This is a genomic window from Paraburkholderia madseniana (genome assembly GCF_009690905.1).
GTDB lineage: Bacteria > Pseudomonadota > Gammaproteobacteria > Burkholderiales > Burkholderiaceae > Paraburkholderia > Paraburkholderia madseniana.
Window position 1 is genome coordinate 1 of sequence record NZ_VOSW01000006.1, and the last position, 105,971, is coordinate 105,971.

Annotated in this window: 95 protein-coding genes and 1 pseudogene; 39 read left to right on the top strand and 57 right to left on the bottom strand. The window is 62.5% G+C overall.

Annotation, left to right across the window (positions count from 1 at the left end; all coding sequences use genetic code 11):
* Positions 1-22 precede the first annotated feature (22 nt).
* Together mdtD and FSO04_RS04670 are read left to right on the top strand one after the other, a co-directional pair.
* Entirely contained in the window at positions 23-1,408 is a 1,386-nt protein-coding gene (mdtD, locus tag FSO04_RS04665; RefSeq protein ID WP_154558595.1) for a multidrug transporter subunit MdtD, read from the top strand.
* Positions 1,409-1,680: 272 nt separating this feature from the next.
* Positions 1,681-2,955 (top strand): EAL domain-containing protein, encoded by a 1,275-nt coding sequence (locus tag FSO04_RS04670; protein WP_154558596.1) that lies wholly within the window; start codon positions 1,681-1,683, stop codon positions 2,953-2,955.
* Here the strand turns inward: FSO04_RS04670 and FSO04_RS04675 are convergent.
* On the bottom strand, positions 2,911-3,885 hold the full coding sequence (locus tag FSO04_RS04675) for a sigma-70 family RNA polymerase sigma factor (protein WP_154558597.1): 975 nt from the start codon (positions 3,883-3,885) through the stop codon (positions 2,911-2,913). The two genes, FSO04_RS04670 and FSO04_RS04675, sit on opposite strands and share 45 nt — an antisense overlap.
* Positions 3,886-4,086: 201 nt before the next feature.
* Between FSO04_RS04675 and clpP the strand changes: the two genes are divergently transcribed.
* The gene (gene clpP / locus FSO04_RS04680; RefSeq protein WP_154558598.1) at positions 4,087-4,743 is read left to right on the top strand and encodes an ATP-dependent Clp endopeptidase proteolytic subunit ClpP; all 657 of its coding nucleotides are present in this window, start codon (positions 4,087-4,089) and stop codon (positions 4,741-4,743) included.
* Between the two features lie 157 nt (positions 4,744-4,900).
* Positions 4,901-6,331, top strand: coding sequence for an NYN domain-containing protein (locus FSO04_RS04685; RefSeq protein WP_154558599.1), 1,431 nt, complete (start codon positions 4,901-4,903; stop codon positions 6,329-6,331).
* A gap of 139 nt (positions 6,332-6,470) precedes the next feature.
* On the opposite strand, the gene FSO04_RS04690 is transcribed toward FSO04_RS04685, so the two are convergent.
* The 4 genes from FSO04_RS04690 to xseA all read right to left on the bottom strand — a co-directional run bounded on the left by FSO04_RS04690 (position 6,471) and on the right by xseA (position 11,826).
* A complete protein-coding gene (locus FSO04_RS04690) occupies positions 6,471-8,204 on the bottom strand; it encodes a PQQ-binding-like beta-propeller repeat protein (protein WP_154558600.1) in 1,734 nt (577 codons plus the stop codon).
* Between the two features lie 291 nt (positions 8,205-8,495).
* On the bottom strand, positions 8,496-9,074 hold the full coding sequence (locus FSO04_RS04695) for a glycine zipper family protein (protein ID WP_154558601.1): 579 nt from the start codon (positions 9,072-9,074) through the stop codon (positions 8,496-8,498).
* 574 nt (positions 9,075-9,648) lie between these two features.
* On the bottom strand, positions 9,649-10,227 hold the full coding sequence (locus tag FSO04_RS04700) for a superoxide dismutase (RefSeq protein WP_054034297.1): 579 nt from the start codon (positions 10,225-10,227) through the stop codon (positions 9,649-9,651).
* A 219-nt stretch (positions 10,228-10,446) separates the two neighbouring features.
* The gene (gene xseA, locus FSO04_RS04705; RefSeq protein WP_154558602.1) at positions 10,447-11,826 is read right to left on the bottom strand and encodes an exodeoxyribonuclease VII large subunit; all 1,380 of its coding nucleotides are present in this window, start codon (positions 11,824-11,826) and stop codon (positions 10,447-10,449) included.
* A 576-nt stretch (positions 11,827-12,402) separates the two neighbouring features.
* Between xseA and lpxK the strand changes: the two genes are divergently transcribed.
* The 5 genes from lpxK to FSO04_RS04730 all read left to right on the top strand — a co-directional run bounded on the left by lpxK (position 12,403) and on the right by FSO04_RS04730 (position 16,493).
* Complete coding sequence (lpxK, locus tag FSO04_RS04710; protein ID WP_154558603.1) at positions 12,403-13,419, top strand: tetraacyldisaccharide 4'-kinase; 1,017 nt, start codon at positions 12,403-12,405, stop codon at positions 13,417-13,419.
* Entirely contained in the window at positions 13,400-13,603 is a 204-nt protein-coding gene (locus tag FSO04_RS04715; protein WP_006050060.1) for a Trm112 family protein, read from the top strand. Before lpxK ends, FSO04_RS04715 begins: the two co-directional genes overlap by 20 nt.
* Positions 13,604-13,772: 169 nt before the next feature.
* Positions 13,773-14,573: a 3-deoxy-manno-octulosonate cytidylyltransferase gene (kdsB, locus tag FSO04_RS04720; protein ID WP_154558605.1), complete on the top strand. Its 801-nt coding sequence runs from the start codon at positions 13,773-13,775 to the stop codon at positions 14,571-14,573.
* Between the two features lie 214 nt (positions 14,574-14,787).
* Positions 14,788-15,453, top strand: coding sequence for an adenylate kinase (adk, locus tag FSO04_RS04725; RefSeq protein ID WP_054034304.1), 666 nt, complete (start codon positions 14,788-14,790; stop codon positions 15,451-15,453).
* Positions 15,454-15,734: 281 nt separating this feature from the next.
* Entirely contained in the window at positions 15,735-16,493 is a 759-nt protein-coding gene (locus tag FSO04_RS04730) for a 3-hydroxyacyl-CoA dehydrogenase (RefSeq protein ID WP_154558606.1), read from the top strand.
* Positions 16,494-16,615: 122 nt separating this feature from the next.
* Here FSO04_RS04730 and FSO04_RS04735 read toward each other — a convergent pair whose 3' ends face one another.
* Entirely contained in the window at positions 16,616-17,458 is an 843-nt protein-coding gene (locus FSO04_RS04735; protein WP_154558607.1) for a SirB1 family protein, read from the bottom strand.
* Between the two features lie 5 nt (positions 17,459-17,463).
* Positions 17,464-19,014 carry a murein biosynthesis integral membrane protein MurJ gene (gene murJ / locus FSO04_RS04740; protein WP_154558608.1) on the bottom strand — a complete coding sequence of 517 codons (1,551 nt, stop codon included), beginning with the start codon at positions 19,012-19,014 and terminating at the stop codon, positions 17,464-17,466.
* Between the two features lie 576 nt (positions 19,015-19,590).
* Here murJ and rpsT point away from each other — a divergent pair.
* Positions 19,591-19,869, top strand: coding sequence for a 30S ribosomal protein S20 (gene rpsT, locus FSO04_RS04745; protein ID WP_054034306.1), 279 nt, complete (start codon positions 19,591-19,593; stop codon positions 19,867-19,869).
* Positions 19,870-20,111: 242 nt separating this feature from the next.
* Here rpsT and FSO04_RS04750 read toward each other — a convergent pair whose 3' ends face one another.
* Positions 20,112-20,459 carry a DUF3579 domain-containing protein gene (locus FSO04_RS04750; RefSeq protein WP_154558609.1) on the bottom strand — a complete coding sequence of 116 codons (348 nt, stop codon included), beginning with the start codon at positions 20,457-20,459 and terminating at the stop codon, positions 20,112-20,114.
* A 463-nt stretch (positions 20,460-20,922) separates the two neighbouring features.
* On the opposite strand from FSO04_RS04750, the gene argF reads away from it, so the two are divergent.
* Positions 20,923-21,852, top strand: coding sequence for an ornithine carbamoyltransferase (gene argF, locus FSO04_RS04755; RefSeq protein ID WP_054034310.1), 930 nt, complete (start codon positions 20,923-20,925; stop codon positions 21,850-21,852).
* 239 nt (positions 21,853-22,091) lie between these two features.
* Entirely contained in the window at positions 22,092-23,318 is a 1,227-nt protein-coding gene (locus tag FSO04_RS04760) for an argininosuccinate synthase (protein WP_154558610.1), read from the top strand.
* A gap of 143 nt (positions 23,319-23,461) precedes the next feature.
* Here FSO04_RS04760 and murB read toward each other — a convergent pair whose 3' ends face one another.
* A complete protein-coding gene (gene murB / locus FSO04_RS04765; RefSeq protein WP_154558611.1) occupies positions 23,462-24,505 on the bottom strand; it encodes a UDP-N-acetylmuramate dehydrogenase in 1,044 nt (347 codons plus the stop codon).
* Between the two features lie 184 nt (positions 24,506-24,689).
* On the opposite strand from murB, the gene FSO04_RS04770 reads away from it, so the two are divergent.
* On the top strand, positions 24,690-25,175 hold the full coding sequence (locus FSO04_RS04770; RefSeq protein WP_054034313.1) for a YajQ family cyclic di-GMP-binding protein: 486 nt from the start codon (positions 24,690-24,692) through the stop codon (positions 25,173-25,175).
* Between the two features lie 227 nt (positions 25,176-25,402).
* Here FSO04_RS04770 and plsY read toward each other — a convergent pair whose 3' ends face one another.
* Positions 25,403-26,023, bottom strand: coding sequence for a glycerol-3-phosphate 1-O-acyltransferase PlsY (plsY, locus tag FSO04_RS04775; protein WP_154558612.1), 621 nt, complete (start codon positions 26,021-26,023; stop codon positions 25,403-25,405).
* A gap of 113 nt (positions 26,024-26,136) precedes the next feature.
* The gene (gene ybaK / locus FSO04_RS04780; RefSeq protein WP_154558613.1) at positions 26,137-26,628 is read right to left on the bottom strand and encodes a Cys-tRNA(Pro) deacylase; all 492 of its coding nucleotides are present in this window, start codon (positions 26,626-26,628) and stop codon (positions 26,137-26,139) included.
* Between the two features lie 221 nt (positions 26,629-26,849).
* Here ybaK and FSO04_RS04785 point away from each other — a divergent pair, with 221 nt between their 5' ends.
* A complete protein-coding gene (locus FSO04_RS04785; RefSeq protein WP_154558614.1) occupies positions 26,850-28,412 on the top strand; it encodes a class I adenylate-forming enzyme family protein in 1,563 nt (520 codons plus the stop codon).
* Positions 28,413-28,418: 6 nt separating this feature from the next.
* Here the strand turns inward: FSO04_RS04785 and xerD are convergent, their stop codons facing one another.
* From xerD to queG, 3 genes are read right to left on the bottom strand one after another with little or no spacing between them, the layout of a single operon-like run.
* Positions 28,419-29,354: a site-specific tyrosine recombinase XerD gene (xerD, locus tag FSO04_RS04790; protein WP_154558615.1), complete on the bottom strand. Its 936-nt coding sequence runs from the start codon at positions 29,352-29,354 to the stop codon at positions 28,419-28,421.
* On the bottom strand, positions 29,351-29,821 hold the full coding sequence (locus FSO04_RS04795; RefSeq protein ID WP_054034321.1) for a methylated-DNA--[protein]-cysteine S-methyltransferase: 471 nt from the start codon (positions 29,819-29,821) through the stop codon (positions 29,351-29,353). The genes xerD and FSO04_RS04795 overlap by 4 nt, the downstream gene beginning before the upstream one ends.
* Positions 29,822-29,849: 28 nt before the next feature.
* Entirely contained in the window at positions 29,850-31,091 is a 1,242-nt protein-coding gene (gene queG, locus FSO04_RS04800; RefSeq protein ID WP_154558616.1) for a tRNA epoxyqueuosine(34) reductase QueG, read from the bottom strand.
* A 17-nt stretch (positions 31,092-31,108) separates the two neighbouring features.
* Between queG and tsaE the strand changes: the two genes are divergently transcribed.
* Together tsaE and FSO04_RS04810 are read left to right on the top strand one after the other, a co-directional pair.
* On the top strand, positions 31,109-31,693 hold the full coding sequence (gene tsaE, locus FSO04_RS04805; protein WP_154558617.1) for a tRNA (adenosine(37)-N6)-threonylcarbamoyltransferase complex ATPase subunit type 1 TsaE: 585 nt from the start codon (positions 31,109-31,111) through the stop codon (positions 31,691-31,693).
* A complete protein-coding gene (locus FSO04_RS04810) occupies positions 31,675-33,252 on the top strand; it encodes an N-acetylmuramoyl-L-alanine amidase (protein ID WP_154558618.1) in 1,578 nt (525 codons plus the stop codon). Before tsaE ends, FSO04_RS04810 begins: the two co-directional genes overlap by 19 nt.
* 99 nt (positions 33,253-33,351) lie before the next feature.
* On the opposite strand, the gene FSO04_RS04815 is transcribed toward FSO04_RS04810, so the two are convergent.
* From FSO04_RS04815 to vapB, 3 genes are all read right to left on the bottom strand, one after another.
* On the bottom strand, positions 33,352-34,233 hold the full coding sequence (locus tag FSO04_RS04815) for an EamA family transporter (protein WP_154558619.1): 882 nt from the start codon (positions 34,231-34,233) through the stop codon (positions 33,352-33,354).
* A 74-nt stretch (positions 34,234-34,307) separates the two neighbouring features.
* Complete coding sequence (locus FSO04_RS04820; protein WP_154558620.1) at positions 34,308-34,709, bottom strand: type II toxin-antitoxin system VapC family toxin; 402 nt, start codon at positions 34,707-34,709, stop codon at positions 34,308-34,310.
* A complete protein-coding gene (vapB, locus tag FSO04_RS04825; protein WP_054034329.1) occupies positions 34,709-34,942 on the bottom strand; it encodes a type II toxin-antitoxin system VapB family antitoxin in 234 nt (77 codons plus the stop codon). Before vapB ends, FSO04_RS04820 begins: the two co-directional genes overlap by 1 nt.
* A gap of 172 nt (positions 34,943-35,114) precedes the next feature.
* Here vapB and FSO04_RS04830 point away from each other — a divergent pair, with 172 nt between their 5' ends.
* Together FSO04_RS04830 and trxA are read left to right on the top strand one after the other, a co-directional pair.
* Positions 35,115-35,990: a pirin family protein gene (locus FSO04_RS04830; protein ID WP_154558621.1), complete on the top strand. Its 876-nt coding sequence runs from the start codon at positions 35,115-35,117 to the stop codon at positions 35,988-35,990.
* 156 nt (positions 35,991-36,146) lie between these two features.
* Positions 36,147-36,995: a thioredoxin gene (trxA, locus tag FSO04_RS04835; protein WP_154558622.1), complete on the top strand. Its 849-nt coding sequence runs from the start codon at positions 36,147-36,149 to the stop codon at positions 36,993-36,995.
* Positions 36,996-37,006: 11 nt separating this feature from the next.
* On the opposite strand, the gene tcdA is transcribed toward trxA, so the two are convergent.
* Positions 37,007-37,876 (bottom strand): tRNA cyclic N6-threonylcarbamoyladenosine(37) synthase TcdA, encoded by an 870-nt coding sequence (tcdA, locus tag FSO04_RS04840; protein ID WP_154558623.1) that lies wholly within the window; start codon positions 37,874-37,876, stop codon positions 37,007-37,009.
* Positions 37,877-38,120: 244 nt separating this feature from the next.
* On the opposite strand from tcdA, the gene pdxH reads away from it, so the two are divergent.
* From pdxH to FSO04_RS04855, 3 genes are all read left to right on the top strand, one after another.
* Complete coding sequence (gene pdxH / locus FSO04_RS04845) at positions 38,121-38,762, top strand: pyridoxamine 5'-phosphate oxidase (RefSeq protein ID WP_154558624.1); 642 nt, start codon at positions 38,121-38,123, stop codon at positions 38,760-38,762.
* Positions 38,763-38,902: 140 nt separating this feature from the next.
* The gene (locus FSO04_RS04850; RefSeq protein ID WP_154558625.1) at positions 38,903-40,117 is read left to right on the top strand and encodes an SAM-dependent methyltransferase; all 1,215 of its coding nucleotides are present in this window, start codon (positions 38,903-38,905) and stop codon (positions 40,115-40,117) included.
* Positions 40,118-40,219: 102 nt separating this feature from the next.
* On the top strand, positions 40,220-41,581 hold the full coding sequence (locus FSO04_RS04855; RefSeq protein ID WP_154558626.1) for a DUF72 domain-containing protein: 1,362 nt from the start codon (positions 40,220-40,222) through the stop codon (positions 41,579-41,581).
* Between the two features lie 151 nt (positions 41,582-41,732).
* On the opposite strand, the gene msrA is transcribed toward FSO04_RS04855, so the two are convergent.
* Positions 41,733-42,281, bottom strand: coding sequence for a peptide-methionine (S)-S-oxide reductase MsrA (msrA, locus tag FSO04_RS04860; protein WP_154558627.1), 549 nt, complete (start codon positions 42,279-42,281; stop codon positions 41,733-41,735).
* A gap of 256 nt (positions 42,282-42,537) precedes the next feature.
* On the opposite strand from msrA, the gene FSO04_RS04865 reads away from it, so the two are divergent.
* On the top strand, positions 42,538-43,047 hold the full coding sequence (locus FSO04_RS04865; RefSeq protein ID WP_154558628.1) for a flavin reductase family protein: 510 nt from the start codon (positions 42,538-42,540) through the stop codon (positions 43,045-43,047).
* 82 nt (positions 43,048-43,129) lie between these two features.
* Here FSO04_RS04865 and FSO04_RS04870 read toward each other — a convergent pair whose 3' ends face one another.
* Positions 43,130-43,639: an Lrp/AsnC family transcriptional regulator gene (locus FSO04_RS04870; protein WP_054034335.1), complete on the bottom strand. Its 510-nt coding sequence runs from the start codon at positions 43,637-43,639 to the stop codon at positions 43,130-43,132.
* A gap of 130 nt (positions 43,640-43,769) precedes the next feature.
* Between FSO04_RS04870 and kynB the strand changes: the two genes are divergently transcribed.
* The 4 genes from kynB to FSO04_RS04890 all read left to right on the top strand — a co-directional run bounded on the left by kynB (position 43,770) and on the right by FSO04_RS04890 (position 47,584).
* Positions 43,770-44,408, top strand: coding sequence for an arylformamidase (kynB, locus tag FSO04_RS04875; protein WP_154558629.1), 639 nt, complete (start codon positions 43,770-43,772; stop codon positions 44,406-44,408).
* An 80-nt stretch (positions 44,409-44,488) separates the two neighbouring features.
* Positions 44,489-45,739, top strand: coding sequence for a kynureninase (gene kynU / locus FSO04_RS04880; RefSeq protein ID WP_154558630.1), 1,251 nt, complete (start codon positions 44,489-44,491; stop codon positions 45,737-45,739).
* Positions 45,740-45,749: 10 nt separating this feature from the next.
* Positions 45,750-46,706, top strand: a complete 957-nt coding sequence (kynA, locus tag FSO04_RS04885) for a tryptophan 2,3-dioxygenase (protein ID WP_154558631.1) — start codon at positions 45,750-45,752, stop codon at positions 46,704-46,706.
* A gap of 392 nt (positions 46,707-47,098) precedes the next feature.
* Positions 47,099-47,584, top strand: coding sequence for a hypothetical protein (locus tag FSO04_RS04890; protein WP_154558632.1), 486 nt, complete (start codon positions 47,099-47,101; stop codon positions 47,582-47,584).
* A gap of 111 nt (positions 47,585-47,695) precedes the next feature.
* Here FSO04_RS04890 and FSO04_RS04895 read toward each other — a convergent pair whose 3' ends face one another.
* From FSO04_RS04895 to FSO04_RS04945, 11 genes are all read right to left on the bottom strand, one after another.
* The gene (locus tag FSO04_RS04895) at positions 47,696-47,950 is read right to left on the bottom strand and encodes a hypothetical protein (RefSeq protein WP_154558633.1); all 255 of its coding nucleotides are present in this window, start codon (positions 47,948-47,950) and stop codon (positions 47,696-47,698) included.
* 510 nt (positions 47,951-48,460) lie between these two features.
* Positions 48,461-48,715: a hypothetical protein gene (locus FSO04_RS04900; RefSeq protein ID WP_154558634.1), complete on the bottom strand. Its 255-nt coding sequence runs from the start codon at positions 48,713-48,715 to the stop codon at positions 48,461-48,463.
* Positions 48,716-49,629: 914 nt separating this feature from the next.
* Positions 49,630-50,253: a type VI secretion system amidase effector protein Tae4 gene (locus FSO04_RS04905; protein ID WP_154558635.1), complete on the bottom strand. Its 624-nt coding sequence runs from the start codon at positions 50,251-50,253 to the stop codon at positions 49,630-49,632.
* A gap of 3 nt (positions 50,254-50,256) precedes the next feature.
* Positions 50,257-50,478, bottom strand: a complete 222-nt coding sequence (locus FSO04_RS04910) for a hypothetical protein (RefSeq protein ID WP_154558636.1) — start codon at positions 50,476-50,478, stop codon at positions 50,257-50,259.
* Positions 50,479-50,773: 295 nt separating this feature from the next.
* Positions 50,774-51,511 (bottom strand): SDR family oxidoreductase, encoded by a 738-nt coding sequence (locus FSO04_RS04915; protein ID WP_154558637.1) that lies wholly within the window; start codon positions 51,509-51,511, stop codon positions 50,774-50,776.
* Positions 51,508-53,052: an FGGY-family carbohydrate kinase gene (locus tag FSO04_RS04920; RefSeq protein ID WP_154558638.1), complete on the bottom strand. Its 1,545-nt coding sequence runs from the start codon at positions 53,050-53,052 to the stop codon at positions 51,508-51,510. The genes FSO04_RS04915 and FSO04_RS04920 overlap by 4 nt, the downstream gene beginning before the upstream one ends.
* 51 nt (positions 53,053-53,103) lie before the next feature.
* Positions 53,104-54,198, bottom strand: coding sequence for an alcohol dehydrogenase catalytic domain-containing protein (locus tag FSO04_RS04925; RefSeq protein ID WP_154558639.1), 1,095 nt, complete (start codon positions 54,196-54,198; stop codon positions 53,104-53,106).
* Between the two features lie 34 nt (positions 54,199-54,232).
* Entirely contained in the window at positions 54,233-55,240 is a 1,008-nt protein-coding gene (locus FSO04_RS04930) for an ABC transporter permease (protein WP_054034672.1), read from the bottom strand.
* Positions 55,227-56,747: a sugar ABC transporter ATP-binding protein gene (locus tag FSO04_RS04935; protein WP_154558640.1), complete on the bottom strand. Its 1,521-nt coding sequence runs from the start codon at positions 56,745-56,747 to the stop codon at positions 55,227-55,229. Before FSO04_RS04935 ends, FSO04_RS04930 begins: the two co-directional genes overlap by 14 nt.
* A 70-nt stretch (positions 56,748-56,817) precedes the next feature.
* Positions 56,818-57,771 (bottom strand): substrate-binding domain-containing protein, encoded by a 954-nt coding sequence (locus FSO04_RS04940; RefSeq protein WP_154558641.1) that lies wholly within the window; start codon positions 57,769-57,771, stop codon positions 56,818-56,820.
* Positions 57,772-57,898: 127 nt separating this feature from the next.
* Positions 57,899-58,879 carry an AraC family transcriptional regulator gene (locus FSO04_RS04945; RefSeq protein ID WP_154558642.1) on the bottom strand — a complete coding sequence of 327 codons (981 nt, stop codon included), beginning with the start codon at positions 58,877-58,879 and terminating at the stop codon, positions 57,899-57,901.
* Positions 58,880-59,265: 386 nt separating this feature from the next.
* Between FSO04_RS04945 and dalD the strand changes: the two genes are divergently transcribed.
* The 3 genes from dalD to FSO04_RS04960 all read left to right on the top strand — a co-directional run bounded on the left by dalD (position 59,266) and on the right by FSO04_RS04960 (position 63,305).
* Positions 59,266-60,678: a D-arabinitol 4-dehydrogenase gene (dalD, locus tag FSO04_RS04950; RefSeq protein ID WP_154558643.1), complete on the top strand. Its 1,413-nt coding sequence runs from the start codon at positions 59,266-59,268 to the stop codon at positions 60,676-60,678.
* Positions 60,679-60,791: 113 nt separating this feature from the next.
* On the top strand, positions 60,792-62,273 hold the full coding sequence (xylB, locus tag FSO04_RS04955; RefSeq protein ID WP_154558644.1) for a xylulokinase: 1,482 nt from the start codon (positions 60,792-60,794) through the stop codon (positions 62,271-62,273).
* Between the two features lie 78 nt (positions 62,274-62,351).
* The gene (locus FSO04_RS04960; protein ID WP_168435568.1) at positions 62,352-63,305 is read left to right on the top strand and encodes a sugar-binding transcriptional regulator; all 954 of its coding nucleotides are present in this window, start codon (positions 62,352-62,354) and stop codon (positions 63,303-63,305) included.
* Between the two features lie 27 nt (positions 63,306-63,332).
* On the opposite strand, the gene FSO04_RS04965 is transcribed toward FSO04_RS04960, so the two are convergent.
* From FSO04_RS04965 to FSO04_RS04995, 7 genes are all read right to left on the bottom strand, one after another.
* Complete coding sequence (locus FSO04_RS04965) at positions 63,333-63,629, bottom strand: DUF1330 domain-containing protein (RefSeq protein WP_154558645.1); 297 nt, start codon at positions 63,627-63,629, stop codon at positions 63,333-63,335.
* Between the two features lie 72 nt (positions 63,630-63,701).
* Positions 63,702-64,811 (bottom strand): ABC transporter ATP-binding protein, encoded by a 1,110-nt coding sequence (locus FSO04_RS04970; RefSeq protein ID WP_154558646.1) that lies wholly within the window; start codon positions 64,809-64,811, stop codon positions 63,702-63,704.
* Positions 64,812-64,969: 158 nt separating this feature from the next.
* Positions 64,970-65,671, bottom strand: a complete 702-nt coding sequence (locus FSO04_RS04975) for an HAD family hydrolase (protein WP_154558647.1) — start codon at positions 65,669-65,671, stop codon at positions 64,970-64,972.
* Positions 65,668-66,501 carry a carbohydrate ABC transporter permease gene (locus FSO04_RS04980; protein ID WP_233464749.1) on the bottom strand — a complete coding sequence of 278 codons (834 nt, stop codon included), beginning with the start codon at positions 66,499-66,501 and terminating at the stop codon, positions 65,668-65,670. Before FSO04_RS04980 ends, FSO04_RS04975 begins: the two co-directional genes overlap by 4 nt.
* 38 nt (positions 66,502-66,539) lie before the next feature.
* Positions 66,540-67,475, bottom strand: coding sequence for a carbohydrate ABC transporter permease (locus FSO04_RS04985; RefSeq protein ID WP_093635644.1), 936 nt, complete (start codon positions 67,473-67,475; stop codon positions 66,540-66,542).
* A gap of 189 nt (positions 67,476-67,664) precedes the next feature.
* Positions 67,665-68,987, bottom strand: a complete 1,323-nt coding sequence (locus FSO04_RS04990; protein ID WP_154558649.1) for an ABC transporter substrate-binding protein — start codon at positions 68,985-68,987, stop codon at positions 67,665-67,667.
* A gap of 97 nt (positions 68,988-69,084) precedes the next feature.
* The gene (locus FSO04_RS04995; RefSeq protein ID WP_168435569.1) at positions 69,085-69,867 is read right to left on the bottom strand and encodes an L-iditol 2-dehydrogenase; all 783 of its coding nucleotides are present in this window, start codon (positions 69,865-69,867) and stop codon (positions 69,085-69,087) included.
* A 310-nt stretch (positions 69,868-70,177) separates the two neighbouring features.
* Here FSO04_RS04995 and FSO04_RS05000 point away from each other — a divergent pair, with 310 nt between their 5' ends.
* The 4 genes from FSO04_RS05000 to FSO04_RS05015 all read left to right on the top strand — a co-directional run bounded on the left by FSO04_RS05000 (position 70,178) and on the right by FSO04_RS05015 (position 73,448).
* Positions 70,178-70,657 (top strand): Fur family transcriptional regulator, encoded by a 480-nt coding sequence (locus tag FSO04_RS05000; protein WP_154558650.1) that lies wholly within the window; start codon positions 70,178-70,180, stop codon positions 70,655-70,657.
* 88 nt (positions 70,658-70,745) lie between these two features.
* Positions 70,746-71,711: a metal ABC transporter solute-binding protein gene (locus tag FSO04_RS05005; RefSeq protein ID WP_154558651.1), complete on the top strand. Its 966-nt coding sequence runs from the start codon at positions 70,746-70,748 to the stop codon at positions 71,709-71,711.
* Positions 71,708-72,673: an ABC transporter ATP-binding protein gene (locus FSO04_RS05010; protein ID WP_154558652.1), complete on the top strand. Its 966-nt coding sequence runs from the start codon at positions 71,708-71,710 to the stop codon at positions 72,671-72,673. The genes FSO04_RS05005 and FSO04_RS05010 overlap by 4 nt, the downstream gene beginning before the upstream one ends.
* A complete protein-coding gene (locus FSO04_RS05015; RefSeq protein WP_154558653.1) occupies positions 72,666-73,448 on the top strand; it encodes a metal ABC transporter permease in 783 nt (260 codons plus the stop codon). Before FSO04_RS05010 ends, FSO04_RS05015 begins: the two co-directional genes overlap by 8 nt.
* Positions 73,449-73,512: 64 nt before the next feature.
* Here FSO04_RS05015 and fghA read toward each other — a convergent pair whose 3' ends face one another.
* The 3 genes from fghA to FSO04_RS05030 form a co-directional block, all read right to left on the bottom strand.
* On the bottom strand, positions 73,513-74,364 hold the full coding sequence (gene fghA, locus FSO04_RS05020) for an S-formylglutathione hydrolase (RefSeq protein ID WP_154558654.1): 852 nt from the start codon (positions 74,362-74,364) through the stop codon (positions 73,513-73,515).
* Between the two features lie 35 nt (positions 74,365-74,399).
* Positions 74,400-75,506: an S-(hydroxymethyl)glutathione dehydrogenase/class III alcohol dehydrogenase gene (locus FSO04_RS05025; protein ID WP_063497220.1), complete on the bottom strand. Its 1,107-nt coding sequence runs from the start codon at positions 75,504-75,506 to the stop codon at positions 74,400-74,402.
* 227 nt (positions 75,507-75,733) lie between these two features.
* Entirely contained in the window at positions 75,734-77,179 is a 1,446-nt protein-coding gene (locus FSO04_RS05030) for a xylulokinase (protein ID WP_154558655.1), read from the bottom strand.
* Between the two features lie 425 nt (positions 77,180-77,604).
* On the opposite strand from FSO04_RS05030, the gene FSO04_RS05035 reads away from it, so the two are divergent.
* Positions 77,605-79,014 carry a nucleobase:cation symporter-2 family protein gene (locus FSO04_RS05035; RefSeq protein WP_154558656.1) on the top strand — a complete coding sequence of 470 codons (1,410 nt, stop codon included), beginning with the start codon at positions 77,605-77,607 and terminating at the stop codon, positions 79,012-79,014.
* Positions 79,015-79,248: 234 nt separating this feature from the next.
* Here FSO04_RS05035 and FSO04_RS05040 read toward each other — a convergent pair whose 3' ends face one another.
* The 3 genes from FSO04_RS05040 to FSO04_RS05050 are packed head-to-tail and all read right to left on the bottom strand — an operon-like array spanning position 79,249 to position 85,240.
* Positions 79,249-80,766 (bottom strand): efflux transporter outer membrane subunit, encoded by a 1,518-nt coding sequence (locus FSO04_RS05040; protein ID WP_154558657.1) that lies wholly within the window; start codon positions 80,764-80,766, stop codon positions 79,249-79,251.
* Between the two features lies 1 nt (position 80,767).
* A complete protein-coding gene (locus FSO04_RS05045; RefSeq protein ID WP_154558658.1) occupies positions 80,768-83,989 on the bottom strand; it encodes an efflux RND transporter permease subunit in 3,222 nt (1,073 codons plus the stop codon).
* Between the two features lie 18 nt (positions 83,990-84,007).
* Positions 84,008-85,240 (bottom strand): efflux RND transporter periplasmic adaptor subunit, encoded by a 1,233-nt coding sequence (locus FSO04_RS05050; protein WP_154558659.1) that lies wholly within the window; start codon positions 85,238-85,240, stop codon positions 84,008-84,010.
* A gap of 429 nt (positions 85,241-85,669) precedes the next feature.
* On the opposite strand from FSO04_RS05050, the gene FSO04_RS05055 reads away from it, so the two are divergent.
* On the top strand, positions 85,670-86,347 hold the full coding sequence (locus FSO04_RS05055) for a TetR family transcriptional regulator (protein ID WP_154558712.1): 678 nt from the start codon (positions 85,670-85,672) through the stop codon (positions 86,345-86,347).
* 4 nt (positions 86,348-86,351) lie between these two features.
* Here FSO04_RS05055 and FSO04_RS05060 read toward each other — a convergent pair whose 3' ends face one another.
* A complete protein-coding gene (locus tag FSO04_RS05060; protein ID WP_154558660.1) occupies positions 86,352-86,984 on the bottom strand; it encodes a cysteine hydrolase family protein in 633 nt (210 codons plus the stop codon).
* Between the two features lie 174 nt (positions 86,985-87,158).
* On the opposite strand from FSO04_RS05060, the gene FSO04_RS05065 reads away from it, so the two are divergent.
* Positions 87,159-88,157 (top strand): helix-turn-helix domain-containing protein, encoded by a 999-nt coding sequence (locus FSO04_RS05065; protein ID WP_154558661.1) that lies wholly within the window; start codon positions 87,159-87,161, stop codon positions 88,155-88,157.
* Positions 88,158-88,290: 133 nt separating this feature from the next.
* On the opposite strand, the gene FSO04_RS05070 is transcribed toward FSO04_RS05065, so the two are convergent.
* The 6 genes from FSO04_RS05070 to FSO04_RS05095 form a co-directional block, all read right to left on the bottom strand.
* Complete coding sequence (locus FSO04_RS05070) at positions 88,291-89,052, bottom strand: SRPBCC family protein (RefSeq protein ID WP_154558662.1); 762 nt, start codon at positions 89,050-89,052, stop codon at positions 88,291-88,293.
* Between the two features lie 32 nt (positions 89,053-89,084).
* Positions 89,085-89,483: a DUF427 domain-containing protein gene (locus tag FSO04_RS05075; RefSeq protein WP_154558663.1), complete on the bottom strand. Its 399-nt coding sequence runs from the start codon at positions 89,481-89,483 to the stop codon at positions 89,085-89,087.
* Positions 89,484-89,670: 187 nt separating this feature from the next.
* Entirely contained in the window at positions 89,671-90,165 is a 495-nt protein-coding gene (locus tag FSO04_RS05080; RefSeq protein ID WP_154558664.1) for a carboxypeptidase regulatory-like domain-containing protein, read from the bottom strand.
* Positions 90,166-90,424: 259 nt separating this feature from the next.
* Positions 90,425-91,942, bottom strand: coding sequence for a DegQ family serine endoprotease (locus FSO04_RS05085; RefSeq protein ID WP_154558665.1), 1,518 nt, complete (start codon positions 91,940-91,942; stop codon positions 90,425-90,427).
* Positions 91,943-92,121: 179 nt separating this feature from the next.
* Positions 92,122-93,423 (bottom strand): ATP-binding protein, encoded by a 1,302-nt coding sequence (locus FSO04_RS05090; protein WP_154558666.1) that lies wholly within the window; start codon positions 93,421-93,423, stop codon positions 92,122-92,124.
* A gap of 4 nt (positions 93,424-93,427) precedes the next feature.
* Entirely contained in the window at positions 93,428-94,090 is a 663-nt protein-coding gene (locus tag FSO04_RS05095; protein ID WP_054034404.1) for a response regulator, read from the bottom strand.
* 216 nt (positions 94,091-94,306) lie between these two features.
* On the opposite strand from FSO04_RS05095, the gene dacB reads away from it, so the two are divergent.
* The 3 genes and pseudogenes from dacB (at position 94,307) to FSO04_RS05110 (ending at position 98,458) form a co-directional block, all read left to right on the top strand.
* Entirely contained in the window at positions 94,307-95,971 is a 1,665-nt protein-coding gene (gene dacB, locus FSO04_RS05100) for a D-alanyl-D-alanine carboxypeptidase/D-alanyl-D-alanine endopeptidase (RefSeq protein WP_233464747.1), read from the top strand.
* A gap of 196 nt (positions 95,972-96,167) precedes the next feature.
* Positions 96,168-97,119 (top strand): annotated as a pseudogene (locus FSO04_RS05105) (sterol desaturase family protein).
* Positions 97,120-97,213: 94 nt separating this feature from the next.
* On the top strand, positions 97,214-98,458 hold the full coding sequence (locus tag FSO04_RS05110; RefSeq protein WP_154558667.1) for an SGNH/GDSL hydrolase family protein: 1,245 nt from the start codon (positions 97,214-97,216) through the stop codon (positions 98,456-98,458).
* Between the two features lie 210 nt (positions 98,459-98,668).
* Here FSO04_RS05110 and FSO04_RS05115 read toward each other — a convergent pair whose 3' ends face one another.
* From FSO04_RS05115 to pyk, 6 genes are all read right to left on the bottom strand, one after another.
* Positions 98,669-99,721: an L-threonylcarbamoyladenylate synthase gene (locus tag FSO04_RS05115; protein WP_154558668.1), complete on the bottom strand. Its 1,053-nt coding sequence runs from the start codon at positions 99,719-99,721 to the stop codon at positions 98,669-98,671.
* A gap of 10 nt (positions 99,722-99,731) precedes the next feature.
* Positions 99,732-100,928, bottom strand: a complete 1,197-nt coding sequence (locus FSO04_RS05120) for a 5-(carboxyamino)imidazole ribonucleotide synthase (protein ID WP_154558669.1) — start codon at positions 100,926-100,928, stop codon at positions 99,732-99,734.
* A 97-nt stretch (positions 100,929-101,025) separates the two neighbouring features.
* Entirely contained in the window at positions 101,026-101,544 is a 519-nt protein-coding gene (gene purE / locus FSO04_RS05125) for a 5-(carboxyamino)imidazole ribonucleotide mutase (RefSeq protein ID WP_029968172.1), read from the bottom strand.
* Between the two features lie 208 nt (positions 101,545-101,752).
* Positions 101,753-102,643 (bottom strand): phosphoribosylaminoimidazolesuccinocarboxamide synthase, encoded by an 891-nt coding sequence (locus tag FSO04_RS05130; RefSeq protein ID WP_028196245.1) that lies wholly within the window; start codon positions 102,641-102,643, stop codon positions 101,753-101,755.
* A gap of 132 nt (positions 102,644-102,775) precedes the next feature.
* Positions 102,776-103,840, bottom strand: a complete 1,065-nt coding sequence (gene fba / locus FSO04_RS05135) for a class II fructose-bisphosphate aldolase (protein WP_154558670.1) — start codon at positions 103,838-103,840, stop codon at positions 102,776-102,778.
* Positions 103,841-104,071: 231 nt separating this feature from the next.
* Positions 104,072-105,508 carry a pyruvate kinase gene (gene pyk, locus FSO04_RS05140; RefSeq protein WP_154558671.1) on the bottom strand — a complete coding sequence of 479 codons (1,437 nt, stop codon included), beginning with the start codon at positions 105,506-105,508 and terminating at the stop codon, positions 104,072-104,074.
* Positions 105,509-105,971 lie beyond the last annotated feature (463 nt).

Consider the following 105,971-nt stretch of genomic DNA (forward strand, 5'->3'; position numbering starts at 1 on the left):
AGATGTGTATAAGAGACAGGTGATGCTGTGGCTCGTCGCCACCGGCTTCTTCATGCAGACGCTCGACTCCACGATCGTCAACACCGCGCTCCCCGCGATGGCGACGAGCCTCGGCGAGTTGCCGTTGCGCATGCAATCGGTGGTGATCGCCTACTCGCTGACGATGGCGGTGATGATCCCGGTGTCCGGCTGGCTCGCCGACAAGCTTGGCACGCGGCGTGTGTTCTTCAGCGCGATCCTCGTGTTCGCGGTCGGCTCACTGCTGTGCGCCAACGCGCATACCCTGAATCAACTGGTGATCTATCGCATCGTGCAAGGCGTGGGCGGGGCGATGCTGTTGCCGGTTGGGCGGCTCGCGGTGCTGCGTACCTTTCCGGCGGAACGCTATTTGCCGGCTTTGTCGTTCGTGGCGATTCCCGGACTGATCGGACCGCTGATCGGCCCGACGCTCGGCGGCTGGCTCGTAAAAATCGCTTCGTGGCACTGGATCTTTCTGATCAATGTACCGGTGGGGATCGTGGGTTGCATCGCCACATTCATCTTCATGCCGGATAGCCGCAACGAGCACACCGGCAAGTTCGATCTGAAAGGCTATCTGCTGCTGATTTTCGGCATGGTGGCGATTTCATTCGCGCTCGACGGCCGCACGGAGTTTGGCATCCAGCACGCCACCGTGCTGGTGCTGCTGATCCTCAGCCTCGCCTGCTTCGTCGCCTACGGTTTGCACGCCGTACGCGAACCCGCGCCGATCTTCCCGCTCGATCTGTTCAAGATCCACACCTTCAGCGTCGGCCTGCTCGGCAATCTGTTCGCGCGGATCGGCAGCGGCGCGATGCCGTATCTGATCCCTCTGCTCCTGCAGGTGAGTCTCGGCTATAGCGCCTTCGAAGCCGGCATGATGATGCTGCCGGTGGCGGCTGCGGGCATGGCGGCCAAGCGCCTTGTCACGACGCTGATCGTCAAATACAGCTACCGGCGCGTGCTGATCGTCAACACGGTGCTGGTGGGCCTGACCATGGCGAGCTTCGCGCTCACCAGCGCCGGCCAGCCGCTGTGGCTGCGGCTCGTGCAACTGGCGTTCTTCGGCGCGGTCAACTCGATGCAGTTCACCGCGATGAACACGCTCACGCTCAAGGATCTCGGCACCGGCGGCGCGAGCAGCGGCAACAGCCTGTTCTCGCTGGTGCAGATGCTGTCGATGAGCCTCGGCGTGACGGTCGCCGGCGCGTTGCTTGCGACCTTCACCGGCCTCCTGCCGCGCGTGACGGCCGCCAACTCCCTGCCCGCGTTCCATGCGACGTTCCTGTGTGTCGGCATCATCACCGCCGGCTCGTCGTGGATCTTCGCGCAACTGTCGCCGGACATCCGTACACCCTCGAAAAAGACCGATCCTTCGGAGCGGACCTGAGTTTTGCGCCAGGTTGCGGTGGCGTTGCCCCTACCCGCCGCGCCCCGTCGCCGACCCGCAACGGGGCGCGGATCGCACCACCGAAGTGCGAATCATCGCCTGCGCGCACGCGCTTGCGCACAATCGCCGTACTGACAGCGGTAAGCGGGCGCGCACAGAGTGTTTCCGCACGCGCATAGTTCTTGCTCGCGTATCCTGTAAACTCACATTTTGCGCGTGCCCACTCGTGTCGAGCATGAGAAGCGCGCCGCCACTTCCACACGACTGACATGATGAGCATGATCGAACTCGATCCTCCCGGCTTCCAGCCGCCGCGCCCGATGGCCGGCGACGAAGGCTCCCGGCGCACCGTTCTGTACGGCGGCTACACGGTTTTCAGCGTGTTCCAGCCGGTTTTTTCGGTGTCGCACCGGCGTGCGATCGGCTATCACGCTTCGCTGCGCGCACACGACGAACATGCGCTGCAGGTGCCGTCGCACGAGGTTTTCACGCAGGCGGCGCGGCGCGGCGACCTGCTGGAACTCGGGCGGCTCGCCGAATCGCTGCATCTGGGCAACTTCAACGCATTCGACAGCCACGACGAATGGCTTTTCCTCAGCCTGCACCCGGCGGCGCTGATGGACACCAGTTACGGCGACGCACTGCTCGCCGGCCTCAAGGCGCTGGGCCTGCCGCCGCAACGGGTGGTGCTGGAAGTATCAGAACAGGCCGGCGGTGAAACCACGCGCTTCGCCGACATCATCGACGCGTTGCGCAAGTCCGGCTTCCTGATCGCGCTGGACGGCTTTGGCGCCAAGCATTCGAACATCGACCGCGTGTGGAATCTGCGTCCGGACATCGTCACGCTCGACCGCTGCATTCTCGCGCAAGCGAGCGAACACTCGCATATTGAACGCGTGCTGCCGGGCCTCGTTTCGCTGCTGCACGAATCCGGCCAACTGGTGCTGATGGGCGGCCTGAGCACCGAGCGCGATGCGCTGATCGCACTCGAATGCAACGTCGACTTCGTGCAGGGCGCGTACTTCGCGGGCCCGAGCGTCGAGCCGGTGAAACCGCAAGCGGCGGCCGGCCTGATGGACTCGCTCTCCGCGGCGCTACGCGAACGGGTTGCCGCGCGCGAACGCGCACAGTCCGCACGGCTCGCACCCTATGTCACGGCGCTGGAAACGGCGGCTGCCCAACTCGTGGCCGGGGAATCGGTGGCCCAGGCGACTGCGACGCTGCTCACGCTCGGCGAGACGGCACGCTGTTTCGTGCTCGACGGCTCGGGCCGGCAGATCGGCGACAACGTGCTACCGCCGGGGCGCGCTTCGCAACGCGCCAAGCGCTTCCGGCCGTTGCTGCATTCGCAAGGCGCGAGCTGGGAACGCCGGCCGTACTTCATTCAGGCCATGCGCGTGCCAGGGCAGGTGCACCTCACACCGCCCTACCTGTCGATCAACGAAGCGCACCTGTGCGTGACGGCCTCGATCGCCGCGCATACGCCGCACGGCACCCAGGTGCTATGCGTCGACATTAATTGGGAAGTCGCCGCGCATCGTAATTGAGGTAAGGGCGTGCCGCTGGATCCGCGCGAGCAGCTTCATGACGGCCGCGCGGCCCAGCAAGCGGTTGGCTGCCTGCAAACGCGCCGCGCTGGTGACGGCGCGCAACGCGACGATCTTGGTCGTTCCGCCCGCCAGACTTTGCGTGGACACGTCGATTACCGCGACAACCTCGCCTTCGAACAGCAACGCAATACACATTGCGCCTTCGACCGACACCACCTCGGCATGGCTCGCCTGATGCGCGAGCGCTGTCACCGTCTCCATCCAGGCCACTGGCGCCAGTTCCTGCGTGCACACCGGCGCGTCGCTGACGACTTCCGGCGCATCGCTAAAGAGCCGTAACAAGCCCGCCCGATCCTGCGCCTCCAGCGCCGTGCGCAAGCGTTCCACGATCCGCGCATGCGCGGCGGGATCCGGCCGCTCCAGCGGCGCGCCCGCACGCTGCAAACGCCCCTTGGCCCGATGGACGATCTGCCGGCAACTGGCCGGCGTTCGGTCGAGAATCTTCGCAATCTCCGCGTAGTCGCAATCGAAAGCTTCGTGCAGCACGAATGCCGCCCGCTCATCCGGCTTCAGACGCTCGAGCAGAAGCATCACGCCATACGACATCTCCGCCGCGCGCAAAGCCAGTTCCTCCGCGGATGGCGCCACCTCGTCGAGCAAGGGCTCCGGCAGCCAGCCGGCGGCCTGTGATGCGCGTTCGCGCTGCACGTGACGCAGCCGGTCGATAGCCGCGCGCGTGGTGATCGTGGTGAGCCAGGCGGCCGGTGTCTGCACCTCTTGCGTATCGGCGAGATGCCACTTGAGCCAGACGTCCTGCACCACGTCTTCCGCTTCGGCGCGGCTGCCGAGCATGCGGTACGCCAGCGCGAGCAGGCGGGCACGCACGGCCTCAAAGCTGGATGCCTTGTCGATTCCTTGTTCCGTCATGCGTTGACCTCCAGATCTGCATCCTTTTTACCTTGACGCTCGGGCTCCCGCCGATGTGACAGCCCAACGAAAAAATATTCCTGTCACGCCGCTGCCCTTCTTCTCGTCATAAGGACAACAACCCGCGCAGAGGGTGCGCGGTTGTTCGAATCGGCCACCGCTCCCGGCTACCGGCAACGCGCCACCTGAAACGAGGCAAACATGCATTCCAGCTATCCGTCCGTCACCGGCCTCGGCCTCGTGCCCACCGTGATCGAACAGTCCGGCCGCGGCGAGCGCGCCTACGACATCTATTCGCGCCTGCTGCGCGAGCGCATCGTTTTTCTGGTCGGTCCGGTGAACGAACAGTCGGCCAGTCTGATCGTCGCTCAATTGCTGTTTCTGGAATCAGAGAATCCCGACAAGGATATTTCTTTTTACATCAATTCGCCGGGCGGCTCGGTGTATGACGGCCTCGCCATCTACGACACGATGCAGTTCATCAAGCCGGAGGTGTCGACCTTGTGCACCGGCTTTGCCGCCAGCATGGGCACGTTTTTGCTGACCGCCGGCCAGCGCGGCAAACGGTACGCGCTGCCGAACGCGCGCATCATGATTCACCAGCCGTCGGGCGGCAGCCAGGGCACCGCTGCCGACGTCGAAATCCAGGCGAAAGAGGTGCTCTACCAACGCGAACGTCTCAACGCGATGATGGCCGAGCGCACCGGGCGCAGTATCGAAGAGATCGTCCGCGACACCGACCGCGACAACTTCATGTCTGCCCAAGGCGCGAAGGCGTACGGTCTCGTCGACGAGGTGCTCGAAACACGAGCGGCGCTAAGCAATCCAGGAGATCCGGCTCGTCACCGTGACATGTAGCGCGGCAAGGCCGCACCGCCAGAAACGTCCTCGCCCCCGGGCGGCTTTTTGCCAGCCCTATCGGTGCGCCGGAAACACAAAAGCTGATCACCTCCGCTGGAATCGCTATCATGGTCGCGATTCGTCGAATTCGACGATCGCTTCAATGGAGATATTCATGGCGTCATCCAACGAAACCGTCAGCATGGCGCTATTCTGCGACTTCGAAAACGTTGCGCTCGGCGTGCGCGACGCGAAGTACGACAAGTTCGACATCAAGCTGGTGCTCGAACGTCTGCTGCTCAAGGGCAGCATTGTCGTGAAGAAAGCGTATTGCGACTGGGACCGCTACAAGAGTTTCAAAGGCGCGATGCACGAGGCCAATTTCGAGTTGATCGAGATTCCGCACGTGCGCCAATCGGGCAAGAATTCCGCCGACATCCGGCTCGTGGTCGACGCGCTCGACCTCTGCTACACGAAATCGCACGTCAATACGTTCGTCATCATCAGTGGCGACTCGGACTTTTCACCGCTGGTGTCGAAGCTGCGCGAGAACAACAAGCAGGTGATCGGAGTCGGCGTGCAGCAATCCACCTCCGATCTGCTGATCGCGAACTGCGACGAGTTCTTCTTTTACGACGACCTCGTGCGCGAGAGTCAGCGCACGGTTGCCAAGCGCGAGTCGTCGCGCCCGCAACAGACCGCGCAGCAGACCGCCAAACGTACGCCCGACGAAGAAAAATCACGCAGCAAGGAAGACCTCGAAAAACGCCGCACCAAAGCGGTCGAGATCGCCGTGCAGACGTTCGACGCGCTCGCGTCCGAACGTGGCGACAGCGGGAAGATCTGGGCATCGGTACTGAAGAACGCGATCAAGCGCCGCAAGCCGGATTTCAACGAGACGTACTACGGCTTTCGCGCATTCGGCAATCTGCTGGAAGAAGCGCATGCGCGCGGGCTGCTCGAATTCGGCCGCGATGAGAAGTCGGGCGCGTACGTTTATCGGGGCGCGGCTGGAAATGCGGGTGCCGAAAACGTGAACGAGCCGGCCGAAGCGGGTGAGTCGGCAGAACAGATTGTTGAAGCACAGGTTGCCGAAACCGTTGTCGCCGAGTCGGGCGGCAAGCACGAGTCGCGCCGCCGAGGCCGCGGCAATCGCAAACCCGGTCGCGGCCAGCAGGAAGCAGTGCAGGAAGATCGTGCGGCGGTTGAGCACAGCCGCCATGCACAGGCTCAAACTGACACGGGGCACACGCACGCGCCATTGGCCAGTGAAGCCGTTTTCGAACAGCCGGAAGCCGCCTGGATAGAACCGGAGGCCTTTGCGGCTGAACCGGTCGCGGTAGCCGAAGAAGAGGCACAGGAAACGAGCGGCACCCAACCTGAGCGCCGCAAGGAACGCGCACCGCGCAAGACAGCCGCGAAGAAAACGAAGAAGGCAGCACCGCGAAGGATCGACGAGGTACCGGAAATCGCGGCGCCTGCTGAAGCACCGGTGGCGTCGGTCGCCGAAGAAAAAGCGCCCGTGGCCGCCAAGAAGGCAGCGCGCAAAACCGCCCCACGCAGTCGCCGTCCGCGTAAGACAGCGGCAACGAGCGAGGTGGAATAAGCGTCTCACTTTGCGTCACGTGCACGGATTTCTTCCGGTACGCCCATAGCAATGTGAGTGCCGCCGCGCAAACTCCGCTCCAAACAAAAAGCCCCTGCTCGCAATGAACAGGGGCTTTTCCATTTCCCGTTCGTAACACCTACAGCAAACCAAACACCGCCACCCCATTCGTCGCGCCCACAAACACTTTGCCGCGCGCGATCATCGGCGTGATGAACTTGTTGCCCGCGCCCCATTGATCGCGCGCGCCCGCCTGATTGCTGTTGTACAACTCATGCGCAAGGTTGCCTGCGTCGTACGCATGCAAGGCACCCGTCGTGCCGTTTTCCGCCACCCAGACGATGCCGTTGCTCGAGCCATTGGCCGACACGGCCGGCGTCGCGCCGGGATAGGCAAACGTGGTTGGACTCTTTGACGATGCGGTGGTCGCGAGAAACGCACCGGAGATCGGCAGCGCCTTCAGGTTATCGTTCCAGCCGCCGTAATAGACCACACCGTTGTAATAAGCCGGCGACCCCCAGATGCCGCCCGCGAGCGTGCCGGTCAACACCTGCCAGTTATTGTTCGCCGTGGGACTGAACTTACCCATCGAGTCGCGATCGACCACATAGATCAGATTGTCCTTGCCCGCCGCCACCGCCAGGTGTTTGACGACGCCGCCCGCGGTCGTCTGATCCGGCAACAGCATCACGCCGCCCGAACCGAAATCGTTGTCGGCATTTGCCTCGGCCACGACGTTATCCATGGCGAAGTAATCGGTGACCTGCAGGTTTCCTAAGGACAGCTTCATCAGCGAGTTGCCGAAGTCGCCGTCGACGGGAAAGCCCTGCGCATTCAGCGTGGTGCCGAACGTGCCGTTGCCGTCGACGACGTAAATCGAAGTGCCGTCCGACGCCATGCCTGAGCCGGCCATCCAGATCGATCCCTGGCTGCCGTTCGGTGCGACGTCGAACACGCTGGTCCGCTGCAACGTGTCGGCGCTATAGGCCATCAACCAGCCGGTGTAAGCACCCGACATGCAGTGCGCGGTCCAGCCCATATAGACGTTGCCGCCGACCAGCGTGAGCGCCGCGCGCACCGCGTGCAGCGACGGATTGAAGGTGATGGTGCCGTTGACGCTCCCCGCGCCGCTGCCGGGGAAGCTCGCCGCAATCTCCGTCGGCCCGCCAAGCACCTCTGCCCCAGTGGTCAGATCAAGCGCATGCAGCCGATGATGGTACGCACCGCTGCCGTCTTTGGTCATCGCCACGGCATACAGCACACCATTCGCGCCGCGATTGCGATCGATCACCGGCGTCGACGTAATGCCGATTTCCGGCGTGATGTCCTGGCAACCGCGGTCGTCGCTGGATGTCTCGCCGCTGCCGACCAAGGAGACCTTCCACAATTGCGCGAAGGTGGTGGCGTCATACGCGTACACGCTATCGTGTTCGGTGGCGACGTAGACCACGTCGTGAGCGGTGCCGACAATCGACAGACTCGTGACGAACAGCGGCTGCGCATCGACCTTGCCGTCCGCGGCGAGAAACGCCACTTTGCCGAAGCTCGCTGAATTCACGTTCGCGAGCGTCAGCGTCGTCTCGGCGAGCATCTGGCCCGTGCGGGCGAGATCGTTGTGATGCATCAGCACGTCGGTGGCGAAGGTCGCCGTTCCCATCGACGTGCCACCCGAACTGGTTGAGCCGGTGCCACCACTGCCGGTCGTCGAGCCGCCACCGGTGGTGCCGCTGCCGGCTGCCGAGCCCGTACCCGATGAGCCACCCGATCCGCCGCCGCAAGAAAGGAAGCAGCCAGCGACGAATGCAATCGCCAGCCACTCGCACACACGGGACCACATACTCGGATTGAACGTGCCGGTTTGCGGTCGCTGCATGGTCGCCTCGTTGGCACGATGTCCGGCTCACTCCGTGCGTCGGGCTGCGTCAAACGGCGGAGTCAGAAACGGCGGATGCCGGCAGGGATGGAGTGGAGTTTGCGGGCTGTGCGGAACCGCCAGACAGGTGGCGTCCCTGACCCTCCATTCAAACGTACGCCCTTTGCCGGGCGGCTTGCCGCCATCGTTTCGTGTCTTTCCGCCAGACATGACAAAAGCTCTACAGCAACAAGCTTGCCTGCTCCCTGGCGCAAACGGTTAGTTTCTGCGCAGCGAGGTTTCCGATCGACCTCAGTAATACGGGTAAGGCGCGTACATCACCGGAGGCGGCGCGACATACCTCGGCGGCGGCGCATAGTAGTACGGCTGAGGTGCGTAATAGACCGGCTGCGGCGCATAGTAGGCCGGTTGCGGCGGCTGCGAGATGGTGTTGCCTTTCGAGGTCATGCACTGCGCGTAGGCCGCGTCGTAGCGCGCTTGCAGGCCCGCCGCGGAATACTGCGCGCCATTCGCGCCGTTCGCGCCGCCGATCAGCAACCCGCTGCCCGCGCCGATCGCCGCGCCGGCGCCCGCATTGCCCGCCGCCGCACCGGTCAGTGCGCCGACCGCCGCGCCGCCAAGCGTGCCCAGCGCGGCGCTGTTCACGCTGTTCGTGGTCGCCGCCTGGGCAGCCGCGTTCGGGTCCGTCGAGCGGTTCGCGTAGTCGCGGCATGCATAGTCGTCCTGCTGGAACTGCCCGAGCGGCTCGCCGCTACGCGGCAGCGCGACCACGCTTGGGCCGCTCGGCGGCAAGACCGCGCAACCGCCGAGCGCGAGCGCAACGACGGCGGCCGGTAGGGCGAGGCTTATCGACTTGGTGCTGGAGATCATGTTCGTGCGCTTCAAAGACATCGGAATTCAAACGTTATGCCAATCTGTATCGTCCTTGGTTACGAGATCGTTACAGATTTTTTTTCGCTTACATTCTCGCCCGCGTCCGCGCGGCACGGTCTCGCCCACCGGCGGAGGGCGCGGTCATCGGCATCGGCATCGGCATCGGCATCGGCATCGGCAAATGTCGACGGATTCCGATACGACCGGGGCCGCATCGACACAGCCTTGATTGAACGCGCGCAAGGTCTGATGCGCAACGCTGACGAAGCTTGCCGGCAGCAAGGAATATGCAGTAACCCTTAAGTAAAAATGGATATGAATGACGAAAGATTTGACGCGCAAATGCGACGGCGTAGAAACGTGCAAACTTCATCTGTCGACCGCCGTGCACGAGCTGGCCTTCTGTTGAAGGCGCATGGCGTCGCCAAAATTGGCGACTAAAAAGCAGAAAGCCCTCACGAAGGAGGGCTTTCTGTTTTACTACCGTCTCCAGACTTCATTGCAGCGATCCGCTTAGATCTCCAGTTTCGCTGGATATCCGAACTATCTTGTCACGCTGCAACCGGCAAACTCACGCGAAGTTCTTCGACGCGAATGCCCAGTTGACGATGTTCCAGTACGCTTCAACGAACTTCGGACGCGCATTGCGGTAGTCGATGTAGTACGCGTGTTCCCACACGTCGATCGTCAGCAGTGCCTTCGCGTCCGTGGTCAGCGGCGTAGCCGCGTTGCTCGTCGACACCAGGTCGAGCGAACCGTCAGCCTTCTTCACCAGCCATGCCCAGCCCGAGCCGAACGTGCCGACTGCGGTCTTGGCGAATTCTTCCTTGAACTTCTCGAACGAACCCCACTTGGCGTTGATCGCGTCAGCCAGTGCGCCGGTCGGTGCACCGCCACCTTGCGGCGACAGGCTGTTCCAGAAGAACGTGTGATTCCACACCTGAGCAGCGTTGTTAAAGATGCCGCCCGATGCCTTCTTGACGATCTCTTCGAGCGACAGGTTCTCGAACTCCGTGCCCTTGATCAGATTGTTCAGGTTGGTCACATAGGTCTGGTGGTGCTTGCCGTAGTGGTACTCAAGCGTCTCTTCCGACATGTTCGGAACGAGTGCATTTTTTGCAAACGGCAGCGGCGGGAGCGTATGTTCCATGGTGCTTTCCTTGAGTCTGTATCTGTTGTGGGGGAGTCTGCGGATAACGCTTTAGAGCACTCGATTGTAGGCGAGTTGGAATAACCCCGCAAACCAACGGACTTTATGCCCGGCATCGGCGAACACGCCGCACACATAGCGTAATTAGTGCATTCGCACGGGCTGTGCCCGACTCTCGCGACGGTCAAAAATGCGCTTTTGCGTGCCGTCGGCGAAGTGTCAGAAACCGTCGGTCAAGCGCGGTTGCACGTCGGCGAGGGCAATGTCCGCCGCGCCTTCGGCGAGATGCACCGTGAGGCGCCGCCCCGGCTTCAGCGACGACGGCGAGCGCACCGCGCGGCCGCTCTGTGCATCGAGCACGGCAGCATAGCCACGCTCCAGGGTGCGCTGCGGACTTAGTACTTCGAGCCGGGCAGCCAACGTGTCGATGCGCGCGGACTGACGTTCATGCTGGCGTAACAATGCCGCGTCCAGACGCTGCGAGAGCATGCCGAGCTTTGCCTGATGCGCGGCGAGATCCGGGCGCCAGCGCTGCCAGCGCATCTGCAACAGAGAAAACCGCGCTCGGGCGTCACGCACGGGACGCGCGCCCGCCGATGCCAGCCGCACGCTCAATTGCTGCAAATGCGTGCGCTGCCGCGCGAGCCGCTCGGCCGGCGACACGAGCCGGCGTGCGAGCCAGTCGAGTTGTTGGGCGCGCCGCTCCATCATGCGGCCGAAGCCACGAGCGAGCGTCGCATGCCGATGATCGAGTTCGCGCAGCAACAGCACGCGCTGCGGGCTGACGAGTTCGGCGGCACCGGTGGGCGTCGGTGCGCGCACGTCGGCGGCGAAGTCGGCGATCGTGAAATCGGTTTCGTGACCCACGCCGCTCACCACCGGTATCGCGCTTTCGGCAATCGCGCGCGCCAGCACTTCTTCGTTGAACGCCCACAGGTCTTCAATCGAGCCGCCGCCGCGGCACACGATCAGCACGTCGACTTCGCGCCGCGCGCTGGCAGCATCGACCATGGCCGCTACTTTGGCACTGGCGCCCACGCCCTGCACCGGTGCCGGGTAGACGATCACAGGAATATGCGGGGCGCGGCGAGACAGGGTGGTCAGGACGTCGCGCAATGCGGCGGCCTGTAACGACGTCACGATACCGATCGCACGCGGATGGGCCGGCAAAGCGCGTTTGCGTTCGGCGGCAAAGAGGCCCTCGGCTTCGAGTTGCGCCTTCAGCCTGAGAAAGGCTTCATAAAGACGCCCCTGCCCCGTGCGGCGCACCGCTTCCACATTCAGTTGCAGCTCGCCGCGCGGCTCGTACATCGTCACCAGCGCGCGCACTTCGATGCGATCGCCTTCGCGCGGCGTGAACTCGGCGTATTGCGCGCGACCGCGGAACATCACGCAGCGCATCTGTGCCTGCGCGTCCTTGATCGAGAAATACCAATGGCCGCTCGCGGCACGCGTGAAGTTCGACACTTCCCCGGACACCCAGACGAGCGGAAACGAGCGTTCGAGCATCGTGCCAATCGCACGGTTGAGCGCGGAAACGGGGACGACAACTTCACCGCCGGGCGTAGCCGACGAGGAAAAAGGGCTTTCGGGATTCATGCGAGGAATATCGGTGACTGGCCGGACAGACGATAGACCGAGTGGCCATCGGCGTCCAGCACAGCAGACGAATTGTTAAAAGTGTCCACATGTCGGGAGCCGTTAGACGAATGCCGCCAGATTGCCCGCCAGGTCGCGTGAATTGGAAGCATGTCTTTGATTTATATGGATTTTGCATCTCGTTAAAGAGAACGATTGCCGATACGGAGCGCTCGGCGCGGCCCTCTCAGACCGTTGATGGGCAGGTTCTCCACAAAGTTATCCACAGGCTGCGAGCATCGTTCGGAGCCGTGACTTGCCGTGCGGCGCAAGGCGCGCGACTTGCCGGGCGGGACTTGCGCGCGCTAGAGTGGCGGGTTCGGCGGTATGTTGAACGTCCGCCACGCTCGCCATGATGGCCCATTGACTGCACACTGCGGGCACACTGCGCGAGTGCAGCGGATGCAGCCGCTGCCTGACCTTTTCGCTTCACTTTTCGACTGTCCGGAGAACCGCGTTGATGCTTGCACCGCGTATTGCGCCTGGCGCTTCCATGCCGCCGTCCCGGCCCCTTTCGCCCGTCCCTGCGGCTTGCCGATGAGCGGACTGAGCGACCGTCTCGAAGCACGCCTCGCGCGCGAGTGGCAGCAGCGTGGACCGCTTGCGTGGGCGCTGACGCCCTTCGCATGTGTGTTTGGCGCGATTGCCTCCGCGCGCCGCGCCGCTTTCTCGTTCGGCTTGCTGAAATCCGTGCGCATTGGCGTGCCGGTGGTGGTGGTCGGAAACGTGACCGTCGGTGGCACCGGCAAGACGCCGACCGTCATCGCCCTGGTCGAAGCCTTGCGCGCCGCCGGCTTTAAGCCGGGCGTGGTGTCGCGTGGCTATGGCGCGCGCGTCAAAGGACCGACGCGGGTTCTCGCGACGTCGGCGGCAAGTGTCGGCGGTGACGAGCCGCTGCTGATCGCGCGCCGCACCGGCGCGCCGGTGTGGGTCTGCCCGGATCGCGTCGCGGCCGCGCAGGCGCTGTGCACCGCGCATCGCGAAGTCGACGTGGTCGTCAGCGACGACGGCTTGCAGCACTACCGTCTCGAGCGCGACGCCGAACTGGTGGTCTTCGATCACCGGCTCGGCGGCAATGGTTTTCTGCTGCCGGCCGGTCCGTTGCGCGAGCCGCTGTCGCGCCGCCGCGATGCGACGCTGATCAACGACCCGTACGCCCGCACGCTGCCCGCATGGCCGAATACGTTCGCGCTGCAACTCGCGCCCGCCGACGCCTGGCATCTCGACAACCCCGGTCTGCGCCGCCCACTCGCGCAATTCAGCGGCGAGCGCGTGCTGGCCGCGGCCGGCATCGGAGCGCCGGAGCGTTTTTTCGCGACGCTGCGCGCGGCTGGCCTCTCGCCCGCCACCCGCGCCTTGCCGGATCACTACGCGTTCGAACGCAATCCTTTTGCGGACGTCGACGCGGACGCCATCCTGATAACTGAAAAGGATGCGGTAAAATTAGGGTCCTGGCACGACGCGCGCATCTGGGTTGTCCCTGTCGAAGCCGCGCTCGATCATCGCCTCATTGCATTAGTTGTGGAGAAAGTCCGTGGACGCTCGCCTGCTTGAAATTCTCGTCTGCCCGATCTGCAAGGGCCCGCTCAGCTACGACCGTTCCGCGCAGGAACTGATCTGCAACGCGGACAAACTTGCCTATCCGATCCGCGACGGCATTCCCGTGATGCTGGTCGACGAAGCACGGCAGACCGTGGAAGGCACGCCGGTCGATCTGAATCCGGGCTCTGTGGCCTGAGTCAGCTTTTGCCCGACGCGGGGCGGGTGCGGCGCGAGACCATCCAGCTCGCCGTGCGTGTCTGATCCGCAATTGCCGCATTTGCCGTCTTGTTTGCCGTCTTTCCCATCAGCGCCCGCACTGCACTTGCGAGCGCATTCTTCCGGTTTCATCGCCGCTCGTCCTTCCGATGACCAACGCTAACGCCACCACTCCCCCGTTCATCGCCGTCGTGCCGGCCCGGCTCGCCTCGACGCGTCTGCCCAACAAGCCGCTCGCCGACATCGGCGGCAAGCCGATGGTGGTGCGGGTCGCCGAACGCGCGCGCGAATCCGGCGCGCAGCAGGTGCTGATCGCCTCCGACGCGCAAGCGGTGCTGGATGTGGCCCGCGAGCACGGTTTCGAAGCCGTGCTGACGCGCGCCGATCATCCGTCGGGTACCGACCGTCTCGCGGAAGTAGCGGCGCAGTTCGGTTGGAGCGACGAGACGATCGTGGTAAACGTTCAGGGCGACGAGCCGCTAATCGACCCGGCGCTCGTGTGCGGCGTGGCGTCGCACCTGGCTTCGAGCCATGGTTGCGCGATCGCCACCGCTGCACATCCGATCACCGACCCAGCGGAAATTTTCAATCCGAACGTCGTCAAGGTCGTGCTCGACGCGCGCGGCGTCGCGCTGTATTTCTCGCGCGCGCCGATTCCGTGGGCACGCGACGCGTATCAGCCACATTGGCCCGACGTGGCAGCGATGCCCACGCCGCCGGCGCCCGCGGTCGTCCACCGGCATATCGGCCTGTACGCGTATCGCGCCGGATTCCTGCGCTCGTATCCGGGTCTCGCGATCTCGCCGATCGAGCAGGTCGAAGCGCTCGAACAACTGCGCGCGATGTGGCATGGTGAGCGAATCGCGGTGCTCGTCACGCAGAATGCGCCGCTGCCCGGCGTCGACACGCCCGCCGATCTCGCGCGCGTACAGGCTTTATTCGGGGCTTGAGCGGAAAAACCCATGGCATAATCGGACGGTTGTGCGCGCCTCCCGTTAAACGCGAGAGTCAGGGTTTGCCCCGGTCGCACCGTTGCGGTCTTGCAGCGCCGTCGTGTTCGACGTGCAGCGCGAGACGCAAAACGGCAGCCGATGCGGGTCCCTCGACGAATCGCGGGATGGCTGCAGCGTCACCAAAGAATTCACATAGATCTGGAGATATCACATGCGTTTGATCCTTTTGGGTGCGCCCGGCGCGGGCAAGGGCACTCAGGCAAACTTCATCAAGGAAAAATTCGGCATTCCGCAAATTTCCACCGGTGACATGCTGCGCGCCGCCGTCAAGGCAGGCACGCCGCTCGGTCTTGAGGCCAAGCGTTTCATGGATGCCGGCGAACTGGTCACGGACGAGTTGATCATCAATCTGGTGAAGGAACGCCTGCAGCAGCCGGATTGCGCGAACGGTTATCTGTTCGACGGTTTTCCGCGCACCATTCCGCAAGCTGAAGCCATGAAGCAGGCAGGCGTCGCGATCGACTACGTGCTGGAAATCGACGTGCCGTTCGAAGAGATCATCGTGCGTATGAGCGGCCGCCGCTCGCACGCCGCGTCGGGCCGTACGTACCACGTCAAGTTCAACCCGCCGAAGGTTGAAGGGGTGGACGACGTGACGGGCGAACCGCTGATCCAGCGCGACGACGACAAGGAAGAAACGGTCAAGAAGCGCCTCGACGTGTATGTTGCTCAAACCAAGCCGCTGATCGAGTACTACAACAACTGGGCGCAAAACGGCGACCCGGCGACCTCGCTGACGGCACCGCAATATCGCCGCATTTCGGGCCTCGGCTCGGTCGACGAAATTCGCAACCGCGCGTTCGATGCGTTGAAGTAATCGCACATCTGCCGTTGTCGGTCGAAAAACCCGCCCATTCCGGCGGGTTTTTTTATTGCACGCGGCGCGACGTGCGTTCTTACCCCGATCTCCATCGTCCGCCGCGCCCCGCATTAATTAGCCATCCGTAGCAGTTCATCGGCACTATGGGTCTTCGACAGAGGCCCCACCCGGCCGGCACCCCCGCCGCTTCGCTTTCCGCATTGCAGCATAGCCGTTACAATCGATCATCGAAAAGATATTCGATCGAGACATTACTGAACTGAAGCAAAGGAGAAGACATGGAGATTCGTGACAACGTATTCCTGATCACCGGCGGTGCATCGGGACTGGGCGCGGCCACGGCGCGCCTTTTCGTCGAGAACGGCGGCAAGGTGGTGCTGGCCGATCTGAATCAGGATGCCGGTGAGGCGCTCGCGAAGGAACTCGGCGGCGTGTTCGTCAAATGCGACGTGAGCCGCGAAGACGACGCCACGCAAGCGGTCGAAGCCGCCACGAAGCTCGGCACGCTGCGCGGCCTCGTCAATTGCGCGGGCGTTGCACCCGCCATCAAGACGGTCGGCAAAGACGGCCCGCATCCGCTCGAGTCGTTTGCCCGCACCATCTCCATCAATCTAATCGGCACCTTTAACATGATCCGGCTCGCCGCCGCGGCCATGTCGAAGAACGAACCGAATGCGAATGGCGAACGTGGCGTGATCATCAACACGGCTTCGGTGGCTGCGTTTGACGGCCAGATCGGCCAGGCCGCTTATGCTGCGTCCAAGAGCGGCGTGGTCGGCATGACGTTGCCGATCGCACGCGACCTGTCGCGCAACGCGATCCGTGTGATGACGATTGCCCCGGGCATCTTCGAAACGCCGATGCTGCTCGGCATGCCGCAGGAAGTGCAGGATGCGCTCGGCGCGATGGTGCCGTTCCCGCCGCGTCTCGGCAAACCGACTGAGTACGCGATGCTGGCGAAGCAGATCTTCGACAATCCGATGCTCAACGGCGAAGTGATTCGTCTGGACGGCGCGATCCGGATGCAGCCGAAGTAATGATGTACCCGGCGCGCAGCTTTATGCGGCTGCGCCTATGAAAAACGCCTGCACCGCATGAGTCACATGCGTCACGTGCAGGCGTTTTGTTTTGTTTTGACCGGTCGGCCGGAAAGCGCCTCTTAGTCGCGGTCGTCGTACTGGGTGCGTTGACGCAGTTCGTGCAACTGCGACTCCACCACCGTCGCGTCCTCCGCATCCGGCCGGTCGCCGAGATAGCGTTCGAGGTCTTCGAGCGCTGGGCGCAGATAATCGAGCCGCGCGTAAGCGAAACCGCGATCGCGCACCTCCTCGATACTGTCCGGCAGCAGGATCACCAGACGCTGCTGCACCGCCAGCAGACGCTGCCAGCGTTCCGTCTGAAGATACGTGGACTTCAGATTGCGCAGCATGCGAGCGATAATCTCGCGGCGCGTGGCCGGTTGCAGCAAGATGCGCAGCGCTCTGCTCACCGACTCACCCGCCGACGCCACATACGGCTCCAGCATGTCCACCATCTGCGATTCGGACAGCGAATGTCCGCTGGTCGGATCGAGCATCACGTCGCCGTCCGGCGTCGTGACGCGCAACAGGAAGTGACCCGGAAACGACACGCCGCGCGCCGGAATGCCGATCTGCTCGGCCATCTCCAGATACAGCACCGCCAGCGAAATCGGAATGCCGCGGCGCCGCTTGAGCACCACATTCAGATGGCTGTTGTCGGGATCGTAATAATCGTTGAGGTTGCTGGCGAAACCCAGCTCGCGAAAGAAAAAACGGTTGAGAATGCCGACCTTCTGCCTGATGTCGGCATCGTCCGGCATGCGGCGCTGCAAACGCAAAACCAGCTCGTCGATCTCAGCCAGCGTGCCTTGCAAATCGAGATCGGGATAAGCGTCCTGCGCGAGCGAGAGCGCCGCCTCGGTCAGCGGCAGGCTGTCATCTTCGGCAACCAGCGTACTGAAATAGTCGAGAACTCGCGTCATCGTGATCACTTCACTCGCCTTTTGAAATACGCGTACTTGAAGCCCATCAGCCAAAGCATACCGAAATATAGCGCGGCGAACAGTACCAGGCACGCCCCCAGCAACACGATGCGGTCTACCGGCCGGTTATGCATGCCAATCCAGTCGAAGCTGATCGCGAGCCAGTGCATCGTGCCGGCCAGCACCAGACAGGCGCCGAACAACTGCACGAAGAACTTCAACCAGCCGTTCGACGGCATGTAGATGCCGCGCTTGCGCAGGCCGAGGAACAGGAACAACGCGTTCACGCACGCGCCGAGCCCGACGCTCAACGTGAGGCCCGCATGCGCGAAGATCGGCACGAACAGATAGTTGCTCATCTGCGTGACGATCAGCACGCCGATGCCGATCTTCACCGGCGTCTTGATGTCCTGTTTCGCGTAAAAACCGGGCGCGAGGATCTTGATGAGAATCAGGCCGATCAGGCCGATGCCGTAGGCCGACAGTGCACGGCCAACCATGACCACCGAGTTGCCGTCGAACTTGCCGTAGTGAAACAGCGTTGCGGTGAGCGGCTGAGCGAAGAAGAACAGCGCGACGGCGCTTGGCGCGGCCAGCAGGAAGGTAACGCGCAGCCCCCAGTCGAGCAGCGACGAATACTCATGCGGATCGGCGTCCACGTGCGCCTTCGAGAGGCTCGGCAGCAGGATCGTGCCGAGCGCGACACCGAGCAGCGCGGTCGGAAACTCCATCAGCCGGTCGGCGTAATTGATCCAGGAGACGGCGCCCGGGCCGATGCGCGACGCAATATTGGTGTTGATGATCAGGCTGATCTGCGCGACCGACACGGCGAACATCGCCGGCACCATCTTCGACAGCACCCGCTTCACACCGCGGTGCGCGAGCGCCTTCAGCGGATTCAGGCCGATGCGCGGCAGCATGTCGATCTTCTTCAGACCCGGCAGTTGCACGATGAATTGCAGCACGCCGCCGGCGATCACCGCCCACGCGAGCGCGTAGACCGGCGTTTGCAGGCGCGGCGCGACAAACACCGCCGCGACGATGAAGGCGACGTTCAGCAGGACCGGCGCGAATGCGGGCAGCGAAAAGTTCTTGTACGTATTCAGCACGCCCGACGCCAGCGACGTCAGCGAGATGAAAATGATGTACGGGAACATGATGCGCGTCATCGTGACCGCGAGCGCGTACGCCTGCCCTTCATGCGCGAGCCCTGACGCGACGATGAACACCACGCCCGACGCCCCCACCACGCCGATCAGCGAGAGAATCGCGAGCGCCCAGGCAAGTACCGTCGAGGTCGCGTCGACGAGCGCCTTGGTGGCGTCGTGTCCTTGCTGGTTCTTGAATTCGGCCAGAATCGGCACGAAGGCTTGCGAGAACGCACCCTCGGCGGAAATGCGGCGCAGCAGGTTCGGAATACGGAAGGCGACGTAAAACGCGTCAGTATATTGACTGGCGCCGAACGCGCGGGCGATCAGCGTTTCGCGGGCCAGTCCGGTCACGCGCGACAGCAGCGTGAAGCCGCTGACCGTCAGCAGGGCTCGGAATAGATTCATGGGGCGCTTATTATACGGGTGCCGCAGGTGCGGACGACGAGCCGGAACGCGAATCGGACCGATTTGCGCCGCAGACGTTCGGTCGAATGAGCGGATCGGGTTGTTTTTTTGTTGCTTGCCGCGGGCTCCTCGAGCCACACCCTCGCCGCCCGCTTGCCCGTTGCGACGGCGTCGAGACGTTCGTGAACCGCCGAAACTCGCCAAAACTAACAGAATCCCCGGCGATACGCGCCGACCCAGGATCTCGGAATTGGCGATTCCTCGTTGCCACGTGCCTGATTTTGTTGCTATAATCGCCGGTTTCGAAGCTCGCTCAATTTTCGGACGGGTTTTCGATGAGGTTCGGGCACGCAGTAGGCAGGCGTCGCTCCAGCAGCGCGCAAGCCGTATTGAGGCGCCGACCAGCCTCGAAATACACCGGAACACGGGCCCGCCTTCGCGTAGTCCGATCGATTTTTCGAATTATTTCGACACTTTTGCGCTCTTGGGCAATCGCTTCCAAGAGTTCGATCTAAAAGCAGCACCTCACCATTTGAAGGTCAGGTACTGGAAACAGGAACAGGATAAGGAACCGTCATGGCTAACTCCGCACAAGCACGCAAGCGCGCCCGCCAGGCCGCCAAGGCAAACTCGCACAACTCGGCACTGCGCTCGAAGTTCCGCACGGCTATCAAGGCTGTCCGCAAGGCAATCGAAGCAGGCGACAAGGCTAAGGCCGTCGAGATCTTCCAGGCATCGTCGAAGACCATCGACATCATCGCCGACAAGAAAATCGTTCACAAGAACAAGGCAGCTCGCAACAAGAGCCGCCTGGCTGCAGCCCTCAAGGGTCTGCAAGCACCCGCAGCGCAGTAAATTCGGTCAGCCCGCTTCGGTGGGCTACCTCCTGTTTCCGCTGCTACAGAAAGGCTCGCTTCGGCGGGCTTTTTTGCTTGGTACCGACGGAACTGGAGACTGATTCACGCCTGCTCGCGAGTCAGTTGGCTGCACATCGAAGCCACTGCATTGAGCCGCCGCTTTGACGCCATTGCTTCAGGCGCAAAAAAACCCGCTACTGGCGGGTTTTTCTTCTGGCGATCCGGCCCGGCAAGCTCGCGCTAGATCACATGCCTCTTCTCTTGCGGCGTAGCGTGCTCAAGTTCCAACTCGCACGCCTCGGTCACGAGAAGGTCATTGTCTTTCGCGAAGTTCAGGACGAAATCGAAGGCCATCGGCTCGATGTCGCGCAAGCGCGAATCGAGAATCACGCATTTGAGGTCGCCGATCATGGTAGGCCGGACGTACAGCGAGTATTGCAGGTAAGCATTCGGCCCCTTGCCGCGCGGGCTGGGACCAAAGCACGCCATGACACCTGCGAGCCGCTCCGACCAGTCACTCGGCCGAAACTTTTTTCCGGTCGACGTGATGCCCTGAATGAAATATTCGGTTGGAGCTGCTTCGGCCATGTAGGAATACCTGTGTGACTGCCCAGCGAGATGACGGCAAAGCTGACTGCAAAGCGGCTTTGAGATGCCTGAACACGTTGGCCACGCCTGAATGGCGAGCTGCGCCGCCAGAAACCACGAAGGGCCAGATAAGCCGCCTCGGCGCTCATCTTGACGGCGCACCGCGAGGAAACTTTCCGGAGTGCGCGAGCCGTGTCCCGCAAGCTTAATACCGGCCTGCTGGGCTTAGGGATAACCGGTAGATGCTGGGCTTAGGGATAACCGGTAGATTATAGCGCAGCGGACCTTTTTCCGCACCGCACACAAGCCTCGTTTGACGGTTGCGAAAGGCTTTCAGACAGCTTGCCTGGCCTTTTGGCCGACTCGTCAAACGGGGCGAAATCCTTTATGCTGCATTGAGTTACCACAAACGACGGCGGCGCCGTCCGGCAATCCTGCCGGGTGAGACCGCCGTATTTGTTTCATGACCGCCAAGAAAATTCGCCACTACCTGCAGTTCAAGGATTTCTCGCTGGAAGACTACGAGTACGTGCTGGAACGCGCGCGCATTCTGAAACGCAAATTCAAGAACTACGAGACCTACCACCCGCTGCACGACCGCACGCTGGCGATGATCTTCGAGAAAAACTCGACGCGCACGCGCCTGTCGTTCGAAGCCGGCATCTTCCAGTTGGGCGGTCACGCCGTCTTCATGAGCACGCGCGATACTCAGCTCGGGCGCGGCGAACCGATCGAAGACGCCGCGCAAGTGATCTCGCGCATGGTCGACATCATCATGATCCGCACGTTCGGCCAGGACATTCTCACGCGCTTTGCCGAGAATTCGCGCGTGCCGGTGATCAATGGGCTGACCAACGAATATCACCCGTGCCAGGTGCTGGCGGACATCTTCACGTATTTCGAACATCGCGGTCCGATTCGCGACAAGACGGTCGCGTGGGTCGGCGATGCGAACAACATGCTGTACACGTGGATCGAAGCCGCCCAGATTCTCGGTTTCAAGCTGCGCCTGTCCACGCCGCCGGGCTACAAGCTCGACCACGCCATGGTCGCGGCTGAAAGCGCCCCGTTCTATCAGGAATTCGACGACCCGAACGAGGCCTGCACGGGCGCCGATCTGGTCACCACAGACGTATGGACCAGCATGGGCTTCGAGGCAGAAAACGAAGCCCGCAAGAAAGCCTTTGCGGACTGGTGCGTAGACGCCGAAATGATGGCGCGCGCCAATTCTGACGCATTGTTCATGCACTGCCTGCCTGCCCACCGCGGCGAGGAAGTCAGCGCGGAAGTGATCGACGGCCCGCAAAGCGTCGTGTGGGACGAAGCGGAAAATCGTCTGCACGTGCAAAAGGCGTTGATGGAATACCTGCTGCTCGGCAAGCTGAATCACTAAGCGAGTCGGCTACGCAGCACCTGCGTGAAGCGTGACGGGGCCTTGAATACGAGGCAAGGCATCCACGTTTAACGCCACGCATCGAGCCGGCGTCCGCGAAAGCAAACGGAACCGGCTCACCCACCGCAGCACTCCAAAAACGCGGGCAAGCGGCAGTTTAGTGTCAAAATAGTGGTTTTCCGCGCTCCGGAACCGCCGGCGCGCCTTGTTTTCCAGCTTTCTCCAGCTACGAGTTCACCATGAGCGATATCAAGAAAGTCGTGCTCGCCTATTCGGGCGGCCTCGACACCTCCGTCATCCTGAAGTGGTTGCAGGACAATTACGACGCCGAAGTCGTCACGTTTACGGCCGACATCGGCCAGGGCGAAGAGCTGGAACCGGCGCGCAAGAAAGCCCTGCAACTCGGCATCAAGCAGGACAACATCTTCATCGAAGACCTGCGCGAAGAATTCGTGCGCGACTACGTGTTCCCGATGTTCCGCGCCAACACGATCTATGAAGGCGAATACCTGCTGGGCACGTCGATCGCGCGTCCGCTGATCGCCAAGCGTCAGATCGAAATCGCCCGCGCCACCGGCGCGCAAGCGGTCTCGCACGGCGCAACCGGCAAGGGCAACGACCAGGTTCGCTTCGAACTCGGTTACTACGCCCTGGAACCGGGCATCAAGGTGATCGCACCGTGGCGCGAATGGGACCTGCTGTCGCGCGAAAAGCTGCTCGCGTACGCTGAAAAGGCCGGCATTCCGATCGAAATGAAGCACAAGCAAGGTGGCGCGCCGTATTCGATGGACGCGAACCTGCTGCACATCTCGTTCGAAGGCCGTCACCTGGAAGATCCGAAGGCCGAGGCCGAAGCCGATATGTGGCGTTGGACGGTGTCGCCGGAACAGGCGCCCGACCAGGCTGAATATCTCGACATCGAGTACGAGCACGGCGACCCGGTCGCGATCAACGGCAAGCGTCTGTCGCCGGCTGAAATGCTGACCGAGCTGAACCGCTTGGGCGGCAAGCACGGCATCGGCCGTCTGGACCTGGTCGAAAACCGTTACGTCGGCATGAAATCGCGTGGCTGCTATGAAACGCCGGGCGGCACGATCATGCTGAAGGCGCACCGCGGCATCGAGTCGATCACGCTCGACCGCGAAGTGGCCCACCTGAAAGACGACCTGATGGCACGTTACGCATCGCTGATTTATAACGGCTACTGGTGGAGCCCGGAGCGTCGCGCAATTCAGGTGCTGATCGACCATACGCAAGAGAAGGTCAACGGCTGGGTGCGTGTGAAGCTGTACAAGGGCAGTGTCTCGGTTGTCGCGCGCGATTCGAAGGAAACGCTGTTCGACAAGACGATCGCTACGTTCGACGATGATGGCGGTGCGTACAACCAGGCCGACGCTGGCGGGTTCATCAAGCTGAACGCGCTGCGTATGCGGATTGCAGAGAACGCGCGTCGTCAGCGCAGCTAAGGACGTGCGTTTCGGTGAAGGCTAACTTCGCGCTAGCGAAGTTAAGCGCCGAGAAGCGCAGCCGAAGCGGGAGCGCAGATGCTAAAAAGGCGCCGGGAGGAAACTCCCGGCGCCTTTTTCATTGCTGCATGCCACTCGCGCAATCACAAACAAACCGGCTCCGCTTCCAGCTCAACCCCAAATCGCGCCAGCACATCGCGCTGAACCGCCTTTGCAAGCGCCAACACCTCGGCGCCGCTCGCCCCACCGCGATTGACCAGCACCAGCGCCTGCCGTTCATGCACGGCCGCTGCGCCCATCGCGCGGCCTTTCCAGCCACATCGATCGATCAACCAGCCCGCCGCGAGCTTTACCCGGCCGTCCGGTTGAAGGTAAGACACGACCTCGGGCTCCTTGACTTTCAACGCCTCGAACTGCGTGACCTCCACAACCGGATTCTTGAAGAAACTCCCGGCATTACCGAGCTGAAGAGGATCAGGCAGTTTGGCGCGCCGCACGGCGACTACCGCGTCGAAAATCGCCTGCGCACTCGGCGCGGCGGCATCGGCATGACCACCAGCAGCCAGTTCACGCGCGATATCCGCATAGCCGGCGCGCGGCTGCCAAACCTTCGGCAAACGGAAAGTGACCGACGTGATGACAAACCGGTCGCGCCCTTCCCGCTTGAAAAAACTGTCGCGGTAACCGAATCGGCACGCCTCGGCATCAAGCTCGACTACGGCGCCCGTTTCCAGCTCAACCGCCCGCAGCGACGCAAATCGCTCGCACATCTCCAGCCCATACGCGCCGATGTTCTGAATCGGCGCCGCCCCCACCGTGCCCGGAATCAGCGCGAGGTTCTCCAGCCCAGGCAGCCCTTGCGCCAAAGTCCACGCGACAAAGTCGTGCCATGACTCGCCGGCTGCCGCCTCGACGTACCATGCATCATTGTCCTCGCGCACGACGCGGCGGCCTTGCAGCGCCACCAGCAACACCAATCCGGCGAAGTCGCCAGTCAGCACGACATTGCTGCCGCCGCCCAGCACCAGCCGCGGCAAGCCGGCAACACGCGGATCGCGCACGGCAGCCATCAGTTGCGCTTCGTGTTCGATCCGGCACGCAAACTGCGCGCGAACATCGAAACCGAAGGTGTTATGCGCCTTCAGCGGATAGCCGGCAATGAACGCGGCGGAGTCGGATTGGGACATCGGAATGAGAAGAATGGAACGGCCAGCTAAACGACATCTGGCCCCGGCCGCGCGACAATGCGCGGCGGCCTTAGGCAAAAGGGAGTGGCGTCGGTAAAATGACGTCCGGTCCGTGATTATAGCGAGTGCCCCGTGAGCAGCCGACCGGCCGCGCCACGCACCGCAGCACTATTGGGAGAAAACAATGCCATCGTTTGACGTCGTCTGCGAAGCAGACATGATCGAAGTCAAGAACGCGATCGAGCAGTCCAACAAGGAAATTTCAACCCGCTTCGACTTCAAAGGGTCGGACGCGCGCGTCGAGCACAAGGAAAGCGAAATCACCGCCTACGCCGACGACGACTTCAAGCTCGGCCAGGTGAAAGACGTCCTGCTGTCGAAAATGGCCAAGCGCAATGTGGACGTGCGCTTTCTCGACTACGGCAAGATCGAGAAGATCGGCGGCGACAAGGTCAAGCAGATCATCAAGATCAAGAAAGGTGTGTCCGGCGATCTGTCGAAGAAAATCGTGCGTCTCGTGAAGGACAGCAAGATCAAGGTCCAGGCGAGCATTCAGGGCGACGCGGTACGTATCACCGGTGGCAAGCGCGACGATCTGCAAAGCGTGATCGCGATGCTGCGCAAGGACGTGACTGACACTCCGCTCGACTTCAATAACTTCCGCGACTGAACGCGCGTCACGCTTGGTACCGGGTGCGTGTTGACGCCCGGCAACGGGCTATGTCAAGGCCCGTAATCCGGCGCAGGCTGAACGACCAGCACACAGGCAGTGCGCCTTCAGCGCGCACTCCGTGAACGCACTCAGGCACCACACTTCAGTACCACGCTCAGGCACGCCGGCTAGCGCCCTACCGGGCACACGCCGCCCGCGCTCAGGATTCGTTACCACCCGCCGCGCTAGGCCGTTGCGTCGGGTTTCTTCTTGGCGCCGATGCGGCTTTCCTGGCCGCGCATCAATTTGGCGATGTTGCCGCGGTGGCGCCAGACCAGCAGCGAACTCATCACGACAATCGCCAGCGCGATGATATGCGGCCCGAACAGAAAGCCATCGAAGATCGGTGCGAACACCGCCGCGGCCAGTGCCGCCAGCGAAGAATAGCGCGTGAAGAACGCCACGATCAGCCACGTCAGCAAGGTGGCCACGCCAAGGATCGGGTTGATCGCGAGCAGCACGCCCGCCGCGGTCGCCACGCCCTTGCCGCCCTTGAAGCGGAAGAAGATCGGATACAGGTGGCCGAGAAACACAGCAACGGACGCAATCGCGATCGACGTATCGTCGAGGCCGTAACGCGCGCCGAAGTGCACCACGAACCACACCGGCAGCCATCCTTTAAAGGCGTCGCCGATCAAGGTGAGAATCGCGGCCTTCTTACTACCGCTGCGCAGCACGTTGGTGGCGCCCGGGTTGCCCGAGCCGTATGAACGCGGGTCGTCCAGCCCCATGGCGGCGCTCACGATCACGGCAAACGACACCGAGCCGATCAGGTAGGCAACGACAGCAACGATCAGGTTTTGCATCTGGGACTCTTATAAGGATCGGCGGTCTGAAACTCGACACCCCAACCGCAACAGGGAACAAGGCGGCGCACATTCTACCGAACCCACCCGCCCGGAAAACATTGAGACAAACGTCAATCGACGCTCGCGCACTGAACCGGCTTCGCTGCCAGCAAGCCGGTCAAAACCGTGGGCTCGATGCTGACCAGAAAACCGCGCCGCCCACCGTTCAGCCAGATCTTGTCCATCTCGAGAATGCTCGACTCGACATACACCGGCATCTGCTTCTTCGTACCGAACGGCGATGTGCCGCCGATCAGATAGCCGGAATGCCGGCTCGCCACCTCGGGCTTGCATGGCTCGATGCGTTTCGCGCCGATCTGCCGCGCCAGATTCTTGGTGCTGACGGTGCGGTCGCCGTGCATCAGTACGATCAGCGGCTTGGCGTGCTCGTCTTCCATCACCAAAGTCTTCACGACATGATGTTCGTCCACGCCGAGCTGGCGCGCCGATTCCTCGGTGCCGCCGTGCTCGACGTAATCGTAAGGATGTTCGCCGAAAGTGACGCCGTGACGGCGCAGAAACTGCGTCGCGGGCGTTTCGGAGACGTGTCTGGATTTGCTCATCGGCGCATTGTAATGGCGAGTTTGCGCAACGGCTATTTGCCGAACGGCCAATTGTGCGGGATCGGCGATTGTGGCACGATCGTTCGCAAATCTTCCGGCGCACGGCATGCCGGGCACTGAATACGTTTAGCGACCATGTTGCATGGGACCAGAGTTCGCGCTTCAGCGCGTTACTCTGGTCCCATGCAGAGCACGAACTCTGGTCGACATAGGAGACAGCATTGGGCCTCGATTCATCCACCCGTTCCACGATCGACATTCCCGCGCTGCTAGCCGCCCTGCCCGCGCGTATTGCCGACATTCCGGCGCTCGCGGCCGCACGCGATCCGCAACACGTCGCCTTGATCGAAGATGCGCGCCGCCTCACCAACGCGCAACTTCTGGAAGCCGTCAATGCCACCGCCGCGCGGCTACGCGAATGGGGCGTGCGTGGCGGCGATCGCGTGATGATCGTGGCCGAGAACAGCATCGTGCAGATCGTGCTGCTGTTCGCCACCGCGAAGCTCGACGCGTGGGCGCTGGTGTCGAATGCCCGCCTGTCCGCCGCCGAACTCGACGCGATCCGGACACACGCGCAGCCTCGCGTGGTCGCGTATGCGGTCGAAAGCTCAGTGGATGCCCAACAGCATGCGCAGCGGCACCAAGCCGCCACAGCGCCTGCCATCACGCCGGATATCGGTGCCTGGTCGTACACGATCGACGCCGCCGCGAAAGCCGAGCCGGTCGAGGCCGCGAATGACCGTCAATGTGCCGCGCTGATCTACACCACGGGAACCACGGGCGCGCCGAAAGGCGTGATGCTGTCCCACCGCAATCTGCTCTTCATCGCGACCGTGTCGAGCCGCTTGCGCAAAGTCGGGCCGGACGATGTCGTGTACGCCGTTCTGCCGATCTCGCACGTGTACGGCTTTGCGTCCGTTTGTCTCGGCAGCCTCCACGCCGGCGCGACCTTGCGCCTCGCGCCGCGTTTCGCACCGGAAGCGGTGCGGCGCGCGCTCGCCGAAGAGCGGGTATCGATCCTCCAGGGCGTCCCAGCCATGCACGCCAAACTGCTCGAACATTTGCAGACGCACGGCCACGCGTGGTCCGCGCCGCGTCTGCGCTTTGCCTATTCGGGCGGCTCGCCGCTCGACGCCGCGCTCAAGGCGCACGTCGAAAGCGTCTACGGCCTTCCGCTGCACAACGGCTATGGTATGACCGAGAGCAGTCCGACCGTCTCCCACACCATGCTCGATGCGCCGCGCAACGATTGCTCGGTCGGCGAAGTCATTCCTGGTGTCGACGTGCGATTCGTCGGACTCGACGGCGTCGATGCAGCGCCGGGCGAAATCGGCGAACTGTGGGTGCGTGGCCCGAACGTGATGCTGGGTTACTACCGCAGCCCGGAGCAGACCCGCGCCGTCGTTACCGAAGACGGCTGGCTCAAGACCGGCGACCTCGCGCGGCAGGACGCGGACGGTGCGTTGCATATCGTCGGGCGCAGCAAGGAGTTGATCATCCGCTCCGGCTTCAACGTGTATCCGGCAGAAGTCGAGCATGCGTTGAACGCGCACCCACAGGTGGTGCAATCGGCGGTAATCGGGCGCGCCGTGGAGGGTAACGAGGAAGTGGTCGCTTTCGTTGAATTGATCGCGGGCGCAAAGGTGACGCCGGCCGAGCTGATCGCGTGGTGCGGTGAGCGTCTCGCGCCGTACAAGCGGCCTGCCGAAGTGAAGGTACTCGCCGCGCTGCCGGCCGCGTCGACGGGCAAGATTCTCAAGCACCGGCTTCGCGAATTCGTCTAACGCGCCTCACCCCCGCGGATGATGCTGCGCATGCAGCGACTTCAACCGTTCGCGGGCCACGTGCGTATAGATCTGCGTGGTCGAGATATCCGTATGACCGAGCAGCAATTGCACGACGCGCAAATCGGCGCCATGGTTCAGCAGGTGCGTCGCGAACGCGTGCCGCAGCGTGTGCGGCGAGAGCGGCGCGTGCACGTCGGCCGCTACCGCGTGACGCTTGATGATGTTCCAGAACTGCTGGCGGGTCATGCCCTCCGCGCGGCTCGTGACGAACAGCGCATCCGTCGCGCGCGCCCCCAGCAAAGCAGGACGCGCTTCGCGCAGATAGCGTTCGATCCAGCCGTGCGCCTCTTCGCCGAACGGAATCAGGCGCTCTTTCGAGCCCTTGCCCATCACGCGCACTACGCCTTCGTTCAGGCCCACTTCCACGGTCTTCAGCGTGACGAGTTCGGTGACACGCAAACCGCTCGCATACATCAACTCCAGCATGGTGCGATCGCGCAGGCCCAAGGGCGTATCGATATCCGGCGCACCGAGCAGCGCTTCGACTTGCGCTTCGGTGAGCGTCGACGGAAAACGCGGGGGTTGCTTGGCCGAACGGATACGCACCGTCGGATCGGCCTTTGCGCGATGCTCGCGCACGGCCCAGCCGTAATAGCGGCGAAACACCGAAAGCCGCCGGTTCGCCGAGGTGGATTTGTCTTTCTGACGGGCCGCGCTGTAGGCGTTGAGATCGGCCTCACTGGCTGTGTCGAGCGAGGTGTTGCGGGTTTGCGCGAGCCATTCGCAGAACAGGCGCAGATCGCGCCGGTACGCATCGAGCGTGTTGCGCGACAAGCCGTGCTCGAGCCACAACGCGTCGCAGAAGGCGTCGATCGAAGCCGAGCTCGATACAAACAGAGGTGACGCAATGGGCGCGTCTTCAGTCACGGTGTCGCTCATGCGTAGGGAATGCCTTCATGCGCCAGAAGCCAGCGCTTGACGTTGCGAAAGAAGCCATCTCCGGCGTGATGCGCGAATCCGCCGATGCCGCTCGCACTGACCACCCGATGACACGGAATCACGATCGGAAAGTAGTTGGAACCGCACGCCTGGCCGACCGCGCGCGGAACACTGCCTAGCTGCCGTGCCAGTTGCCCATAGGTCAGCACGACGCCCGGCGGGATGTCGCTGATCGCTTGCCACACGCGCCGCTGAAACGGGGTGCCAACCGCTGCCAGCGGCAATTCGAACTTCGCGGACGCCCGCTCGAAATAACGCTCGATCTGCTCGACTGCCTGCTTTGCAAGAAGCGTGTCCGGCGCCACGCTCTGCACCGACTCCGGCAGATAGACGATCTCGCGCACGGCCTCGCCTTCGAGGCGGATGCCGACCTTGCCGAACGGTGCATCGATCACTGCGTTGAACATGGTTGCCTGCTCCGTGATTGGCGCTACTTTACGCCGCTTCCAACGCCCATTCCACATGCTCGCGCACGACGGCAGAAGGGTCTCCAACGCGCAACTTCAGCGCGTGAACAATCGCCTCGCGCGCATCCACACTCAAACTCTCCGGTGACGCACGCAGCGCATTACCCATCCCCACCGCCAGATTGCGCAGCCAACTCTCATAGCCGATGCGACGAATCGCACTGCCCTGCATGCGCGTATCGAACTCGTCGGCGGACCATGCAAACAGTTCGACCAGCGTCGCGCGATCGAGTCCATGCCGCACATCGAAATCGGCGACCGGCGCGGCCTGCGCAAATTTGTTCCACGGACAGACGAGCTGGCAATCGTCGCAGCCATACACACGATTACCGATCAGCGGCCGCATTTCCAGGGGAATATTGCCCTTCAATTCGATCGTCAGATACGAAATACAGAGGCGTGCATCGACCTTATAGGGCGCCACGATCGCACCCGTCGGACATGCGCCGATGCAGCGCGTGCAACTGCCGCAATGCGAGCCCGGCGTTTCGGGTGCATCGTCGGGCGAAGTCTCGGCATCGGTCGGCAAGGGCACGTCGACGTAGATTTCGCCCAGGAAAAACAGCGAACCGGCATCGCGTTGCAGCAGCAGCGTGTGCTTGCCGCGCCAGCCGATTCCGGCCTTCTGGGCAAGCTCCACTTCGAGCACCGGCGCCGAATCGGTAAATACGCGGTAGCCGAACGCGCCGATCTCCGCCTCGATTTTCTCGGCCAGATGTTGCAGACGGTTACGCATTACCTTGTGATAATCGCGGCCCCGCGCATAGATCGACACCACCGCAGCCGACGGGTCCGCGAGCCGCGCATGCTCGGCTGCGCGCCAGTCTTGCGGTGCACGCGGCGTGTCCTGCAAAGCGCTTTCGGGCGCCTTTCCGCTCAATGTTTCTGCGGGCAAATAGGCGATGCGCGCGGTAATCACACGTCGCGTGCCGGCCACAAGCTCGGCGGGGCGCGCGCGTTTCATGCCGTGTTTCGCCATATAATCCATCTCGCCGTGGCACCCCGCTTCCAGCCATGCTGCAAGCGGCGCTTCGGCAGCGGAGAGATCGGTGTCGCTGATGCCGATCGCCCCGAAACCCAGTTCACGGCCCCACGTTTTGATGTTGAGCGCGAGCGCATTCAGCGCCGCTTCATCGAAATGACGCTCGGCACGCACATCGTCGTTAGACGCAGGCGTGCAGGAAACAGGGGACTCCGGACTTCGGTTCATCACGTCATTTTACGAGAATGCCCGTCAATCCCGATCTCGCGATCCAAACGCCCGCCGATATCCTGCTCGAACGCTCCTTCGCGCTCGCGGATGAGGCCGCCACCAACGCATTCGGCGAGCGCTTCGCGCAGGCGATCGAAAGCGTGCGCGAAGCACGGCAAGCAGCGCGACAACACACGCCAGGCGCTGCGGGTCATCAGGTATTCCACGGACTGCAAGTCCAACTCGTCGGTGACCTCGGCGCCGGCAAAACCACACTCGTGCGCGCGACCTTGCGCGGCCTCGGCCACACCGGCCGCGTACGCAGTCCCACCTATACACTCGTCGAACCCTACGTGCTCGAGCGGCCCGCTGGGGAACTCGCGCTCTATCACTTCGATCTGTACAGATTCACCGACCCGGCCGAATGGGCCGACGCGGGCTTTCGCGAGTACTTCGACAGCGGCGCGATCTGCCTCGTCGAATGGCCGCAGCGTGCCGGGCGTCTCCTTGGCGTGCCGGATCTCGTCTTCGCGCTCGACCTGGACCACGAGGGCGACGGCCGGGTACTCGTCGCACGGGCATACAGCGAATCAGGAAAGGCATGTCTCGAAAGATGTTGATCAAACCGTTCCGCTCGATCGAATCGGCGGCTACCGCAACGCATAACTGGCGGCGCCGGCAGATTCTGCGCGCGGGCGCGTCCACGCTGGTACTCGGCCTTGTCGCCCCGCGTCTTGCGTGGGCGAGCTCGGTGCTGGGCGTGCGGGTCTGGCCGGCGCGCGATTACACGCGCGTGACGATCGAATCGGACCAGCCATTGCAGAACGCGCAGCAGTTGCTGCAGGGTCCTGACCGGCTGGTGGTCGATCTGAGCGGCCTCGATCTGGATCAGGCGCTGAAGGATCTCGTATCGAAGATCACGCCGAACGATCCGCAGATCCAGTCAGTGCGTGTCGGGCAATATCAGCCGCACGTCGTGCGTATGGTGTTCGATCTGAAGGGCTCGGTGAAGCCGCAGGTGTTCACGCTGCCGCCGGTCGGCGCGTACAAATACCGGCTGGTGTTCGACCTGTACCCCGCTGTCGCGCCCGATCCGCTGATGGATCTGCTCGCGCAGACCGAGCGTAAGCAGCAAACGCTGGACGAAAACAACGCGCCGCCCGCCACTCTGAGCGGCCCTGGCACCACGCCGCCCACCGCCGACAACAGCGAAGCCTTTTTCGAGCGTTATGCGCAGAACGGCAGCGGCGGGACGGCGCCGAACGTGCCACGTCCGCCGGTGCACGTTGTGCCGACACCGGCTCCGCCCATCCTCGGCAAGCCTTCTACCCCGACGGCGCCCATCGCGCCGCCCACAGCGATCGCCCGCAACAAGGGAGGCACTAGTGGCAGCAACCTCGGTGGCGACGACAACGACGGCGACGATAACTACGCCTTCACCAATCCGAAAACCGGCAAGAGCAACACGGTGCGTCTGCTCACCGTCGCGGTCGATCCGGGTCACGGCGGCGAAGACCCGGGCGCGATCGGCGGCTCGGGCACGTATGAGAAACACGTCGCACTCGACATCGCGAAGAAGTTGCGCGCGAAGATCGATGCGCAGCCGAACATGCGCGCCATGATGACGCGCGACGCCGACTTCTTCGTGCCGCTGAACGTGCGCGTGCAGAAGGCGCGGCGCGTCGGCGCGGACCTGTTCGTGTCGATCCACGCGGACGCGTTCACCACGCCCGACGCGAAGGGCTCGTCGGTGTTCGCCTTGTCGGAGCACGGCGCGTCGAGCGCCGCGGCGCGCTGGATGGCGAACAAGGAGAACTCGTCGGATCAGATCGGCGGGATCAACATCAAGTCCGCCGACGCGACCGTTAATCGCGCGCTGTTCGATATGTCGACCACCGCGCAGATTCGCGATTCGATGCGCTACGGCAACTTCGTGCTGAAGGAGATCGGCGGTATCAACAAGCTGCACAAAGGCTCGGTCGAACAGGCCGGGTTTGCGGTGCTGAAGGCGCCGGATATTCCGTCGATTCTCGTGGAGACCGCCTTCATCAGTAACCCGGATGAAGAGCGCCGCCTGAACGACGACGCGTATCGGGAGAAAATGGCCGATGCGATCATGACCGGCATCAAGCGCTATTTCGCGGCGAATCCGCCGTTGGCGAAGAACCGCATGACCTGACGCTAGCCGGCGTGACGCCGCGTCATACCGTGTCATGCAAGCGATAAAAAAACGGCCGCTCGATGCGGCCGTTTTTTCTGCTTCACGCTTAAGAGGCCGTCAACGTGCCGGTGAAAGCCGCTGCACGACCCAACCGCCGAACACATTCACCGCCAACCCCGCCATCACCAGCAAGGCGCCTACGACCTGCGCCTCGGACAACTGCTCGTCGAGAAACAGGGACGCCGACGCCAGCCCGACAATCGGCACCAGCAGCGAGAACGGCGCCACCTGGCTCGCCGGATAGCGCGACAGAAGCCGACTCCACAACCCGTAGCCGATCAGCGTCGCGATAAACGCGAGATACACGATGGCGAAAATCGACATCGCACTGATCCCGGACAGCGCCGCAGCGATCCGTTGCGGCCCTTCGAACGTGTACGACAGCGCGAAAAACGGCAACGGCGGAATCAGGCTGCCCCACACCACCAGCCCGACCAGATCGACCTTGCCGACCTTCTTCGTGACGATGTTGCCGAGCGCCCACGAACACGCGGCGCACAGCGTGAGGATGAAACCCGCGAACGTCATCGCATGGCCGCCTTGCATGCCGATGACCGCGAGGCCGCCCGCCGCGATCAGCAAACCGACGATGTTTGGCACGCGAAAGCGCTCATGCAGAAACAGCGCCGCGAAGATCAGCGTGAAGAATGCCTGCGCCTGCAAAACGAGCGACGCGAGCCCCGCGGGCATGCCGACGTACATCGCCGAGAACAGGAAAGCGAATTGCCCGAACGAAATCGTCGCGCCGTAAGCGAGCAGCCAGCGCCACGGCATCTGCGGTCGCTTGACGAAAAACACCGCCGGCACAGCGGCGAGCGCGAAACGCAACGCGCCGAGCAGCATCGGCGGCACGCCATGCAGGCCCACCTTGATCACGACGAAATTGACGCCCCACGCAATCACGACGACCAGCGCGAGCAGTAAATCCCTGGGCGACATCCCGGTCTCCATTTCGTTGTTGGATCCGGCAGTTTAGCGGACGCCGCCTCACTCGGCAGTGCGTTAAAACGTAGTTAGCCGTTCAGCCAGTTTTCCACGCGCAACCCTGGATACGCGGCGAAGTCACGTTCGTTGTTGGTCACCAGCACAACGTCGAGCGCCACGGCATGTGCCGCGATCAGCTTGTCGAGTTGATCCTTCTTGCGCTCGCGCGTCGCTTCGCGAATCGGACCGTACGCGCTTGCTGCAGCGCTGTCGAACGGCATGACCAGAATGTCTTCGGCAAGCGCCGCCAGATTGCGGCGATCGCGCGCGCGGTTCGCCGATACCGCCACGCCGTATTCGAGTTCCGCAAAGGTGATGGCCGACATCACCACGTCGCCAACGAGACATTGCGCAAAGCGCTTCGCAACCTGTTCCGGTTGGTTTTTCATCAGGTAGATGCAGATATTGGTGTCGAGCATGTAGCGCGGCATTACAAATCCTCGCGCTCGGCCTGCTCGTGGTCACCACGTCCTTCCGCCATGAAGTCGGGCCCGAACTTAGCGAATTTCTTGAGCACGCCGGTCAGCGGACGCCGGGTTGGGCGGATCCGCAATTCTTCGCCGACTCGTTCGATTTCAACCTCGACGTCGGCCCGGTCGAAGGCCAATTCGGCTGGAATGCGCACCGCTTGCGAATTGCCGTTGCGAAAGACTTTTGTAAGCACGCTGAACTCCTGCTACGGATGTACGCTGTATGTACGAACCAATACTATAGTTCTCCACGGCGACGATGTAAATACATGTGTGTACATCGACCGCGGAATGCGGCCGCAGCCTCAACCGCAGTAGAATCATCCATTAAGCAAAATCCGACTCACCCTTCCAGCCGAGCCTGCCATGTCTTCCTCGATCAAAGCAGTTCTCAAACCGCATCTGCGCGACGTCGGCAGCCTCACCGTGCGGCGTGTGCTGCCGGCCATGGCGGCACGCCTGATCGGCCCGTTTATCTTTTTCGACCACATGGGCCCCGCCACGCTCGAACCCGGTGTCGGGCTCGACGTGCGTCCGCACCCGCATATCGGCCTCGCCACCGTCACGTATCTGTTCGAAGGCTCGATCATGCATCGCGACAGCCTCGGCTCCGAGCAGAAGATCGTCCCGGGCGACGTCAACTGGATGACGGCGGGACGTGGCATCGTCCATTCCGAGCGCTCGCCGGCCGAAGACCGCGCGAGCGGCCAGACCATGCACGGCATCCAGACCTGGGTCGCGCTGCCGCTCGACGACGAAGACATCGAACCGTCCTTCGCGCATCATGCGGCCAATACACTGCCGGTGGTCGAGCGCAACGGCGTCACCCTGCGCGTGATCGCGGGTACGGCGTTCGGCGAGACCTCGCCGGTCGCGACCTTTTCCGGCACGCTGTATGTGGCCGCCGAGTTCGCCCCGGGCGGCGCCTTCGCGCTCGAGCCGGAACACGAGGAACGCGGGGTCTATCTGGTGGACGGCGATCTGGAGATCGACGGCACGCCGCTCGAAGCGGGCCAGATGGCCGTGCTCGCACTCGACGAAACCGTCACGCTGGCCAGCACCCACGGCGCGCGCGTGATGCTGCTCGGAGGCGAGAAGCTGGATGGCGAACGCTTTATCGAATGGAACTTCGTCGCCAGTTCGCGCGAGAAGATCGAAGCCGCGAAGCTCGCGTGGACCAATCAGGAGATGGGCAAGGTGCCGGGCGAAACCGAATGGATTCCACTACCGACAAGAAAATGAGTGAGCGAGGCGGCGCCCATGCGGTCGCCACCGGCAAGCTCGCCGTCCGTGCGAGCATGTGCGGCCGCGATGGCCTGCATCCGCCGCATTGAACCATTGAATTCGCGGCATACGGCCCCATCTAGCCGACAAACCGTTTTTATCGACGAGGACGCAATGGACACCACTCTGGCCACTTTCGAACAGGACGTCATCACGGCGTCGACACTGGCCCCTGTGCTGGTCGATTTCTGGGCGCCGTGGTGCGGCCCCTGCAAGACGCTCGGCCCGATGCTCGAGAAGCTCGAAGCTGAAGCCGCCGGCAAATGGAAGCTGGTGAAGGTGAACGTCGACGAGAACCAGGAACTGGCCGCGCACTTCCAGGTGCGTAGCATTCCGCACGTCATGGCGTTTGCCGACGGCCAGCCGGTCGATCAATTCGTCGGCGTGCTGCCGGAAGGCCAGTTACGCGAGTTTATCGAGCGCCTCGTGCCGCAAGGCGCGGACGCGGCACGTCTTGAAGCGCAAGCCGCGTTGGCCGAAGGCCGTCGTGAGGATGCGTACGACGCGCTGCAAGCTGCTCTCGCCTACGACCCAGGCTTCGACGAAGCGCGCATGGATCGCATCGAAATGCTGCTCGAAGATAATCGCATCGACGAAGCGCGCAATGAAGTCGACCTGCTGTCGCCGAAAACCACACAAGGGATCGACGCCCGCTTCAACACGATCAAGACACGGCTCGATGCGGTAGACGCGGCGGCTGACCTGCCGCCTACGGATGCACTCGAAGCCAAAGTCGCAGCGAACCCGGACGATCTCGAGGCACGCTTCGATCTGGCTAGCGCGCTCATCGCCCGCCGCAAATACGAAGGCGCGCTCGAGCACTTGTTGGCGATCGTGCAACGCGACCGCACGTTCCGCGATGACATTGGCCGTAAGACGATGCTGTCGGTGTTCGATCTCGCCGCGCATCAGCCGGAGCTGGTGTCGCAATGGCGGCGCAAGCTGAGCGCGTTGTTGTATTAATTGGGGGGTGTTCAGGTGCGGCAAACGAGCCGCGCCTGCTCCGCCAACGCCCGCAACACATGCGCGGCCGCGGCAAAACCGAAGCTCGCCGTCACGCACACGCTCGATCCAAATCCCGCACAGTTCAAACCCACCGGTCCCGTATGACCCGGCGACGTCGTGACGTGCTCCGCTTCCTCGTCGATATCGCAGACAGCGGCTTCCGGATAGATCAGCGGTTCGTCGGAGTACACCGCGCTCACCTTGAACTTCGCCTTCGGACCACGCGGAAAGCCATGCAGTTTGCGCAACTGTCCGCGCACTTTCGACAGCAACGGGTCCTGGATGGTCAACGCGAGATCGTCGATCCGAATCCGCGTCGGGTCCAGTTGGCCACCCGCGCCGCCCACCGTAATCAACGGCTGCTTCTTCTCAACACACCACGCGATCAACGCAGTCTTGGTGCGCACGCTGTCGATCGCATCGATCACGTAATCAAAACCGCCGCCGAGCGTCGCCGCAAAATTGTCCGGCTCGACGAAGTCTTCAATCAGCCGCACGTCGCAGAACGGATTGATTGCCGCGATGCGTTCGGCCATCGCCTCAACCTTCGGTTTTCCGTAGTTACCGTCTAGCGCATGGATCTGGCGGTTAGTGTTGCTCTCGGCAACATTGTCGAGATCGATCAAGGTCAGCGTGCCGACCGCGCTGCGCGCCAACGCCTCCGCCACCCATGAGCCGACCCCGCCAATGCCGATCACGGCGACGTGGGCCCCTTCGAACGCAGCGAGCGCCGGCGCGCCGTACAGGCGGGCAACGCCGCCGAAGCGCCGCGCGCGGTCGGCGGTTTCACTCCCGTCGAGGCTGGTAGTAAGATCGGAATGCGCGGTGGGGCTGGACATGGCGGAAGACTCGTTCAAAGCAGGCAAAACACAAAGTGATAAAAACGCTCAGGTACACCCAGGCGTTCGCAGCCCGTATTTTGCCTGATCGCGACGATGCACATGGCCACACCCACTTAGGCACGGATGGCTGCAAAACGTAGTGGCCTGGATGTCCACACAGCGCGGCGGGCCTTGATCTGGTCGCGCGCAAAGAATTCACGCCTTGGCTATACTGGTTGTACTGTAGCGTTCGCATAAGAACATGACCTCACTCGCCGAACTTCGAAAAAACTATTCGCTGGGTTCTTTGGACGTTGCCGATATCGACCGCAACCCGTTTCGTCAATTCGACACGTGGTTTAAGCAAGCGGTAGACGCCCAACTGCCCGAACCGAATACGATGACGCTGGCCACTGTCGACTCGCGTGGCCGGCCGTCGGCGCGTGTCGTGCTGATCAAAGGTGTCGACGAGCGCGGCTTTGTGTTCTTCACCAACTACGAAAGCCGCAAGGGCCGCGAACTGGCCGCCAATCCCTACGCGAGCTTGCTGTTCTACTGGATCGAACTCGAACGCCAGGTGCGCGTTGAAGGCCGCATCGTCAAAACCAGCCCGGCAGAAAGCGATACGTATTTCGCGTCGCGTCCGCTCAGTTCACGCATCGGCGCGTGGGCATCCAATCAAAGTCAGGTAATTGAAAGCCGTTCGCAGCTCGAAACACGTGAACGCGAAATCACCCTGCAATACGGCGACCAGCCACCGCGCCCACCGCACTGGGGCGGTTATCGTTTGGTACCCGAAGCAATCGAATTCTGGCAGGGCCGACCGTCGCGTCTACACGACCGTTTGCTCTACACGCGTTCAAGCGAAAGTAGCGACTGGCAAATCTCCCGCCTATCGCCTTGAATCGGAATACAACACGTATGCGCGTTGCCAACGCAGCAGCGCGCGACGGCCGGATTGCGCCTCGCGGTATGGGAGTTGCACCGCAGTGAGCTGCGATCCACACAGGCTTTGCTTTAGTTCAACGGACACGGAGAAATCACATGTTCTGGGAGAAAAAGCTGGCGCAGTGGGTGGAAGATGTAAAAACCAAGGCTAACGTGCCAGCACGCCTTGTGCTGTGGGACGGCCAGCAACATGACTTCGGGCAGTTCGCCGCGCCTCAGGTCACGCTACATGTCAAAAGCGCCACGGCGCTGCCCTATCTGCTCGAACCGAGCCTCGACAATCTCGGCGAGGCGTATGTGAAGGGCAAGATCGACATCGAAGGCAAGCTGTCGGACATCATCAACGTCAGCTACCAGCTCGCGCGCAACACCGTCACCAGCGCGAGCAAGCTGGCGCGCGTGCGGCGCTACTTCCAGCACTCGAAGTCGTCGGACAAGAAGGCCATTCAGTATCACTACGACGTCTCGAACGAGTTCTACAAGCTGTGGCTCGACGAGAACATGGTGTACTCGTGTGCGTACTTCGAGAATGGCGATGAAGATCTCGCCACCGCGCAGATCAAGAAGATCGACCACATCCTCACCAAGATCCAGTTGCAACCGGGGCAGCGCCTGCTTGATATCGGCTGCGGCTGGGGTGCGCTCGTACTGCGCGCGGCGCAGAAATTCGGTGCGAAGTGCGTGGGTGTGACGCTGTCGCAAAACCAGTTCGATCTCGCTACCGCCCGCGTGAAAGCCGCGGGCCTGGAAAACCAGATCGAGATTCGTCTGCAGGATTACCGCGACGTCGAAGGGCAGTTCGATCGCATCACCAGCGTCGGCATGTTCGAGCACGTGGGCCGCAAGAATCTGCCGGGCTACTTCCAGAAGATCCACGATCTGCTCGTCGACGACGGCGTCGCCATGAATCACGGCATCACGTCGAGCGATTCGGACAGCGGCGAAACCGCGCTCGGCGGCGGCGAATTCATCGACCGCTATGTGTTCCCGGACGGCGAGCTACCGCATATCGGCCTCGCGCTCGAAGCAATGCAGCGCGGTGGGCTCGAAGCGGTTGACGTCGAAAGCCTGCGCCGTCACTATGCGCACACGCTGGACATCTGGGCGGAAAACTTCGAGGCGCATGCGGACGAAGCCCGCACGCTGGTCGATGACGAAAAATTCCGCATCTGGCGCGTGTACCTCGCCGGTTGCGCGTACGCTTTCGAAACCGACGACGTCTCGATCTACCAGGTGGTGTGCCGCAAAGCCGGCCGCAGTGCGACAACCTTGCCGTGGTCGCGTCACTATATGTACGACAAATCACTGTGATACGGTTGCGCCACGGCGATGTGCCGTGGCTGCGTGCCGGGTCTACGTGCATTGCGTGGCGGCCCGACACGGCGCAAACCTTAAACAGCAGGTCGAACATCGATGGACCAGAGCGGGACAAGCGAAGTTGAACAGCCGGTGAGCGGCGAGCAGGACGCACAGGCCGACGCACCGCAGTTCGATCTGTTCGGGATGCCGGTCGAGCAGGCGCCGGCATCGGCGGCGCCTGCCGCTGCCACCCCGGCAACAGCCGACGAAACGGCACAGCTTGAGCGGCGGCGTCAGCCGCGCGCGAAGAAGAGTGCCACCACCCTCTGGCAGGAAGATGACGCGCCGCCGGCGCCCATCGCCGACGCCGACTCCAGTTCAACACCGTCTTCCCTGGATGGGCCGAAGAAACGCCGTACCCGCGACGTGCTCGCCGCTCCACCCTCTGCTGAACTCCTGGCGCTCGCCGCCGAACTGCCGTCGCAGATCCATCTCGGTACGTCGACGTGGTCGTTTCCGGGCTGGAACGGCATCGTCTACGGCGACGAGTACAGCAATAGCAAACTCTCGCGCGAGGGTTTGACTGCCTACGGCGCGCATCCACTGTTAAGGACTGTCAGCATCGACCGGTCGTTTTACCAGGCGCTCACCGTCACCGAATACTTGCGCTACGCGCAGCAGGTGCCGGCGCACTTCCGCTTCATCGTCAAAGCGCCGATGACGATCACCGACGCGACCGTCCGCGCCGAACGCGGCGAGCCGGTTTCGTTGAACCCGTGCTTCCTGAACGCGCAAATGGCAATCGACGAATTCGTCACGCCATGTCTCGAAGGCCTCGGTGCGAAAGCCGGTGCGCTCGTGTTCCAGCTCTCTCCGCTGCCCGACCAGATGCTCGCGCAACCGGCGGTGTTCATCGAGCGACTCGCCGAGTTCCTGACGGCGTTGCCGAAGCTGCCCGAAGGCACGTGCTATGCGATCGAAATCCGCGATGGGAGTTTGCTCACGCCGCGCTTTATCCGCACGCTAAAGGCGGCGGGCGTGCGGTACTGCGTGGGGATTCATGCGCGGATGCCGGATCCGCTGCGCCAGGCGGCGGCGCTCGCGCTGCTGGACGGCGAGCCGGCCGGCCCGCTGATCGTGCGCTGGAGTTTGCACGGCGGCTTCAAATACGAACAGGCGAAAGCCAAGTACGAACCGTTCGACCAGTTGGTCGATCAGGACCCGTCGACACGCGCCGCGCTCGCCGAACTGGCCGCGCGCTATGCGCTGGCCGGCCAGCCGGTGGTGATCGCGATCAACAACAAGGCGGAGGGGTCGGCGCCGTTGAGTTGCATGGAACTGGCGCGGGAGATTATTGAAGCGTATGCGCGGCTTGCTCATGAGCACGAACACGAGCATGACCATGCGCAAACGCGCCCGGAGTCGGAGCCGGATTCGAACGAGAATGGGCAGCAAGAAGGGGACGAGCAAGGCTGAGCGGCGCAGCGCCCGCGCATGGCGAAGCGCCTGAGGTCTCCTGGCTTGCCGAGCCGCGATGTAAGCGGCGGCCCAGCTTGAAACCTGAACCGCCGCCTATCTCGCCGTCTCGCCAATCAGTCCGCCATCAAATCTCCACTGCCGCGCCGACTCAGCTCGCCTTGATCCGATGGGCGAACTTCTGACGGAACTTCGCAACTTTCGGCGCCACCACGAACGAGCAGTACCCCTGATTCGGATGCTGCGCGAAGTAGTTCTGGTGATACGCCTCGGCCGGCCAGTAGTTGCCGTCGAGCGATAACACCTGGGTGACGATCTGGCCGTCGTAGATACCCTGTTCGCCGATCTCGCGAATCGCCTGCAGCGCCGTTTCTCGCTGCGCGTCGGAGTGGGTAAAAATCACCGAGCGGTACTGCGTGCCGACATCGTTACCCTGCCGGTTCAACTGGGTCGGATCGTGGATCGCGAAGAAAATATCGAGAATCTCGCGATAGCTGATCTTCGCCGGATCGAAGTCGACGTTCACGACTTCCGCGTGGCCCGTCACGCCGTCGCACACCTGTTCGTAGGTCGGCCGCTGGGTCTGGCCGCCCGCATAGCCCGACTCCACCGAGTTCACGCCTTCGACGCCCAGATATACCGCTTCGAGGCACCAGAAACACCCGCCACCGAGGGTGGCGACTTCGCCTGTCTGACTCATGCTGCTTGCTCCTTGATACTCATAGTCGGCCGATGCCGGTCCCAGTTAACCGCAACGCTCATGCCACCACCAAGACTTTCCAGCTTAGCGGTTTTTCCATTACCCGGCAGGTGTCGCGGCCAGTCCACCGCGATTGCAGTTAAAATTGGGGCAAATCGACGATTTTCACTATGACTTTTGAATCATTTGTTTCCGGCCGCACGCGCGATGGGTTCAGTCCGGGGTTCGCCCGGTTTGCGCCGAAGGCTTCCGCCCGATGAAGCGCGCCAGCCCGCCCAACTTCGACCAGCCCGCCTTTAAACAGGCGCTCAGCCAATTCGCCACCGGCGTCACCGTCATCACCACGCGTGCAGCATCCGGCCAGTTGATCGGCATCACGGCCAGCTCGTTCAATTCGGTTTCGCTCAATCCGCCGCTGGTGCTGTGGAGCCTCGCCACGCGCTCGGCGTCGATGTCGGTGTTCCGGGCGAACAGTCACTACGTGGTCAACGTACTCGCCGCGTCGCAGCTCGATCTGTGCAAGCGTTTTGCCACGGTGAAGGGCGATCGTTTCGAAGGTGTCTCGCACGCCGAAGGCGATACCGGCATGCCGGTGCTCGACGGCGCGCTCGCCTGGTTCGAATGCCATAACCGCAGCCGCTACGAAGAAGGCGACCACGTGATTTTCGTCGGCGAAGTGGAGCGCTGCGGCGTCCACGAGAGTGCCGCGGAGATTGCGCCGCTGGTCTTCCATAGCGGTCAATTCCACGGACTCAAATCGCTCTGAACGCGGCGCCGCCGTGTTTTAACAGCGGCCCGCTGGCGGGCAAAGGCAGGCACGCCGACGCAAGCTGAGCAGCTCCTCGCACTCAGCTATGCGGCGCGCTATGTCCGGTCGTTTTCGGCACTAGCGACACTGGCACACCCGAATCTTCTTTCAACGTCTGCAGCACGATATTCGAACGAATATCCATCACGCCCGGCGCCTTATAAAGGCGTTGCAGCACGAAATCCGAATAGTGTTTGAGATTGTGGGCGAGCACCCGCAGCAGATAGTGGGTTTCGCCGGTCACGACAAACGCGCCGACTACTTCCGGCCAGTCCCGCACCGCCTCCGCAAAACGCTCGTGCCAGTTCTCCTGGTCGTTGCGCATCGACACCTGCACGAACGCTTCCAGTTCGAAACCCAGCACTTCGCGGTTCAGACACGCACGGTAATGTTCGATGACGCCCTGCTCTTCCAGCAGGCGCAGGCGTCGTAGACAGGCCGATGGCGAAAGCGAAATGCGCTCCGCCAAATCGAGATTGCTGATCCGTCCTTCTTGCTGAAGCACCGTCAAGATACGGCAATCGGTGGCGTCGAGCGAGATCGCGTTCATATTCGGTCTCCCTTTCCCATTTGACTCAAATTATGTTCCAAGACACGGCTCAGAAGGAGATTTTTTCGCAATCACATTTCGCGCCAAGCCACCTATCATTCCTGGATAGACACAATCCGCCGATGGAGACATGGAAACACTCTGGGACATCACCCCCGCCGTCGATACCGCGACGCCCGTCTGGCCTGGCGATACGCCGGTCGGCATTGAACGCGTGTGGCGCATGGAGGCGGGCTCGCCCGTCAACGTCGCGCGCCTGACCTTGTCGCCGCATACCGGCGCCCACACCGACGCCCCGCTTCACTACGACGCCGAAGGCGCGGCGATCGGCGAGGTTGCGCTCGATGCGTACCTTGGACGCTGCCGCGTAATTCATTGCATCGGCGCTTCGCCTGTTGTGACGCCACAACACCTGAGCGGCTCGCTCGACGACCTGCCGCCGCGAGTCTTACTACGCACTTACAAAAACGCGCCGACTGCGGTCTGGGATAGCGCGTTCTGCGCGGTTGCGCCGGAGACCATCGATCTGCTGGCAGCGAAAGGGGTAAAGCTGATCGGCATCGATACGCCGTCGCTCGATCCGCAGGACTCGAAGACGATGGACGCGCACCACCGGATTCGCGCGCACCGCATGGCGATTCTCGAAGGCATCGTGCTGGATGCCGTCGCGCCCGGCGACTACGAACTGATCGCGCTGCCGCTGAAGCTGACCACGCTCGATGCGAGTCCCGTGCGCGCCGTGTTGCGCACGCTGCCCGAATCTCGCTGATCGTCGACGCTCTGCAAACTGAATCACCGCACTCATCGCATCCACCGAATTCCCTGATCTGACTGACTGACTGGACCATCATGAACACTCGTGAAGAAGCATTGGCGCTGGATAGCGCCGACCCGCTCGCAGCGCTGCGCGACCAATTCGCGCTGTCGTCGACGACCATTTATCTCGACGGTAACTCGCTCGGCGTGCCGCCGGCCGCCGCCGCGCAACGCGCGCAGACCGTGATCGGCGCCGAATGGGGCGAGGGTCTCATCCGCAGCTGGAACACCGCCGGCTGGTTCGAATTGCCACGTCGCCTTGGCAACAAGCTCGCGCCGCTGATCGGCGCGGCTGAAAACGAGGTGGTCGTGACGGATACGATTTCGATCAACCTGTTCAAGCTTTTGTCGGCAGCCCTGCGGGTGGCGAATGCGCGCGATCCGAAGCGTCGCGTGATCGTTTCTGAGCGCTCGAATTTCCCGACCGATCTGTATATCGCGCAAGGGCTGATCGAACAGCTCGACCGCGGTTATGAGTTGCGCCTCGTTGACGACCCGTCCGAGTTGCCCACCGCGATTGGCGAAGACACTGCGATCGCGATGATCACTCATGTGAATTACCGCACCGGCTATATGCACGACATGGCCGCACTGACCAAACTGATCCATGACAAAGGCGCGCTCGCGCTGTGGGATCTCGCGCATTCGGCGGGCGCGGTGCCGGTCGACCTGAATGGTGTTGGGGCTGACTACGCGGTCGGCTGTACGTATAAGTATCTGAACGGCGGTCCAGGCTCGCCGGCGTTCGTGTGGGTGCCGAAGCGTCATCAAAACGATTTCTCGCAGCCGCTGTCCGGCTGGTGGGGTCATCGTGCGCCGTTCAAGATGGACCCGGCCTATCAACCCGACGACGGCATCGGCCGCTTCCTGTGCGGAACGCAACCGATGGTGTCGATGTCGCTCGTCGAATGCGGTCTCGATGTGTTCCTGCAAACGGATATGCAGACGATCCGCGCGAAGTCGCTCGCGTTGACCGATTTGTTTATCGAACTGGTCGAAGCGCGTTGCAGCGAATTTCCTTTGAAGCTTGTAACGCCGCGTGAGCATGCGCAGCGCGGTTCGCATGCGAGCTTCGAGCATCCGCATGGTTATGAAGTGATGCAGGCGTTGATCGCGCGTGGCGTGATCGGCGACTATCGCGAGCCGCATGTGTTGCGGTTTGGCTTTACGCCGCTGTATACGCGCTTTGTCGATGTGTGGGATGCGGTCGAGACGTTACGCGAGGTGCTTACGCAAGAGACCTGGCGGGCACCTGAATTTGCCGCTCGCGGCGCTGTGACCTAAGGAGCGCGCGATGACCGATCATATGCAAACGCCGGGATTGCCGGAAGAGAAACCGGCGCAAGGGTGTCCGTTTGGGCATGGCAGTGGGGTTGCTCCTTCGGCTGCTGCTACGGCGTCTGCTACGGCCACTGCTGCCGCCGATTCCGGCGATGGCTGGCATGACGCGCAGCTCGATTTTTCGGAGTCGATGAGTTACGGCGATTATCTCTCGCTGGGGACGGTGCTGGATGCGCAGCATCCGTTGTCGCCGGATCACAACGAGATGCTGTTCATCATCCAGCATCAGACGAGTGAGTTGTGGATGAAGCTCGCGCTGTATGAATTGCGCGCGGCATTGAAGGCGGTGCATCGCGATGAGTTGCCGCCGGCGTTCAAGATGCTCGCTCGCGTGTCGCGGATCATGGAGCAACTCGTGCAGGCATGGAGCGTTCTCGCGACGATGACGCCGTCCGAATACACGGCGATGCGGCCTTATCTGGGTAGCTCTTCCGGGTTTCAGTCTTATCAGTATCGGCAGATCGAGTTTTTGCTCGGCAATAAGAATGAGCAGATGCTGAAGCCGCATGCGCATCGGGCGGATGTTCTTGCTGAGGTGACGGCTTCGCTGGAAGCGCCTTCGTTTTATGATGAAGTTGTTCGACTGTTGGCGCGACGTGGGTTTGCGATTTCACCGTCCAGATTGGATCGGGATTGGACGCAGCCTACTGTGCATGATGCTTCCGTTGAGGCGGCGTGGTTGGAGGTTTATCGGAATCCGTCGCAGCATTGGGAGTTGTATGAGATGGCGGAGGAGCTTGTCGATCTCGAGGATGCCTTTCGGCAGTGGCGGTTCAGGCATGTGACTACGGTTGAGCGGATTATTGGGTTCAAGCAAGGCACCGGTGGTACGAGCGGCGCGCCTTATCTCCGGAAGATGCTGGATGTGGTTTTGTTTCCTGAACTTTGGCATGTGAGGACGATGCTTTAGGCGTCTTCGTTTCGTTGCCAATGCTCGATGCATTGAGCGTGTTCGTGCGATGCGTGGTGCACGCGCAGACGCACGGGTCGCAATGTAAAGATTGGTCACAGTGTGTGCGTTTAGCCTGTGTGGTTGATCGTCTTAAAAAACAGTTGGGTTAGATTTCCAAATGCCGTCGGACAAGACGGCCGGGTATGAGAGCCCGAACGGTAGTTCGCATAACCCACATTCGTGGGTCGTGCGCTTGCTTCCACACGTCCATCCAATGGGCGGGTCGTAGTGAGGGGGCCGAAAGGCCCGCCGGTTTGAACTACCGCCGGTCTCTCAAACTCGCTACGGGCCCGCTCACCCTACTTGTCATTGGGTGTCGGGCGTGTCAGGAACACATCGGAAATCGCACCATGACCAAAACCACTAAGAAGACTCAAACGGCATCACGACCGCCCGTTGATGCGCTCCAGTACGAAAAGCTCGCACTGTCGGCTTTTGGAGCATGCGACCGACAAATCCGACAGCTTCGAACACTGATTGATCTCGCGGCAAGCATCACCCGATGCCCAGCTACGACGGTTGAGGAAAGACGCCGTGAGCGTAACTTGCTGGAACACCTGCTCTATACCGTCGAGCAATACCAGCAGGAAGTTGAATGCGATCGTGACCTGTACCAGGTGATCGCGCTCGATGCGAAGGGGGTTGCTCACAGTCGCATCACGGCCAAGCTTGCGACGGAACTTCTCTCGGATGCTGCGGAGGCGGGGCGAGAAGCAGGGGAAGCTGCAGCCGAAGCCGAAGGTGTGCCGGACAAAGCGGTGACGCGTAAGCGGGAGCGCGTAAAGACTGCCGCGTGCGCGCGGGCTGATGCACAGCAGACGGCAGTGAAGCACTAGGGTGAAATGGCGGCCACCAGGCCGCAGCAAAGAAGGCGCGGTTGCGAACTAGTCTCCAAGCTGGTCACCCGTAGACGCCTCGAGGTCCAGCTCATTGCTCGCGCTTTTTTGCTATCGCTTACCTTTCTTTTTAGGCGGAGGGCTCATATCTAGCCCTTCCGGAGCCAGACATGGATGCTCCAGCCACAGCTCCCGCAGTACATCCACAAATAGATAACCCATAGCCTTACCGGTTCCAGCACGAAATGCCTTGAATTCGTCGTCGGCGCAGCGCTGTTGAACTAGTGCGATAGATTCGTCCATCAGGCGCGTCACAGTCAGTAAACGCTCGCTGACCTCTGCGGCCACATCTTTGTCACCAATCAAAATTTTCTCCCTTAACGAGCGTTGCCTGCCTTATCCGTTTCAAACCTGCATCGACTGCTCAGCACATGGAAAGGAAGCAATCGCGCGTGCCCGGTGCGCGTCCTATCGCTTATCTTTTTTCTTCGGCGGAGTCATGACGAGACCTTCGGGAGCGAGGTTTGGATACGCCCTCCACAGTGGTTCGAGAAGCAGATACAGGCCCCCCGCGACTCTTCCCGCCTCAGAATGGAACGTTTTGAATTGCTCCTTTGAGCAGCGTTCTTGAACCAACTTCGTCGCATTTTCCAACGAATGGAACGAGGCCAATAACTCTCTGCTTAACTCGCGCGCAACATCCTCGGACACATCTTTATCCACCGCCCCCTATTCCTCCTCAGTGTTGACACGATTTACATCCAGGTCGCGCCGGTGGAATAGTTCCACCTGACGCTCTACCTCGGAGTGAACAGTCGCCTTTAAGTTGGACACCTCTCCATGCTCCCGGGGTACGGCTCGTTAATCGCGCCTTCTTTATCGCTTACCCTTCTTCTTCGGCGGAGGGCTCATATCCAGCCCTTCCGGAGCAAGTTCCGGGCGCGCTTGCCACAGCGGTCTCAAGAGAAGACCAAACAGATGGCCCGCCGCATTCACGGCTCCAGCACGAAATGCTTGAAGCTCTCTCTCTGAGCCGCGCTCCTCCACAAGCTTCAAAGCGCCAACAATTGAACGGTGCGCCGACAGTAATTTCTCATTGACCTCTGTTGCGAGATTCTCTTCCTCAATCAAGACAGTGCTCCTTAGCATCGGTTGCCTACCATGCACGCATTCATGCACCGGAAGAACGCGACTTGTCGTGGAGTATAGAAAGGCGCGAACTGAATTTCGCCCCAAAGGTTGAATCGCTGTCCAGCTTTTGGGACCGCTCAAATTTACGCGCGAATTTTTCACGTGTTCCGGTTCAACAGGACAGTCCTCACTGAGATGCGCACGACGCCGTATTACTCCCGACATACGTTACTGCACACGACGTTGCCATCGATACTCACGATCAAATCAGAAGCAAATGTGATCGGGCTAGTTATCTGGTACGTTGCCAGGTTCACAAAGGTTCATCGATTTCATGGGCACTGCCCCTAGAATATTTTCCTTCGGCACGAGAGAAAACGCAGACCAATCTGCTGCATTCACATAGACCACGCCAGCCTTGCATCGCATATGCGCTTGCTTCGGGTTTGTATCGCACCACGCACCGTCGACCGTACATCGTTGCCACTGGGGTATAACGCTCAAGGGCTTCACCTCTCCGTCCGCCGCCTTCGTATAAGTCTGCACGTCACGCGTTGCTATCGACATGTACATGAAATCAAAGTCAGCGCTTACCGGACGTGCAGCCTCGGCATCCGCATAGTGTCTGCGAAGGTCCACGACATAGAAGCATCCTGCCCCAAACAATACCGTTGTCACCAATCCAGCGGAGACAATGAACCCTCGTTTGAGCGTCAATCGTGGTCCGCGCGTGAACGCATGCCCCAGTAAGGGGAACCCGATAACGCACGCGGCAGTTATGAAGAACCAAATTCCAGTAGCGTGACTCTCACAGTCGTATCCGCATACGGGTGAGAAGGCAAGCACTATGCACGCGGCAACGCTGCCGGTAATTGCCCCGATAACAGCGAACACCACGAGCGCCGCCAGCCTTTTCATTTCATGGCCCAAAATAATATCTGCTTGGATTGACGCAAATCAGAAAATCCAAACGGAAAACCCGAGGCAAGAGAATTCAGTCCGAATCGTCTGCCAAGTGTTGCAATGGAGTCTATTGGGCCGCTTATGGTCAATCGTGTCCCGTTCCAAAGATCAATATGACCGCCGCTAAGATTGTCCTGCGAGTCCCCCTCCTGCCGCCAATACCCGTAGAAGAAGATAATACCTGTGCGACCCTTGACCTTTGATTCCCAATCTCCGCCAGTGATGTCCTCTGCGTTCGGAAGTCCCGCAAATGGCCGCAGCCTTAGCCACTCGGCCAGCTCGTATGCTCGCGTAGCCGTGGGTTTGCCATCCAACAGGATTCTCCCGAGCGTTGGCTTACCCGGCATCGGCTTGACTAGCTTCTGCGAGAAGGACTTCATCTCACTACCGATTCGATGAAATGTGACGCTCATGCGTATCGCACATTGATTCTTGTATTCTCCAGTTGGATCATTGTATGGGTTGCCCGAAGGAAAGTTGTCCCACAGTTCCTGGAATGTCAAAACCCTCAATTCAACCACTTTGATGGAGCCGGGTGTCGAGTTCGTTCTAACCACCGTTTTCTTGTTCGGCATTGCTTAGACTCCGGCCCGTCTTGCAAGGGCATCGTCGCCGCAATGAATCTTATAGCTGTCGGCTTCCTGATTCCCGATGCGGAGTAGGCTGCCATCGACATCGGTACGACGCAAGCCAGCGATAGTGGAATCGCCAGTTGCAGTCGCAATCCGCACGCCTTGTCCGGTCAGCGAACCGATGGTTGCAATCAGATCTGCCGTTTCGTTGGTTGTGGTATTTGCCACGAGCCCGTCTCCTACAGAGTTGAACAAACTTATCCGTAGAGACTCGCGCTTTTTTGCGGCGGGGGAAATCAGCCACGCTTGAAAAATGCGTGCGATGATTCTGAAGTTACGTAGGGTCTTAACGCTCTAACGTCAGAACCGTTTTATGCCATCAAGGTGTTGCGCCTTGAGGCATCGAGCGCGGCTGTTGTCTGCAAAACGGGACGTGGGCTCGCGGTCTGCCCCGATGGTGCGGGCCGCAGTGAGCGTCAACGCCGCATACGCGCAACCCGCTAGTCCCGCGCAGACAAACCAATCACCTTGCCGTATAACCACCATCAATCGGCAAACAAACTCCGCTAATCATCGAAGCCGCGTCGCTTAACAAGAACATAATCGGCACAGCAACCTCAGCGGACTCCGCGAAGCGGTGCAGAGGAATCGCCTTCAACGCGGGATCGCGCTTCGCGGGATCACTCCACGACTGCACCGCCATCGGCGTCAGCGTCACCGTGGGATTGACGCTATTCACCCGGATACCGTATGGCCCTAACTCGATACACAAAGCCCGCGTAACAGCATCGAGCGCCGCCTTCGAAGCCGAATAACTCAAATGATCATCCAGCGCCACCAGCGCAGCCTGACTAGAAACGTTCACGATGCTGCCAGCGCGTTTAGCATCGATCATCCCGCGAGCCACGTGCTTGGCAACCAACACCGCCCCACGCGCATTCACCCCCATCACGCGATCGAAACTCGCGCCGGTCGTATCCACCGCACGCTCGAGCAAAGCAATCCCCGCACAGTTCACGAGCCCATCAAACGCCTCGAGCGAACCCAATGCATCATCAATAGCGGACTCATCGCTCACATCGAGCATCATCGGCTCGCAGCCCGTTTCCTCAGCCAACCGCGCAAGCTCATTCACATTCCGCGCCGCAGCGACCACACTCGCGCCGGAAGCACACAACGCTTCCACCGTTGCGCGCCCAATTCCACTCGACGCACCCGTCACAAGAATCGAGCGACCGGAAAAATCAAAAGTAGCATTCATGATGTCTGCAACCGATGCATGACCGGCTTCAACGCCGGATACAAATCCGTATAAACGCCGAACCGCTGCTCGTACAACGCCATTCGTTGCGCGTTCGGTTCCGCACGTTCAATCAGCGTGACCCATCCGTTCTGCGCTTCTTCACGCGATACCAGACCGACACCGACACCCGCAAGCAACGCCGCCCCCATCGCTGCCTCCACGTCCTGCTCGATCGTATAGACCGGATAGCCGGTAATGTCCGCAATGATCTGCATCCACAGATCCGAATGCGCGGCGCCGCCCACGACAATCAACTTGTCATCCAGCGATTGCGCGCCCTTACGTCCGGCTTCGATGTTGTGCTTCAACGCGAACGACACGCCCTCCAGCACCGCGCGATACAAATGCGCCCGCGTGTGAAACAGGCTCAGGCCAACAAACGCACCACTCGCCTTCGCATCCCACACGGGGCTTCGTTCCCCCATCAAGTACGGCAAGAACATCACCCCATCAGAGCCTGCGGGAATCTGCGACGCACTCTCTTCAAGCAAGCGATGCGGATCTCCATTCGGCATCGCACGCGCCGCCTCGGTCTCCGCATGACAAAACTGCTCGCGATACCACGTCACCGAAGCGCCCGCCGTAATCGCACCACCGAAAACATAAATATCGCGTTGACCGTTGAACACATGCGGCATGCTGATCAACCCATGCCGCGCATCGACGGTCTGGTTGATATACCCCCAGCACATACTCGTACCGATCATCGCAACGTGCTGCCCCGCACGCGTGACGCCCGCGGCAAACGTCGCCACCGCAGCATCCACGCCGCCCGCAACGATCGCCGTGCCCGCCTCCAGTCCAAGCTGCTCGGTCCACTGCGACAACAACCCGCCCACCACGTCCGACGATTCCACCAACCGCTCCGGCATCATCGTCGCGGGGATGCCGAGCATGTCGAGCGCTTCATCCGACCAGTCGCATTTCGCAATATCGTAGATGCCGCCAATATTGCCCGCCGAACTATGATCGACGGCGACCTCGCCGGACAGCATATAAATCACGTAAGCATTCGGTGGCAGGAAGTAACGCGTATGCGCCCAGATTTCCGGTTCGTGATCGCGCAGCCACAGCATCTTCGTGTAACCGTAGTAGCTGTCCACACCGTTGCCCGTGATCGCATACAAGCGCTCGAGGTCAATGTTTTTACGCACCCACTCGACCTGATCGGTCGCACGCCGGTCCATCCAGATAAGACACGGATAAAGCGGCCGCATATCGCTATCGACGGGAATCCCCGAGCCGCCATACAGACTGCTCACGCACACCGCTTTGATCGACTTCGCCGCAACGCCCGCCTCCTTCGCCTTGCGCACGCAAGCCGCAATACACTCCACAACCGCCTTCAACCACACCGCCGGCCATTGCTCGGCCCATAGCGGCTTGGGCGTGTCCGGCTGATAGCTCGACGCATGCTGCGCGACGATCGCGCCGTGCTGATCGACCAGCAGCGCCTTGGTGCTCTGCGTGCCGATATCGACGCCGATGACGTAGTCCATACAGTCTCCGTTTATATGCCGCTCGTCCTTGCCTCACGCCGCGCCAAGCACTCAGGCACGCGGCTTCATCAATACCTTGATCGAATCGAGCGAGTTAGCGACCTTGATCGCTTCGTCCCATTCTTCCAGCGAAAAGCCGTGCGTGACAATGCCCTTCGACGTCACGAGCCCGCGAGCCAGCAAATCGATCGCAATCGGATAACAGTATGGACCCAGATGCGCGCCGCGCACATCGAGTTCCTTGCGGTCGCCGATCACCGACCAGTCCAGCGTCGTATCCGCACCGAACACGGAAAACTCGACGAAGCGACCAAGCTTGCGAATCATCTCCATGCCCTGATTGACGCCGATCGGCGCGCCGGTCGTTTCGATGTAGACATCGCAACCATAGCCATCGGTCAGCGAATGAATGATCGCCAGTACGTCTTCCTGCTTCGGATTGATCGTCACGTCCGCGCCGTATTCACGCGCAAGTGCCAGACGCTCCTCAACCAGATCGATCACAACGAGCTTCTTCGGCGTTTTCAGATGCGCGACTTGCGTCATCATCAAGCCAAGCGGACCAGCTCCGGCAATCACCACCACGTCGTCGAGTTGCAGATCACCGCGGTTCACCGTGTGGATCGCGCAAGCAAGCGGTTCAATGATCGCGGCGTCTTCGAGCGAGATGCCGTCGGGGATCTTATGGACGATTGCCGTCGGCGGAATGCGCATGTACTCGGCCATGCCGCCGTCCGCGACTTCGCGCTGAAAACCGAAGATGTTGTGCACCTCACACATCCAGTACTGGCCCGATTTGCAATAACGGCACTTGCCGCACGGCACAATCTGTTCGGCGATCACGCGGTCGCCGATCTTCACGCCGAAATGATCCGCCGCGCCCTCGCCGATTTCTTCGACAAAACCGAAGAACTCGTGGCCCGGAATCACCGGCGCTTTGACCCACGGACTCGGGCCGCCCCAAAACATCTTCGCGCCCGAATGACATTTGCAGTCGCTCGCGCAGATGCCGCACGCTGCGATGCGGATCACCAGCTCATGCGCGCGGGCCTTTGGCTTGGACACCTGTTCGACGCGATAGTCTTTCGGTGCGTGGCAGACGATCGCCGTCATGTTTTGCTTATCGGATTGCGTGGATTGAGTCATTGCATGGTCCTGCTAAAAGGAGGTCGTTTAAGAGTTACTTTCTACGGTCGCGGCTGATGTAGATCGCCAGCAAAATAATTCCGCCCTTGATCACGTTCTGCACATAAGGATTCACGCCGACCATGTTCAGGCCGTTGTTCAGCACGCCCAGCAGCAACGCACCGATCAAGGTGCCGATGATCGAGCCGCGTCCGCCGGAGATCGAGGTACCGCCCATCACCACGGCAGCGATGGCATCGAGTTCGAAGCCGACGCCTGCGTTCGGCTGGCCACTCATCAAACGAGCAGTCAATACGATGGCGGCAAAGGAGGACGTCAAACCAGCAATCGAGTAGACGATCAGCTTCACGCGAGCCACGCGCACGCCGGACAGACGTGTCGCCTGTTCGTTGCCACCAATCGCATAGACATAGCGGCCAAACGGCATGCGTTCGAGCAACACCCAGGCAATCGCATAGATCACCACCATGATCACAACCGGCGCCTGAATGCCGAGAATCTTGCCGCTGCCGAAGAAACTGACCCACTCAGGCAGACCGTCGATTGGATAACCACCCGTGTAGATCAGCGCGAGGCCACGAGCGATCCCCATCGTCGCAAGCGTGACAATGATCGGTGGCATACCGGCAAACGCGACGAAGAAGCCGTTGGCCGCGCCGAAGCCCAACCCGACCGCGATGCCGACCGCCAAGGCAGCCACCGCATTCATCCCGGCCACCATCAAGCCCGCGGCAAGCGTACCCGCCAAAGCCATCACGGAGCCCACCGACAGATCGATACCACCGGTCAGAATCACGCACGTCATCCCCACAGCAATGATCGCGTTGATCGACACCTGGCGCAGGACGTTCTCCAAATTCGCAGCGGAGAGAAAACTGTCGCTCGCGAATACCATCACGATGCACACCACCAGCAAGCCGATGAACGGATAGAAGAGCGTCGAGCGTTTCAACGCGGCCCATGTGAAACGCACCGGTGCGCCCGGCGTGTCACTACTGACGGTCGACGTTTTCGGCGATGAAGAAGGATTAGGCGTGTTCATGAACTGCTCCACGGGTGCCGGCTGTTGCATAGGTCATCACGGCGTTCGAGTCGATCTCGCCGCCTTCGAGCATCGCTTCGATGCGGCCCTGCCGGAACACGGCGACGCGGTCGCACATGCCAACGATCTCCGGCAATTCGGACGAGATCATGATGATCGAGTAGCCGCGCGCGGTGAGTTCGCGCATCAGCAGATAGATTTCGGCTTTGGCGCCGACGTCGATGCCGCGCGTCGGTTCGTCGAAGATGAGAATGTTGGTGTGGTGATTCAGCCAGCGCGCGATCACCACCTTTTGCTGATTGCCGCCTGAGAGGGTCGCGACTTCGGTGTGCATCGTCGGGGCTTTGACGCCGACGCGCTTCATGATGTCGGCGGTGGCGCGCGCTTCGCCGCGCTGATCGATGAAGAAACGCAGCGAGCGGTATTTGCCGAGGTTGTTGATCGAGATGTTCTGCTTGATCGAGAAATCGGTGATCAGACCTTCGGTCTTGCGGCTCTCCGGCAAAATGCCGACGCCGGCGCGCAAGGCATCGGCGGGATCGGATAGTTTTTCGGTTGTGCCGTTGATGCGGATTTCTTTCACGTACGCCGGGTCAGCGCCGATCACAGCCAGCGCGGTTTCTGTGCGGCCCGAGCCGACTAGTCCCGCGAAACCGAGAATCTCGCCTTCGCGCAAATTGAAACTCAGCACCGGGCTGTCTTTCAGCAACTGCAGCTTTTCGACGTCGAGCACGATCTTCGCATCGGCACGCAGTGGCGGCTTCGGCGGAAAGCTGTTTTCGATGCGGCGTCCCACCATCATTTCCACGAGGCGGCTCACATCAGATTGCGCGACCTCCGTCATGCCAACGTACTGACCGTCGCGTAACACCGTAATGCGATCACACACCTCAAAGATTTCCTCCAGGTGATGCGAGATGAAGATCATCGCGACGCCCTGCGTCTTCAGGTCACGCATGATCGCGAACAGGTGTTCCGCTTCAGCGGGTGTGAGCGTCGCGGTCGGTTCATCCAGAATCAGAATGCGCGCTTCCAAAGACAACGCCTTGCCGATTTCAACAAACTGCTGCTGCGCGACCGACAGCTCACGAATCGGCACCGACAAGTCGATCGCCACGCCCAGCCGCTGAAAAATCGCCGCGGCCGCGCGCCGCATCTTGCCGCGTTCGAGCAAACCCAAACCGTTCTTCAATTCACGGCCGAGAAACATGTTCTCCACCGCATTCAGATACGGAATCAGGCTGAATTCCTGAAACACGATACCCACGCCCGCGGCGACCGCATCGTGGTAGTTCGTGAAGTGCCGCACTTCGCCCGCGATCGTGATCGTGCCTTCATCCGGCTGATAGATGCCGCACAGAATTTTCATCAGCGTGGATTTGCCCGCGCCGTTTTCGCCGAGCAACGCGTGAATCTCACCCCGAGCGATTTCCAGGTGAATGCCTTGCAGCGCCTTCACGCCCGGAAAGCTTTTGGTGATGTTGTCGAGCTTGAGTATCGTGTCCATCGGGTCCTCCTCTGCTGCTCGTCGCCATGCTCATCGAAGAAGCACATGCACCTGGCAACGAGCATTCGGCTTACCAACTGAAGCCCTTGGCATTGCTCTTGTCGATCATCTTCACGTCGACCGGAATGGCTTTCGGTACATTGGCGCCCCACTTCTTCGCGAGTGCAGTGCCGAGCGCGATACGCACCTGGTCGGCCGGGAACTGCGCGGACGTTTCGATGAACTTCGAATTCGGTTTCTGGATCGCGGCAATCGCTTCCGGCGCACCGTCGACGCTGGTCAGCTTGATATCCTTGCCCGATGATTCGATCGCCGAGAGCGCGCCCATCGAGCCACCGTCGTTCACGCTGAACACACCCTTCAGATTCGGATGCGCCTGAATCATGTTCTCGGTAACGGACAACGCAGTCGCGCGTTCCTGCTTACCGTTCTGCATATCCGCGAGTTTGATGCCCGGCACTTTCGCAAGCGCCGCCTTGCAACCGCGCACACGTTCGAGAATCGGCACCACCGGAATGCCGTCGAGAATCGCCACTTCGCCGCTGCCGCCAATCGACTTCGCCAGATATTCACAGGCCATCTCGCCCGCGTCGAAATTCTTGGAGCCAACGAATGAATCGACCGGACCGTTCGCGTTCGCATCGACCGCAACCACCACCACGCCCGCCTTCTTCGCCGACGTGACCGCCGATTGAATGCCGGTCGAATCGGTCGGATTCACGAGCAGGATGTCGATCTTCTTTTGCAGCATGTCTTCGACGTCACTGACCTGCTTGCTGACGTCATGATGCGCGTCGGTGACGACCACCGTCGCGCCAATCGACGCAGCCGCATCGTTCAGCGCCTTTTGCATCGTCACAAAGTACGGGTTGTTCAACTCCTGAAACGTCATGCCGATCTTCAGCGGCGCGGCAAGTGCTGCCGGCGCGGCGATAAACGAAAGACCGAATGCAAGCGTCGCCAACGCAGCCGTGCTGCGCGCGAAGGTCTTCAACGATGTTTGCTTCGAAGTGGATTGCGTCATGGTTGTCTCCGTTATTGAAACTGTTCGATGAGATGAGCATGTCCCTCACGCTGTCTTTGGACAGCGTGATAGGTGTTGAAACGCGGATGAGTTAGAACGCTTCGGCTTTTAGCGTGGCGTAGGAGGACTACGTCGGTGGATAGGCAGCGGCAGCACTGCGTGGCAAACCTGGCGCGAGCACGATCGCGGGTGCATTGTCGATGCCGGCGCCGCGCGCGGCAGCTTCTTCGGAAGCGTCGCGGCTCGCATCGTTCAGTTGCTGATAGCGGCGGAATTTTGAAGGCGCCATGCCTTTGACCGCGAGGAACTGCCGGTTGAAATTCGACAGGTTGTTAAAGCCCGCCTTGAAGCAGATATCGGTGACGCTCAGTTCTTCGTCCGTGAGCAGTTGACACGCGAGGTTGATACGCATGCGGTTCACGTACTGCACAAACGGCAGCCCGGTATGACGGCGGAAGTACCGCGAGAACGCACTCACGCTTTGCCCGGCGAGCTGCGCGAGATCCGATTCGCGCAGGTCGTTGGACAGATTCTTGCCGATGTACGAGAGCGCGTGATTGATGCGCGTCGACGCAAAACCGGTCGGGTCGGCCTGATAGGCGGGACTCGCGAGCATCTCGCGGTCCTCGGCGTTCATCAGGATCTCGAGCATCGACATGAACAGCACGAGACGGCGCAGTCCGCGCGCCGCCAGCAATTCGAGGAACAACGGCTGGATCGCCGCACTCGTTTCTGCACCGAACGACACGCCGCGGCGCGAATCGGCGAGCAACGCTTCGACCTGGCGCCACTCCGGAAAACTACCCATGCAACCCGACACGAACTCCTGCCCGAACTGAACAACCAGATTGCGCTGCGCAATCGTCTCGCCTTCCGGCACGTCGCTGACCCAGTTGTGCGGCAGGTTCGGCCCCATCAGCACGAGGTTGCCAGGCGTAAAGCTGCTGATGTGATCGCCGACGAACATCTTGCCGGTCGTCGCCACGATCAGATGGATTTCGTATTCCGGATGAAAGTGCCAGCGCACCGTACGGTACGGATAGCCGTGCGACCACACTTTGAAGGATTCGTCGCGCCGTACGGCGACGACTTCCAGATCGGGTTGCATTCGCGTCTTCCTCCATGAAGCGGCGTGTTGCGGGTGCCGCTGAACTTCGTCTTGTATAGCGAAAAGTAGCCCTCTGGAGCCTGATCCACCACTAAAAATCAAACCGCAGACCGATACTTTTTTGCATTCGGGTTAGTCCTGGCGCGGTGAAAGTCAAATTTGATGCAATGCAATACGCACCGCGAGACACGTCCCATAACGCGCGGGCGTCACGCGAGTCGCGCCGGAAGTCCCGCCACGCCGCGCTGCGCCACGAAAAGCCCTCTACGTCGCCTTGACATTCGTTCCGCCGGGTACGATCATTCGCTCACAGACAGAGCAAATGCTCCACCCCAAGAAAAACGCACGCGCCGAGCCGTGCGATCAAGGACACTCAGGAGACGCACATGAACAGCGGGCAAGGCAGCGGCGCGGCCGCACACGTGATCCTGCACATCGGCGCGGGATCGTTTCATCGCGCGCATCAGGCGTGGTATCTCCATCGGTTGAACGAGGCGAAGGTGGCGGGCGAGCCGCACTGGTCGCTGACAGTCGGCAATATCCGCAGCGACATGAACGCGGTGCTCGAGGCGCTCGCCGCGCAAAGCGGCGTCTATACGCTCGAGACCGTCACGCCGCAGGGCGAGCGCGCGTACGAGACAATTCGTTCGATCGAGCGCGTGGTGCCGTGGACCGAGAGTCTCGATGCGTTGATCGAAGCGGGCGCCGATCCGGCCTGCAAGATCATTGCGTTCACGGTCACCGAAGGCGGCTATTACCTCGACGAACACGACGAACTCGACACGGCCAATGCCGATCTTGCCGCTGACCTGAAAGGCGGCCACACCACGATTTACGGCGCGCTAGCGGCGATTCTCGACGCACGCATGAAGCGCGGCGCCGGCCCGGTCACTCTGCAGACCTGCGATAACCTGCGCAGCAACGGCGAGCGTTTTCATGCGGGCATGAGCGAGTTTCTCGAACGGCGCGGCGCGGAGGACCTGGCGCAATGGTTCGACGACAACACCGCGTGCCCGAGTTCGATGGTCGACCGCATCACGCCGCGCCCGACGCCCGACGTGCGCGAACGCGTCAAAGCCGCTACCGGCGTCGACGATACCTGCCCGGTGATGGGCGAATCCTTCATCCAATGGGTGATCGAAGACCGCTTCATCGCCGGACGCCCCGCGTGGGAAAAGGTCGGCGCTGAACTGGTCGACTCGGTGCTGCCGTACGAGGAAGCGAAGATCCGCATTCTCAACGCGACGCATAGCTGCATTGCGTGGGCAGGCACGCTGGTCGGACTGACCTACATCCACGAAGGGACGCTCGACCCGGACATCAACAAATTCGCCTTCGACTATGTGACCGAAGACGTGATTCCGTGCCTCACGCCAAGCCCGCTCGATCTCGAACGCTATCGCGACGTGGTGCTCGAACGCTTCGGCAATCCCTACATCCAGGACACCAACCAGCGCGTCGCGGCCGATGGCTTTTCAAAGCTGCCCGGCTTTATTGCGCCGACGCTCGCCGAATGCTTCGAACGTGGCGTCACGCCTTCGGCGACGGCGATGTTGCCGGCGCTGTTCTTCCGCTTCCTTGAGCGCTGGAACGCCGGCACGCTGCCGTATGTGTATCAGGATGGCGTGATGGACGAACGCATCGCCCGCGGCTTCTTTAGCGCGCCCGATCCGTTGCAGGCATTCGCCGCTGACCGCCTGCTCTGGGGCAGCATGGCGCAGACGCCGGAATTGGAATCGGCGTTGGCGGGCGCGTTGGCGCGAGTCGACGTATGGCTGGCCAAACGCGGCGCGGCCTGACCTGCGCTGTATCGAACCACGCGAAACACGCCGGTGCCAGGCTCAATGCGCATGGCACCGCGCGCCATGTGCGGCTAAAGTAGCGCATTCCTAACGACGAAGGTTTCGCGCCCATGTATCTCGGCATCGACCTCGGCACGTCCGAAGTGAAAGTCCTGCTGCTCGCCTCCGATGGACGCGTGATCGGCACCGCAGGCTCGCCCTTTACCGTTTCGCGTCCGCATCAGCGCTGGGCCGAACAGAATCCCGAAGATTGGTGGGCCGGTACGCGCGCGGCGCTGGCCGCGTTGCGCGCCAAACATCCGGACGAGTTCGCGCAGATTCGCGGCATCGGCCTCTCGGGGCAGATGCACGGGGCCGTGCTGCTGGATGCGCAAGACCGCGTATTGCGGCCCGCGATCCTGTGGAACGACATGCGCAGCGACAAGGAGTGCGCGGAACTGACCGAGCGCGCGCCGGAGTTGCACACCGTGGCAGGCAATCTCGCGATGCCCGGATTCACCGCGCCGAAGCTGCTATGGGTGGCGCACCACGAACCGGAAATCTTCGCGCAGACCGCCTGCGTGCTGCTGCCAAAGGACTACCTGCGCCTGCAACTGACCGGCGGCAAGGTGTCCGATCCATCGGATGCAGCGGGCACGCTGTGGCTCGACGTCGCCAAACGCGACTGGTCCGATTCGCTGCTCGCCGCCTGCAACATGACGCGCGCTCAGATGCCGGCCTTGTGCGAAGGCAGCGAGCCGTCCGGCACCCTGCTTCCCGCAGTGGCGCGCGAGTTCGGTTTGAGCGACGGCGTGATCGTCGCGGCCGGCGGTGGTGACAATGCCACGAGCGCGATCGGCATCGGCGCGACGCAACCGGGCGACGGCTTCGTCTCGCTCGGCACCTCAGGTGTGTTGTGCGTGGTCGGCGACAGCTTCCGGCCGAATCCCGCTTCCGCGGTGCACGCGTTCTGCCATGCGATTCCGGATCGCTGGCATCAGATGAGCGTGGTGTTGTCGGCGGCAAGCTGTTTGCGCTGGGTCTGCAAGCTCACCTCCACCGACGAGCCGACCCTGCTCGCCGAAATCGAGGCGCTCCCAGCGGAAGCGTTGACCACTGCCCCGCTCTTTCTGCCCTATCTGTCCGGTGAACGCACGCCGCACAACGACCCGTATGCACAGGGCGTGTTCTTCGGCATGAATCACGCGACCGATCGCGCCTTGCTCGGCTACGCGGTGCTCGAAGGCGTGACGCTCGCGCTCACCGACGGCCTCGACGCGTTGCGCGCGGCGGGCACCGAAGCGAAGGCGTTGTCCCTGCTTGGCGGCGGTGCGCGCAGCGACTACTGGGCACAACTGCTCGCCGACGCGCTCGACACCGCCACCCGCAAGCACGGCGGCGGCGAAACCGGCGCGGCGCTCGGCGCGGCCCGCCTCGGCTGGCTGGCCGCAGGCGGCGACCCGGCCAAGGTGCTGACCAAGCCGCCGATCGAAAAGGAGTTCACGCCGAACCCGCGACGGCACGCCGAACTGCGCACCCGGCTTGAAGCGTATCGCGCGCTCTACCGCCACGTGCGGCCGCTGTTCGACCCCGCGCGGCAACCGCTCGCCTGACCGGCAAAGCACAGCCGGTTCCCGTTGAGACGCGGGAACCGGCTGCTATCATCGGCGCACTTCAAGCGAACCGTCACCGTGCCCAAGTCCACAGAAAAATTAGACCTTGCTACCCGCGCCGCGTGGCTTTACTACGTCGCAGGCAACACCCAGAACGAAATCGCCGAGAAGCTGCAGGTGTCGCGCCCGGTCGCGCAGCGGCTGGTCGCCTTCGCGGTCGAAAAGAACCTGATTCGCGTACGCGTCGATCACAAACTGGCCGATTGCCTCGCGCTCGCCGATCAACTCTCGAAGCGCTACGGCCTGAGCATGTGCGAAGTCGTACCGATCGACAGCGATACGTCGGAAGAAGTCGACCGCAAGCTGGCGGTGGCCGGCGCGCAAGTCATGGAACGCTATCTTGGCGAAGAAAAGCCGATGGTGGTCGCCGTGAGCAGCGGCCGTACGCTGAAGGCCGCAGTCGATCAGATCGCCCAACTGGAGCGTCCGCAGCACCGCCTGGTATCGATGGTCGGGGCGATCGCCTCGGACGGCTCCTCGAACCGCTACGACGTCGCGCTGCACATTTCGGAGAAGACCGGCGGCAAGCATTTTCTGCTGCCCGCGCCGTTGCTCGCCGATAGCGAAGCCGAACGCGCACAGTGGTGCAATCACCGGCTGTACCGGATCGTCGAATCGCTGTCGGCGCAAGCGGATGTCGCGTTCGTCGGCATCGGCAATATCGGGCCGAAATGCCCGTTGCACGAAGACGGCTTTATCACGTCCGCGGAAGTAAAAGAGTTGATGCAGAACGGTGCGGTGGCCGAAATGCTCGGCCTGCCGATCGATGCAGCCGGCGCGCACGTCGAATCGCCGACCGGCCGGCGCGTCACCAGCATCGCGCTCGACTCGCCACCGCGGCGCCCCACCATCGGCTTTGCCGGCGGCGAGCGCAAGCGCGAAGCGCTGATCGCGGTGCTTAAAGGCGGCTGGCTGTCGGGACTGGTGACCGACGAGTTGTGCGCACGCGCGGCGCTCGAAGCGGCGGCTTAAAAGGCTTACAGGCGGCACACCGCCGCTCTACAACACCGGCAGCCCTTCCGTGATGATGATGCGGTACTCGCCGCCCTGCAGGCGCGTCTCGCTGACCGCCTGATACGCTGGGCTGCGATACCACGCGATCGCTTCGTCGTAACTGGGGAACTCGAGGATCAGGATTTCGTCGATCGGCGGCCCCTCCACCACTTCTTTCCGCCCGTGGCTCGCGAGCACCATGACCGCATGCTTCTCGAAGACTGCGGGCGCGTCCTGTTTGTATTCTTCCAGTTTGGCGGGGTCGAGCGTTTTCTCGCGTGTGATGACGACGTAGGCGGGCATGAACGTTTCCTGAGCGTGAATAAACGTGACCGGACGGAAAGCGGCGCGCCCGCCGCTTTCCCAATCACATACTCACGCGGCCAGCACTTCTACGATCTTACGCTGGAAGGCTTTCCCTTCGCTGTCGAACAAATGGCAGTGCTCAGGGGTAGCGCCGACCCGTTGCGTGTCGCCCTTGCTGTGGCGTTCGAGCGGCGGAATCCGCGCGATCAAACCATCCGGCGCCACGCTCGATTCCGCATACAGATATGCTGCGTCGCCAAGCGATTCGACTGCCATCGTGCGCGCCGACACGCCGTCGTCGGCCATTCCGAAGTGCAGATGCTCCGGACGAATGCCGACGGTGACCTTGTCGCCCTGCTTCACCGCGCCCGGCTCCACCGCAACGCGCTGCGTCTCGCCGGTTTCGTAGCGTACCGTGACACCGTCGTGCGTCACCGACTGCACGATCCCTTCCATAAAGTTCATCTTCGGCGAACCGATGAAGCCGGCGACGAAGCGATTGGCCGGCGCGTGATACAGCATGGTCGGGCTGCCGACCTGCTCCACATTGCCCGCCGACAACACGACGATCTTGTCGGCCAGCGTCATTGCTTCGACCTGATCGTGCGTCACGTAGATCATCGTGGTCTTCAGCTCGTCGTGCAGACGCGCGAATTCGAGGCGCATCTTCACACGCAGCGCGGCGTCGAGATTCGACAACGGTTCGTCGAACAGGAACACCTTCGGCTTGCGCGTAATCGCGCGGCCGATTGCAACACGCTGGCGCTGGCCGCCCGAAAGCTGCTTCGGCTTGCGGTCGAGCAGATGGTCGATGTGCAGGATCTTCGCCGCATTGCGCACGGCGGAGTCGATTTCCGGCTTCTTGGTGCCGGCGAGTTTCAGGCCGAACGCCATGTTGTCGTACAGCGTCATGTGCGGATACAGCGCGTATGACTGGAACACCATCGCGATGCCGCGCTTGGCGGGCGGTACGTCGTTCACGCGCGTGCCGTCGATGGTCAGATCGCCGCCGCTGATGTCTTCGAGGCCGGCGATCATTCGCATCAGCGTCGATTTACCGCAACCGCTCGGGCCCACGAACACGACGAATTCGCCGTCCAGAATGTCGAGGTTGATGTCGCGCATCACCTCATTGTCGTCGTAGGCCTTTTTGATGTTGCGCAGAGTTACGCTTGCCATGATGTGTCTCCGTGTGTTGCTGTGTGTTGCTAACGATGCTTCAGCTGCGTTCGGTTGCCCAGGTTGCTTGCGTTGCTTCAGCAACTGCGTTGATTCGCTTCTCTATATGCTGTTCAAGTCCTGCTCATTCGCCGCTCATTTGCTTTGACCTGCGGCCCTTACGGTATCGCTGCCGTCGCGCTCAGCGTCCATTGCGCGACCAGGTCCGGCAACTGCAGCATGTCGTCGAACACAGTACGCGCACCCGCCGCATGCAACGCGTCGATCTGCGCGTCACTCGCATGACCGCCGCCGATAAAGCCCAGCACCGTCATGCCCGCCGCCGTTGCCGCCGTCACGCCCGTCACGCTGTCTTCCACCACGAGGCAGGCGGACGGCGCGAGGCCGAGACCAAGCGCGGCAGCGAGATAGACATCGGGCGCGGGCTTCGGATTCGGCACCGCATCGGCGCAAAAGAGCCGGTCGCCGAAGAACTTCACGAGGCCCGTGCGCGCCAGCACGTTCTCCACATACGGCCGGAAACTGTTGCTCGCACATGCCTTGGTGAGCGGCACCTGCGCGAGCGCGGACTCGATGCCAACGACCGCCGACGCCTGCATCGCCGCCGCTTCCACCGCCTGGCGGATCGACTCGATATCCTCGACGCTCAGGCTCTTGCCAAGTTGCGCCGCCGTGCCCTGCAGCACCTTTTCGATGCGCAAGCCGAGCAGCGGCAACACCACCGGCTCGACATCGGCATCGGGCCAGCGCGCCTCGAGTTCGTGCACCAGCATGCTCGCCGCCACGGCTTCGCTGTCGATCAGCACGCCGTCGCAATCGCAGATCAGCGCGAAATGACCTACCGTCGCACCTGCGGTCATTTGACCGCCCCAAAAGTAAGACCGCGCACCAGTTGCTTCTGCGACAGCCAGCCGACAATCAGGATCGGCGCAACCGCAAGCAGTGAAGCAGCGGAGAGCTTGGCCCAGAACAAGCCTTCAGGACTCGAATACGACGCAATGAACACAGTCAGCGGCGCGGCGTTCGAACTCGACAGGTTGATGCTCCAGAACGCTTCGTTCCACGACAGGATTACCAGCAGCAACGCGGTGGAGGCAAGCCCCGGCAGCGACATCGGCATCAGCAGATAGACGATTTCCTGCCACGTTGCCGCGCCGTCGATCCGGCCTGCTTCGAGAATGTCGCGCGGAATTTCGGCGAAGTACGTGAACGACATCCACACCGCAATCGGCAGATTGATCAGCGTGTAGACAATCACCAGACCGGACACCGAATCGAGCAGACCACTGTTCTTCCACAACAGATAGATCGGCACCAGCACGCCAACCGACGGCATCATCTTGGTCGACAACATCCACAGCAGGACTTTCTGCGTGCGGCGCGTCGGAAAGAAGGCCATCGCGTACGCGGCCGGCACGGCGAGAATCAGGCACAGCAGCGTGACGCCCGCCGAGATCAGGATTGAATTCCACGCGAACGAAAAGTAGTTGCTGCGCGCGAACACCTCGCGGAAGCTATCGAGCGTCGGGATGAAAAACAACGACGACGAATACGCCTGCTGCTCCGTCTTGAACGCGGTGATCGTCATCCAGAAGATCGGGAAAAACAGCAGCAACGCGACGAGCCAGGCGATCACGCCAGGAAGGCCGCGGCGAATTGCGGCGAACGGCGACTTGGCCGGCACGGTCATCGGCGCCGTGCCCGACGCAGAGGTAGAGGCAACGTGGCTCATTTTTCGTACTCCCCTTTCAGGTTCTTCGCGAGCATCCGCACAAGGAAGAACGACACGATGTTAGCCAGCACGACAGCCAGAATGCCGCCCGCCGAAGCGAGACCGACGTCGAACTGTTGCAGGCCCAGCGAATAGATCAGGTACGACAGATTGGTGGTCGCGGTGCCCGGACCGCCGCCCGTGGTCGTATAGATTTCGGCGAAGATCGACAGCAGGAAAATCGTCTCCATCATCACCACCACCGCGATCGCCCGTTTCAGGTGAGGCAGCGTGATGTAGAAGAACATCGAGAACGGACCCGCACCGTCGATACGCGCCGCTTCCTTCTGCTCCTGATCGAGCGACTGGATCGCGGTGAACAGAATCAGGAACGCGAACGGTAACCACTGCCACGCGACGATCATGATCACGGCCGTGAGCGGGTACTCGGCGAACCAGTCGATCGGCTGCAGCCCGATCGCGCGCATGCCCTGTGCGATCAGGCCATACACCGGATGCAGGATCATGTTCTTCCAGATCAGCGCGCTGACGGTCGGCATCACGAAGAATGGTGCGATCGCCAGTAGCCGCGCGATGCCCTGGCCGTAGAACTTACGGTCGAACAGAATCGCCATCAGCACGCCGCCGACCACTGTGATCACCAGCACCGAGATGATCAACTCGAGCGTGTGCCCGATCGACGGTCCGAACGACGGATCGCTGGCGAGATACTTATAGTTGTCGAAACCGGCGAAGCCTTTCAGATCCGGATTCAGCAGGTTATAGCGCGAGAACGAAAACCAGATCGTCATCGCCAGCGGAATCGCCATCCACAGTACGAGTACTGCGACTGAGGGCGTGACGAGCCAACGGGCCGAATTGGCTTTGCGGGTTTCGCGTTCTTTTTCTGTTTGGGGATGGGCATGCATAAGAGGCAGGCGTAAAGGACGCATGATTGACCACCTGTTCGGTAATGCGCGGGCCGGCGCTTTATCCGCCGTGATGGCTTAAACCGCCTGGCTACCGCGACGCAATGCGATGTCTCAGTGCCCACGCGGCGGGGACGGCCCGCTGTGCTGCGTGGGCCGGCTGACGGGCGTCAGCCGGCGCGTGCCACGTGACTCATGTGGCTGACTTCCGCTTTACTTCTGATACCCGGCCTGTTGCACGGCGCGATTCGCCGTTGCCTGGCCGGCTGCCAGCGCCTGATCGACCGTCATCTGGCCGGCAATCGCGCCGGAGATGCTCTGACCGACTACGGTGCCGAACGACTGGAACTCAGGAATGCCGACGAACTGCACACCGGTATACGGCACTGGCTTCAACGTCGGATGATCCGGGTCAGCCGTTTCGATTGCCTTCAGCACGAAGTCGCCGAACGGTGCAGCCTCCTTGTATTCAGGACGTGCGTAGGTTGAGTGGCGTGTTCCCGGCGGCACTGAGGCCCAGCCCTCATCCTTCGCGACCAGTTCGATGTACTGCTTCGACGTGGCCCACGCGATGAACTTCTTCGCCGAGTCAGCCTGCTTCGACGACTTCGGAATGGCCAACGCCCACGCCCACAGCCAATGCGAACCCTTCGGCGTGACGGCGATCGGCGCCGCCGCGAAGCCCACCTTGTCGGCGATCTGCGACTGCTGCTTGTTGTAGAGCATGCCGGCCGCCACCGTTGCGTCGATCCACATCGCGCACTTGCCCGAGGACATCAGCGTCAGGTTTTCGTTGAAGCCGTTCGAGCTGGCTCCCGGAGGACCGTCTTTCTTCAGCAGATCGACGTAGAAGGTGATCGCCTTCTTCCATTCCGGCGACGTCAACTGCGCCTGCCACTTGTCGTCGAACCAGCGGCCGCCGAAGGTGTTCACCACCGTCGTGCCATAGGCCATGTTCTCGCCCCAGCCGGCCTTGCCGCGCAGGCAGATGCCGTACATGCCGTTAGCTTTGTCGGTGAGCTTGTCGGCGAATTGCGCGATCTGGTCGTAGGTCGGCTGATCGGGCATCTTCAGGCCCTTCGCCGCGAACAGATCCTTGCGGTAATACGTCATCGAGCTTTCGACGTAGAACGGCAACGCGTACAACTGGCCGCCGCTCGAGAGGCCGTCGCGAGCCGTCTTCACGACGTCGTTCAGATCGTAATCAGCGGGCAGATTGGTGAGCGGGGTGAGCCAGCCGCGCTTGCCCCATTGCGGCGTTTCGTACGCACCGATCGTCATCACGTCGAACTGGCCGCTGCCGGTCGTGATGTCGGTGGTGGCGCGTTGACGCAGCACGTTTTCTTCGAGAATCACCCAGTTGAGCTTGATGTCCGGATTCGCCTGCTCGAAGGCGGGCGAGAGCTTCTTCAGCTCGATCATGTCCGGATTGTTCAACGTGGCGATGGTCACCGTGGCCGCCTGAGCGTGCAACGCAAAGCATGCGACAGCGCCGGCACTGACCGCCTTCAGCGCGGATTTTGTAGCTGGTTTCATGTGATGTCTCCTTTCTCGTACGTTATGTGATGCTGCGTTTGTTCTACGAAAATGACGAAGGGTGAAACAGGTTCGGCTCATCCACTCTGCGATTCGCTCAGCTCATCCAGTTCCCGCCGTCGACGTTCAGGGTTTGCGCGGTGATGTAGTCGGCATCCGCCGACGCGAGAAACAGGGCGGCGCCGGTCAAATCGTCCGGCACGCCCATACGGCCGAGCGGCACCGCTTCACCGACGAGGCGTTTCTTCTCGCCGAGCGGCCGGTTTTCGTAGCGTGCGAAGAGCGCGTCGACCTCTTTCCACATCGGTGTATCGACGACGCCCGGCGCAATGCCGTTCACGTTGATCTGGTGCGGCGCGAGGGCGAGCGCTGCGGATTGCGTGTAGCTGAGTACGGCGGCTTTGGTTGCGCAGTAGTGCGACACCAGCGCCTCGCCGCGCCGCCCGGCTTGCGACGACATATTGATGATCTTGCCGCCGTGGCCCTGCTCGACCATTTTCCGGGCGACGGTTTGCATCAGGAAGAACATGCCCTTCACGTTGACCGCAAAGAGGCGGTCGAACACTTCCCAGGATTCATCGAGGATCGGGCGCATATCGAAGAGCGCCGCGTTGTTGAACAGGATATCGACCTGGCCGAAGCGCTCCAGCGTACTCGCGAGGATGCGTTCGATATCCTCGCGGCGCGTGACATCGGCGCTGACGGTCAGCACGCGGTCGCCGTAAGCGGCGCGCAAAGCGGCGCCGAAACTGTCCGCCGGCTTGACGTCGACCAGCACGCAACGCGCGCCTTCGTCCAGATACCGCCGGGCCACGGCTTCACCGATTCCGCTTGCCGCGCCCGTCAGAATGGCCACCTTGTCTTGCAATCGTGCCGCCACTGCCTGTCTCCGGTTCGTTTCGCTTCTTGAGGCGCGGTGAGCGAACGCTCGTTGCGCGAACAATTGCTCTGTTGGTGATCGAATGATCGGATACGGACCGGGTCATGTCAAGGCGCTCGACCAGATTTCGATGGTGCAGCGCGGCAGGACCCTCGCACACCCTCTTCCGGCTTCGACCGACACAAATACGAGAAATCGAAGACCGCCAATCTGCTTTCTGCGCAAGCCGCTGACAAATATTCGAGATACGTTATATCATTGCGGCCTCGCTTCGCTCCGAAGCTTTGCAGGTTCGTCAGGGAGTCCGCTGATGGCTACATCGATTGCAGAACACCATGCCGTACGGCTCGCCCATGCCGAGGCGCACGCCGCCCTGCATGGGCTCGCGCTCACACCGCTGCGGCGACAGGTGTATGCGGCGATCGTCGCCAGCGACCGGCCGATCGGGGCCTATGAGTTGCTGGACGCGCTCGAGCCGCAACGCGGGCGCGTGCCGCCCACCACGATCTACCGGGCGCTGGACTTTCTGCTCGCGCACGGCTTCGTCCATCGGATCGAATCGAAGAACGCGTTTTTTGCCTGCTGCGAGGTCGGCGTGCCGCATCGCAGCCAGTTTTTGATGTGCGACGGGTGCGGCGCGACTGTGGAGATTCCCGGCGGCGATCTTGCCCAACAACTGTCGCATAGCGTGCCGGCACACGGTTTCGAGGTGCACCGCCAGGTGGTCGAGCTAAGCGGGCTGTGCGCGCGCTGCGCCCGCGCGGCGCGGCCCTCCGGTGCGTCCCTATGAAAGCCGGCCTGATCACCGGTATGAACGCCAAAACGCGCCGCTCCCAAGGTTCGTAGTTCATTCAACTCTCACGCAGCAGGAAACAACGATGAAGAAATTCGGCTCGATGTTGAACGGGGCGCGCCATGCGCTGAAGCTGTCGAAGACCGTGGCCATGGGCGCAGCGGCCGCCGCTGCTTTCACGCTCAGCCACGGCGCATTTGCCGCGGATGCGAAAATCCCGGTGGTGGCAGCGGAAAACTTTTACGGTGACGTCGTGCAGCAACTGGGCGGCGATCGCGTCGACGTGACCAGCATCCTCAGCAATCCGGATCAGGACCCGCATCTGTTCGAAGCCAGCCCGAAGACGGCGCGGGCCTTGCAGCATGCGAGCCTTGTGGTCTACAACGGCGCCGACTACGATCCGTGGATGGCGAAACTGCTGGCCGCTTCCAAGGGCTCGAATCGCGCGACGATCGTTGCCGCCGAACTGACAGGCAAGAAGAGCGGCGATAATCCTCACCTCTGGTACGACCCGGCCACCATGCCGAAAGTGGCGCGCGCGGTAAGCGCGGCGCTCGTCGCGGCTGACCCGGCGCACAAGTCGGCGTACGATGCGAACCTCGCGAAGTTTCTCGATTCGCTGAAACCCATCGACGCCAAAGTCGCCGATCTGCATGGCCGCTACGCCGGCGTGCCGGTGACGGCAACCGAGCCGGTGTTCGGCTATATGTCGGACGCAGTCGGCCTCTCGATGCGCAATCTGCGCTTCCAGTTGGCGACGATGAACGACACTGAAGCAAGCGCGGCCGATATCGCCGCGTTCGAACGCGATCTGCGCGAAAAGCGCGTACGCGTTCTGATCTATAACAGCCAGGCAACCGAGGCCCTGACCAAACGCATGTTGAAGCTCGCGCAGCAATCGAAGGTGCCGACCATGAGCGTCACCGAAACCGAACCGGCCGGTAAGACCTATCAGACGTGGATGCTGACGCAGCTCGACGCGCTAGGCACGGCGCTGGCTGCGGGCGGAGCGAATGCGGCGGCGAGCGCCGCCAAAGGAAAAACCCAATGAACGAAACTGGCCGCAGCACGCCAGCTAATGCATCGACGGGCGCACGCAGTAACGCGCCCGTGCTTGAACTCGAGCGCGTCACGCTCGAACTCGGCGGCCGCACGATTCTGCGCGACGCCGGCTTCGTGGTGAACCAGGGCGAATTCATCGGCGTGCTCGGGCCGAACGGCGCGGGCAAGACCACGCTGATGCGCGCCGTGCTCGGTCTCGTGCCGGCAGCGAGCGGCGCGATCCGCGTGTTAGGGCAGCCGGTCGAGCGTGGTAACTCGTCGATCGGTTATATGCCGCAGACGCGCAGTGCGCTGGCCGGGCGCCGCGTGCGCGGCCGCGACTTCGTCGCCATGGCCGCCGATGGACACCGCTGGGGCCTGCCCCATGCGGACAGCAAAACCCGCGCGGATGTCGAGCGGGTGCTCGATCTGGTAGGCGGCCGCCAGCTAGCTGAGCGGCCGTTATCGGAACTGTCGGGCGGCGAACGTCAGCGTCTGCTGCTCGCGCAATGCCTGCTCGGCAACCCCAAGCTGCTGCTGCTCGACGAACCGTTGATCAGCCTCGATCCGCATCATCAGAAGAGCGTGGTCGAGTTGGTGCGGCGCGTGCAGCAGGAGCTCGGCATTGCCGTGCTGTTCTCGGCGCATGAACTGAATCCGCTTCTGCACGCGCTCGACCGCGTGCTGTATCTCGGCAGCGGCGTCGCCGCGCTCGGCACCGTCGATGAAGTCATTACGCGGCCGGTGCTGTCGCGTCTCTATGGCTCGCCGATCGATGTGATGCGGGTGAATGGCCGCATCTTCGTGATGTCGGGCGACGTCGAAGTCGAAAAACACGATCACGAGCACGAACACGACGAGAACGGCGGCCATAGCCACTCGCACGGGCATGCACATTCGCACGACCACGGTGGCGCACACGGCCACTCACACCAGCACGACTCACGCGACGGACACAAGCACGATGTTTGAATACGATTTCATGGTGAACGCGTTCGCGGCGTCGGGGATCGTCGCGGTGCTGGCAGGCGTGGTGGGCTATTTTCTGGTGATGCGTGGACAGACCTTCGCTGGTCATGCGCTCTCGCACGTCGGCTTCACCGGCGCGACCGGCGCTGTGCTGATCGGCATCTCGCCGATCTGGGGGATGATCGGCTTCACGCTCGCGGCAGGCGTCGGTATGGGCGCGCTCGGCGAGAAACTGGCCGGACGCGATGTCGCGATCGGTGTGATCCTGTCGCTGTCGCTCGGCTTCGGCTTGCTGTTCCTGCATTTCTTCACCGCATACGCGACTCAAGTTACCGCGCTGCTGTTCGGCAACGTGCTCGGCGTGAATGCGTCGACACTCGGCGTGCTGGCGGCGCTAGGCGTCATCAGTTTGCTGGCGCTCGCCGCGATCATGCGACCCTTGTTGTTTGCTTCGTTGCAGCCGGAATTAGCGGAAGCCAAGGGCGTGTCGTTGCGCAGGGTGTCGGTGCTGTTCCTGTCGATCGCCGCGCTCGCCGTGGCGGCGTGCACGCAGATTGTCGGCGTGCTGCTGGTGTTCACGCTGATGGTCGGGCCGGCCGCCGCCGCGCAAAACGTGACGACGCGACTCTCGACCGGTCTCGTGCTTGCCGCCGTGTTCGCCCTGGTGCAGGCGTGGCTCGGTCTGACGCTGGCGTTCTATACCGACTGGCCGACGAGCTTCTGGATCACCGTGCTGTCGGCGGTGGTGTATGGCGGGAGTTTGTTGAGGCGGCGTTGAGGCGGCGTTGAAGCGGCGCCTGGCGGCGACACACTGCGTGCCGCCGCCATCGTCCCGGTGAATATCAGCCGAGCAGCACCTTCGCGTGATGCGCGAGATGGTCCTCGATGAAAGTCGAGATGAAGTAATACCCGTGGTCGTAGCCAGCATGACGACGCAAGGTCAGCGGCTGTCCTGCGGCCTTGCAAGCGGCTTCGAACACATCCGGGTTCAACTGCTCGGCGAGGAACTGATCCGCCAGCCCCTGATCGACCAGAATCCCTTCAGCGAACTTGCGTGGTGCGTGAGCGACCAGCTCGCTCGAGTCATACTGCCTCCACGCTTCACGGTCCTCGCCCAGATACCCGCTGAACGCCTTCACGCCCCACGGGCACTGTGATGGCGCGGCGATCGGCGCGAACGCCGACACCGACCGATAGATCTCCGGGTTGCGCAGCGCCAGCATCAGCGCGCCATGGCCACCCATCGAATGCCCGAAGATGCCCAGACGCCCGCCGTCCACCGGCAGATTCGCGAGCACTGTTTCGCGCAGTTCATCGCGCACATACGAGTACATCCGATAGTGCTTCGCCCACGGCTGCTGCGTCGCGTTGACGTAAAAGCCCGCGCCGACGCCGAAGTCCCACGCCGCGCTTTCGCCCGACACGCCCGCACCGCGCGGACTGGTGTCCGGCGCGATCAGCGCGATGCCGTGCTGCGCCGCGAAGCGCTGCGCGCCCGCCTTGACCGGGAAGGTTTCTTCCGTGCAAGTCAGGCCGGCGAGATAGAACAGCGCGGGCACGTTCGCGTTGGCCTGCAAAGCCTGCGGCGGCAGATACACCGAGAAGCGCATCGGCAGACCGACGGCCTGCGAATCGTGCCGGTAGATCCGCTGCTCGCCGCCATGGCAGGCATGCGACGACAATAGTTCAAGCATCGACATGCTCCTTTCTGTGCCGGGTCGGTGACGCATTAGTACAGCACGACCGAGCGGATCGACTCGCCCTTCTTCATCAGGTCGAAGCCCTCGTTGATGCGCTCGAGCGGCAGACGATGCGTGATCAGGTCGTCGATGTTGATCTTGCCTTCCATGTACCAGTCGACGATCTTCGGCACATCCGTGCGGCCGCGTGCGCCACCGAATGCCGAGCCCTTCCACTCGCGGCCTGTCACCAGTTGGAACGGGCGTGTGCTGATCTCTTCACCCGCCGCCGCCACGCCGATAATGAATGACTGACCCCAGCCCTTGTGCGTGCACTCCAGCGCCTGACGCATCACCTTGGTGTTGCCGATGCATTCGAACGAATAGTCCGCGCCGCCGTCCGTGAGTTGCACGATATGGTCGACCACGTTCTCGACTTCGTTCGGGTTGATGAAGTGTGTCATGCCGAATTTCTTCGCCAACTCAATGCGGCCCGGGTTGATATCGACGCCGATGATCTTGTCCGCGCCGACCATCTTCGCACCCTGGATCACATTCAGGCCGATGCCGCCCAGGCCAAACACCACCACGTTCGCGCCCGCTTCGACCTTCGCCGAATACACCACAGCGCCGACGCCCGTCGTCACGCCGCAGCCGATGTAGCAGATCTTGTCGAACGGCGCGTCTTCACGCACCTTCGCGACCGCGATTTCCGGCACGACGATGTAGTTCGAAAACGTGGACGTGCCCATGTAGTGAAACAGCGGCTTGCCGTCCAGCGAGAAGCGCGACGTGGCATCGGGCATCAGGCCGCGGCCTTGCGTCGAACGGATCGCCTGACAAAGATTGGTCTTGCGCGACAGACAGAATTTGCACTGACGGCATTCCGGGGTGTAAAGCGGAATGACGTGGTCGCCCTTCTTCAACGTGCCGACACCCGGACCCACATCGACGATCACACCCGCACCTTCGTGACCGAGAATCGCCGGGAAGATGCCTTCAGGATCCGCGCCCGAGAGCGTGTAGTAGTCGGTGTGGCAGATACCCGTCGCTTTCACTTCAATCAGGACTTCACCGGCGCGCGGCCCTTCCAGATCCACTTCTTCGATCGTCAACGGGGCGCCGGCTTTCCATGCGATAGCTGCTTTGGTTTTCATCGTGAATGCTCCTGTGAGTCGGTGAATGCCTGGCCCGTCGCGGTGAGATATCGCGCGGCGTGCCGGTGTCGCGGTTCGCGGTTCCGCAGTTAATTCGTGTGCCGGACTGGGGACGGACAGTGTCGTCGCCGCCCGGCATCAAGCGCCGGCCTATACCTTAGCGTGCGAAAGCCGTCATGGTATTGCAAAGTACGTCGCGGCATTGTCTGTAGCTGACATCGCGTTGTTCAGCGAAGCGGGGTTTTGCCGAACCATGATTCGACGCGGCCATACAGATCGAGAAAGCGCGCATAACGTTCGGCGAGCGCCGCATCGCCTTGCGGCCCGGCAACACGCGTCGCGCCTGGCGCAAGCGCGGCGAGGTCGCTTGCGTGCCAATGCCCGCTCGCCAATCCGCCGAGGATAGCCGCGCCACGCGGCGCTGCGTTGGGGCAGTCGACGGCATGGAGTTCGACGTTTAACGCGTCGGCGAGCAACTGCCGCCAGCGCGCATCGACGGAACCGCCGCCCGCGAGCTTCAAGGTCGTCACCGTCGCGCCGCTCGCGCGGATCGCGTCAAGGCCGGCACGCAGCGAGAACGCGACGCCTTCGAATGCGGCGCGCATCATCGTGCCGCGCGAGTGGTCGAGCGCGAGGCCAAGCCAGCCGCCACGCGCGGCAGGGTTGAGCCACGGGGTGCGCTCGCCGGTGAGGTAGGGCAGGAAAGTCAGGCCTGCTGCGGCGCTTGAGATAGCGGCTGTTGTATCACCGAATGCATCACGATAAGCATCAACCCATTCATACGACAACCAACCCCGCACGCGTTCGAGCGCGACGCCGACGTTTTGCATCGCCGCCATCCGATACCAGTGATCGCTCGCGGCCCGATAGCGATGCAGGCCTTTTACCGCTTGCGGCGCGTGCTCGGCGAGTACGACGATTTGTCCACCCGTGCCGGTGGTGAGCAACGCGTCGCCATCGCTCGCGAGGCCGCTGCCAAGCGCCGCGCATGGCGTATCGGCGGCACCGATCGCGAGCACGATGCCGGCGCGCAGACCCAGTTCCTGCGCGGCCTCCCGCGACAAAATGCCGCCCGCCGCATAGGAAGGCGCAAGCGGCGCAAACCATTCATGCGGCAATTCGAGCCGCTCGAGCAGCGCCTGATCCCACACGCCAGCGGGATCGGCAAGCGCGGTCGCGCAGGCGTCGGAGGGATCGGTTGCGACCGCGCCGCCCAACGCGACGCGCAACCAATCCTTAGGTTGCAGCGCCCATCGCGTCTTGCGCGCGGACTGCGGTTCGTTCTGGACGATCCAGCGCAGCAAAGGACCGGCCATGCCTGGCGCAACAGGATTCGGCTGCGGCTCGGGCCATTGATCGAGCAGACCCAACGCGCGCGTGTCGGGCCAGAGCATCGCCGGACGCACGGCTTCGCCATCGGCGTCGATCAACACGACACCGTGCATCTGTCCGGAGAAACCGATTGCATGCACGTCGCGACGCAACCCGGCAGGCAAACGCCTCGCCGCTTCGCATAGCGCGCGCCACCAGGTTTGCACCGAGATTTCGGCCCATCCGGGATGCGGTGTTTCGAGGGCATACGCGACACTCGCCGCTGCCTGCTCGCGGCCGTTTTCGTCGACGATTGCGACTTTCAGGGAGCCGGTGCCGAGGTCGATGCCAAGAAAACTCATGGGCGATAGGACGTCAATTTGAGCTTAGGGACAAGCAAGCGAAAGGTGCCTGGAACGGCGTATTTTCCGTCACCGCTGCGCGGCTTCGGAAGCGCGCCCGAATGCACGCTGAAAACCCGGAATCGCGGGTTAACCCCGCCACGCCGCGAGCCGCACGAAAACAGCACTATGCGTCGAGCGAGATACACCTCATTGATTCTCACACATATCCCGTTAGGACGGGCGCGCGCGGCGCGTGAGCGCCCATCGCCGCTGCAAGGGGCTTCCGGCGGATTTGTGCGGCGCACGCATTTCTTTTGCCTTTCAAACAGGCCTCATCCATATCGTCACCGGGAATGCCGGAATAGGCCCCAGTGGTCTTGTTGCAGCTTTTCGTTCCGCATACCTTGGAGCCATCCCAAAACGAGATGGTGGAGAGAGACAAAATGCAATCGAACACGGTTCACCCGTGCGACGAGCGACTGCCCGCGGGCCAGTTGCTGACGCTCGGCATTCAGCACGTTTTGGTGATGTACGCAGGCGCAGTTGCGGTGCCGCTGATCGTAGGCGCGGCACTGAAATTGCCGAAAGACCAGATCGCGTTCCTGATTAGCGCCGACCTGTTTTCCTGCGGCATCGCCACGCTGATTCAGACCCTCGGTCTGTGGATCTTCGGCATCCGTCTGCCGGTCATCATGGGCTGCACGTTCGCGGCTGTCGGTCCGATGGTCGCGATCGGCACCAACCCTTCGCTCGGCATTCTCGACATCTTCGGCTCGACGATCGCGGCCGGTGTCATCGGCATTCTTCTCGCACCGGCGGTCGGCAAGCTGCTGCGCTTTTTCCCGCCGGTGGTGATCGGCGTGGTGATCTCGGTGATCGGCCTCTCGCTGATGGAAGTGGGCATCAACTGGGCAGCCGGTGGTGTCGGCAACCCTGACTACGGCAATCCGGTCTATCTCGGCCTGTCGCTCCTCGTGTTGATGCTGATCCTGCTGATCAACAAATTTGCCAAGGGCTTCCTCGCCAATATCTCGGTGCTGCTCGGCATCGTTGCGGGTTTCCTCATCGCGCTGGTGCTTGGCCGCGTGAACATGGACGGCGTCACGCACGCACCGTGGGTCGGCATCGTGATGCCGTTCCACTTCGGCCTGCCGCATTTCGATCCGCTCGCGATTGCGACGATGGTCACCGTGATGTTCGTCACCTTCATCGAATCGACTGGCATGTTCCTCGCGGTCGGCGACATGGTCGATCGTCCGGTGGATCAGAAGACGCTGGTGCGCGGTCTACGCGTCGACGGTCTGGGCACGCTGATCGGCGGCATCTTCAACTCGTTCCCGCATACCTCGTTCTCGCAGAACGTCGGCCTGATCGGCGTGACGGGTGTGAAGAGCCGCTTTGTCTGCGCGATGGGCGGCGTGATCCTGGTGCTGCTGGGCCTGTTCCCGAAGATGGCGCAAGTGGTGGCTTCCGTGCCGGCCTTCGTGCTTGGCGGTGCGGGGATCGTGATGTTCGGCATGGTCGCGGCAAACGGCATCAAGGTGCTGGCCAAGGTCGACTTCGTGAAGAACCATCACAACCTGTTCATCGTCGCGGTGAGCATCGGCATGGGCCTGGTGCCGGTGGTGTCGCCGCAATTTTTCTCGAAGCTGCCGCCGGCGCTGTCGCCGCTGTTGCATAGCGGGATCTTGCTGGCGTCGGTGTCGGCGGTCGTGCTGAACCTGATCTTCAACGGCGTGAAGAGCGAGAAGAAGGCGCAGTGCGAGATTCGCAAGGCCGGACATGATTTCGACGGACGCGGCGGTAATGAATCGCCACGCGACGAGATGCTGCGTGCGGCGGATTTGCACTGAGCGTCGGGCCGCAGGCAACGCTGCGCGAGAGAGATCGCGCTGAGCGTGAGTGATGGGTTGAGCCGGGTCGATCCGAGTTGGGTTGATCCGAGTTGGATTGTGATCCGAGCTGAGTTGATCTCAGCGCCAACAAAAACGCCACGGCATGCCGTGGCGTCTTTTTTATTACCAGTTGCGCAGGACGGCATTCCTGATAAAACCGAAACCTGCCCTACGCGCCTGCTACTACAAGACTCAACCCGCAGTCGCCGCCGAAGCCGCCACCGGCGCACTTGCCGCACCGTAATCGACCGGTGCATCGGCCGGACGCGGCTGCTCGCCGGCCCGTTCGATCCAGCCGCCGCCGAGTGCCTGGTACAGCGTGACCAGGTTCTGCAGACGCTGCATGCGCGCGGTCACCAGCAACTGCTGCGATATATACAGATCGTTCTGTGCGGTCAGCACCGACAGATAGCTGTCGACACCGTTCCTATAACGCAGGTCCGACAGATCCAGCCGGCGCTGCTCGGCAAAGGTATTGCGCTCCAGCGCCTGGATCTGCTGATCGTACGTGCCGCGTGCCGCCAGTCCGTCCGCCACTTCGCGGAACGCCGTCTGGATCGCCTTCTCATACGTTGCGATCTGGATGTTCTTCTGCACGGTGGCGAGGTCGAGATTGGCCTTGTTCGCGCCGCCCTCGAAGATCGGCAACGTGATCGACGGCGCGAAGCTCCACGCCGCCGAACCCGGCTTGAACAGACCGCCGAGCGTCGGGCTCAGCGTGCCGAAACTGCCGGTCAGCGAGACCTTCGGGAAGAACGCTGCGCGCGCCGCGCCGATGTTCGCGTTGGCCGCGAGCAGATTCTCCTCGGCCTCCATGATGTCCGGACGACGTGTCAGCAGATCGGACGGCAGGCCCGCCGGAACATCCGTCAGGAGGTTCTGATTGTCCAGCGTCATGCCCGGCGGCAGATCGTCCGGCAACGGCTCGCCGACCAGCAGCACGAGCGCGTTGTCCGCCTGAGCCCGCAGACGCGCCTGCGACTGCAGGTTTGCCTGCGCCTGGTCGACCACCGTTTCTGACTGCCGCAGGTCCAGTTCCGAACCCGTGCCGTTGTCGAACTGCAGCTTGGCGATCCGGTACGACTCCTGCGCGGTCTTCAGCGTGTTCTGCGTGACCTTCAGCAGATCGTCCACCTCGAGCACCGTCATGTACTGATTCGCCACCTGCGAGACCAGCGCGATTTCCGCAGCCTTGCGCGCCTGAGCGGTGGCCAGGTATTGAGCCAACGCTTGATCCTTCAGGCTTTGAATCCGCCCGAAGAAGTCGATTTCCCAGGAAGCGTTCAGACCCACCGAGTAGGTGTTGCTGATCGTCAGACCAGTGGACGTCAGATCTTTCGGCGTGCGCTGTTTGCTTTGCGAAGCCGCAGCGTTCAGCGTCGGGAACAGCGCCGCGCGAGTGATCTGGTACTGCGCCTGCGATGCCTGGATATTCAGCACCGACACGCGCAGATCGCGGTTGTTCTTCAGCGCGATTTCGATCAGCCGCTGCAAACGCGCATCGGCGAAGAAATCACGCCAGCCGATGTCGGCGGCCGCCTGGCCGTTCGCGGTCCGCGAGGCACTCGCCGCGCCCGGCTGCGTGTCGTACACGCCGCCTGTCGGGAAGGTCGCCGTCACGGGCTCATCCGGGCGATGGTACTTCGGCGCCATCGTGCAACCCGCGGCGAACAGCGCAACCGCCACTGCAATCAAAGAGTGTTTTTGCATCTCAATGTCCGTCCTTGCCCGAGCCTTGATCAGTCGACCCGCCAGCCGACCCGCCACCTTGCGGATCATGCGGATGGTGCTGGTTGTAGTGTGCGAGCGCGTCATCCGGGTCTTCCTTCTCGCCGCCGAACTTCGCGCGGATCACGACGAAGAACATCGGGATCATGAAAATCGCGAGGAAGGTCGCCGTCAACATCCCGCCGATCACGCCCGTACCGATTGCGTGCTGGCTGGCCGAGCCCGCGCCGTTACTGATCGCGAGCGGCATCACGCCGAGAATGAACGCGAGCGAGGTCATCAGAATCGGACGCAACCGCAGACGCGCTGCTTCCAGCGCGGCCTCGATCGGCCCCATGCCTTCACCCTGCTGCAACTCGCGGGCGAATTCCACGATCAGAATCGCGTTCTTCGCCGACAGCCCCACCGTGGTCAACAGACCCACCTGGAAGAACACGTCGTTCTCGAGCCCGCGCAGCGTAGCGGCCAGCAGTGCGCCGATCACGCCGAGCGGCACCACCATGATCACCGAGAACGGGATCGACCAGCTTTCATACAGCGCCGCGAGACACAGGAACACAACCAGGATCGAGATGCCGTACAGAATCGGCGCCTGCGAACCGGACTGGCGTTCCTGCAACGACAAGCCCGTCCATTCGTAGCCGATACCCGCCGGCAGCTTCGCCACGAGTGCTTCCATGGCCGTCATGGCCTGACCGGTCGACTTGCCCGGTGCAGCCGCGCCCTGGATTTCCACCGCCGAGATACCGTTGTAGCGCTCGAGCTTCGGCGAACCATAGGACCACGTACCGCTCGCGAACGATGAGAACGGCACCATGGTGCCGACCGTATTGCGCACGTACCAGGCGTTCAGGTCTTCCGGTTTCATCCGGAACGGTGCGTCGCCTTGCAGATACACCTTCTTGATCCGGCCGTCGGTATCGAGGAAGTTGTTCACGTACTGCGACGCCCATGCGATCGAGAACGTCTGGTCGATCACCGACAGCGACACGCCGAGCGCAGCAGCCTTCTCGTGGTCGATGTTCACCGTGAACTGCGGCGTATCGTTCAGGCCGTTCGGGCGCACCTGAGCCAGCGTCGGATCTTTCGCGGCCATGCCCAACAGCATGTTGCGAGCCTGCATCAGCTTCTCGTGGCCGATACCGGCGCGATCCTGCAACTCGAAGTCGAAGCCGGCAGCCGTGCCGAGTTCAGGAATCGACGGCGGATTCACCGGATACACCAGCGCGTTCTTGTAGCCCGAGAAGTGCATGAAGAGGCGGCCAACCAGCGCCTGCACCTTCTGATCCGAGTGCTGACGCACCGCGTAGTCCTTCATCCGCACGAACACGAGACCCGCGTTCTGACCGCGGCCGGCGAAGCTGAAGCCGTTCACCGTGAAGGTCGATTCGACGATGCTCTTCTCGGTGTTGAGCAGGTAGTCGGAAACGTCCTTCAGCGCATGCGCAGTGGTTTCCTGCGTCGAGCCGGACGGCGTTTGCACCAGCACGAACATCGTGCCCTGGTCTTCGTCAGGCAGGAACGACTTCGGCAACTTCACGAACAGCAGGCCAACCGCGAAGATCACCACCATGTAGATGATCAGCCAACGGCCCGAGCGCTTGATCACGTGGTGAACGCCCGAGTGATACTTGTCGCGGCTCTTGTTGAACGTGCGGTTGAACCAGCCGAAGAAACCGGTGGTTTTTTCCTGATGGCCCTTTTCGATCGGCTTCAAGATCGTCGCGCACAGCGCCGGCGTCAGAATCAACGCGACCAGCACGGACAGCACCATCGCCGCCACGATCGTCAACGAGAACTGCCGGTAAATAGCCCCGACCGAACCGCCCGAGAACGCCACCGGCACGAACACCGCCGACAGCACGAGCGCCACGCCGACCAGCGCGCCGGTAATCTGGTCCATCGCCTTGCGGGTCGCATCTCGAGGCGATAACCCCTCCTCCTGCATCACCCGCTCGACGTTTTCCACCACCACGATCGCATCGTCCACCAGCAAGCCGATCGCCAGCACGAGCCCGAACATGGACAGCGTGTTGATCGAGAAGCCCACGATACCCATGATCGCGAACGTGCCCAGCAGCACCACCGGCACGGCGATCGTCGGGATCAGCGTGGCGCGCAGGTTCTGCAGGAACAGGTACATGACCAGGAACACCAGCACGATACCTTCGAGCAGCGTCTTGACCACTTCTTCGATCGACAGACGCACGAACGGCGTGGTGTCGTATGGATATTGCACGACGAGGCCGTGCGGGAAGTACTTCGACAGTTCGGCGACCTTCGCGCGCACTGCCTTGGCCGTAGCCAGCGCGTTCGCGCCGGTGGCGAGCTGAATACCGAAGCCTGCCGTCGGCGCACCGTTGTACTTGGTGTCGAAGTTGTAGTTTTCGCCGCCGAGCTCGATGTGGCCCACGTCCTTGATACGGACTTGCGAGCCGTCCGTGTTCACCTTCAGCAGCACGTTGCCGAACTGTTCAGGCGTATTGAGCAGCGTGGCTTCCGTGATGGTGGCCTGCAGCACCTGGCCCGGCACCGACGGCGTGCCGCCGAGCGAACCGCCCGCGACCTGCACGTTCTGCGCTTGCAATGCCGTCTGCACGTCTACCGGCGTAAGGCCGAAGTTGGTCAGCTTGTTCGCATCCAGCCAGATCCGCATCGCATACTGCGAGCCGAACAGCGTCACCGTGCCCACACCGTCGATCCGGCTGACCGGATCCTGGACGTTCGACGCGACGTAGTTCGCCAGGTCGTACTTGTTCATGCTGCCGTCTTCGGACACGAACGCCATCACCAGCAAGAAGCTGCTGCTCGACTTCGTGACCTTGGTACCCAACTGCTGCACGGCTTGCGGCAACAGCGGCGTGGCGAGCTGCAGCTTGTTCTGCACCTGCACCTGCGCGATGTCAGGATTGGTGCCGGCTGCGAACGTCAGCGTGATGGTTGCCGTACCCGAGTCGTCCGACGTGGACGACAGATACAGCAAGTGGTCGAGACCACTCATCTGTTGCTCGATCACCTGCGTGACGGTGTTTTCCACCGTCTTCGCCGATGCGCCCGGGTACGTTGCGCTGATCTGCACGGCCGGCGGCGCGATGGTCGGGTATTGCGCGATCGGCAACGTAAAGACCGACGCGATACCCGCGAGCATCAGAATAATGGCGATCACCCATGCAAAAATCGGGCGATCAATAAAGAACTTTGCCATGAGGCGGGCTCCCTGTTATTACGCGCCCGATGCAGCAGAAGCGGGTTTAGCCGTCTGCGTCGCACCGCTGGCGGCCGGCGCACCCTGAGCGGATGCGTCGGAAGCGGGTGTGGCGGGAAGTTGCGCGGCAACGGCCTTGACCTGTGCGCCCGGGCGGACCTTGTCGGTGCCCTGGACAATCACGCGGTCGCCGGCCTTCAGGCCGCTTTCCACCACCCAGTTCGAACCGTACGTGCCCGCAGTGACGAGCTGACGCAACGCGACCTTGTTGTCGTCGCCGACCACCAGCGCGGTCGGCTGACCCTTCTGGTCATGCGTGATGCCGACTTGCGGCACGACGAGCGCGCTGTCGTTGATGCCTTCCTCGATCTTCGCGCGCACGAACATGCCCGGCAGCAGCACCTTGTCCGCGTTCTTGAAGATCGCGCGCACGGTCACCGAGCCGGTGGTCTGGTCGACCGTCACGTCGGTGAACTGCAGCTTGCCCTTTTCCGAATAGGTGCGGCCGTCTTCGAGAATCAGCGAGACCTTGGCAGCGTCCGGGCCACTCGTCTTCAGGCGCCCTTCCTGCACTTCGCGGCGCAGCTTCAGGCCGTCGAGGCTGGATTGCGTCAGGTCCACATAGACCGGGTCGAGTTGCTGGACCGTTGCCAGCAGCGTGGCGGCGCTCGCCTGCACATACGCGCCCGGCGTGACTTGCGACACGCCGATCTGGCCGGTCACCGGCGAGGTCACGTCGGTATAGCCGAGGTTGATCTGCGCTGTGTCGACCGCTGCCTTGCCGGCGGCCACGTCAGCTGCGGCCTGGCCTGCAGAGGCCACCGCGTTGTCGTAGTCCTGCTTGCTGACCGCATTGGCGGCCACCAGCACCTTGAAGCGGTTGGCTTGCGCGGTGGTCGAGACGAGATTGGCCTGGGCCTTCGCCAGCGTTGCCTTCGCGTTGTTCAACGTCGCGATGTAGGGCGCCGGATCGATCTTGTACAGACGCTGACCAGCCTTGACCTCGCCGCCTTCCGTGAATTCGCGGCGCAGCACGATGCCGTCGACCCGTGCACGCACTTGCGCGACGAGGAAGGCACTGGTGCGGCCGGGCAATTCGGTGACGACGGGCACAGCCGTCGGCTGGACGGTGACGACACCCACTTCGGGCGTTTGTTGCGGCGGGGCAGATTGTTTTGGTCCGCACGCTGCCAGCAATACGGCAGCCGTCGCGGCACTGATTAAGCGGAATGGAACCCGTTCGACGCGCATGGAGCGACCTCTGTCAAAGACTGAGAATGAAAAAGTGCGCGCATCCCTACCCCGGGGACGACAGCGCACACATGCGTCTTGCGACGCGTGACCGGAAGCCCGTGGATGCAAACCGCACCTGCAGGGGCATCCTGAGCAAAATGCGCCATACCGGGGAAATGCCGCACGGCGCCGCCCGTCGGGGCACGGCGCAAGAGCGTTTTGAAAGGCAACAGTGACGGATATTAACCGGTCGTCACGGCTTGGGCTATCCGATCGTGGGATGCTATTATATATACATCCACGAATGCATGTAAAAGTGCGTTTAGTTCTTTGCAGGCGGGGGGCCTGCAAGATCGCTTCGTAAATTGCTTAACGGCAGACAGATTGTCATCGAGCGTACTTAAAAGCGCCCGGGAAAACCCCACAATCAGGGCAGGTCACCACAATATGGTCAGAAGAACCAAGGAAGAGGCACAGGAGACGCGCAACAGCATTCTCGACGCGGCCGAACGGGTTTTCTTCGAGAAGGGTGTATCGCGCACGTCGCTCGCCGACATCGCGCAGGCCGCCGGCGTGACGCGCGGCGCAATCTATTGGCATTTCGCGCACAAAGGCGATCTGTTTACCGAAATGTTCGACCGCGTGCTGCTGCCGCTGGACGAACTCAAGGCCGCCTCGCAAGACCCCAATGAACCCGACCCGCTCGGGCGCCTGACGGAAATCTGCACGGTCTGCCTGCGCGATACCGCCAACGACCCGCGCCGCCGGCGGGTGTTCGACATCCTCTTTCTGAAGTGCGAGTTCGTCGAAGAGATGGGTCCGGTGATGATCCGTTATCAGACCAACATGCGCGAAGGGCTGTTGAAGATCGAGGGCGGTCTGCGCAATGCGATCTCCAAAGGGCAATTGCCGGCCGATCTCGACACCAGAATCGCGGCGACGATGGTGCATGCGTTCATCAGCGGCTCGCTGCGCGACATGCTGTTTTTGCAGGCGGCGACCGATTTCAGCAAGCATGCGGAGCAAATGGTCGCCGGGATGTTCGATGCGCTACGGCTGAGTCCGGCGCTGCGCATCGGGAATCGGACGGCAGCCGCCGCCCGGTTACCCGGTCAGACTAGCTAGATACTTACGCCGCGACCCGGCGCGCCCGCGCCTTCTGATTCGACGTGTAGATATCGCCGCGTTCGAGCGGCGCCTCACCCTGCACCGTGGCGATCCACTGCTCCGTACTCGCCACCGCCGCGAAGTTCGACTGTAGGACCACGCTGAAGACCCGGTGAATCTCCTGCGCGCTCGCAAAGCCCGCGCTGTTCTCATAGGGCAGCGAGCCGGCTGCGTCGTGCAGAAATTCGACGGCAAACCCCGCATGGTATGCGTGGTTGATCGTCGACGCGTCGCAGTTGTGCGTCATGTAACCGACGACCGTCAGCGTGTCGATCTGCTGCGCGGCCAGCCAGTCGGCGAGATCAGTACCGGTAAAGGCGCTCGCCCGCGACTTCTCAATGTAGTGATCGTGTGCCCGCGCACCCACCACCGGATGCAGCTCGGCGCTTTCGCTGCCGCGCGCGAACACCGGCGAGCCGGCCGGCGCGAGATGTTGCACGACCACCACCGGCACACCGGCGGCACGAGCCGCATCCATCGCCCGGCCGATGTTGGCGAGCGAGGTTTGCACATCCGGGTATTCGATCGGCAGATCGCCGGTAACGTATTCGTTCTGCACATCGATGACGATCAGCGCGCGGCGGGGTGCGGTCATAGCAAGACTCCTGTCAGTTGAGCAGTTAGGGCTCGCGCTGCGCGACCCGGGATGGGCGTTCTGCAGGCAGCGGCGATGAAGCATTGTTCGTCAGCCGCCATGTCCCCGATAGCGACCCGAATGACAATCTTCGCTAGAATCGGGCCATCGTTAAATGTCACGGGGCGATTGCGAATGACGGCTACATCCACCTCCTCTACCGCCGGGCGCGACGTCGCGCCCCGCCATGTCGTCGCGGTCGTCGCGTTCGACGGCATCAGCCCGTTCCATCTTTCGGTACCGTGCGTGGTGTTCGGCGAGGACCGCAGCAACGGTGGCTTGCCCGATTTCGACTTTCGCGTCTGCGCTGCCGAGCGCTGCGCCCTGACCACCACCGCCGGCTTCTCGATCGCGGTCACACATGGGCTCGAAGCACTCGCCGACGCGGATACGATCATCGTGCCGAGCTGGCGCGATCCGGACGAGACGCCGCCCGCCGCCCTGCTCGACGCACTGCGCGCCGCCCATGCACGCGGCGCCCAGTTGGTCGGGCTGTGTCTTGGCGCGTTCGTGCTGGCCGCCGCAGGCATTCTCGACGACCGGCCGGCGTCGACCCACTGGGCGTGGGCGGACGATTTCGCTCGCCGCTATCCGCGCGTGCGGCTCGATCCCGACGTGCTCTATGTCGACGACGGCAACGTACTGACTTCGGCCGGCACCGCTGCCGGTCTCGACTGCTGCCTGCATGTCCTGCGCAAGATGAGCGGCGCGCAGGCGGCGAACTATGTCGCGCGACGACTGGTGGTGCCGCCGCATCGGCAGGGTGGCCAGGCGCAATACATTCAGCAACCGGTCGCGCCGAACGTGCGCGGCGACCGCCTGTCCTGTCTGCTCGATTGGGTAAGCGGGAATCTGGATGCGCCGCATACGCTCGACACGCTCGCCGAACGCGCGTTGATGAGCCGCCGCACGTTTACGCGACGCTTCCGGCTCGCCACCGGCACGACCGTCGGCGCATGGCTGCTGACGCAGCGGCTCGGCCGTGCGCAGCAACTGTTGGAAAGCACGGATGAGTCCGTGGAAGCGATCGCGGGGATTGCGGGATTCGGCTCGACCGCCTCGCTACGGCAACATTTCGCGGAGGCGTTCCGCACCTCGCCATCCGCGTGGAGGCGGGAGTTCCGCGGCGTGTGAGCGCGGGTGAGACCGGCAAAAGAGGATAGCGCATTCAAGGACCGCAAATGCCGTGTGGTCGACGGTGTTTCGTAGTCGCCCACCAGGATTTCGTAGTCGCGCTGGCACGACAGCGGTGCGCCAAGCCACGCCGTCACTGCTCGCTAATCCAGCGCGCCACATACAACAGCAGCGCCACCAGAAAAATCATGACCGCCCACGCCCAGTTCGGCACGACATGCGGATTGGGTTCGCGATGCGAGACTCCATGCGACACACCGTGGGCCGCCCCATGCGATGCGCTCGCCGCCCGCCCGGTCAGCGCATTGCCATGATCCACGCGCGTGCGCCGGGCAATCCCGCCAAGCGTGATCGGCCGCAGAAACACGTGCTGCCGACGCGCCGCCGAACCGCGTGCACGGTTCGGCCCTTGCCCATGCTTGGCTCGAACGACCGCGCCGAACTCGTCGAAAAAATCGTCGGCCAGTTGATGCAACGCGTTTTCGAGCTGGCGCGTGGGCAGTTCGGCGAGCGGCCCGGACGAGGTCGCCCAGATCGTGTAATCGATCCGCGTGCCCCGCTCCCTGCCGACGCCATGCGAGCCATCGTCCGCGCGCAACCTCACTTCGATCTGGCCGCGCAACGAGCCGATGCCCTCGGCGCGCGCCTTGAAGTTGATGGTGCGGCGCTGCGCGTCCGCCGGTCCGGAATCCTGGCCGGCGACATGGGCACGCGCTTCGTAACGCGCGCGCAGCGGCCCGAGCGGCACGGTCATGGTCAGTGCATATTCGCCGTCGCCGAGCCGTGTGAACGACTCGCAGTTGTCGAGGCTGGCACGCAACAAGGCGAGGTCCTGCAACGCGTCCCAAACGTCGGACGGCGCAAGCGGAATCCGTAACGCGTCGTTCAGTTCCATGGCAGCCTCCCCGATGAACGCGCGACAGCCGGTCAGGACGTCTGATCGATGCGGTCGACGCGCGATGCGTAAAACGCGAGATACCCTTTTATCTTTAGCGCCGGTTCAAGCGGCGTCTCATAGCTCCAGACGGCGTTTTCGATCAGACCGTCTTCGGTGCGCAAATGATAGTACGAGGCTTCGCCCTTGAACGGGCAGTGCGAAGTATGGGTGGAGCGTTCGAGGCGTGCCATGTTGACGTCGCCGCGCGGAAAATAGAACACGTCCGGCAGGCCGGTTTCGGTGAGCGTCAAGCCGGCCTGGGTATCGGCCATCGTCACGCCGCCGTGGATCACCCGCACCCGATGGTTGTTGCCGCTGATGGCGATGGTGTGCCCGCCCGTGCTCGCGCCGGCGCCGGGGCTTCCGTGAGGTGTCAAGGCATCGCTCATGTCTCGGCTCCGTGATGGGATGTAACCCGGGATGCAACTCGGGGTGCAACTCGGTATGCGGTCGTGCAACAAAAAAGCCACGGGGTGCACCCGTGGCTTCATTATCGGCCAAAGTTAAGCCGATTGCGCGGCCTTCCTGAATGCCGCTGGGGCGTCTCGCCCGGCGCCGCTCAGAGAGGCGAGCCGCTTATTGCGTATTCCAGTAGAACGCCGCCTTGGCGGTGCCCTTGGCCGGAATCGTCACCGCCTTGGTCTGGTCGTTATCCTTGTACTGCGCATGCACGGTATAGCGGCCCGGGCGCAGCCTGACGAGCATATACGGCCCACGCGAGGTGGCGGTCAGCACATTGCCATCGTGCGCATCGACGATCCGCACGTGGATGTCGGCGAGAAAATCGGAGCCGGGGCCGGTGAAGCGCATCGACAGCGGCCACTGGCTTTGCGCCTGCTGCAATGCTTTCGATTCGTCGAGACCGACGCCGCCCGACACGAACGAGACGTCGCCCTGGTGCTGGATTTGCGGCAGGCCGCCACCGTTGGCGTTGCCCGCGCTGCTTTCGTCGGTGGTCGTGCCGCCCGTTACGTCACTCGCCTGCGCGTAAGCGCCGCCCGCCAGACCGAGCGTGAGCGCTGCGCAAACTGCGGCGGCTACGATCCTTCGCTGCTTGCGTTGGGTTTTCATCGGTTCGCTCCTTCTTTAGGTCCTTGTCGTCCGGAATCCCTCGGAGGGTCCAGATCAAGGAAGACGCAACCTGCGTGCCCGCCATCAGTTCGCGTCGTATGGAAACCGCTGCTGCGCCATGCCATGCGGCGCAGAGCGCCCTGCTTTACAGCTTTGATACAGCGTTGAATCACGGCTTTGAAACAGATAAAAAAATGCCGGTCCGTACGCAGTAAGTGCAAGGACCGGCAAGCATTACTTCAATGCGATCAATGTCCGCTTAGCCGAGATCGACCGGCACGAAGATCTGCGCGTTATCCCGCTGGATCAGCAATGCGATGCTGTTGCCCGCGCCGGCGATCATCTGCTTCAACTGATCGACGCTCGTGACCGGCCGGCCATTGACCGCCAGAATCACGTCGCCCGGCTGGATGCCGGCGCTTTCAGCCGCGCCGCCCGATTGCTGCACCAGCAGGCCGTGCGACACCGACGCGCCGCTCTTCTCTTCCGGCGTCAGCGGCCGCACCGCCACGCCGAGACGGCCTTGCAACTGGGTCGGCTGATCGGCCTTGTCCGAGGCCACCTTGGCATCCGACAGTGAACCGATCGTCACCTTCAGGTCTTTGGTGGCCTTGTCGCGCCACACCTGCACGGTGGCCGAACTGCCCGGCGCCAGACCCGCGACCTGCGACGGCAGATCGGACGAGTCGCCGACCGGCTCGCCATTCACCGACAGAATCACGTCGCCCGGTTGCAACCCACCCTTGGCGGCCGGGCCGCCCGGATCGACCGAGCTGACGAGCGCGCCCTGCGGCTTCTGCATACCGAACGAATCGGCCAGCGTCTGGTTCATGCCCTGCACCGCGACGCCGAGACGTCCGCGGCTCACATGGCCGGTCTTGACGATGTCGTCCTTGACCTTGATCGCTTCGTTAATCGGGATCGCGAACGAAAGGCCCTGGAAGCCACCCGTCTGCGAATAGATCATCGAGTTGATGCCGATCACTTCGCCTTGCAGATTGAACAGCGGGCCGCCCGAGTTACCCGGATTCACCGGCACGTCGGTCTGGATGAACGGCGTGTAGTTTTCGTTCGGCAGCGAGCGCGATTTCGCGCTGATGATGCCCGAGGTCACGGTGTTGTCGAAACCGTAAGGCGAGCCGATCGCGACCACCCACTGGCCGACCTTGCTCTGACGCGGATCGCCGATCTTCACGGTCGGCAGACTGCTCGCATCGATCTTCAGCACGGCGACGTCGGACTGCTTGTCGGCGCCGACCACTTTTGCCCTGAATTCACGCTTGTCGGTGAGCTTAACGGTGACGACGTTCGCGCCGTCCACCACGTGGGCATTGGTCAGGATGTAGCCGTCATTGCTGACGATGAATCCCGAGCCGAGGCTCGCGCTCGGCTGATCGGACGCATCGCCGCCGTCGCCGCCTTGCATGCCCGGCATGCCGCCGAAGAAGTGCTTGTAGAACTGATAGAAGGGGTCGCTCGGATCGATCGGCAACTGGTTGCCGCCGTTGGCGCCATTACCGCCGTTACCGCGCAATGCCGTCTGCTTGACCACGTGCTTCGCGCTGATGTTGACCACGGCCGGGCCGTAGGTTTCGACCAGACCTGAGAAATCGGGGATGCCGGTTTTCGCCGCGGCTTCAGCAGGCATCATCGCGGCCTGCGCCGGCGTGATCACCTGCGGCGCGGGCACGTCGCGATGCCCCGCCACATAGCCGGCGGAGAGCGCCACGGCGACAGCCACTGCAACAGCGCTGCGGGACAAGGTTTTCGCGTTCATCGTGTACTCCTGACTGGGAGAAAGAGGCTTTGGAATGAGATGAAGCGTACGTGGCATCGCTTAAAAGAGTCTTAAGCAGCGCCAGATCGCTTCAAGCCCATTTTTGAGGCTTGTTTAAGCCTCGTTTAAGCCACATTCAAGCCACGTTCGAGCCACTTTACGAACAGAAAGCCTCACCCTCAGAAGTGCACTTCGACCTGCAAACCACCCGCCGGCGATTCGTCGAGCTTCACCGCCGCATGGTGTTGCGTGGCGATGCGGCGCACGATCGCGAGGCCGAGGCCGCTGCCCGCCACATCAGTGCGCACGCGGTTCGCGCCGGCGCCGGCCCGGTAGAAGCGATCGAACACGCGCTCGCGTTCGGCCGGCTCGATGCCCGGCCCGCTGTCGGCAATCCGCACCATCGGATGACCTTCGTCGACATGCAGGCCGACGTCGACACGGCCGCCTCGCGGCGTGTATTTGGTTGCGTTATCAACGAGATTGTTGAACATGACCCGCAGCGCGTCGGCGTCGCCGGTCACCGTGGCGGGTTCGCTCGCCTCGATCCCGAGATCGACGCCGCGATTCTGCGCAAGCGGCGCGTACGCCGCCACGCAATCCTGCAGCAGCGCGCGCAGATCGATCGCGTTCGTCGCGGCGACGCCGTCCGGCTCCGAACGCGCAAGCGCCAGCAATTGTTCGGCGAGACGTGTGGCGCGCGTGACGCCCGCCTGCAGATCGGCCAGCGCTTCGCTGCGCGCGGCGTCGTCTTTCGCGCGGGCTACCAGTTGCGACTGGATCTGCACGGCGGCAAGCGGCGTGCGCAATTCGTGCGCGGCATCGGCGACGAATGCTTTCTGAATATCAAGCGCAGTGGCGAGCCGTTCGAGCAGGCCGTTCAACGCGCGCACGAGCGGCTGCACTTCGAGCGGCAGACGCTGATCGGGCAAGGGATCGAGCGCCTCCGGGTGACGCGCGTCGAGCGCACTGGTCACGCGCCGCAACGGCCGCAACCCGCGCCCGACGATTACCCACACCGCGAGACCCAGAAACGGCAGCAGAACGATCAAGGGCCACAGGGTCCGCAACGCGACATTCGCCGCCAGCCGGTTGCGCACCGAAACCGGCTGCGCGAGCTGCACGACGTTATCGCCGACGATCGCGCCGTACACGCGCCAGTCGCCGCGCTCCGTATGCTCGGTCGAAAAGCCGATTTCGGCGCGCGGCGCGAGCGGCGCACGCGGGCGCGAGTAGTACATCAGCACGCCGTTGCGATTCCAGATCTGCAGCACGATGCCTTCGTCGCCGGTGTCACGCGAACCGAGCACCTGGGAGAACGGTTCCGACGGCAGCGCCGCGGCGATCTGCTCCAACTGGTAATCGAACAGTTCGTTGGCTTCGGCAAGCGCTTGCCGGTAGATCAGCCAACCCGCAATGCCGACGCCGAGCAACACCAGCGCCAGCAGCCAGACCAACAATTGACGGCGAATCGAGCGCATCGGCTCAGGCGTCCTTCGCGATCATGTAGCCAAGACCGCGCACGTTGCGGATCAGATCCGCGCCGAGCTTCTTGCGCAGAGCGTGGATGTAGACCTCGACCGTATTGCTGCCGATTTCCTCGCCCCAGCCGTACATTTTTTCTTCGAGCTGGCTCTTTGAAAGCACCGCGCCGGGCCGTGCGATCAACGCTTCGAGCAGGGCGAATTCACGCGCCGACAACGCGACCGGCGCGCCGTCGAGCGTGACCTGATGCGAAGCCGGATCGAGCGTCAGGTTGCCGTGGCGAATCGTCGAATCGCTGCGGCCCGATTGGCGGCGGATCAGCGCGCGCATGCGGGCGCCGAGTTCGTCGAGATCGAAAGGTTTGACGAGGTAGTCGTCCGCGCCGGCGTCGAGGCCTTTGACGCGATCGGCAACTGCGTCGCGCGCGGTGACGATCAGCACCGGAATGGCCTGGCCTTTGGCGCGCAGCGTGCGCAGCACGTCGAGCCCGTCGCGTTTGGGCAGGCCGAGATCGAGCAGCACCAGATCGTAAGGTTGGCTGGCCGCAGCGCTGAGCGCCGCTTCGCCGTCTTCCACCCAGTCGACCGCGAAGCCTTCACCGCGTAGCGCCTTGCGTACACCTTCGGCGATCATCCGGTCGTCTTCGACTAGCAATATGCGCATGGTTGGTACGGTCCTGAAACATTTGACGATGCCGCATTCTAGCGCCCAGCCCCGACGTGCGCGCCGCGCGACGCTTTTTCACCGCAGCGTGGCGGCATGTCTCTACAATGGGCGCTTTGCGTCGCGCCGCGGTTTTCCGCGCGCCACGCGACGCTTCGACACCCTCTGGATTGCCGCGCGCCACCGCGCCCCGAAATCTTGCTTCTTCGCCTGTCCATGACGCACGCTTTTTTGCCCGCTTTTTTGCACTCTCTCGCACGCCGTGTGGTGCTGCGTCCGCTGCCTTCTCCTGCTGCAGACTCTCTGCTTCGCCGGTTCGCACCGCGCTCGGCGGCGTTGCTGCTTACCTGCGCCGCGCTCGGCTGCGGCGGCGCGGCGTTGCCGCTCACTGCACAGGCGCGCGTCAAGGCCACGCATCCAAGCGTCAACGTCACCACGGTGTTGCCGCAGCCGGTGATGCTCGGCCTGCAGCGCGCGCACGTGCCTTTGTCGTCGATCAGCGTGGTGGTCGAGAAAGTGGGCGACCGCACGCCAATCCTCGCGCTGAACGCCGGCAAGCCGATGATGCCCGCCTCGACGATGAAACTCGTCACCACCTACTCCGGCCTGTCGATCCTCGGCCCGGACTATCGCTGGCGCACGAGCGCCTACGCGGACGGCACGCTCGACGCCAACGGCGTGCTGCACGGCAATCTGTACATCCAGGGCACGGGCGATCCGAAACTCGTGCCCGAAGAACTGATCGACCTCGTGCAGAAGATCCACAAGTCGGGGATCAACGGCATCGACGGCGCGCTGGTGCTCGACAAGCGCTATTTCGACGCCTCCACGCGCGATCTGCCGCCGTTCGACGACGACACCACCGCGCCGTACAACGTCGGCCCCGATCCGCTGCTGTACGCCTTCAAATCGCTGTCGTTCACGCTGACGCCTTCGCCGGACGGCAGCGTCGCCATCGACGTGCTGCCCGCGCTCTCGCAGCTACAGATCGACAATCAGATGCACGCCGTCAACGGCCCGTGCCGCGGCGATGCCGCCTCCGTCTCGCCCACCGTCACGCCGCAGCCGAACGGCACCGTGGTGGCGTCGTTCGACGGCGATTACTCGGTGCGCTGCGGTCCGCGCACGATCAACGTCGCGGTGCTCGATCACTCCGCGTTCTTCGCGGGCGGATTCCTCGCCCTGTGGCAGCAAACCGGCGGCACGTTCAGCGGCGCGACCCGCGAAGGCCCGGTGCCGGTCGGTGCACGCCTCGTCGCCACGCACCAGGGGCCGATGCTCTCCGACATCGTGCGCGACATCAACAAGTTCAGTAACAACACGATGGCGCGCAACCTGTTCCTGACGATCGGCGCAACGGAAGAAAAAGCGCCCGCCACGCCCGCGAAATCGGCGCGCGCCATCGAGGAATTTCTGCGCCGCGACAGCGTCGACATGCAATACCTGACGCTCGACAACGGCTCGGGTCTGTCGCGCGACGAGCACGTCACCGCGCTCTCGCTCGCCGATCTGCTGCAGCGGGCCAATGCGAGCCCGGTCGCCCAGGTGTTCGTGGAGTCGCTGCCGATTGCGGGCGTCGACGGCACGATGCGCAACCGCTTGACCAACCAGGGCGCGGGCGGCAACGCGCACATCAAGACCGGCACCCTGCGCGACGTGCGTGCGATCGCCGGTTACGTGGCCTCGTCGGATGGCAACAGCTACGTGGTGGTGAGCCTGATCAACGACCCGCATTCGGAGGCCGCGCGCGCCGCGCACGACGCCTTGCTCGAATGGGTGTATCAGGGACCCTCCCAGGGATTCACGAAGGTCTCAGACTCCGTCGCCCAACCGCGCGGCAGCAAGCCCAGGAAAAACCCGCACAAGCGCGGTGCCCATTGAGGATTCCTTCTATAGAACCCACGCGCCGCAATGCGCCCAAGCGTGTACGCTGTCGGGCAGTGTTTGAGGCGCGCGTAAAACGTTATGCGTAGCGCACGAGCCACGCAGCCGTTACGAAAAGCGTGGCCCAATCAAACGATAACGACAACGTCCGCTGCGGCAAGCGCAGCGGCCAGGGACCACGGAGGAAGACACGATGCAATTCGATGCCGAATTGCTGCTGCTAGCCATGGCGCCAGTCTTTCTCGCATGCATTGGCTGGGAGGCGTGGCACCTGCGGCGCACGCGCCCCGGCGCGCAGCTCTATAGCTGGCGCGACACGTTCTGCAACGCCGCGCTCGCGCTGATGCAGCAAGCCGCAGACAAGCTCGCGTGGCTCGCGATCATCCCCGTCTACGCATTTTTCTACGATCACTATCGCGTCTATACGTGGCAGGCGAGCTGGGTGTCGTTCGTCGTGCTGTTCGTCGCTCAGGATCTGCTCTATTACTGGTTTCACCGGTGCAGCCACCGCGTGCGCTGGCTGTGGGCCGCGCATGTCGTGCATCACTCGTCGGAGCGGATGAATTTTTCGACCGCATTCCGCCAGAGCCTGATGTATCCGATTGCCGGCATGTGGTTGTTCTGGATTCCGCTCGCCGTGTTCGGCTTTCCGCCGAAGCAGATCGTCGCGATCGTGCTGATCAATCTCGGCTTCCAGTTCTTCGTGCACACGCAAGCGATCGGCAAACTCGGCTGGCTCGAATACGTGTTCAACACGCCGTCGATTCACCGCGTGCATCACGCACGCAACGACCGCTATATCGACCGCAACTATGCCGGCGTGCTGGTGATCTGGGATCGCCTGTTCGGCAGCTATGTCGAGGAAGATCCGCACGACGCACCGGTGTACGGCATCGTCGAACCGCTTCACACCTATAACCCGCTGAAGGCGACGTTTCATGAATGGGCGTCGATGGCCGCCGATTTCGTGAGCGTGCGAGGCTGGCGCAACAAGTTGCGCGCGCTGTTCGCACCGCCCGGCATGGGCCGCGGCCTATCACGCGCGCCGCGCCGCGGGCGTGAGTGCCGGTGCCGCGGCATCCGGCGGCGCTACGGGCATTGAAGAGAACCATACAGCCGCGTTTCAAGCACCGCGCAGGCCGTAGAAGATTCTGTAAGCTGTCGTCATGCCGCCGACGCGGTGGGCGCTGCCTGCAATACATGGCATAAGGGCCACACATACGAGGAGATGTAGTCAACATGAAACAAACAGCATCGAAGCAACGTAATTTCGTCCGCGTCACGCAGATCGCCATCGCCAGTGCGGCGTTTGCGCTGCTCGCGGCTTGCGGCGGCAGCGATAACAACAACAGCTCGAGCAGCACGCCGGCAGGCGGCGTGAAATTGCAGGTCGTTTCGTTTGGCGACAGCTTGTCGGATGTCGGCACGTACGCGCCGGTGATTCAGTCGAGCTTCGGCGGCGGCCGCTTCACGACCAACCCAGGTGAAGTGTGGACCCAGAAGGTCGCGGAGTACTACGGCGGCACGTTGACCGCCGCGTATGTGGGCGGCTTCGGTCAACCGCTGGTTGCGACGGGCGGATTGGGCTACGCGCAAGGCGGCTCGGACGTCGTCAACGCCCAAGGCGAAGGTTGGGCACCGAACAACGCGGCGGCCACGACAGTGCCGGTGGTGACCCAGGTGGCGAACTACCTGGGCGCGCATACGAGCTTCAACTCGAACCAGCTCGTGCTGGTGAACGGCGGCGCGAACGACATCTTCCAGTTCTCGACCGCCGCCAATCTGACGGCGCTCGGCACCGCGCTACAGACGCAATACCCGCTGCTCGTACAGGCCGGCAAACTGCCGAACTCGCAGGCAGGCCAGGTACAGTTCATCGCCGGCTACCTGCAGCAACTGGCCAACCCCCAGATCGCGACGGCCGCCACGCAGCTCGCCGCGCAAATCCAGACCATCGTCAACTCGGGTGCGACCCACGTGGTGGTGTCGACGGTGCCGGACATCGGCAATACGCCGCAAGGCGTTCAGGCCAACGCAGCGGCACCTGGCACGGCTGCACTCCTGTCGGGGATTACCGCGGCGTATAACGGCATCCTGGTCCAGAGCCTGACGGCCCTCGGCCTGCTGGGCACGGGCAAGGTCATCGTGGCCGATGCTTTCACGTGGATCGATCAGCAGTTGCCGAACTACCAGGCGCTGGGCTTCACGGTGCCCAACACCGGTACGGCGTGTAACCTGACGTCGATGGTGGCCAACGCAACCGCGTTCGCCACCGCCAATCCGAGCGCAACGAACGGGCTGACCCCGGCACAGTACGGCGCCCAGTTCGGTTCGTCGCTGTTCTGCTCACCGCAGACTTACACGGTGGCTGGCGCTGACCAGACCTACATGTTCGCGGATCTGGTCCATCCGAGCACGCACTTGCACGCTTTGTTCGCGCAGTTCGTTCAGCAGCAGGTCGCGGCCACCGGGTTGGGGAAATAAGTTGAGGGTGGCCGCGTAGCGGCAGCAGGATGCGAATTCTGCGAACGCCCGGCTTGCTGGTCAAGCCGGGCGTTTTTTATTACCTGCGCGGCGCTTCGGATCAGGCGCCTGCAGCGTTAGCGTGCTGTGATTTGTTCGCCGAAGCGGCGCGCGATGTGTATTCGCCTGCTACGTGCCACGTTAGGGCCACACAGGCAAGAAGATCAAACCTTAACCTTGCGCTTCAAAGGCCGCTGCGGCCCTGCCCAGTCGATCGTTCACAGCGATCCACTCGATCGTGTCCGGCAACTTCTCGATGAGAATCCGGCTCACATTCGCGCGATCGAGTGCCCTTAGCAGGCCATACAGCTCGCGCGCATAAACGTGCGGATCTTCAGGCGCGGCAATGAAATGCACGCCCTCGGCATGAGCCCACTCCCGTGCGCGGGAAGCACGCGCTACCAAGGCCACGCGTTCATCGCCCTGGCGCGTCGCGAGCAAAATCTGCAACGCATCAAAAGACAGCAAGGCCAACGGCGTGCGCGGCGCATAGTGCGCCTTCAACGTCCCCGAAGCGCGCGGTGCCGTTGCATCCGAACCGTCGGGCAGGCGTGGCGCCTCGCCGAGTACGTCGGCGATATCCTGCGGCGTTACGCGACCGGGCCTCAACAGCGCCGGAAATCCGCGCGACAAATCCAGAATCGTCGATTCGATCCCGACATCAGATGCGCCGCCGTCCAACACATGAATCGCGCTGCCGAACTCGTCGCGCACATGTTGCGCCGTCGTCGGGCTCACATGACCAAAACGATTCGCCGACGGAGCGGCCACGCCGCCATGTCCGCCGCGCAACGCACTGAACGCTTCGAGCAAAGCCTGGGCAACCGGATGTGACGGGCAGCGCAAACCCACTGAGTCCTGGCCACCGCTCACGGCTGCATTGATCCGCTCGGCACGCTTCAGGATCAACGTGAGCGGCCCCGGCCAGAACGCATCGATCAAGCGCTGCGCTTCCGCCGGCAAATGCTCGACCCAGTAGTTCGGATCGCCCTGCGGCGCCAGATGCACGATCACCGGATGATTCGCCGGCCTGCCCTTCGCCGCGTAAATACGCGCGACCGCTTCCGGATTTTCAGCGTCGCCGCCGAGTCCGTAGACCGTCTCCGTGGGGAACGCGACGAGGCCGCCCGCGTCGAGCAGCGCGGCAGCGTGTTCGATCTGCTCGGCGCTCACAGGCAAGGCGCTTGCGGCGCCCCCTTCGGCAGGTTTGCTTTGATCCGGCATGGCGCTCGCGTCAGCTCGTGATGATATGCAGGAGCCGCGCGCAATCGCGCGCCGACGTGCGGGCTTCTTCGAGTGTCGCGGCCGTGAAGTTCACGTGGCCCATCTTGCGGCCGCAACGTGCTTCTTCCTTGCCGTACAGATGCAAACGCGCCGCCGGCATCGCGGCGACTTCGTGCCACGGCGGCGTGACTGCCGCGCCCTTCGGGCCGCTTGGGAACCAGACGTCGCCGAGGATGTTCAGCATCACCGCCGGCGAATGCTGGCGCGTGTCGCCGAGCGGCATGCCGGTCATGGCGCGGACCTGCTGTTCGAACTGGCTGGTCGCACAGGCGTCCACGGTGTAATGGCCGGAGTTATGCGGGCGCGGCGCCATTTCGTTGGCAACCAGCGACCCGTCTTCGAGAATGAAGAACTCGACGCACAGCACGCCGACATAGCCGAGCTTGTCCGCGATTTGCAGCGCGGCCTGCTGTGCTTGCTGGACCAGCGTCGGGCTTGCATCCGGCGCGGGCACGATGGTGTGCGACAGCACGCCGTCGCGATGCGTGTTCTGCGCCAGCGGATACACCACCGACGCGCCGCTCGCCGCGCGCGCGATCAGCGCGGACACTTCGAACTTCAGCGGCAAGCGCTTTTCCAGCACGCACGGAACACCCGCGAGCGACGCATGCGCCTCGCGCACCTCCTCGGCGTTGCGCACGCGGATTTGACCTTTGCCGTCGTAGCCCATGCGTGCAGTCTTCAGAATGCCGGGCAGCACGGCTTCGAGCTTCGCGTCGTCGAGCGCGGCCAGCGCGTCCGACGATTCGATCACCACGTGCGGCGCGACCGTCACGCCTGACGACGCGATAAAACGCTTCTCGGCGATCCGGTCCTGGGCCACGGCGACGCAACGGCCGGCCGGGCTCACGAAGGTGGTTTTCGCCATGAAATCGAGGCTCGCCGCCGGCACATTCTCGAATTCGGTCGACACCGCCGCGCACAGCCGCGCGAGTTCGGTGAGCGACGCTTCGTCGTCGTAAGCCGCACGGATATGGCGGTCGGCGACCGCGCCCGCGGGACTGTTTTCGTCCGGGTCGAGCACGGCAACGCGATAGCCCATTGCCTGAGCGGCAAAACAGAACATGCGGCCGAGCTGGCCGCCACCGACCATGCCAAGCCATGCGCCGGGCAGAATCGGTGAAACCGGTGTGTTGTCTGGGTTCATCTTAGTGGTCGGTCGCGGCCGGGTGCTGCATTCATACAGCAGCATCCAGCCGGGGGTCAAACAGTGGGGACGTCTTAAAAGCAATCAGCCTTGGCGCTTACAGCGCCGGCAGCACCATTGCGTGGGCCGCTTCGTTCTGGCGCACGCGGAACGCCGCCAGCTTTTCCGCATACTCGGCGCTCGTGCCGCTCAGAATCGACACCGCGAACAACGCCGCATTCGCCGCGCCCGCTTCGCCGATTGCAAACGTGGCGACCGGCACGCCTTTGGGCATCTGCACGATCGAATGCAACGAATCGACACCCTTCAGATACTTGCTCGCCACCGGCACGCCGAGCACCGGCACCGTGGTCTTGGCGGCCAGCATGCCCGGCAGATGCGCCGCGCCGCCCGCACCCGCGATGATCGCGCGAATGCCGCGCTCGCGCGCGCTCTCGGCATACGCAAACATCTCGTCGGGCATGCGGTGCGCGGATACGACTTTGGCCTCATACGGCACGCCGAATTCTTGCAGAATCGCGACGGCGTTCTTCATCACTTCCCAGTCGGAACTGGAACCCATCAGCACGCCGACAACCGGCGCGCCATGCGTATGGGCAGTTTGAGCTTCACTCATGGTACGGCTTCCTTGTTTCTTGAGAGCGCCCCCGACCTGTCGCTTCGCGCCAGGCCCCCCGAGGGGGGTGAGCAAACTTGGGGCGGCCCGGCGTTTTTTGAGAGCGCCCCCTACCTGTCGCTTCGCGCCAGCCCCCCGAGGGGGGTGAGCAAACTTGGGGCGGCCCTGCGTTTTCTCACGCTATGCAGATATAACCAGGTAAGCGTACTTAAGCGAGCTTGTGTCCGGTCAGGCGTTCGAGCGCTTCCTGATACTTCTCGCCCGTCTTCGTGACCACGTCGTCCGGCAGCTTCGGTGCGGGCGGCTCTTTCTTCCACGGCTGGGTTTCGAGCCAGTCGCGCACGAACTGCTTGTCGAACGACGGCGGGTTGGTGCCGACCTGGTACTGGTCAGCCGGCCAGAAACGCGACGAGTCGGCAGTCAGCGCCTCGTCCATCAGATACAGCTGGCCGTGGTTGTCCAGACCGAATTCGAACTTCGTATCCGCGATGATGATGCCGCGCGTAGCGGCGTAGTCAGCGGCTTCCTTGTACAGCTTGATCGAGATGTCGCGGATCGTGGCCGACAGTTCGGTGCCGATGCGGCGTTCCATCTCGTTGTAAGTGATGTTCTCGTCGTGGTGGCCCATTTCGGCCTTGGCTGCCGGCGTGAAAATCGGCTCAGGCAGCTTTTGTGCGTTCTGCAGGCCCGGCGGCAGTTCCACGCCGCACACCGACCCGGTTGCCTGGTAGTCTTTCCAGCCGCTGCCGGCCAGATAGCCGCGCACCACCGCTTCGACGAGGATCGGCTCGAGGCGCTTCACCACTACCGCACGGCCCTTGACCTGCTCGACTTCGTCAGCCGCCACCACGGATTCGGGCGCCACGCCCGTGAGGTGATTCGGCACCACATGCTTCAGTTTCTCGAACCAGAAGTTCGCCATTTCGTTGAGCACGCGGCCCTTATTCGGAATCGGCTCGCCCATGATGACGTCGAACGCCGACAGACGGTCGGTCGTGACGATCAGCAACTGGTCGTTGCCCACCGCATAGTTGTCGCGGACTTTACCGCGGCCGAGCAGCGGCAGCGAGTGGAGCGTGGATTCGTAAAGGGTAGACATCGTCGTGGTTCGCTAAAAGTGGGGCAAAAAGTGTGACCGGAACAAAAGGGAAACGCCGTTCCCCGGATGATGCGGGAACGGCGATCGAACGACAACCTGGCCAATCAGCCAGATGTAGAGCCTGCTTATAGCTTAGCGGACGACTTGCGCGAGCTCGCCCGATTTGTACTTCTCCGCGATTTTATCAAGCGAAACCGGTTTGATCTTGCCGGCCTGGCCTTCGCAGCCGAATTGCGTAAAGCGCTCGAGACAGATCTTCATCGCGGCTTCGCGCGCCGGCTTCAGGTAGTCGCGCGGATCGAACTTGCCCGGATTGGTCGCCATGTAGCGGCGGATCGCACCAGTGATCGCCAGACGCAGGTCGGTGTCGATATTGACCTTGCGCACACCGTTCCTGATACCTTCCTGAATCTCTGAAACCGGCACGCCGTAGGTTTCCTTCATGTCGCCGCCGAATTCGCGGATTTCCGCGAGCAGCTCCTGCGGCACAGACGACGAACCGTGCATTACCAGGTGCGTATTCGGAATGCGCTGGTGAATTTCCTTGATGCGCTGGATCGACAGGATGTCGCCCGTGGGCTTCTTGCTGAACTTGTACGCGCCGTGCGACGTACCGATCGCGATCGCCAGCGCGTCGCATTGCGTCAGCTTGACGAAGTCGGCAGCCTGCTCCGGATCGGTCAGCAGTTGCTCGCGGGTCATCGTGCCTTCCGCGCCGTGGCCGTCTTCCTTGTCGCCCTTCATGGTTTCCAGCGAACCGAGCACGCCCAGTTCCGCTTCCACCGTGATGCCGATCGAATGCGCCGCTTCAACCACCTTGCGCGAGACTTCGACATTGTATTCGTACGATGCGACCGTCTTGCCGTCGGCTTCGAGCGAACCGTCCATCATCACGCTGGTGAAACCGCTGCGGATCGCCGCCATACAGACCGCCGGCGACTGGCCGTGATCCTGGTGCATCACGACCGGAATATGCGGGTACGACTCGACCGCTGCTTCGATCAGGTGGCGCAGGAACGGCTCGCCCGCGTACTTACGCGCGCCGGCCGACGCCTGCATGATGACCGGGGCGTTGACCTTGTCGGCCGCGGCCATGATCGCCTGCACCTGCTCCAGGTTGTTCACGTTGAATGCCGGAATGCCATAACCGTTTTCGGCGGCATGGTCCAGCAGTTGACGCATTGATACGAGAGGCATGCTTAACTCCTTAGATTGAAACGAATTCTGTGCCGTCGGCATCTTTTGGGGCGATTTTATCGCGAAGCAAGCTGCGTACCCGTTCACACATTCCCTAAAGCGCGTTTTCCTTCACGCGCGATTGGAGTCTGTGCGCCGCCTCTCGCGGGGCATGACAGCCTGCTTCACTCAATCAAGCCTGCGTGCCGATCGAGCATTCTCCAACTTAAACAGTCTTCGGCTTAAACCGAATCAATACGGCTCACCGACGCGCACGATCTTCAGCGTATTCGTACCGCCTGCCTGGCCCATCGGCTCGCCGACAGTCAGCACTACCATGTCACCGTGCGACGCGTAGCCCTTGCTGACCACGGTTTCCAGCGCCTGCTGCAACGCGGTGTCGCGATCGGTGCTGGTATCCAGATGCAGCGACGTGACGTTGCGGTAGATCGCCATCGCCCGTTCGCTGCCGACGCGCGGCGTGAGCGCGAAAATCGGCACGTGCGTCCAGTGACGTGACATCCACAGCGCGGTCGAACCCGATTCGGTCAACGCGACGATCGCCTTCGCGCCCAGGTGGTACGCCGTAAACAGCGCGCCCATCGCGATGGACTGGTCGATGCGCGTGAACGTGCGGTCGAGGAAATCCTTGTCCAACTCCGACTGCTCCGACTTCTCAGCTTCGAGGCAGATCGCGGCCATCGTCTCGATGGTCTGCACCGGGTACTTGCCCGCTGCGGATTCGGCCGACAGCATCACCGCGTCCGTGCCGTCCAGCACCGCGTTGGCGACGTCCGACACTTCGGCGCGGGTCGGCACCGGCGCGTAGATCATCGATTCCATCATCTGGGTCGCAGTGATCACGAACTTGTTCGATTCGCGGGCCATACGAATCATGCGCTTTTGCAGCGCTGGAACTGCGGCATTGCCCACTTCCACGGCCAGGTCGCCGCGCGCAACCATGATGCCGTCCGATGCGTCGAGGATGCCTTGCAGTGCCGGAATCGCTTCCGCCCGCTCGATCTTCGCGATCATCTTCGGCTTGATGCCGTAGGGCGCACCCGCGATGTTCGCGAGCTGGCGGGCCATTTCCATGTCGGTGGCGTTCTTGGGGAACGATACCGCGACGTAATCCACGCCAAGCGACATGGCCGTGCGGATGTCTTCCATGTCTTTGGCCGTCAGAGCCGGCGCCGTCAGGCCACCGCCCTGGCGATTGATGCCCTTGTTGTTCGACAGCTCGCCGCCGACCTTCACGGTGGTGTGGATCTCGCTGCCGAGCACGCGCACGACGTCCAGCACGATCAGGCCGTCGTTGAGCAACAGCACGTCGCCCGGTTTCAGGTCGCGCGGCAGGTCTTTGTAGTCGAGGCCGACGCGATCGTCGTTGCCGAGTTCACATTCGGCGTCGAGGACGAAGGGGTTGCCGGGGACCAGCGTGGTCTTGCCGTTTTCGAATTTGCCGACGCGAATCTTCGGACCTTGCAGGTCGGCCATGATGCCGACTTCGCGGCCGGCCTGGCGGGCCGCCTCGCGCACGAATTCTGCGCGCTGGCGGTGGTCGTCGGCGGTGCCGTGCGAGAAATTGAGCCGCACCACGTCGGCCCCTGCCCGAATCATTTGCAGCAGGATTTCCGGCGTACTGGAAGCCGGTCCGATGGTAGCGACAATCTTGGTAGCGCGATGCATGAGTCTCCTCGTCTGGATGGGATCGCTGGAATGAGCGCTGCGAGTCGGATGCGGAGGCTGCGCACCGAAGGGTGCTGCTGGGGGCTGCGCGCCGGTTGAAACCAGCGTCGCTTTATGGGGTGAAGCGGTGTTCGATACCGGCACGGGGGGCGCCGGTGGGGGGGCGAGCGCAACCTCTTCGTCCGGGAGTTCTGCAGGCGAGTGGGCGGCTTGTCCGGTGGACAATTCCGCTGCCTCGCTGGCAGTGGTCAACTCCGCGAGCGCGAGGGACAACTCGGATTCCTGCTGCTGCGGGGCCGCGGCTTCAGCCACGGCCGTTGTGGCGGCGGAGCGCGCTTCGCGCTCCCCTGCCGTTGCTGCTGGGGGGTTGCGCGGCTTGCCGCCCCGGGCTTTTGCAGACCTCGCTGGGGGGGAGCCCGGCACCCCGTTAAGCCCGCCATTCCAGAACGGCGACAGGGGGTAG

Excerpts from the sequence above, each read along its gene's own strand:
- FSO04_RS04750 (WP_154558609.1), bottom strand. The coding sequence starts at position 20,459 with ATGGCCGAAGCAGCTCCAACCGAATATTTCATTCAGGGCATCACGTCG.
- clpP (WP_154558598.1), top strand. The coding sequence starts at position 4,087 with ATGCATTCCAGCTATCCGTCCGTCACCGGCCTCGGCCTCGTGCCCACC.
- FSO04_RS04915 (WP_154558637.1), bottom strand. The coding sequence starts at position 51,511 with ATGAATGCTACTTTTGATTTTTCCGGTCGCTCGATTCTTGTGACGGGT.
- FSO04_RS05065 (WP_154558661.1), top strand. The coding sequence starts at position 87,159 with ATGACGGCTACATCCACCTCCTCTACCGCCGGGCGCGACGTCGCGCCC.
- FSO04_RS04760 (WP_154558610.1), top strand. The coding sequence starts at position 22,092 with ATGAGCGATATCAAGAAAGTCGTGCTCGCCTATTCGGGCGGCCTCGAC.
- FSO04_RS05120 (WP_154558669.1), bottom strand. The coding sequence starts at position 100,928 with ATGAACCCAGACAACACACCGGTTTCACCGATTCTGCCCGGCGCATGG.
- xerD (WP_154558615.1), bottom strand. The coding sequence starts at position 29,354 with ATGAGCGACACCGTGACTGAAGACGCGCCCATTGCGTCACCTCTGTTT.
- FSO04_RS04935 (WP_154558640.1), bottom strand. The coding sequence starts at position 56,747 with ATGGACACGATACTCAAGCTCGACAACATCACCAAAAGCTTTCCGGGC.
- queG (WP_154558616.1), bottom strand. The coding sequence starts at position 31,091 with ATGAACCGAAGTCCGGAGTCCCCTGTTTCCTGCACGCCTGCGTCTAAC.
- FSO04_RS04965 (WP_154558645.1), bottom strand. The coding sequence starts at position 63,629 with ATGCCCGCCTACGTCGTCATCACACGCGAGAAAACGCTCGACCCCGCC.
- fghA (WP_154558654.1), bottom strand. The coding sequence starts at position 74,364 with ATGCTTGAACTATTGTCGTCGCATGCCTGCCATGGCGGCGAGCAGCGG.
- murB (WP_154558611.1), bottom strand. The coding sequence starts at position 24,505 with ATGTCCCAATCCGACTCCGCCGCGTTCATTGCCGGCTATCCGCTGAAG.
- FSO04_RS04985 (WP_093635644.1), bottom strand. The coding sequence starts at position 67,475 with ATGCGTCCTTTACGCCTGCCTCTTATGCATGCCCATCCCCAAACAGAA.
- msrA (WP_154558627.1), bottom strand. The coding sequence starts at position 42,281 with ATGAGTCAGACAGGCGAAGTCGCCACCCTCGGTGGCGGGTGTTTCTGG.
- murJ (WP_154558608.1), bottom strand. The coding sequence starts at position 19,014 with ATGAATCTATTCCGAGCCCTGCTGACGGTCAGCGGCTTCACGCTGCTG.
- FSO04_RS05050 (WP_154558659.1), bottom strand. The coding sequence starts at position 85,240 with ATGCGCGTCGAACGGGTTCCATTCCGCTTAATCAGTGCCGCGACGGCT.
- FSO04_RS04870 (WP_054034335.1), bottom strand. The coding sequence starts at position 43,639 with ATGAACGCGATCTCGCTCGACGCCACCGATTGCCGTATCTTGACGGTG.
- xseA (WP_154558602.1), bottom strand. The coding sequence starts at position 11,826 with ATGAATCCCGAAAGCCCTTTTTCCTCGTCGGCTACGCCCGGCGGTGAA.
- FSO04_RS04670 (WP_154558596.1), top strand. The coding sequence starts at position 1,681 with ATGAGCATGATCGAACTCGATCCTCCCGGCTTCCAGCCGCCGCGCCCG.
- lpxK (WP_154558603.1), top strand. The coding sequence starts at position 12,403 with ATGAGCGGACTGAGCGACCGTCTCGAAGCACGCCTCGCGCGCGAGTGG.
- FSO04_RS05025 (WP_063497220.1), bottom strand. The coding sequence starts at position 75,506 with ATGAAAACCAAAGCAGCTATCGCATGGAAAGCCGGCGCCCCGTTGACG.
- FSO04_RS05045 (WP_154558658.1), bottom strand. The coding sequence starts at position 83,989 with ATGGCAAAGTTCTTTATTGATCGCCCGATTTTTGCATGGGTGATCGCC.
- argF (WP_054034310.1), top strand. The coding sequence starts at position 20,923 with ATGACCGCCAAGAAAATTCGCCACTACCTGCAGTTCAAGGATTTCTCG.
- xylB (WP_154558644.1), top strand. The coding sequence starts at position 60,792 with ATGTATCTCGGCATCGACCTCGGCACGTCCGAAGTGAAAGTCCTGCTG.
- dalD (WP_154558643.1), top strand. The coding sequence starts at position 59,266 with ATGAACAGCGGGCAAGGCAGCGGCGCGGCCGCACACGTGATCCTGCAC.
- FSO04_RS05130 (WP_028196245.1), bottom strand. The coding sequence starts at position 102,643 with ATGTCTACCCTTTACGAATCCACGCTCCACTCGCTGCCGCTGCTCGGC.
- FSO04_RS05000 (WP_154558650.1), top strand. The coding sequence starts at position 70,178 with ATGGCTACATCGATTGCAGAACACCATGCCGTACGGCTCGCCCATGCC.
- FSO04_RS04685 (WP_154558599.1), top strand. The coding sequence starts at position 4,901 with ATGGCGTCATCCAACGAAACCGTCAGCATGGCGCTATTCTGCGACTTC.
- FSO04_RS05035 (WP_154558656.1), top strand. The coding sequence starts at position 77,605 with ATGCAATCGAACACGGTTCACCCGTGCGACGAGCGACTGCCCGCGGGC.
- FSO04_RS05055 (WP_154558712.1), top strand. The coding sequence starts at position 85,670 with ATGGTCAGAAGAACCAAGGAAGAGGCACAGGAGACGCGCAACAGCATT.
- FSO04_RS04795 (WP_054034321.1), bottom strand. The coding sequence starts at position 29,821 with ATGTTCAACGCAGTGATCGATGCACCGTTCGGCAAGGTCGGCATCCGC.
- FSO04_RS04865 (WP_154558628.1), top strand. The coding sequence starts at position 42,538 with ATGAAGCGCGCCAGCCCGCCCAACTTCGACCAGCCCGCCTTTAAACAG.
- dacB (WP_233464747.1), top strand. The coding sequence starts at position 94,307 with ATGACGCACGCTTTTTTGCCCGCTTTTTTGCACTCTCTCGCACGCCGT.
- FSO04_RS04810 (WP_154558618.1), top strand. The coding sequence starts at position 31,675 with ATGTCTCGAAAGATGTTGATCAAACCGTTCCGCTCGATCGAATCGGCG.
- FSO04_RS05060 (WP_154558660.1), bottom strand. The coding sequence starts at position 86,984 with ATGACCGCACCCCGCCGCGCGCTGATCGTCATCGATGTGCAGAACGAA.
- FSO04_RS04890 (WP_154558632.1), top strand. The coding sequence starts at position 47,099 with ATGACCAAAACCACTAAGAAGACTCAAACGGCATCACGACCGCCCGTT.
- FSO04_RS05040 (WP_154558657.1), bottom strand. The coding sequence starts at position 80,766 with ATGCAAAAACACTCTTTGATTGCAGTGGCGGTTGCGCTGTTCGCCGCG.
- FSO04_RS04850 (WP_154558625.1), top strand. The coding sequence starts at position 38,903 with ATGTTCTGGGAGAAAAAGCTGGCGCAGTGGGTGGAAGATGTAAAAACC.
- FSO04_RS05015 (WP_154558653.1), top strand. The coding sequence starts at position 72,666 with ATGTTTGAATACGATTTCATGGTGAACGCGTTCGCGGCGTCGGGGATC.
- kynB (WP_154558629.1), top strand. The coding sequence starts at position 43,770 with ATGGAAACACTCTGGGACATCACCCCCGCCGTCGATACCGCGACGCCC.
- FSO04_RS04940 (WP_154558641.1), bottom strand. The coding sequence starts at position 57,771 with ATGACGCAATCCACTTCGAAGCAAACATCGTTGAAGACCTTCGCGCGC.
- FSO04_RS04905 (WP_154558635.1), bottom strand. The coding sequence starts at position 50,253 with ATGCCGAACAAGAAAACGGTGGTTAGAACGAACTCGACACCCGGCTCC.
- FSO04_RS04830 (WP_154558621.1), top strand. The coding sequence starts at position 35,115 with ATGTCTTCCTCGATCAAAGCAGTTCTCAAACCGCATCTGCGCGACGTC.
- FSO04_RS04920 (WP_154558638.1), bottom strand. The coding sequence starts at position 53,052 with ATGGACTACGTCATCGGCGTCGATATCGGCACGCAGAGCACCAAGGCG.
- FSO04_RS04700 (WP_054034297.1), bottom strand. The coding sequence starts at position 10,227 with ATGGAACATACGCTCCCGCCGCTGCCGTTTGCAAAAAATGCACTCGTT.
- tsaE (WP_154558617.1), top strand. The coding sequence starts at position 31,109 with ATGCCCGTCAATCCCGATCTCGCGATCCAAACGCCCGCCGATATCCTG.
- rpsT (WP_054034306.1), top strand. The coding sequence starts at position 19,591 with ATGGCTAACTCCGCACAAGCACGCAAGCGCGCCCGCCAGGCCGCCAAG.
- FSO04_RS05080 (WP_154558664.1), bottom strand. The coding sequence starts at position 90,165 with ATGAAAACCCAACGCAAGCAGCGAAGGATCGTAGCCGCCGCAGTTTGC.
- FSO04_RS04770 (WP_054034313.1), top strand. The coding sequence starts at position 24,690 with ATGCCATCGTTTGACGTCGTCTGCGAAGCAGACATGATCGAAGTCAAG.
- FSO04_RS05030 (WP_154558655.1), bottom strand. The coding sequence starts at position 77,179 with ATGAGTTTTCTTGGCATCGACCTCGGCACCGGCTCCCTGAAAGTCGCA.
- FSO04_RS05070 (WP_154558662.1), bottom strand. The coding sequence starts at position 89,052 with ATGGAACTGAACGACGCGTTACGGATTCCGCTTGCGCCGTCCGACGTT.
- pyk (WP_154558671.1), bottom strand. The coding sequence starts at position 105,508 with ATGCATCGCGCTACCAAGATTGTCGCTACCATCGGACCGGCTTCCAGT.
- FSO04_RS04820 (WP_154558620.1), bottom strand. The coding sequence starts at position 34,709 with ATGCCGCGCTACATGCTCGACACCAATATCTGCATCTACCTGATGAAA.
- kynA (WP_154558631.1), top strand. The coding sequence starts at position 45,750 with ATGACCGATCATATGCAAACGCCGGGATTGCCGGAAGAGAAACCGGCG.
- fba (WP_154558670.1), bottom strand. The coding sequence starts at position 103,840 with ATGCCTCTCGTATCAATGCGTCAACTGCTGGACCATGCCGCCGAAAAC.
- ybaK (WP_154558613.1), bottom strand. The coding sequence starts at position 26,628 with ATGAGCAAATCCAGACACGTCTCCGAAACGCCCGCGACGCAGTTTCTG.
- FSO04_RS04690 (WP_154558600.1), bottom strand. The coding sequence starts at position 8,204 with ATGCAGCGACCGCAAACCGGCACGTTCAATCCGAGTATGTGGTCCCGT.
- pdxH (WP_154558624.1), top strand. The coding sequence starts at position 38,121 with ATGACCTCACTCGCCGAACTTCGAAAAAACTATTCGCTGGGTTCTTTG.
- FSO04_RS04990 (WP_154558649.1), bottom strand. The coding sequence starts at position 68,987 with ATGAAACCAGCTACAAAATCCGCGCTGAAGGCGGTCAGTGCCGGCGCT.
- FSO04_RS05110 (WP_154558667.1), top strand. The coding sequence starts at position 97,214 with ATGAAACAAACAGCATCGAAGCAACGTAATTTCGTCCGCGTCACGCAG.
- FSO04_RS04945 (WP_154558642.1), bottom strand. The coding sequence starts at position 58,879 with ATGCAACCCGATCTGGAAGTCGTCGCCGTACGGCGCGACGAATCCTTC.
- FSO04_RS04735 (WP_154558607.1), bottom strand. The coding sequence starts at position 17,458 with ATGACGCGAGTTCTCGACTATTTCAGTACGCTGGTTGCCGAAGATGAC.
- kdsB (WP_154558605.1), top strand. The coding sequence starts at position 13,773 with ATGACCAACGCTAACGCCACCACTCCCCCGTTCATCGCCGTCGTGCCG.
- FSO04_RS04855 (WP_154558626.1), top strand. The coding sequence starts at position 40,220 with ATGGACCAGAGCGGGACAAGCGAAGTTGAACAGCCGGTGAGCGGCGAG.
- FSO04_RS04925 (WP_154558639.1), bottom strand. The coding sequence starts at position 54,198 with ATGACTCAATCCACGCAATCCGATAAGCAAAACATGACGGCGATCGTC.
- mdtD (WP_154558595.1), top strand. The coding sequence starts at position 23 with ATGCTGTGGCTCGTCGCCACCGGCTTCTTCATGCAGACGCTCGACTCC.
- FSO04_RS04730 (WP_154558606.1), top strand. The coding sequence starts at position 15,735 with ATGGAGATTCGTGACAACGTATTCCTGATCACCGGCGGTGCATCGGGA.
- FSO04_RS05085 (WP_154558665.1), bottom strand. The coding sequence starts at position 91,942 with ATGAACGCGAAAACCTTGTCCCGCAGCGCTGTTGCAGTGGCTGTCGCC.
- FSO04_RS05010 (WP_154558652.1), top strand. The coding sequence starts at position 71,708 with ATGAACGAAACTGGCCGCAGCACGCCAGCTAATGCATCGACGGGCGCA.
- FSO04_RS05095 (WP_054034404.1), bottom strand. The coding sequence starts at position 94,090 with ATGCGCATATTGCTAGTCGAAGACGACCGGATGATCGCCGAAGGTGTA.
- FSO04_RS05115 (WP_154558668.1), bottom strand. The coding sequence starts at position 99,721 with ATGCCGGATCAAAGCAAACCTGCCGAAGGGGGCGCCGCAAGCGCCTTG.
- FSO04_RS05075 (WP_154558663.1), bottom strand. The coding sequence starts at position 89,483 with ATGAGCGATGCCTTGACACCTCACGGAAGCCCCGGCGCCGGCGCGAGC.
- kynU (WP_154558630.1), top strand. The coding sequence starts at position 44,489 with ATGAACACTCGTGAAGAAGCATTGGCGCTGGATAGCGCCGACCCGCTC.
- FSO04_RS05090 (WP_154558666.1), bottom strand. The coding sequence starts at position 93,423 with ATGCGCTCGATTCGCCGTCAATTGTTGGTCTGGCTGCTGGCGCTGGTG.
- purE (WP_029968172.1), bottom strand. The coding sequence starts at position 101,544 with ATGAGTGAAGCTCAAACTGCCCATACGCATGGCGCGCCGGTTGTCGGC.
- FSO04_RS05005 (WP_154558651.1), top strand. The coding sequence starts at position 70,746 with ATGAAGAAATTCGGCTCGATGTTGAACGGGGCGCGCCATGCGCTGAAG.
- plsY (WP_154558612.1), bottom strand. The coding sequence starts at position 26,023 with ATGCAAAACCTGATCGTTGCTGTCGTTGCCTACCTGATCGGCTCGGTG.
- FSO04_RS04815 (WP_154558619.1), bottom strand. The coding sequence starts at position 34,233 with ATGTCGCCCAGGGATTTACTGCTCGCGCTGGTCGTCGTGATTGCGTGG.
- FSO04_RS04975 (WP_154558647.1), bottom strand. The coding sequence starts at position 65,671 with ATGACCGCAGGTGCGACGGTAGGTCATTTCGCGCTGATCTGCGATTGC.
- FSO04_RS04695 (WP_154558601.1), bottom strand. The coding sequence starts at position 9,074 with ATGATCTCCAGCACCAAGTCGATAAGCCTCGCCCTACCGGCCGCCGTC.
- FSO04_RS04675 (WP_154558597.1), bottom strand. The coding sequence starts at position 3,885 with ATGACGGAACAAGGAATCGACAAGGCATCCAGCTTTGAGGCCGTGCGT.
- FSO04_RS04970 (WP_154558646.1), bottom strand. The coding sequence starts at position 64,811 with ATGGCAAGCGTAACTCTGCGCAACATCAAAAAGGCCTACGACGACAAT.
- FSO04_RS04980 (WP_233464749.1), bottom strand. The coding sequence starts at position 66,501 with ATGACCGTGCCGGCCAAGTCGCCGTTCGCCGCAATTCGCCGCGGCCTT.
- trxA (WP_154558622.1), top strand. The coding sequence starts at position 36,147 with ATGGACACCACTCTGGCCACTTTCGAACAGGACGTCATCACGGCGTCG.
- FSO04_RS04930 (WP_054034672.1), bottom strand. The coding sequence starts at position 55,240 with ATGAACACGCCTAATCCTTCTTCATCGCCGAAAACGTCGACCGTCAGT.
- tcdA (WP_154558623.1), bottom strand. The coding sequence starts at position 37,876 with ATGTCCAGCCCCACCGCGCATTCCGATCTTACTACCAGCCTCGACGGG.
- adk (WP_054034304.1), top strand. The coding sequence starts at position 14,788 with ATGCGTTTGATCCTTTTGGGTGCGCCCGGCGCGGGCAAGGGCACTCAG.